The organism is Amycolatopsis xylanica, assembly GCF_900107045.1.
Taxonomy (GTDB): Bacteria; Actinomycetota; Actinomycetes; order Mycobacteriales; family Pseudonocardiaceae; genus Amycolatopsis; species Amycolatopsis xylanica.
Genome location: NZ_FNON01000006.1, coordinates 1 through 112,766, shown reverse-complemented (window position 1 = coordinate 112,766; position 112,766 = coordinate 1). Strand labels below are relative to the sequence as shown.

The following is a 112,766-nucleotide window of genomic DNA, read 5'->3' as shown; positions in this document are numbered from 1 at the left end:
GTCGCCATCTCGCTGGAGTAGGCGAAGTTGTTCGCGACCTTCTTCGCGTACAGCACCGCCGCGTCGCCGGGATGCGCCTTGATCCAGGCGATCGCGCTGTCGCTGTAGAACTTGTTGATCCCGACCTCGTCCAGGTGCCGGTTCTTGGCTTCCTGGTCGTAGCGGGAGATGTCGACGCTGGTGCCGCTGCCCGCGGTCGTGTGCTCGCTGTTGCCCAGCAGCAGATTGATCCCGTCGTTGGTCGACACCGGCACGAAAGCATGCAACTGAACCGCGTTGCGCACGCACCAGAGCCCGGGGATCACCGCGACCACGACCAGGATCGCGGCGGCGACCTTCCACGCCGCGCGCCGGTTTCGCCAAGCGAGCCAGAGCACCACGATGAAGACCGACACCGCGAAGTTCGGCACGGTCACCGCCAGCAGGCCGCCCGCGATCCCTGACACCGCAACAAAACCAGCCCGCGCGCGTCCCGTGCTCTCGGCTGCGCGGAGGCCGAACTCGATGTTCGCCAGCAGCAGGAACAGCGCCGGGATCTGCGGGTACAACGCCGTCGCCGTGTAGATGCCCAGCGGGTAGCACGCCATGACCACCGAAGCCACCGCGCCGATCGCGGGCGAGCCGATGCGGCGCCCGATCCGGTACGAGAGCCAGACACAGCCGGCGAGCGCGAGCACGCCGATCAGGCGCATCGCGAGCACGCTGCCGCCGGTCAGCCAATAGACGGGCAGCAGCAGGAACGGGTACCCCGGCGGCCGGTACGCGGTCGCTTGGACGCCGTCGGCGCTGAAACCGACGCCTTCGGCCATGGACTGGGTGAGCCGGACGTAGACCTGCTCGTCGAGGTAGCGCAGCGCGTCACCGAGGAAGATCGCGTACCCGCCCGCGACCACCAGGCTGACCACGATCGCGGCGGCCGCGATGCGCGGCGCGAGGTCGTCGAGCCTGCTGAGCAGGGTGGGTCTGACTCCGGTCGTCATTTCTGCAGGCTCCCCATCTTCAGCCGCATGGCGCGGGTGAGCACGACTCGCACGGTCGGCGGGTCGATTCCGGCGGCGACCTGTTCGGCCCGCGTCGAGCGCAGCAACGCGCCGGCCAGCCCGCACAGCAGGAAGGCGAGCCCGGTGGCCATCGAGAAGGCGAGCAGGTCGAAGGTGGCGGCGCCGAGCGCGAGCACGGAGATCGAGGCCACCAGCGTCAGCCCGAGGTCGCGGATGTGCGGGTCGCGGGTCATGGTCCGCGCGCGCAACGCGGCGTACGCGCCGAGCACGAAGATCGCGATCAGCGCGAACAGGCCGATGAAACCGTTCTGTACCAACGTTCCCAGGTACTGGTTGTCGAGCGGGCCGTACTTGTTCGGCAGATACGTGCCGAGCCCGCGGCCGAGCAGCGGATGCTGGGCGATGTACACACTGGACGTCGCGTAGTCGTCGGTGCGCCCGCTGATGGACGTGTCCGTGCCGATCTCGGCGAACAGGCCGTAGAGCGTGCCGACCAGGCCCGGCACCATGAACCGCATCAGGACCAGGAACGCGAGCCCGACGAAGAAGGCCCTGATCCGGCGCTTGCCGGGCCAGCCGATCAGCAGCACCAGCGAGGCGAGCGCGAGGCCGAGTATCGCCGAGCGCGAGAGCGAGACCATCGCGCCGGTCGCGACGATGCCGAGGCAGATCCACCAGCGCCTGGCCGATTCGCCCTTGTCCTGCGCGGTGAACGCGAAGTGCGCGGCGATCGGCAGCGCGACCGCGCACACCACGCCGAATTCGATCGGATGACCGGTGGTGCCCGCCGGTCTGCGGAACGCCGCGCGCTCGAGCACGAACCCGTCCGAGGTGACCGGGTGCAGCCCGGGAATCACCATGTACTGCGTCAGGTCGAGGTTGAGCAGGAACTGCAGGATGCCGATCATCGCGACCGCCGTGGTCGCCACCAGCACGCATTTCGCGACCAGCTCGACCCTGGCGACCCCGCGCACCCCGTCGACCACCGCGAGCGCGGCGAGCGTGACGCCCAGGATCGTGACGAGCGTGCGATCGGCCGAGTTGAGCTCGTCCTCGGGCAGATAGTTGCGCGTGGCGTAACCGTACGTGGCGAGCTGGGTCACGATGAACACGAACAGTGCCGTCCGCGCCACGTTGCGACCCTTGGCCGCGTTGAGCGTGGTGACCAGCTGCGAACAGAACCACACCAGGCCCAGGAAAAGGCCGACCACCGTGGCGGGCGTGATCGACATCGACACACCCGAGATCACCAGCCGCGCGGGCACGATCAGCGTGACCACGGAGTAGACGCAGACCATCGTCGTGCCGTCACGGCGGCGACGCGGGCCCTTCGCCAGCAGGAATCCGAGGTCCTCGTCACGGACGGTCATCGGAACGGGCCTAGCGGGAATCGCGCGTGCGTGGACTGGGCGTCGGCTTGGCGACCGGCGTCAGGATGCGCGTGGTCTCGTCGGACTTCGGCGACGGCTCGGCCGCCTTCGGCCAGGACGGTTCGGGCTGTTTGACCGCCTTCGGCGCTTCCGGCTGCTTGGGCGCGGGCTCCTGCTTGTCCGCCTTCGCCGCCTTTTCCTTGCCGGGGTGGGTTTTCTTGTAGTTCTTGTAGCTCTCGAAGCCGTACGCGGCGGTCAGGCCCGCGACCAGGCCGAGCACCAGCGCGACGGCGGCGTAGCGCACCTTGCCGCCGATCTTGACCTTGCCGTCCGCGGGCATCACCACGGAATCGGCCCGGATATAGGTCGATTCGGGCGCCTGCAACGCCTGCTGCCGCGCGGCGAGCTCCTTGCGCGCGAGATCCAGCACGCTGGTGGCGGCCTTCTTCGCGGACGCGGGACTGGCCGCCGTCGCCACGACGACGATGAACGGCCCGTTGAGCTGCCCGTTGCCAGCCTCGTACGCGGCTGGCGCGCCGTCGATCGTCTCGAACTGCTTCTGCGTCGCCGGGTCCTTCAGCGTCTCGATAACGATTTGCGCACTGGTCGTCAAACTGCCGTCGAACGCGAGCAGCGGGTTGATCTTCTCCGCCGGCTTCGCCTCGCCGACGGCCACCTTGGCGCCGGACGACGGCGCGGTGAGCACGATCGTGCCGGTGGACTCGTACTGCGGCGAAACACTCAGGAACACCGCGACCGCAAGGCCCAACGACACCGCGAACACCGGAAGCGCGATGTACCAGCGCTTGAGGAGGACGCGGATCGTCATCCAGAAGTCCATGCAATGTCCCCGATCCCATGGCGTGCAGGCAGAGGGCCGGCACGTCTGTGTCAGCGATTCAATCGGTGCCCCGACTCAACTGTTACAGCAGGTGACGAGTCAGCTGTTAACGCTCGGCTAGCCCATCACGACTAACCGGCCAGGTGCGCACTCTGCGGAAGAGAGTACGCCGGAGAGGCCCCGTGGATGTACCTGTCATCACGCTCTGTGCCCGACGCCGGGCTTCCCTCCACCGACCGAGGCAAGATCCCGCCGGTGGTGTTCGCGCTGGGCACGGTCAGCCTGCTCACCGACATCTCGGCCGAGATGATCACCGCGTTCCTGCCGATCTACCTGCTCTACACCCTCCAGCTGGGTTATGTCCAATTTGGACTGTTAGACGGGCTTTACAACGGCGCGACTGCGTTGCTGCGGCTCATCGGCGGGTACGTCGCGGACAAGCTGCAGCGCCCGAAACTGGTCGCGTTCGTGGGCTACGCCACATCAACGGTGACGAAACTGATCTTCCCGGCGGCGGGTGCTTCCGGGCTCGGCATCGGCGGCGTGCTCGCGGCCGACCGCGCGGGCAAAGGCCTGCGCACAGCGCCGCGTGACGCGCTGATCACGCAGGCCACCAAGCCGGAACGGCTCGGCCGCGCGTTCGGTGTGCACCGGTCGATGGACACGGTCGGCGCGCTGATCGGGCCGCTGGTCACCTTCTGGATCCTGCGTGACCTCGGCAACGAGTCGACGCCGGTGTTCATGGTGAGCTTCCTGTTCGGCCTGATCGGGCTGATCGTGCTCGTCACCTTCGTGCGTGAGCCGAAGAAGACCGCGCCCGTACCCGGCTCGGCGCCGGTCTCGTTGAAGGCTTGTGTGCGCCTGCTCAAAGACCGGCAGGTCCGGCGGATGACGCTGGCCGCGGCCGCGCTCGGTCTCGTCACGCTCAGCGACGCTTTCGTCTTCGTGGTGCTGCAGAAATCGACCGGCGTGCCGTTCGATTACCTCCCGCTGATGCCGATGGGGACCGCGCTGGTCTTCCTCAGCGCCGCCGTCCCGATGGGCTGGCTGGCGGACCGTTTTGGCCGCTGGCAGGTGTTTTATGCCGGTCATGTGCTGCTGCTCGGCGTTTATGTGGTGTTGGTCACGGGCGGCGGTGGCGTGGTGATGCTCGTGGCCGCTTTGCTGCTGCACGGGTGTTTCTACGCGGCGACCGACGGCGTGCTGATGGCCTACGCGGGCCCGCTGGTCCCGCCGGAGCTGCGGGCGAGCGGGCTCGCCGTCGTGCAGACCGGCCAGGCCGTGGCCCGCCTGATCTCCTCGGTGCTGTTCGGCGTCATGCTCACCGTGCTCACCATGAAATCGGCGCTGTGGCTCGTCTTCGGCGCCTTCCTGCTCGCGCTGGCCGTGGCGGCCATGCTGCTCGGCCGAAAGGTCACCTCGTGAAAACCTGGCTACAGGCGCACCGCGTGCTGCTCGGGGTCGCGGCGATCGTCGTCGTGCTGGCGGCGGGCGGTGTCTACGTGGTCGCGACCGCGGCGGACCGGAACGCCGAAACCGCGGGCGCGTCCGCGCCGGTCAGCGGCGACCTGCTCTTCGTCGACATGAAGGACGGCCAGGACCACGTCGAGAAGGTGCGCCAGGACGCGCCGGGCGGACCGCGCGGTGCGACCGCGCTGCGCTGCCAGCGGATCTATGTGGCAGGCGGCGTCACCGTCTGCCTGCGGCTGGCCGGGCTCGGCCCGACCTATGAGGCGGCCGTGCTGGACGCGTCCGGCAAGGAGCTGCGCACCATCGGGCTGGCCGGTATCCCCAACCGGGCCCGTGTCTCGGCCTCCGGGCAGATCATCTCGTGGACGACCTTCGTCAGCGGCGACTCGTACACCGTGCCCGGCGGGTTCTCCACCAGGACCGGCATCCTCGACCTGCGCACCGGCCAGGTGGTCGACACGCTCGAGACGTTCACCGCGACCGTGGCCGGTCAGGAATTCACCATCGCCGACCGGAACTTCTGGGGTGTCACCGTCGCGGCGGACGACCGGACCTTCTACGCGACCATGGCCTCGCAGAACCGCACCTGGCTCATGAAGGGTGATCTGGTCGCCAAGACGTTGACCGATGTTCGCCAGACGGCCGAATGCCCGTCGCTTTCCCCTGATGGCACCCGAATCGCGTACAAAAAACGCACCAGCAGGCTCGGACCATGGGAATTGGCTGTGCTGGATCTGGGCACAGGCAAGGAAATGGCTTTACCCGGGACGACCGGGATCGACGATCAGGCCGCCTGGCTCGACGACGGCAGGCTGGCGTACGGCAAGGCTTCACAGCCAGGTCAGAAGCCGTCCATCTACGCGGTGCCGGCGGACGGATCCGCCCAGCCGTCGCTACTGGTCGCGGACGCGGCGTCGCCGGTTCCGCTGCACTGAATTCATTAATGGCACGTAAATTGTTGCCCTGTAACGAATCCTGTCCCATTACCGACTCTTCGATCGCGAACGGCATGGTTCGCCACCGCGCTGGCACCCCAGCGAACCCGGTGCTCCTCCTCCCCGCTTGCCGAGGTATAGCCCAGATGAGTACCGAGCCAGCCACCCGATTGGACCCACTCAGACCGAGACGCACCGTGCGTGTGGGTGCGGTCGACATCTTTTCCTTGCGTGAGGCCGAACTGGTCCGAATGGTGGAACAGTCCTGGCGAGTGCGCAAGGGCGGCTGGATCGTCACGGCCAATGTGGACATTGTCAGGGCCGCGACCCGTGACCGGCGGCTCGCCGAGCTCGTCGCCGAGGCCGACGTCGTGGTCGCCGACGGCATGCCCGTCGTGTGGGCGGGCCGGATCGCCGGTGAGCCGCTGCCGGAACGCGTCACCGGCGCTTCGCTGGTGTTCTCGCTCGCCGAGGCCGCCGCCCGCGAGGGCCGGTCGATTTATCTGCTCGGCGGCCAGCCCGGCGTCCCCGAAGCCGCGGCGAAGGCGCTCACCGAGCGCTACGAAGGCCTGATCGTCGCTGGCACGCAGTCACCGGAGTTCGGCTTCGAGAAGACTCCCGGCGGCCTCGCGGCCGTGGCCGAGCTGGTCGTCGAAGCGAAACCCGACCTCGTGCTCGTCGGACTGGGCTTCCCCAAGCAGGAGCACACCATCAAGGCACTGCGCGCCGCGCTTCCCGACAGCTGGTACATCGGCTGCGGCGCGGGCATCCCGATGGCGGCCGGTGAGTTCACCCGTGCGCCATCGGCCATGCAGCGCATGGGCGCCGAGTGGCTGCACCGCCTCGCGCTGGAGCCCAAGCGGCTCGCGCGCCGATACCTGCTCGAAGACGCGCCGTTCGCGCTGCGCCTGCTCGCCGGCGCCGTCCGGCGGCGGATCTCGTCCAAACCGGGGGTTTGATCGACCATGGCCACTCCGCTCGCCGTCGTGATCGTGACGTATCACAGCGAAGCGATCATCGAAGACTGCCTGCGGTCGGTGCTGACCGAGCTCGGCGACGACGACTCGGCTCGGATCATCGTGGCGGACAACGCCTCCACGGACCGGACGCTCGAACTCGTCGCCGCCACCGCGCCGCTCGCCCAGATCATCGCGCTGCGCTCGAACGGCGGCTTCGGCGCGGGCGTCAACGCGGGGTTCGCCGCCGCCGAGGGGCACGACGTGCTCGTGCTCAATCCCGACGTCCGGCTGCGTCCTGGCTCGGTCAAGGCGTTGCGGGACCGGCTGGCGACGCCGGGCACCGGCATCGCGGTCCCGCTGCTGGTCGACGAAGCGGGCGAAACCCAGTTGTCACTGCGCAGGCGTCCGACGACGTTGCGCGCGCTCGGCGAGACCCTGCTCGGCGGTACCCGTTCCGGCCGGATCGCCCCGCTCGGCGAGCTGATCGTCGACAAATCGCGTTACCAACGCTCGGGCACTGTCGACTGGGCGACCGGCGCGGCCTGGCTCATCTCGGCCGAGTGCCGCGCGGCCATCGGCATGCTGGAGGAGCGCTACTTCCTCTACTCCGAGGAGACCGACTACCACCTGCGCGCGGGCGACCACGGTTTCGCCGTGCGCAACGAGCCCGCGGCGGTCGCCGTGCACATCGGTGGCGAGCAGTCGACGTCGCCGACGCTGTGGGCGCTGTCGGCGACCAACCGCGTGCGCCTGCGGCGCGAGCGCGACGGGCTGCCCGCGGCCGTCGCCATGTGGTTCGCCGTGTTCGCGAACGAGCTGCTGCGCGCGGTCGTGCGCGGGCGTGACGGCGGCGCCAAACACCGGCTCGCGCTGCGACAGCTGCTGCCGATGCGGCGGTGGCCGGAGCAGACCGCCGAGCGCGGGTACATCTGCTTTTCGGCGCAGGACTGGTGGTATCACAACCAGGCGCACTCCGACTTCCAGCTGATGCGCTCGATCGCCGAGAAGCGGCGGGTGCTGGTGATCAACAGCATCGGCATGCGGATGCCGACGCCGGGCCGCAGCACCCAGGTGACCAGGCGGATCCTGCGCAAGCTCCGCAGCGTGGCGATGCTGGTGCGCAAGCCGCTGCCGGAGCTGCCGAACTTCCACGTGATGTCGCCGCTGCCGCTGCCGTTCTACGGCTCGCCGTTCCTGCGCAAGGTCAACGCCGTCCTGATCCGCGCGCAGGTGCGCGTGGTGGCCGCGGCGCTGCGGCTGTCCGATCCGGTGATCATGGTGACCATCCCGACCGCGTGGGACGTCGTCCGCCCGATGAAACGGCATTCGCTGGTGTTCAACCGGTCCGACCGGCACGCCGATTTCCCGGAGGCCGACCGCGAGGTCATCGAAGAACTCGAACGCGGGCTGCTCGGCAACGCCGATGTCGTCACCTATGTCAGCAACGTCCTGCTCGACTCGGAACACGACCACACCGGTGACCGCGCGCATTTCCTCGATCACGGCGTGGATATCGACCATTTCCGTCCCCGCACGGAATTGCCGGAGGATCTGGCCTCCATTCCGGGGCCGCGTATCGGTTTCTTCGGCGCGCTCGACGACTTCCTCGTCGACTTCGACCTGCTGGAGCGCATCGCCGCGGAACTGCCGGACGCCTCTTTGGTGCTGATCGGCGACTCCACGCACGCGATGGAACGATTCGATAAACACCCGAACGTGTACTGGCTGGGGTTCCGGTCCTACGCGACGATTCCAGACTACGGTTCCGGATTCGACGTGGCGATCATGCCCTGGTTGGACAATGAATGGATACAACATTCCAACCCGATCAAGCTGAAGGAGTACCTGGCGCTCGGGCTTCCCGTCGTCAGTACCGGCTTCGCCCAGCTCGAGTCCTATACGGACAGAGTGCGGGTGGCGACCGATCATGGGACGTTCGTCGACGCGATCCACACCAGCCTCGCCGAGGGTGGCTTGCAGACGCCGGAGCGGCTGCGGGATTCCGTCCGCGGCTTCTCGTGGCGGTCGCAGGCGGCGGAGCTCATGCACTTGGCGGAGGCCACCGACCACGCATGAGGGCATCAGGGGGAGGGTGGCAGCGTCACCACGTGCTGGCCGTGTTCGTGACCGTCGCCGTGCTCGCGGCGACCTTCGTGATGTACCGGTCCGACAGTCTCACCGGCACAGCCACCACGCCGTCGGGCCCGGCCACCAGCTCCGTGGTCGCCCCGGGCTCGCTCCCCCGGGTCCCTTGGGCAGGCCCGGATTTCTACAAGGCCTTCCCGGCGATGGTCAGCGCGGGCTGGACCGACCCGAACTTCTTCCCGATCGGCGTCTGGTACGAGGCGGTGACCACTCCCGCCGACACCGCGCTCGACAAGGAAGCGGGCCTCAACACCTACTTCGAGCTCACGGCGTCCAGTGACATCTCTTTGGTCCGCGACGCCGGGATGTTCGCGATGCCGAGCACCCAGCTCAAAGGCTACGGCCCGGAAACGGTCGGCTGGCTGTTGACGGACGAGGTCGATCTCTGGGGTCATGAGGGTGACGCGCCCTGGACCGGCAACTTCCCCAGCGAGGGCCCGATCTGCGTGCCCGAGCAGGCTTTGTGCGGGTACACGGTCCTGAAGACGTTGCGCGACCGCCTACCCCAGAACGACGGCCGGGTGCGCTACGCGAACTTCGGCTTCGGCATGGAGTTCTTCATCAAGGACCCGCTGGCCGCCAGGTTCCTCGACTACACCGATGTGTCCTCAATGGACACATACTGGTACACCGACCCCGGCATGTGCGAAAAGTCCCACACACCAGTGGAAGTCTGCCAGCGCTCCGCCTCGTACGGCTTCACGATGGACCGCATCCGCGGCCTCGACGCGATGGACGGCAAGCTCCAGCCGATCTACGCGTTCATCGAGACCGGCCTCCCGTTCGCCCAGTTCTCGGTCCCGATCGCGCCCGACCAGCTGTCGGGAGCGGTAATGAACTCGCTCATCCACGAGGCGCGGGGCGTCATCTACTTCAACCACAACTTCGGCGGCCCGTGCATCAGCCAGCACGTACTCCGCGACGCGTGCGGCGCCCAGATCCGGCCCGCGGTCATCGAGATCAATCGCCGCGTGAAGTCGCTGGCGCCGGTGCTGAACACGCAGTCCATCAAGTACCAGTTCTCGCCCGATCTCGACACGATGTTCAAGTCGCTGGACGGGGCTTACTACATCTTCGCGATGAACGCCCGCGGCAGCGCGCCCGGCCCGCACACGCTGACGCTGCCCTCGGGCATGCAGGCGACGCAGGCGGAGGTCCTGTTCGAAGACCGGACGGTGCCCGTCGATGCGGGCAAGCTCGTGGACACCTTCGCGGCCGAGTCGACCTACCACGTCTACAAGCTCAAAGGCTCGTGAGTGCCGCGGCCGGTTCCTGGGTGGCAACCCCCAACGTGGCGTGTTCTGGGCCGGTGCGAGCTTTCTCGGCCAAGCTCGATGAGGGCGCCCGGGCTTGGGTGCGCTGTGCGGTGAGGGCCTCCCTCACCGGGGCTAAGTGAGTCGTGAGTGTTTAGGCCGTTATTGAGCGGACACGCCAAAGTTGGCGTGGTGGGCCTGAGCGTCGCGTAGGTGCGACTCCGGCGTTGCAGGCCGCGAGTCGTCTCGGCCTTGCTGAGAATCAGCGGCCGCAGGCCCGACGGAGTTGCTTTTGGGACACCTGATGGCCCAAAAGCAACTCCGTCAGCCCATACCTGGGCCTGGGCGGTCAAGCGGGTTGACTGTGCGGGTTTTGCGTCGTTCAACGACGCATTTCTCACACAGCCACCCCGGCCGCGGCCGAGCAAACCAGACACGCCACGTTTGACCTTCCGCCCAAATAGAACCGCCCGCAACGCTCACGACCCCTTTGCCCCAGGCGGGATAAAGCGGGCTTTATCCCGCCTGGGTAGGCGGGTCGCGGGTGTCGCGGGTGAACGGGCAAGGTGTCCAGCGAGCTGGGTGAAGGCCTCCCTCACCCAGCTCAGGCTGTATGAAGGCTCCCCTCATCCAAAGCGAGCTGTATGAAGGCTCCCTTCATCACGAATAGCTGGATGAAGGCTCCCTTCATACGCGAAGCTGGATGAGGGGAGCCTTCATACAAAGGCCAGGCCGGGCGAAGGCCGCGCTTCCGGGCGAGGCTGGGTGGGACGTGCGCCTAGCCAAGCAAAGACAAAGCGGGCCTTGCCCGGCGCGCCGCACGCCGGGCAAAGCCCGCTAAGCCGTCCCCGATCAGCTGTTGACGAACTTCGTGGCGAGGTTCTCGCCGGTGGAGGTCGCCGCACTCTTGCTCTCGATCGGGGAAACCTTGGAGTTCTTGAAGCAGATGTAGGTGACGCCGGAGTCGGTGCCGCCGTTGGCCGGGTTCGGGTTGATGCCGAGGCCGACCGCGGTGGCGTACGAGGCCTCGCCGATGATCCCGGTCGGGCCGGTGTCACCGATGACCGTGTACAGCACCTTGTTGTTGTAGATGACCGCGCACGAGCCCGCGCCCTTGAGGCCGGAGGACTGGTAGTTCCAGGTGCTGCTCACGCTCGGCACCACGATGTACGGGGTCTGGTCGGCGACCAGCGGCTTGCCGTCGGAGCGGTGGAAGGCGGTGTCCGGCTGGAACCAGGGGTCGGTGTTCTTGTTGCACTTCGTGGTGACCTGGCCATCGCAGTCGATGTCCATGTCGGCCTTCCAGAACACGGCCTGGCCCGCGTCGCAGACGGCGACCGTCTTGCCGGTCTCGTCGTCGGTCTTGTACTTGCCGTTCGAGATCTGCTTGCAGCTCGCCACCTTCGCCAGCAACTGCTGCGCGGTGGGGCCCGCCTGGATCTGAACGTCGGAAGCGCTTTCGGTGGTGGCGGCCGAAGCGATCGCGGCCGGCGCGAGCCCTGCGGCCAACGCCATCGACGCGAGCAGGATCAGCTTCCGCATCAAGCACCCCTTTGTTAGGAAGGTTTCCTTACTTCGTGATGCGGAACACAATGCACCCACACCGTCCGTCAATTCAACCGACGAATGGGGGTTGTTTTTTTCCCACGCTCCGTAACCTCCCGCCCACCGGGAGCCGAACCCGCCCAAACCTCGCCCATGCCCCAGAGCCCCGAAAGTGGCTTTCGTCAGGTCCGATACCCCGAAAGCCACTTTCGTCAGATCGCATCTGACGAAAGCCACTTTCGGGGTTTGGTCGGTCCCCGGGGTCAGATGCGGGCGAGGCGGACCAGGCGCGCGGCCGCGCGGGTCGCCTGGCGGTACAGGCCGGGTGCGCCCGCGAAGGTGTCGTCGATCCACCGACGGTCGAGGTCGTGCGGGACGCTCGTGCGCGGCTGGAGCCAGGTGAACGCGCGGGCCGTACCGCCGTCGCCGGTGTAGACGCGGGTCGCGCCCGCCTTGCGGAGGCGGTCGAGGACGCGGCGGTCGTACGAGCCGAACGGCAGCGCGACGCGCTTGACCGGGCGGCGGGTCAGCTCCGAGAGGTACTTCGACGCGTCGGTCAGCTCCTGCGAGAGGTGCTTGTCGTCGAGGCGGCGCAGGTCGCGGTGCGACCAGCCGTGCGAGCCGACCGACATGCCGGCCGCGACGAGTTCGCGCACACCTGCCCTGTCGATGCGGCCCCGCGCGCCGATCTCGCCGGCGACCGGGAAGAACTCGGCCTTGAGGCGGCGCTCGAGCAGCCGGGGCAGCGCGATCTCGACGTCGGAGGCGTTGCCGTCGTCGAAGGTCAGGTGGACGTTGTCGATCCCGGCCGCCGCGTCGAGCAGTTGCTCGAACTGCTCGACGGTCACCCACTTCTCGTTCTCGCCGGGATCGAGCGGGCGCTCCGGCCTGCCGATCCCGTGCACGGTGAGGTTTACGACGGTAGCTGGCATCCGCACCTCTCTCGACCAGCCGAACGGACTAGTTCACGATTAATCGCGTTCGACCGCCGAACAGTTACGGCGCCTTGCCAGCTAATTACTAAAACTTTCAAAGACCAGCTACTTGCGGATCTCCATGGTGCAGCACTTCGGGCCGCCACCGGCCTTGCGAAGCTCGGAAATGTCCACGTAGACGGGCTCGTACCCGCGCTCGGCCAGCCGCGCGCCGAGCTCGGTCGCCTCGACCGGGAGCACGACGTTCCGCCCGTCCGAGACACCGTTGAGCCCGAAGCACAGCGCGTCGGCCTCGGTCGCCTGCACGGCGTCCGGGAACAGCTTGGTCAGCACGCGCTGCGAGCCGGGCGAGAACGCCTGCGGGTAGTAGACGACCTGCGCGGGCGCCGCGTCCGTGGCCTCCGAGAGCACGAACAGCGCCGTGTCCAGGTGGTAGAACTTCGGGTCGATCAGGCGAAGTGAAACGACCGGCACGCCGAGGGCTTCCTGCGCCTCGGCGTGCGCGGCCGGGTCTGTGCGGAAGCCGGTGCCCGCGAGCAGGAGCTTGCCCGTCCAGGCGAAGTCACCTTCGGCTTCGTTGATCTTCTCGGGCATGGTGATGTCGCGGTAGCCGTGTTCGACGAACCAGCGGCGGAAGTGCTCGGCCTCGGCGGCACGCTGCGGCGCGCGGAAACGCGAGCCGAGCACCCGGCCGTCGACGACCGTGCCGGAGTTGGCGGCGAAAACCATGTCGGGCAGCCCGGGCTGGGCTTCGATCTCCTCGACGGTGTGGCCGAGGCGGCGGTAGGTGTCGCGCAGCTCGGTCCACTGCTGAACCGCCAGCTCGACGCTGACCGGCTGCGACGGGTCCATCCAGGGGTTGATGACGTACTCGACAGCGAAGAAGCTGGGCGGGCACATGAGGTATCGACGGGTCGTGGGCACTCGCGTCTGGTCCTGCGGCACGGCTACCTGCATGACTGAAGGGTAAGGCTCACCTAATCCGCAATCAATCGCTGTTTGCTGCGCATATACCTGCTAAACATTGCGTGTGAACACCATCGACCAGCGAATCATTTCGTGCCTGGTGGCCAACGCGCGTTCCAGCTACGCCGACATCGGCAAAGTCGTCGGCCTGTCCGCGCCCGCGGTCAAACGGAGGGTGGACAGACTGCTCGAAACGGGCGTGCTGCGCGGTTTCACCGCGGTCGTCGACCCCGAGGCGCTGGGCTGGGGCACCGAGGCGTTCGTCGAGGTGCACTGCCAGGGCAACATCGCGCCCGCGCGGATCAGGGCCCGGCTCGAACCGCTGCCGGAGGTGGTCGCCGCGTACACGGTCTCCGGCGCGGCCGACGCGATCGTCCACCTGCGCGCCGCCGACATCCATCACCTGGAGACCGCGCTGGAACGGCTGCGCGGGCTGGAGATCATCGACCGCACGGTGTCGACGGTCGTGCTCTCGCGGCTGTTGGAGCGCCCGCCGACACCTGATAGGAACCCGGAATGATCCGCAGCAGCCGCGAAGGCAAGGTCGCCGTCGTCACGATCGACGCGCCGGACAGCCGCAACGCGCTCACCCTCGACCTGTCCGCACAGCTCGCCGCAGCCGTCGCCGACGCCGAACGGGACGAGAACGTCCACGCGCTGGTCGTCACCGGCACCCCGCCCGCGTTCTGCGCCGGCGCGGATCTCAGTGCCTTAGGTGCGGCTAAAGAAGCGGGTTTGCGGGCAATTTATGACGGCTTCTTATCCGTCGCCCGGTGCACCCTGCCGACCATCGCGGCGGTCGGCGGCGCGGCCGTCGGCGCCGGGCTGAACCTGGCGCTCGCCGCGGACGTGCGCATCGTCGGGCCGCGCGCCAAGTTCATCCCGCGGTTCCTCGAACTGGGCCTGCACCCGGGTGGCGGGATGACCTGGATGTCCCAGCATTTGGTCGGCTATCAACGCACCGCCGCGATGACCTTGTTCGGCCAGAGCCTGACCGCCACCGAGGCCGTCGAGGCCGGTCTCGCGCTGAAAATCGTCGATGGAGATCATTCCGACCTGCTGGAAGCCGTTTTGGCGTTCGCGAAGCCGTCAACCGAGGCTCCACGCGAACTCGTGCTCGCCACCAAGAGGACACTAGGACTCACGCGTACGCTTTCCCAGCATGCGGACGCCGTCGACGCTGAGATCACCCCGCAGATAGCGTCGCTCGAATCGGCGGCGTTCGCGGAGCGACTGGCCGTGGTCAAAGCCCGGATCCGCGAACACTGACGGACCAGCCGGAGACAGGGGTCACAGCCCGACCGAAGCATTTACCCGTTACCATGAGTTACACATACCCGGTTTCCTGCTCAGCGGTGAGCAGTCAGGGGTACCGCGTAGTGGCTTAGGGGGCACACCCAGCAGCCACAGAGAAAATCACGAGCTAACCTCGTGGTGTAGTTACGTGGTGATCCAGCCGACATCGCCGCGGACGGGAAGCGCCAGTCGGGAGAGAGGGATTCCCTGACCCATGAGCACCACTGCGAACGGCAATGGCAACGGATCAGCACCTGCGTCACTGTCTCCCACCCGGCACACGGAGATCAGCAAACTGGATCGGGTGGTGATCCGCTTCGCGGGTGACTCCGGTGACGGTATGCAGCTCACGGGTGACAGGTTCACCTCGGAGGCCGCGGCCTTCGGCAACGACCTGTCCACGATGCCGAACTTCCCCGCGGAGATCCGCGCACCACAGGGCACCATCCCCGGTGTCTCCTCGTTCCAGGTGCACTTCGCCGATTACGACATCCTGACGCCGGGTGACCGCCCCGACGTGCTCGTCGCGATGAACCCCGCCGCGCTCAAGGCGAACCTCAAGGACGTCCCGCACGGTGGGACGATCATTGTGAACACCGACGAGTTCAACAAGCGCAACCTGGTGAAGGTCGGCTACGACGTCGACCCGCTGACCGACGACTCGCTCGAGTCGTTCCAGGTGCACAAGATCGCGATGGCGACCATCACCCGCGCCGCGCTCGAAGAGACCGGGCTGTCGAAGAAGGACGCCGAGCGCGCGAAGAACATGTTCGCGCTGGGCCTGCTGTCGTGGATGTACCACCGGCCGACCGAGGGCACCGAGCGCTTCCTGCGCGAGAAGTTCGCGAAGAAGCCGGACATCGCCGAGGCGAACATCCTGGCCTTCCGCGCGGGCTGGAACTACGGCGAGACCACCGAGTCGTTCGCGACCACGTTCCAGGTCGCGCCCGCGAAGCTCAACCAGGGCACCTACCGCCAGATCACCGGCAACACCGCGCTCGCCTACGGCCTGATCGCCGCCGGGCAGCAGTCCGGGCTGCAGATCTTCCTCGGCACGTACCCGATCACCCCGGCTTCGGACATCCTGCACGAGCTGTCGAAGCACAAGAACTTCAACATCCTCACCTTCCAGGCCGAGGACGAGATCGCCGGCATCGGCGCCGCGCTCGGCGCTTCCTACGGCGGCGCGCTGGGCATCACCTCGACCTCGGGTCCCGGTGTCGCGCTGAAGTCCGAAGCCGTCGGCCTCGGTGTGATGACCGAGCTGCCGCTGGTCGTGATCGACGTGCAGCGCGGCGGGCCGTCGACCGGCCTGCCGACCAAGACCGAGCAGGCCGACCTGCTGCAGGCCATGTTCGGCCGCAACGGCGAGTCCCCGGTCCCGATCGTCGCGCCGCTCTCGCCCGCCGACTGCTTCGACGCCGCCGTCGAGGCGACCCGCATCGCGCTGAAGTACCGCACGCCGGTGATGCTGCTGTCCGACGGCGCGATCGCGAACGGCTCGGAGCCGTGGCTGGTCCCGAACGTCGAGGACCTGCCCGACCTGCGCGTCGAGTTCGCCCAGGAGCCCAACGCCACCGACGGGTCCGGCGAGTTCTGGCCGTACCTGCGCGACCCCGAGACGCTCGCGCGGGCATGGGCCGTGCCGGGCACGCCGGGGCTGCAGCACCGGATCGGCGGCCTGGAGAAGGCCGACAAGACCGGGCACATCTCCTACGACCCGGACAACCACGAGAAGATGGTCCGGATCCGCCAGGCCAAGATCGACGGCATCGACGTGCCGAACGTGGTGGTCGACGACCCGTCCGGCGGCAAGGCCAGGGTGCTGGCGCTGGGCTGGGGCTCCTCGTACGGCCCGATCGGCGCCGCGTGCCGCCGCGTGCGCAAGAACGGCCTGCCGATCGCCCAGGCGCACCTGCGCCACCTCAACCCGTTCCCGGCGAACCTCGGTGATGTGTTGCGGTCTTACGACACTGTCGTGATTCCGGAAATGAACCTGGGTCAGCTGGCGATGTTGTTGAGGGCCAAGTACCTCGTCGACGTCCACAGTCACACCAAAGTCGCCGGCATGGCCTTCAAAGCCGAAGAGCTGCAGGGCGTGTTCACCGACATCATCACGGAGGCTGCGAAGTGACCGCGATCGATCTGGGGTTGCCCGTGCTAGGCGGCCTGGACCTTGTCCCCACCACCGAAGAGCCGCAGAAGGCCAAGGACTACAAGTCGGACCAGGAGGTCCGCTGGTGTCCCGGCTGCGGCGACTACGTCGTGCTCAACGCCGTCCAGTCGTTCCTGCCGACGCTCGGGCTCAAGCGCGAGAACATCGTGTTCATCTCGGGCATCGGCTGCTCGTCGCGGTTCCCGTACTACCTGAACACCTACGGCATGCACTCGATCCACGGCCGCGCGCCGTCGATCGCGACCGGTCTCGCCACCACCAGGCCCGACCTCTCGGTGTGGGTCGTCACCGGTGACGGCGACGCGCTGTCCATCGGCGGCAACCACCTGATCCACGCGCTGCGCCGCAACGTGAACCTGAAGATCCTGCTGTTCAACAACCGGATCTACGGCCTCACCAAGGGCCAGTACTCGCCGACCTCGGACCAGGGCACGGTCACCAAGTCGACCCCCTATGGCTCGGTCGACACCCCGTTCAACCCGCTGTCGCTGGCGATCGGCGCCGAGGCCTCGTTCGTCGGCCGCGCGCTGGACTCCGACCGCGCGGGCCTGACCGAGGTGCTCCAGGCGGCGGCCGCGCACCGTGGCTCGGCGCTGGTCGAGATCTACCAGAACTGCCCGATCTTCAACGACGGCGCGTTCGACGTGCTCAAGGACAAGGACGAGGCCGCCCAGCGGCTCATCCCGCTCAGGGCGGGCGAGCCGATCCGCTTCGGCCCGGAGCAGGAATACGGCGTCACCCGCGGCGGCTGGGGCGGGCTGGAGGTCGGCAAGGTCGCCAACATCGGCGAGGAGAACCTCGTCGTGCACGACCCGACGATCGTCGACCCGGCCTACGCGTTCGCGCTGTCCCGCATCGGGGACCAGAACCTCAACCACACCCCGATCGGCATCCTGCGCCAGGTCGACCGCCCCACCTACGACGACCAGGCCCGCGCCCAGGTCGAGGCGGCCACCCAGGCCAAGGCCCCCAACCTGCAGCAGCTCCTCACCGGCAAAGACACCTGGACAGTGGTCTAAACCAATACTCGCGTTAGCCCGAAAGCCACTTTCGTCAGATCGCATCTGACGAAAGTGGCTTTCGGGCTTTCGGGACCTCCTTCGCGGGTGTGACCCAGGTCACATGAGTCGGATGTCGAGTCCGAGAACCCAGCTTCGTCCCTGCGGTGTCCCGACCAAGAGGCACCGAGGAGACCACCATGGAGCAGAGCCGGATCGACGAAATCCTGAGCCGCCCGTACAGCAAGGAACTGCTGGCCCGTGACCTCGCCAGGCTGGCGTTCGTCGCGCTCGACGGCACTCCGCGCTCGATCCCGATCGGGATCTACTGGAACGGCACGGAGATCGTCATGTGCACCGCGAAGAACGCCCGGAAGCTGCCCGCGCTGCGCCGCAACCCGGCCGTCGCGCTCACCATCGACACCGAGTCGCACCCGCCCAAGGTCCTGCTCATCCGGGGCGAGGCCGAGCTGGACGAGGTCGACGGCATCCCCGAGGAGTACATGCGCTGGAACGGCACCTACGAGATGACCCCCGAGCAGCGCGCCGAGTGGGAAAAAGGCGTGCGCGCGCTCTACGACGGCATGGTCCGCGTCGTCGTGAAGCCGACCTGGGTCAAGCTGATCGACTTCGAAACCACGTTGCCGACGGCCATCGAAGAGCTCATGGCCCGCCAGGAAGCCTGAAACGGAGATCATCATGAACGAGAGCAACTACCCTGGCCGCGTGACGGTCAAGCGCATGGACAACGTCGGCATCGTCTTCGAAGACCTCGACGCCGCGGTCGAATTCTTCCTCGAACTCGGCCTGGAGCTCGAGGGCAGGATGACGGTCGAAAGTGAATGGGCGGAACGGATCGTCGGCCTCAAGGACATGAAGGTCGACATCGCGATGGTCCGGACCCCGGACGGCCACAGCAAGCTGGAGCTGATGAGCTACCACTCGCCGAAGGCCGCCGCGAGCGATCCGAACGCACCGATGAACACGCTGGGACTGCGCCGTCTCCTGTTCGCCGTCGACGACATCGACGCAACGGTGACCAGGCTGCGCGCGCTCGGCGCCGAGCTCATCGGTGAGATCGTGCAGATCCCGGGCGTCTGCCTGATGGGTTATCTCCGCGGTCCCGAAGGCGTCATCATCGCGCTCGCGGAGGAGAACAATGGCTAAGTACCTGCTGCTCAAGCACTACCGCGGCGCTCCGGCCTCGGTCAACGACGCGCCCATGGACCAGTGGACGCCCGAGGAGATCTCGGCGCACATCCAGTACATGCGCGACTTCGCGGACCGGCTCGTGGAGACCGGCGAGTTCGTCAGCGAACAGGCACTCGCGCCCGAGGGCACCTGGGTCCGCTACGACGGCGAAGGCCGGCCGCCCGTCACCGACGGCCCGTTCGCCGAGACCAAGGATCTCATCGCGGGCTGGATGATCATCGACGTCGACAGCTGGGAACGCGCGCTCGAACTGGCCGGCGAGCTGTCGGCGGCGCCGGGAGCGGGCGGGAAGCCGATCCACGAATGGCTCGAACTGCGCCCGTTCTACGGCGAGCAGCCCACGATCACGGAGTAAGCGCCGGTGGACGAGCTGCTGCTGCGCGAACTCACGCCGAACGTCCTTGGCATCCTCGTCCGCCGCGGCGCCGATTTCGCGGCGGCCGAGGACGCCGTCCAGGACGCGCTGCTCGAGGCGGTCCGCGTCTGGCCGTCCGAGCCGCCGCGCGATCCCAAGGGCTGGCTGATCACGGTGTCCTGGCGCAAGTTCCTCGACGCGACCAAGGCGAACGCCGCTCGCCGCCGTCGCGAGGACCTCGTCGACGAGGAACCCGCGCCGGAGCCCGCGCCCGCCGTGGACGACACCCTGCAGCTCTACTTCCTCTGCGCCCACCCGTCACTGACCCCGTCGTCGGCGGTCGCGCTCACGCTGCGCGCCGTCGGCGGCCTGACCACCCGGCAGATCGCCGAGGCGTACCTGGTGCCGGAACCGACCATGGCGCAACGCATCAGCCGTGCCAAGCGCACCATCTCGGGGGTGCGGTTCGACCAGCCCGGCGACGTCGCGACCGTGCTGCGCGTGCTCTATCTCGTGTTCAACGAGGGCTACTCCGGCGACGTCGACCTGGCCGCCGAGGCGATCCGGCTCACCCGCAGGCTCGCGGCCGAGTTCGATCACCCCGAGGTGGCCGGGCTGCTCGCCCTGATGCTGCTCCACCACGCCAGGCGCGCCGCGCGGACCGCGCCGGACGGCAGCCTGGTGCCGCTCGCCGAGCAGGATCGCGGCCGGTGGGACACCCGGTCGATCGCCGAGGGCGTCGACATCCTGCAAGCGGCGCTCGCCCGCGACCGGCTGGGCGAGTTCCAGGCACAGGCCGCCATCGCGGCGCTGCACGCGGACGCGCAGACGGCCGAAGAGACCGACTGGGTGCAGATCGTCGAGTGGTACGACGAGCTCGCGAAGCTGACCGACAGCCCGATCGTCCGGCTCAACCGCGCGGTCGCGGTCGGCGAGGCCGACGGTCCGCGCGCTGGCCTGACGGCGCTGGCCGCAGTCGACGACTCGCTGCCCCGGCACACGGCGGTGGCGGCGTATCTCCACGAGCGCGACGGCGACGTGAAAACGGCGGCCCGGCTTTACGCCGAGGCCGCCGAAAAAGCCGCCAACCTGGCCGAACGCGCTCACCTGACCCGGCAAGCCGCCCGGCTCAACGCCCAGGTCAGGTAAGCGGCCGGAAGCCCACTCGCTCGGCGTCCGCCGCGGTGCGGAACCAGACCTCGGCGACCATGCGCGGGAACTGCGGCGACTCGTCCGTGCAGTACCGCAGCGCCGTCACGCTGGCCTTGACCGCGAAGTCCTCCGACGGCGGCGCGCCACCGGGACGCGGCATCGCCGAGCCGGGACCGAACGGGCCGGGCGGCACCGACTGGTCGACGGCCTGGTGCCGCGCGGGCGGCGGCTCGGGCGCGACGTGGTTGGGCTGCACGGTCGGCTCGAACAGCGAGCCGCTGTGGATGCCCGTGGTCTCCGACGAGGACGGCTCACGCCGCTCGACCGCGCGCATCGACGGCTGGATCGGCCGAGGCGGCTCGAAGCCGCCCCTGATCGACTCGCCGCGCTGGCGTTTCGGCAGCAGCTGGGTGGTCTCCATCGCGGTCTCTTCCGGCTCGACCGGCAGCTCGCCGCTCTCCACGCTGTCGAACGCGGTCGTCTCGTCGGCGGGCTCGATGCCGCCGAAGCGCGGCGCCTCTTCGAACGCGGAGCGCTCGGGCAGCGGCTCGCGGTCGAACCAGTCCGGCTCCGGCGCCGACGGCTTCTGGAACAGCGAGCCTTCCGGCTCGTCGTCGGCCTCGGAGATGTGCATGTACTCGGTCGGCGGCTGCTCCTCGAGCACCGAACGGACCTCGGTCCGCTCCGGCTCCCAAGCCTCTTGCTCGGGCTCCGACTCCTGCTCGGGCTCCCAGGCCTCGGCGACCTGAGCGACCGGCTCGGGCTCCCACTGCTCCTGCGCGACGGGTTCCGGCTCCCAGAGCCGGGGCTCCGGCTCCAGCTGCCGTGTCAGCTCCTGCGAGTCCAGCTGGCGCGTCAGCTCCGGCTCGTCCTCGGGCTGCCACTGGTCCTGCTGCGCGACGGCCTGCGGCTCCCAGGGCTGCCGCTCGACCGCGGGCGTCTCCACCAGCGTCGCGGGCTGCTCCGCCGCGGGCTCCTGGCGCGCCGAGGCCCGCTCGGCGTGCACCGCGGTCAGCGTGGCTTCCAGCTCACGAATGCGCTTGCGGGCCGGCAACACCAGCACCAGCCAGGTGAGCAGCGCCCCCACGATGAAGGCCAGCAGGCTCCACAGCCAAACCTGCCCGAAAATCGACACTCCGGCCTCCCTACCGCGTTCGCGCGACCAGGTAGTCGGCGACCGACTCGCACGCGTCGCGGGCTGGCGAAGCGGGCAGTGCGGCCAGCTCGGCACGCGCCCGACGAGCGTAGTCGGAAAGAGTGGCCCTTGCCTGCTCCAGTCCCGCGGACGAGCGCAGCAGCTCGAGCGCCTCGGCGACGAGATCGTCGTCCTCGATCGGGCCCTGCAGCAGCTCCAGCAGCCGTGGGTCGGTCGACGGGTCGGCGAGCGCGTAGAGCATCGGCAGCGTGCTGACGCCTTCGCGCAGGTCGGTGCCCTGCACCTTGCCCGACTCGTCGGACGGCGAGGCGATGTCGATGATGTCGTCGGAGATCTGGAACGCGGTCCCGATGATGTCGCCGAAGCGCCGCAAAGCGTCGATGTATCCGTCAGGTGCGCCGGACATCATGCCGCCGAACCGGCCGGCGGTGGCGATCAGCGAACCGGTCTTCTGCGCGATCACCGTCAGGTAGTGCTCGACCGGGTCCTCGCCGTCGACGGGCCCGACGGTCTCCCGCATCTGCCCGGTGACCAGCTCGCCGAACGTCTCGGCGATGATCCGCGCCGCGTCGGTGCCGAGGTCCGCGACCAGCCGCGAGGCGTGCGCGAACAGGAAGTCCCCGGTCAGGATGGCGATGGTGTTGTCCCAGCGCGCGTTGACGCTGACCGCGCCGCGCCGCATGGTCGCCTCGTCCATCACGTCGTCGTGGTACAGCGTCGCGAGGTGCACCAGCTCGACGGCCGCGGCCGCGATGATGACGTGGTCGTCCTGCTTCACCCCGAACTGCGACGCGAGCAGCGTGAACATGGGACGAAAACGTTTGCCACCGGCCTCGACCAGGTGGGTAGCCGCGTCGTTGACGGCCTTGACCTCACTGCGCACGACCTCGCGCAGCAGGGCCTCGACGTCGCCAAGGCCGCCAGCGATGGCTCGCAGCAGCGGCTCGTCGGCGATCGACAGGCCGACGGTCGCGCGCAGGTCCTCGATGGTGCCGCCCTGAATGGACACGTCGGCTCCGCTCTCTCAAACTCCGGGTCGGGGTCTTCTCCAGCGTAATGGCAACCCCTGGTCACCTGTTGACGTGCTGTCCTGCGGAAACGGTGATGAACGCGACAGTCCCCCTCGTCACCCTCAGTGACCGAGTCGCTGCCATGCCATCTCCACCTTGTGCTTGGCGTGGTCATCCCTGATCAGCAGCGTCGACCGGTCGGCGAAATCGAGCCGGACCACGCGCACGGCGGGGAAGCTCATCCCGGTGAACGGCATCGAGATCGCGGTGACCAGGCCGGGCCCGAGATCGCACACGGTGGTGATCAGCGCTTTCTTGTCCGGCTGCTCGACGAGCCACTTGCTGAAGACGGTCACCGCCAGCCTGCGATCCGTCCAGACGAGCCTGCCCGCGCCGGAACCGTCGCTGAGGTGATCAGCCAGCCGGACCGCGATCTGGTCGGGATGCTCGGCGTGCGCCCAATAGGAGAGGACCGGCTCGTCCGTCCAGTCCGTGTCCCTGAACACGAACTCGGTCGGCTGACGCAGGCGAACGGGCTTCAGCGTCAGTTCCGGCACCGGCCTGGTGGGCCGGTACGGCACGTGACGCTCCTGCCCGATCCTCGCGCCGAGGAAGCCGAGCGTGGGCACTTGGCCGAACAGCAGCTTCTCCCCCGGCTGCAGCCACACCTTGCGCAGCTCCTGCTCGACGAACTTGTGCACGTTCTTGTCTTCTTTGGCCGAGTAGCGCTTCGGCAGCCCGTTGGGCATCGGCACGCCACCCGGCAACAGCTGGACGTTGACGGTCATCGGCGCACGCTCGCCGTGGTCATCGCCAGCATCCATTCGTGGGCTTCACGGTCTCCCCGGAGGATGAACATGTCCCAGCCAGACCCATCAACGAAGTTCAGCCGGAAACACGAGTTCCAGCTGACCTTCCAGCGTCGCGACGCGACCTCGAACCCGGCGATGTGCGCCGCCGGGATCTCGCCCGTGACCCCGGCGCCGACCATCGGCTTCGGATCGGGCGGCTGGAAATCCGGGACCGCGTCGGTCGCCACGAAATCCTTCACCGCCTTGCCGAACTTGATCGCCTTGCCCAGCAGGGACTTCGGCGCCTCTTTCTCGGGTTCCTTCGGCGGCTCGGGCTTCGGCTCGACCGGCAGATCCCGGAAGCCGACCTGCACCAGCCCGCGCGGGGTGAGCGCCCAGGTGCCGCTCTTGAAAGCGTCGAGATAGCGGATCGCGAGACAGTCCAACGACTTGCCGAAGACCACGAAGTCCGGCTGCACCTTGAACGGCTTGCCGTCGCCCCCGTCCTCTCCGCCGAGCGCGGCATCGACCAGCCCCTCCGCGAATCCGGCGACGCCGCGCCCGACCGCCTTGGCACCCCTGGCCAGCAACGGATCGAGCACGACCCCTTCGTCGCTGAGCCCACGCACGTCATAGTTGATGACGCCGTCGCAAGCACCCTCGATCGCCCACAGGAAACCGTCGCCGAGCACGGTCCTCGTCTTCAACGCCGGACCGAGTTCCTGGCTGTCGTCAAGCACCATGTTCATCCCCGCATCAACTGCCAGGCGCGCTCCACCCGCAGCCGGGTGAGGTCATCGCGGAGGTACAGCGCCGAACCATCGGCGAACCCGAGCCGGATCACCCGCGGCGGCGGCACCGACCGCCCTGCGAACGGCATCCCTACGTCCGCGAGCCGCCCAGCGGGCAACTCTAGAGCGGTGGTGAGCAACGATTGTCCTGACTCGCGAAGCTGCGCGGAGTGGTAGACCACCGCGATCCGCTGATCGCTGAGCACCACCTTCGCCGCACCCCAGCCGTCGGTGAAGTGATCGGCGAACCAGACCGCGTCCTGCTCACCTTGCCGCGCCTCGAACCAATACGAGAACGCCTGATCGTCGGCCCAGTCGATCCCATCGAAGCCCGGCCCGGTCGTCAGCTCGTGCGGCTTCGGCCAGTCACACTTTCCGAACCGGTGCTCGGGAACCTGCCGCACAGGGACGTGCGGCAACCGCAGCTCGTCACCGATGCGCCCGCCTGTGTAGCCGGGAATGGGAGCGTGCCACAGCAGAAGCCCTTCACCGGGCCGCAGCCAATGCTTGCGGAGGTCCTCCTCCATCTCCGAGTCGCGCTTCTTGCGCAGCAGGAGATCGGGTGCGAGCGAGTCCAGCAGTCCCATCGGATTCACCCCCTGGTCTTCGCGAGCAGCCAGTCGGCCGCCTCGGGTTCGGCCATGACGAAGTCGAACCCGGAACCGTCCACAAGGGACAATCTAGGACCACGCGGTCCCATCGCGAACCCGCCGATCATCGCCGCGGGAAGCTCGGACTTCACGAACCACTCGCGAGGCGCTTCCGTGCCGCTGACGATGTTGACCACGTCCTTGCCGAACTTCCACGCCTTGCCGACCAACGACGTCGGCTCAGGCTCCGGCGGGGTGGTCTCCCGCGAGTCCACAAAGGCCAGACGGCTCCGGGTCAACGCCCACAGGACACCACCCGCCTTGGCATGCCGGTGCGCCAGGCAATCCGGTCCCGGTCCGAACACGATCACCTGAGGCGGCGGATCCTTGGGATTGGGGTCGTCGTCCAAGAACAGGTTCGCCACGTCGAGCGCCGCGTCCGTGCCCCGGCTCAGCAACGACTTCTTGGGCTCACCGGTCCGGTCGAGGCCGCGGATGTCGTAGTGCACGCGGAGGAAATACCCCGCCCAGAGCACCGGCTCCGGCAGCACGGAAGCGGCCCGCAGCGCGGGCCCTGGAGTCTCCTGCATGTCCTCTACCCGTTATAGGTCAAACCGAAGGGCACGAGCAGGTCCCGCCTGATCCGCCCTTCTCGATCATGGATCAGCAGCTGCGAACCATCCCGGAAGTCGAACTGGACGACTCTCGGCGGCGGAACGCTCCGCCCGATGAATGGCATTCCCGCGCCCACGAGCCGGTCGACGCTCGTCTCCCACGCCGAGGTCACCGGGAGCGGCGCCGGTGGCGCGGCAAGGTGCTCCGTCGCGTAGACGACCGCGATTCGCTGACTGGTGACCACGATGCTCGCCGCACCCCAGCCGCTCGCGAGGTTGTCCGCGATCCGGACGGCGTCCTGCTCCGGGTTCACAGCATTCACCCAGGAGGACAGCCCCGGATCGTCAGCCCAGTCCCCAACAGGGTCGGGGGCACCGGCCGGTTCCGGCCAGGGACAGTCACCCAGTACGAGTTCCGGAGTCCAGCCAACGGGCGTGTGCGGGACACGGACTTCGGCACCGATCCTGGCACCGCACCGCCCGAAGATCGGGTCGTGGCACAGCAGCAGTCGCTCACCCTGCCGGATCCACGACCGCTGGAGATCATCCGTGAGTGACGGGCGCGCGGGCAGCGGCGCCGGGACGAACTCCGCCTTGGGCTTCATCTACCGCTCCTGGCCAACGCGATCATCCAGTCATGCACTTCCGGTTGCTCGGGCGCGAAGAAGAAGTCGAATCCGGACCCGTCCCGCAGGGAAAGCCGGACGCACGGCCTCCGGTCCCTGATCTCCCGGCCGATCCCCGCGATATCGGCGATCGGCACCTCGACCTTGGCCTCGAACCTGCCGTGTGCCCACTTGTCGCGGGACTCGATCTCACGGCCGCTCAGTATCTTGACGGTATCGACGCCCGCTTCCGCGACTGCTTTACCCACCCAAAGTGCCTTACCCAGCAGGGAACTTCCCTTAGGCGGACTGTGTTCACCTTCGTCAGGCCGCCACGCGACCAGTACGAGCCCGCGCGGGGCGAGTACCCAGATCTGATTGTCGAGTGTCTCCGTGATCAGGCAGTCCACGTAGCGGCACGCGAGACAGTCGGCCTGCTTCCCGAAGACGACGAGCTTGGGCGGCGCGGGGTTGCCGGCCGAGTCGACCGAGTCGTCCGCCGTCGACAGGAACAGCGCGGTCCCCACGGCCGCGTTGACTCCTTTGCGCAGCAGGGAGTTCTTCGGCTTACCGTCCTTCTGACGGCCTTTGACATCGAACTGGGTACCACCGCCGTACGCGGCCCACAGCAAATCCGGCACGACATCTTTGGCCACCGACGCCGCACCCACTTGAATGAAGACGTCGGTGTCACTCGTAGGTGAAGCCACGGTCGGTCGCCTCCCGCCGCTCGTCCTCGGTGGACGGGTCTTCGGCCTTGCTGTAGCCGTACTTCACGCCCTGCTCGACCGCCTCGCCGGGCACCACGCCCATCGTCGCCTTCAACGCGGCATCGCCGAAGGTGCGGCTGCCACTCACTCCGGTGACCGTCTTGATCCCCTGCTCGAAGAGACTGACGCCGAGCGAATCCGAACCGGGACTCAGATCCCGGCCGTCGGCGAACCGGTTGCCCGTCCTGGAGTCTCCGGCTTCCGCCAGTCTGACTCGCGCCTTGCGCAGCGCTTCCGCCGTTTCGTCCGTGCCTTCCCTGGCATGCCGTGCCGCGGCATCGTTCAACGCGTCGACCGACTTACGGGCGGCCTCGTCGGTGTGACCCTTGGTGGCGATCCTGCCGATCGGGCTCTTGTCGAACTGTTTCACGAGCTTCTTCTCGAGCCAGCTGCCATCGCGCATCTTTTCCGTGCGCTCCATGACTTTCTTCAGTGGGCCGTTGCGCAGTTGCTTGAGCAGCTTTTCCAGCCTGTCGATCATCGGCTTGAGCCTGCCCAGCAGCTTCTTGACCTCCCACGTCAGCTTGCCACCTGTCCTGGCGACCGTGACACCGGTGGTGGCCTCTGCGGCGATGACCGAGGCACCGGCGGTGCACCAGGACATCGCCAACGCGGCCAGCCATTCGATGATCAGGCTGATGACGAGTTCCTGGATGATGTCGACCACGATCTCGACGAACATGTCGAAGAGATCCGCGGCCATCTCCAGAATCTGCTTCACGCCACGAATGTCGTTCGCGAAGGCTTGGGCGCCTTCGCCGAACTCGGTCATCTGTGCTCGGAAGGCGTCACCGGCGTTGCCGGCCCAGCCGTCCTTGGTGCCGTCGGCCCGCTCTTGTTCGCGCTGACCCGCCTTCTCGACCCAGTCGGCGACCTTGTCCCAGCCCTCGGCGGTGCTGCGCATCTGGGCCGGGTCGCCGATCGCGGGTTCGATGATGAACTCGATCAGCGGGCTGATCACGATCGAGATCAAGAAGCCGAGGCCGTTCTCGATGAACGCCTTGCCGGGGTTCATCACCGACTGCAGGGCTTCCATCCGCGAGTTGACCGCGGAGATCGCAACGTCCGGCGGCGACTGGGTGCGCGCCGCTTCTTTCGCGTCGCTGACCGTGCTCCATGCCGAACTGCCATAGCTGCCGTACTGATTCAGGTAGCCCTTGCGGTTCGCGTCGCCGGCGTGATTGACGTCGTTGAGCGTGCCGGGACCGGCGCCGACCTTGTCCAGGCCTTCGCCGGTCTTCTTCATGGTGGTTTCGGCCGCGACGTCGGCGTCGCCGTACATCTTGGCGGCCGTGATCACCTTGTGCGAGGTCTCTTCGAGGAAGTGCTGGGCCTGGGTCGCCAGGTCCTGGCATTCCTGCAGACCTTCGAAGTACTTGAAGGCCAGCAGTTCCCCGATCGGCCCGAAACAGTCATCGCTGACCCGGGCCTGCTCGAGAAGACCGGCCAGTGAGCCGAAGCTTCCTGCCAGATCCTCCGATCCACGGCTGTGCGCCTGCAGGATTTCGACCGCGATCTGCTGGTCGGCCACCACTTACCCCCTGAGTGGATCGCTGAAAAAGTCCTCGTCGTCCTGGCGTGTGACGGGCGCCGGACGTGCCGGGTTCCGCTGTGGACGCGGATTCGACTCGAGGAACGACGACGGCATCTCCTCGCGCTCCTCCTCCGCCGGACCGCGGCGTGGAGTGCGGATCGGCACCGGCGGGGCCTGCGGCGCGTTCGGCGGCGGCAGGGTGTTCGGCGGCGGAGGCAGGGTCGGGCCGAGCGCGAGCTGCGGCGCGTGCGCGTTGAGCGCATCGCGGAATTCCGCGGATTTGGCTCCCAGCAACGGGTTGACCGTTTCGGACAGCAGGCCGGCCGCCTGTTGTGTCGCCGCTCTGATCGTCGCCAGCAGCTCCTGCTGCAGCTGGGTGTGACTGCGTCGCAGTGCGAGCGGCGTCAGTTGCAAACCCAGTACCGCCCCGGAAGGTGCCACCGTGACCGTGATCGAGCCGTCCGGATTGCGCGCGTTCCCTTTGAGCTGCGCGATCTTGTCCTTGAGCTCACCGGCTTTGGCCGCCTGTTCCTCGAACTCCTTGACGGCCTGCGCCAGCTTTGCCTCGTGATCCATCGATCCCCCTAACGGACGGGATCCTAACGAGCACCACGAGAGAAGACCGGCACTTCGGCGGAAATAGGGCGAGCGACACTATTTGCGACGGCGGATCTTGATGTCGTCCATGCAGGTGGCGGACGACTGGATGTCCCGGAACGGGTAGTCCTGGCGCTCCAGCACGTCCAACGTCTTGAACTCCGCCTCGGCGATCGCGTCGTGCTCGGCCGACGGCCCCGCGGCGACCTCGACCGAGCAGCGGAAGGTGAAACTGCCGAGCGCCTCGGTGAAGAAGAACGAGCCCTCCTCGGTGAACGCCAGGCTCTGGAACCCGGCGACGTCGGCGCGCAGGCGGGCCTTGGTCGGCTCGTCGGGGTGATCGAACTTGCCCTTCACGAGGACGCGGTAAGTCGGCATGCCATCAAGATACAGCTGTGTATCTGGATACGCGATCGGATATTTTCACGGACGGGTGATCACTCGTCACGAAGGTGTGACGCCACTACCAGTCGTTATCTGAGAATTAAACGATCTTCCTCACCCAGCTGTATCCCGCTCGAGGAGGACCGAGATGAGCAGCTTGAGAAGGCTAGGACTCGGCGGCGTGGTCATTCTGACCATCACGCTGGTCGGCGCCACGCCCGCGCTGGCAACCGAGGAAGGCATCGCGCTGAACGGCAGGGCCGAGTTCACCAAGGGCGGCACCACGATCAAGGTGCCCCCGCAGGCGCGGTGCGACGTCAACGGCGCGGTCACCGCGACCGCCGCGAAGGTCAGCAAGACCGGCGTGATCTTCGGTGGTGGGACGTCGACCTGCAAGACCACGGTGGTCGACCCGGAAACCGAGACCACGAAGACCGAATCGGTCTCCACCGGCAAGGACTTCGAGCTGTCCGCGCTCGTCTCGCTCAAGGGTCCGCGGATCATCATCAAGAACTACAAGGTGAACTGCACGGGCACCCAGGCAGGCACGAACGCGGGCTTCACCTACAGCGGCGCCACCGGCCTGCCGACCCTGCCGTCGCCGCTGCCCGCCAACTACGTGGCGCCGCTCAAGAAGTCCGGCACCAGCACCGTGCTCGCCGAAGCCACCTTCAACGAGCAGAACCTGCCCGGCGACGGCAGCATCGCGTTGAACATGATCCACATCAGGTTCAAGCCCGACTCGGGCATCGACGGCGAGGTCATCATCGGCCGCACCGCCTGCTCCCCCACCCCGTAGAGCTCGTGAGCGTTGCGGGCGGTTCTAACCGCCCGCAACGCTCACGACGCCCCCACCACACAAAAGCCCCGTTTGTCACCGTGAGCGTGACAAACGGGGCTTTCGTACAGACCCGAGGTCGTGAGTGACGCGGCCGGTTAGAACCGGCCGTACCACTCACGAGGCCGAGGTTAGAAGGCGAAGCCGCCCGAGCCCGCCCAGTTCAGGGCGAACGCCGGCGCCAGGCCCAGCACCAGGGTGACCACGACGCCGACCGTGATGGCGATCGTGGTGAAGGTGCCCGGCAGGGTCACGGCCGGGCCGTCGGCCGCGGGCTCCGAGAAGTACATGAGCACGATGACCCGGAGGTAGAAGAACGCCGCCACCGCCGAGGCGATCAGGGCGATGACCACCAGCGGGGCCATGCCATCGGACAGCGCCGCCGAGAAGACCACGAACTTGCCGACGAAACCGCTGGTCAGCGGGATACCGGCCAAGGCGAGCAGCAAGAACGTGAACACCGCCGCCAACAGTGGCGAGCGTTTGGCGAGACCGGCCCACGCGGACAGGTGCGTCGCCTCGCCCGACGAGTCGCGGACCAGTGAGATCACGCCGAAGGCCGCGACCGTGGTGAAGCCGTAGGAGAGCAGGTAGAACAGCGTGCCCTCGAGGCCCTTGTCGGTCATCGCGATGGCGCCGATGAGCAGGAAGCCCGCGTGCGCGATGGACGAGTAGGCGATCATGCGCTTCACGTCGGTCTGGGTGAGGCCGAGGATCGCGCCGAGTGCCATCGAGACGATCGCGACGCCCCAGAGGACGCCTCGCCATTCCCAGCTGGTCGACTCGAAGCCGACCGTGAGCACCCGGAGGATCCCGCCGAACGCGGCCACCTTGGTGCAGGCCGCCATGAACGCCGTGACCGGCGTCGGCGACCCCTGGTAGACGTCCGGGGTCCAGGTGTGGAACGGGCCGACCGAACCCTTGAACAGCAGGCCGACCACGAGCAGGCCCATGCCGGCGAACAGCAGCGTGTCCGAGCGGTCGGAACCGGCGGCCGCGGCGGCGATGTCGGAGAGCTTGATCGAGCCCGCGTAGCCGTAGAGCAGCGCGAGGCCGTAGAGGAAGAAGGCCGACGAGAAGGCGCCGAGCAGGAAGTACTTGACCGCCGACTCCTGGGAGAGGAGGCGGCGACGGCGGGCGAGGCCGCACATCAGGTACAGCGGGAGGCTGAGCACTTCCAGCGCGATGAACATGGTCAGCAGGTCGTTGGCGGCGCAGAAGGCCATCATGCCGCCGAGCGCGAAGAGCGTCAGCGGGAAGACCTCGGTCTGCATGCCGGTCGAGCCGACCTGGGCGCGGTCCTGGACCGTGCCCGGCCGGATGGCGGCCTGCGCGACGAACGCGCCGCCCGGCTCGACCGCGCGCTCGGCGATCAGCAACACCGACATGAAGCCGAGCGCGAGCAGCGTGCCCCAGAGGAACAGGGACGGCCGGTCGACCGAGATGGCGCGGGCGAACGTGGTGGTACCCGCCTTGACCTGGTCGTCCGAGGTCGCGTAGATGGCCAGCGCCGCGCCTGCCGCGACGATGCCGCCGAGGCTGATGAGCAGCTGGAACGACCACCGCATGTGCTTGGGCACGAAGGCTTCGAACAGCACGCTGACGCACGCGGCGCCCAGGATGATCAGCATCGGCGTGACCGCCGCGTAGTTCACCTGCGGCGTCGGGATCTGCTCCGGCGCCTGTGCGAGGAGAATGTCGAACACGGTTTACTTGCCTCCCTGCACGGACGACAACGTCGCCTGCACCGACGGGGTGATCGTGTCCAGCACCGGCTTCGGGTAGAAGCCGAGGCCGATGATCAGCACGACCATCGGCACCAGGATGGCGATCTCCCTGGTACCGAGGTCCTTGATGGACTTGCGGGCGCCCAGCTCCGGCGCGATCGCCGTGCCGGGACCACCACCGACGCCGATCAAGGCGTCACCGCGGACCGGGCCCTGCATGATCCGCTGGTAGAACCAGAGCACGTACGCGGCGGCGAGCACCATGCCGACGGTCGCGATGATCGCGTACACCGGCTGCGTGATGAACGAGCCCAGCAGCACCAGGAACTCACTGATGAACGAGTTCGTGCCGGGCAGCGACAGCGTGGACAGACCGGCGATCAGCAGCATCCCGCCGAGCAGCGGGGTCACCTTGGCCATGCCGCCGTAGTCGGAGATCCGGGTGGAGCCACCGCGCACGATGATCATGCCGATCACCACGATGAGCATCCCGGTCGCCAGGCTGTGGTTCAGCATGTACGACACCGAGCCGACCACGGCCTGCTCGTTGAAGCTGAAGATGCCCAGCGCGATGAACCCGAAGTGGGCGATCGACACGTAGGCGATGAACCGCTTCATGTCGGACTGCCCGGCCGCCAGGGTAGAGCCGTAGACGACACCGAGCACGGCCAGGACCAGCACCAGCGGAGCGAGCTGCTTCGACGCCTCCGGGAACATCGGGAGGCAGTAGCGCAGGAACCCGAACGTGCCGACCTTGTCCAGCACGCCGACCAGCAGCACGGCGACGCCGATCGGCGCCTGCCCCGCCGCGTCCGGCAGCCAGGTGTGGAACGGCACCAGCGGCGCCTTGATCGCGAACGCGAGGAAGAAGCCGAGGAACAGCCAGATCTGCGTGCCGGTCGGCGCGTCACGGACGACGGTGACCAGCGTGGCCCAGTCGAACGTGCCCTTGCCGAGCTTGTCGGAGGCCAGCGAGTACGCCCCGATCGCCGAGGCCAGCATGATCAGGCCGCCGAGGAACGAGTAGAGGAAGAACTTCACCGCCGCGTACTGGCGGTTCGCGCCGCCGTAGCCGCCGATGAGGAAGTACATCGGGATCAGCATGATCTCGAACAGCACGTAGAACAGGAACACGTCGGTCGCCGCGAAGACGCCGATGGTCAGCGCCTCCTGCAGCAGGATCAGCGACAGGAACCCGCCGGCACTGCGACCGGCCGGGAGCTTGTCGAAGAAACCGAGGCCCGCCACCACGATCGGCACCAGGAAGGCGATGACCGCGATCATCACCAGCGCGATGCCGTCCATGCCGAACGAGACGTGGATGCCGAAGTTCGGAATCCAGTCCATTGTGGACGCCTGCTGGATCCGCGCGCCCGAAGGCGAGTACGAAGCCCACAGCGGCACGATCAGTGCCAGCTCCACAAGGGACAGTGCGAGCGCGGTGACGGTCGCGAGCTTGTCGTTGTTCTTCATCCCCGCCACGACGAGCGCGCCCACCAGGGGCAGCAGGATGAGTGCCAAGAGCCAAGTCATGAGAACCTCACCAGCAGGAGAGCGGCGACGAGCACGAACGCACCGCCGAGCATGGACAGCGCGTAGGAGCGGACGAACCCGGTCTGGAGCCTGCGCAGCCTGCCCGAGCCGCCGCCGAGTGAGGCGGCGAGACCGTTGACCGCGCCGTCGACACCCTTGTTGTCCACGAACACCATCGCCCTGGCGAGCCAGGTGCTGGGGCGGGCGACCAGCGTCTCGTTGAGCACGTTGCCGTACAGGTCCTTACGAGCCGCGCGGACCGGGAAGGACACCCGCTCCGGCTTCTCGAGCGGAACCTCCTTGCGGCCGACGAACGCCCACGCGGCCAGCACGCCGACCGCGACGAACAGCAGCGTGACGGCGGTGACCGCGATCGCGGGCAGCGGGCCGTGCTCCTCCTTCAGCTCGCCGACCACCGGGGTGAGCCAGTGCGCGAACCGGTCGCCCAGTGCGAAGACCGCGCCTGCGCCGACCGAGCCGATCGCCAGGATGATCATCGGGACGGCCATCACCTTGGGCGACTCGTGCGGGTGGAAGTCCCGGCCGTCGGTGCTCTTGATGTCCTTCCAGCGTTCCTTGCCGAAGAAGGTCATGAGCATCAGGCGCGTCATGTAGAAGGCGGTCAGCCCGGCGGCGACGATCGACGCGCCGCCGAACACCCAGCCACGCCAGCCTTCTCCGGCGAGCGCGGCCTCGATGATCGCGTCCTTGGTCCAGAAACCGGACAGCAGCGGGAAACCGATCAGCGCGAGGTAGCCGAGCGTGAAGGTCCAGAAGGTGGTCGGCATGTGCTTGCGCAGGCCGCCGAACTTCCGCATGTCGACTTCGTCGTTCATGGCGTGCATGACCGAACCGGCGCCGAGGAACAGCCCGGCCTTGAAGAAGCCGTGCGCCACCAGGTGCATGATGCCGAGCGCGTAGCCGAACGGCCCGAGGCCGACCGCCAGCATCATGTAACCGATCTGGCTGACGGTCGAGTACGCGAGCACCTTCTTGATGTCGTCGTACGCGCAGCCGATGATCGCGCCGATGAGCAGCGTGACCGCACCGACCAAGGTGACGATCAGCCTGCCGTCCTCGGTGGCGTTGAAGATCGCGTTGGACCGGGCCACCAGGTAGACGCCCGCGGTGACCATCGTCGCCGCGTGGATCAGTGCCGAGACCGGGGTCGGGCCTTCCATCGCGTCCGGCAGCCAGGCCTGCAGCGGGAACTGGCCGGACTTACCGCAGGCGCCCAGCAGGAGCAGGATCGCGATCGCGGTCACCGCGCCCGGCGGGATCTTGTCCACCGCGGCGAAGACCTCCGCGTACCCGGTGCTGCCGACATACTTGAACATCAGGAAGATCGCCAGCGCCAGCCCGACGTCACCGACGCGGTTCATCAGGAACGCCTTCTTGGCCGCGGTCGCGGCGGACGGGCGGTCCTGGTACCAGCCGATGAGCAGGTACGAGGCGAGACCCACGCCTTCCCAGCCGAGGTACAGCGTCACGAAGCTGTTGCCCAGCACCAGGATCAGCATCGAGGCGACGAAGAGGTTCAGGTAGCCGAAGAACCGGCGCCGCCCGTCGTCCTCGGCCATGTAGCCGATCGAGTAGAAGTGGATCAGCGAGCCGACGCCGGTGATCAGCAGCACGAAGGTCAACGACAGCGCGTCGACCCGCAGTCCGAAGTCGACCTGCAGCTGGGTCACCGGGATCCACGAGAACAACTTCGTGTCCACAGTGGACGCGGTGTCGGCCGTGAAGTACAGCAGGACGCCGTACACGAAGGACAGCGAAACGGTGGCACAGCCGAGCAGGTGGCCCCAAGCGTTGGTCCGCTTGCCTCCGGCCAGCAGGATGAGCGCGCCGAGGGCGGGGAAGGCCACCAACAGCCACGATGATGCGGTCACTGTTTACACACGCCCCTAGTACTTCAGCAGGTTGGTGTCGTCGACCGAGGCCGAGCGCCGGGTGCGGAAGATCGACATGATGATCGCCAGTCCGACCACGACCTCGGCGGCCGCGACGACCATCACGAAGAACGCCATGATCTGGCCGTCGAGCCCGCCGTTGATCCGGGAGAACGTCACCAGCGAGAGGTTCACCGCGTTGAGCATGAGCTCGATGCACATGAACACGACGATCGCGTTGCGCCGCACGAGCACGCCGACGCAGCCGATCGAGAACAGCAGCGCCGAAAGCAGCAGGTAGTACGTGGGGGTCACTTGCCGTCCCCTTCTTTGCCGACGAGCGCGTGCGCGTCCGCCTTGGGTTCGTCACCGGCGACCTGCTTGCGCTCGGCCTCGAGCCGGGTGGCCGCGGTGGACTCGATGAGCGCCGACAGCGATTCCGGGGCGACCGAGCCGTCCGGCAGCAGCGCCGGGGTGGCGACCGAGTTGGCCGTGGCGAAGACACCGGGGCCGGGCAGCGGCGACGGCCGGTCGTGCTCGCCGGTGAAGCGCAGCACCACCAGTTCCTTCTGGTTGAGCTTGCCGCCCTTGCCGTGCCGGTCGGTGAACGCGAGCACCATCGCGCCGATCGCGGCGGTGATCAGCAGCGCCGAGGTCAGCTCGAACGGGAACAGGTAGTCGGTGAAGATCAGCTTCCCGAGCCCGGCCGGGCCACCGCCCTGCGGCGACGCCGGGTCGAGCAGCGGAGCCGGGGTGACGTTCGCGAGCGCGCGGGTGAGGCCGGCGGCCAGCAGGCCCGCCAGGCCGATGCCGAGCACCGCGGCGGCGAGCCGCTGTCCCCTGAGCACTTCGACGACCGAGTCGGAGGCTTCCTTGCCGACCAGCATCAGCACGAACAGGAACAGCATCATGATCGCGCCGGTGTACACGATGATCTGCGTGAAGCCGAGGAACGGCGCCTGCTGGATCATGTAGAGCAGACCGAGCGAGAGCATGGTCAGCACCAGCCACAGCGCCGAGTGCACGGCGTTGCGGGAGAAGATCATGCCCAGCGCGCCGAGCAGCGCGAGCGGGCCGAGCACCCAGAACGCGGCGGCCTCGGCACCGGAGACGGTGGCGTCGACGGCGGGCGCCTGTGCCAGGAAAGCGGCGATCACTGTCCAGCCTCCTGCTTGAGAGCCAGCTCGGGGCCGTTCACGTAGTAGTCCTGCTCGTTCTCGCCGAGCCGCATCGGGTGCGGCGGCTGCTCCATACCCGAAAGCAACGGAGCGAGCAGGTCTTCCTTGGTGTAGATGAGCCGCTGGCGGTCGTCGTCGGCGAGCTCGTAGAAGTTGATCATCGTCAGTGACCGGGTCGGGCAGGCCTCGACGCACAACCCGCAGCCGATGCAGCGCAGGTAGTTGATCTGGTAGTCCTTGCCGTACCGCTCACCGGGCGAGTACCGCGCCTCTTCGGTGTTGTCGCCGCCTTCGACGAAGATCGCGTCCGCCGGGCAGGCCCACGCGCACAGCTCGCAGCCGACACACTTCTCCAGCCCGTCCGGGTGCCGGTTCAGCTGGTGCCTGCCGTGGTACCGCGGTGCCGCCGGGGCGCCTGCCTCCGGGTACTCCTCGGTGGCCACCTTCTTGAACATCATGGCGAAGGTGACGCCGAAACCCTTTACGGGATCAAGAAACCCCATTGTCCGCCTCTTCCTTCACTGCCGAGACCTCGGCGGGCTTGCGCTTGGCAGCCTTCTTGAGCGCCTTGGCGGCGGCCTTCTGCCGCGGTGTCTCGTCCGGGATCTCGAGATCCAGTGGTGGCAACGGGAATCCGCCGCCGGTGATCGGCACGTAGTCGTCGTCCGGTGCCACCCTGGCAGGCAAGAGCATCGAAAGCACGATGACGAAGACCACCGCCACGAAGATGGCGATCAGAATCGACGGTGTGCCCCAGCCACCGGAGCGGTTGACCGCGCGGATCGCGGTGACCGCGAGGATCCAGACCAGGTTCAGCGGGACGAGGACCTTCCAGCCCAGCCGCATGAACTGGTCGTAGCGCAGCCGCGGCAGCGTGCCGCGCAGCCAGATGAACCCGAACAGCAGCAGGAACAACTTGGCGCCGAACCAGATCAGCGGCAACCAGCCCTGGTTGAGCGCGTGGTCCGCGCCGACGAACGGGAACAGGTAGCCGCCGAGGAACAGCGTCACCGCGAACGACGAGACGATCACCATGTTCACGTACTCGGCGAGGAAGAACATCGCGAACTTCATCGAGCTGTACTCGGTGTGGAAACCGCCGACCAGCTCGGATTCGGCCTCGGGGAGGTCGAACGGCGCGCGGTTGGTCTCGCCGACCATCGAGATCGCGTAGATCACGAAACTGACCGGCAGGATGTAGAAGTACCAGCCGTGTGCCTGCGCGTTGACGATGTCACCGGTGGCCATCGAGCCCGAGTACAGGATGACCGCGACGATCGACAGACCCATCGCGATCTCGTACGAGATGACCTGCGCGGCCGAGCGGAGCCCGCCGAGCAGCGGATACGGCGAGCCGGATGCCCAGCCCGCCAGCACGATCCCGTACACGCCGATCGAGGAGCAGGCGAGGATCACCAGCACGCCGACCGGGAGTTCCATCAGCTGCAGCACCGTGCGGTGGCCGAAGATCGACACCTCGGGGCCGAACGGGATGGCCGAGAGCGCGATGAGCGAAGGCACCACGCAGATGACCGGCGCGAGGAAGTACACCTTGCGGTCGGCCGTGTCCGGGATGATCTGCTCCTTGAACGGGAGCTTGATCGCGTCGGCCAATGACTGCAGGTAGCCGTTCGGGCCGACCCGGTTGGGGCCCGGCCGGTTCTGCATCCGGCCGACCGCCTTGCGCTCCCAGACGATCAGCAGGATCGTCAGGATCGGGCCGATCAGCAGGATGATGACGGCCTTGATCAGCGTCAGCCACCACGGATCGTTCGCCAGCAGCTGGGCCCTTGTCAGGTGATCCGGCGCCTGGGCGAGGAACATTCCGGTCACGCTTCACCTCCCGTGATGCTCACGACGGAGCCGTGTCCGGCGCCGAGCGTCCGGCGGACCTCGGAACCGTCCGAATCGGACGGGAGCCAGACGACGCCGTCCGGCAGATCCGCGACCACCAGCGGCAGCGTGATCGCGCCGCGCTCGGTCGAAACCTTGACGCTGCCGCCAAGCCCCTTCGCCGTCGCCTCGGAGACCCGCGCGACCGCCGGCCGCTGCGTGCCCTTGAGGTGCGGCTCGTCGACCTGGAGCGAACCGTTGCCCAGCAACTGCTTCCAGGTGCTCAGCACGGCCTGTCCCGCGCCCGCCGAAGCGGCCGGAGCCACGCCGTCCAGCACCACCGGGGAGTTGGTGGGCTTGATCCCGGCGCGGACCTTCGCGAAGTCAGCGAACGAGGCGGCGGGCGTCTGCGTGAAGATGTCGGCGTCCATCTCGACCGCGAGAGTGTCGAGGACCCGGCAGTCCGACAGCGCGCCGGTGCCTTCGAGGGTGACGTCGAACGGGCGCTCGCGGCCTTCCCAGTTCAGGTAGGTGCCCGCCTTCTCGACCGCCGGGGCGATCGGGAGGATCACGTCGGCGACCTCGGTGACCGCGCTCGGGCGTAGTTCGAGGCTGACGACGAACGCGGCTTCCAGCGCGACCAAGGCCTGCTCGGGGTCCGGCAGGTCATAGGGGTCGACCCCGCCGACGAGCAGGCCGTCGAGCTGGCCGTCGGCCGCGGCGGCGATGATGCCGTTGAGGTCGCGGCCCGCTTCGGCCGGAAGCGTCGCACCCCAGGCCTTCGCGACGTCCTCGCTCAGCGGCGTCGGCACGGCGCCCGCCTCCAGCGCGCCGCGCTCACCCGCACGACGCGGGATCCACGCGACCTTGGCGCCGGTGCGCTCGGCCAGCCGGTGCACCGCGGAGAACAGCCCGGGCACCTCGGCGGCACGCTCGCCGACCAGGATCACCGCACCGTCGCCGGAGAGCGCCTGGTCGAGGTCCTGCGCGTGCTGGGCGATCCCGTCGAGCGCCGCGGCCTCGCCGCCCGGCACGCAGGCCAGCAGCTCGCCGAAGGTCTTCTCGACAGACGAGGTCGTCCACTGTCCCAAGTGGACGACGCGGGTGCGGTTCTTGCGAGCCGCCTTGCGCAGCCGCAGGAACACGATCGGCGCCTCGTCCTCGGGCTCGAAGGCCACGCACAGCACGGTGCGCGACTTCTCGATCCCGGCGAAGGTGACCCCGTCGACCGGCGTGGTGCCGATGATCCGCGAGCTGAGGAAGTCGAGCTCCTCCGCGGAGTGCGCACGCGCGCGGTAGTCGATGTCGTTGGTGCGCAAAGCGATCCGCGCGAACTTCGAGTACGCGTACGCGTCCTCGACGGTCAGGCGGCCGCCGGGCAGCACGCCGACGCCCTTGCCGTCACGGGCCTTCAGCAGACCGGCGGCGGCCGCGCGCAGCGCGTCCGTCCACGAGGCCTCTTCGAGCTTGCCGGTCTCCTGGTTGCGCACCTGCGGGCGGCGGATCCGGTCGGCGGCCTGCGCGTACCGGAACGCGAACCGGCCCTTGTCGCACAGCCATTCCTCGTTGACCTGCGGGTCGTCACCGGCGAGCTTGCGGGTGACCTTGCCGCGGCGGAAGTCGGTCCGCTCGGCGCACCCCGAAGAGCAGTGCTCACACACGCTCGGCGAGGACACCAGGTCGAACGGCCGCGAGCGGAACCGGTACGCCGCGCTGGTCAGCGCGCCGACCGGGCAGATCTGGATGACGTTGCCGGAGAAGTACGACTGGAACGGCTGGCCGGAAGTCGTACGGGAAGCCAGGTCCAGCACGTCAGCGGTCTCGGCGGTGCCGATCTGCTGGTGCGCGCCGCGCTCGAGCAGCTCGATGAACGGGTCACCGGCGATCTCGCGCGAGAACCGGGTGCAGCGCTGGCAGAGCACGCAGCGTTCCCGGTCCAGCAGCACCTGCGACGAGATGGGCAGCGGCTTCTGGAACGTCCGCTTGGTGTCGACGAACCGCGACTCGGCGCGGCCGTGTGCCAGCGCCTGGTTCTGCAGCGGGCACTCACCGCCCTTGTCGCAGATCGGGCAGTCGAGCGGGTGGTTGATGAGCAGCAGCTCCATCACGCCCTGCTGCGCCTTGTCGGCGACGGCCGAGGTCAGCTGGGTCTTCACGACCATGCCGTCGGCGACCGTCATGGTGCACGAGGCCTGCGGCTTCGGCATCGGACGGCCACCCATCTCGACCTCGACCAGGCACTGGCGGCAGGCGCCAGCCGGGTCGAGCAGCGGGTGGTCGCAGAACCGGGGGATGACCGTGCCGAGGCGCTCGGCCGTGCGGATCAGCAGCTCGCCCTTGGGCGCGATGACCTCTTCGCCGTCGATGACCAGCTTGACGTGGCCCTCGGGGACCGGCGTCTCGGTCTTCGGCTCTTCTGGCGCCATCGTCATGCTTCTGCCCCAACCAGTTCGCGCTTGTTCGTCTCGCACAACGCCAGGAACTCGTCGCGGAAGTACTTGATGCCACTGGTGATCGGCGAGACGGCGCCGTCACCGAGCGCGCAGAACGAGCGGCCGAGGATGTTGTCGCAGACGTCGAGGAGGGTGTCGATGTCCTCCTCGGTGCCCTTGCCGTCGACCATCCGCTCCAGGATCTGCGCCAGCCAGTACGTGCCCTCACGGCACGGGGTGCACTTGCCGCAGGACTCGTGCTCGTAGAACTGCGTCCACTTCATCACGGCCCACGGCACGGAAACCGTCTCGTTGAACACCTGCACGGCCGTCGTGCCGAGCATGGAACCGGCTTCCGCCGCGCCTTCGAAGTCCAGCGGGACATCGAGGTGCTCGGCGGTGAACATCGGCGTCGACGAGCCACCCGGCGTCCAGAACTTCAGCGGGATGCCGTCCTTCATGCCACCTGCCATGTCGAGCAGCTCGCGCAGCGTGGTGCCGAGCGGGCACTCGTACTGGCCGGGCTTCTCGACGTGTCCCGAGATCGAGTAGATCTTGGGGCCTGGCGACTTCTCGCGGCCCATCTGGCGGAACCAGTCCGAGCCGCCGTTGACGATGAACGGCGCGCTGGCGATGGTCTCGACGTTGTTGACCGTGGTCGGCGCGGCGTAGAGGCCGGCGGCCGCGGGGAACGGCGGCTTGAGCCGCGGCTGGCCGCGACGGCCTTCCAGCGAGTCGAGCAGCGCGGTCTCTTCACCGCAGATGTACGCGCCGGCGCCCGCGTGGACCGTGATGTCCAGGTCGAAGCCGGACTTGAGGATGTCGATGCCGAGGTACCCGGCGTCGTAGGCCTCGCGCACGGCCGCGTTCAAGCGCCGGATGCAGTGCAGCGCCTCGCCTCGGACGTAGATGAAGCAGTGGTGCGAGCGCATCGCGTACGAGGCGATGATGCAGCCCTCGATCAGCGAGTGCGGGTCCGCCATCATCAGCGGGATGTCCTTGCAGGTACCCGGCTCGCCCTCGTCGGCGTTGATCACCAGGTAGTGCGGCTTGTCCTCGTTCGGCGGCATGAAGGACCACTTGATGCCGGCCGGGAAGCCGGCGCCACCACGGCCACGCAGGCCGGAGTCCTTGACCAGCTGCACGAGCTGCTCGGGAGTGCCCTTGAGCGCCTTGCGGACGGCCGTGTAGCCCTCCAGCGCTTCGTAGGACTGGATCGTCCAGGACTTGGGAGAGAGCCAGCGCTTGGTCAGCACCGGCGTGATGGGATCAGCCATTACTTCTTCTCCACCTCAGGCAGCGGAACGTCGTCCATGACCGGAGCGGTCCAGCCGCGCTCCTGCGCGACCTGCGCGCCGCGCAGCGTTTCGACGGCCTGCGAAGGACCGTCGATGTCCGCGCGGTACTGGACCGGGTCGTCCGGGAAGAACCCGGCGAGCTGCAGTTCGGCACCCTTGAAGTCGGTCAGCGGCGCGCCACGCGTCGGCTGCGGCTTCTTGCCAGCCTGCAACGCGTCGACCAGCGCGACGGCCTTGTCCTCGGTCTGGTTGTCGAAGTACTCGTAGTTGACCTGGATCACCGGGGCGAGGTCGCAGGCCGCGAGGCACTCGGCGTGCTCCAGCGTGATCGAGCCCGGCGTGTTGGGCTCGCCCGCGGTCTCGTTGTGCCCCAACGGCTTCTCCTCGGACCCGAGGTGCGTCTGGAGCTTCTTGTAGATCGCGTCGCCGCCCATGGCCGCGCACAGCGTGTTGGTGCAGACGCTCACCAGGTGCTCGCCGCACGGGCGGCGCTTGTACATGGTGTAGAACGTCGCGACCGCGCTGACCTCGGCGTCGGAGAGGCCGAGTTGCGTGGCACAGAAGGAAATCCCCTCCTGGCTGACGTACCCCTGCACCGACTGCACCAGGTGCAGCATCGGCAGCAGCGCCGACCGCGACTGCGGGTAGCGCGCGATCAGGTTCTCGGCCTTCGCGACGATGTCCTCGTCGAAAATGACTTCCGGAGCTTGGGTCATCGGTCCACTCCCCCCATGACGGGGTCAATCGAGGCGATGGCGGCGATCACGTCGGCCACCAGCCCGCCTTCGGCCATCGCGGGCATCGACTGCAGGTTCACGAAGCTTGGTTCGCGCACGTGCACCCGCAGCGGCCGCGTGCCACCGTCGGACACCAGGTGCGCGCCCAGCTCGCCGCGCGGCGACTCGACCGGCACGTAGACCTGGCCCGGCGGCACCTTGAAGCCCTCGGTCACCAGCTTGAAGTGGTGGATGAGCGACTCCATGGACTGGCCCATGATCTTGCGGACGTGCTCCAGCGAGTTGCCCATGCCGTCGCTGCCGACCGACAGCTGCGCGGGCCAGGCGATCTTCTTGTCCTCGACCATGACCGGGCCGGGCTCGAGCATCTTCAGCGCCTGCTTGATGATCCGCAGGCTCTGGTGCATCTCCTCGACGCGGATCAGGTACCGCGCCCAGCAGTCGGCGTCGTTCGAGGTCGGGATGTCGAACTCGAACTCGTCGTAGCGCGAGTACGGCTCGGTCTTGCGCAGGTCCCACGGCAGGCCAGCGCTGCGCAGCACCGGGCCGGTGACACCGAGCGCCAGGCAGGCGTCGACGGGCAGGTAGCCGACGCCCTTGAGCCGGTTGCGCCAGATCGGCTGGCCGGTGAACAGCTTGTCGTACAACGGAAGCCGCGAGTCCATCGTCTTGACGAACTCGGTGACCTTCTCGTGGTAGTCGGCTGGCATGTCCTGCGCGAGGCCGCCGGGGCGGATGAACGCGTGGTTCATCCGCAGGCCGGTCAGGTGCTCCAGCAGGTGCAGCACCTCTTCGCGCTCACGGAAGCCGAGCGTCATGGCGGTGGTCGCGCCGAGCTCCATACCGCCGGTGGCGATGTAGACCAGGTGCGAGCCGATGCGGTTGATCTCCAGCAGCATCACCCGCAGCAGCTCCGCACGCGGCGGGGCCTGGATGCCGAGCAGCTTCTCGACCGCGAGGCAGTACGCCATCTCGGTCGACAGCGGCGCCAGGTAGTCCATGCGCGTCACGAAGGTGACGCCCTGGGTCCAGGTGCGGTACTCGCAGTTCTTCTCGATCCCGGTGTGCAGGTAGCCGATGACCGAGCGGAGCTGGGTGACGGTCTCGCCCTCCATCTCCAGCACGAGCCGGAGCACGCCGTGCGTCGACGGGTGCTGCGGGCCCATGTTGATGACCATGCGCTCGTCGTGCTGGGCGTCGGCGACGACGTCGTCCCAGTCACCGCCGGAGACGCTGTAGACGCGCCCTTCGGTGGTCTCACGCGAATCGGCGTACCCGGTGCTGTCGGAACCTTCGGGGCTCGTGTCCGTGCCCGTCGTGACGTCGGCCAGGTTTTCGGTGCTCACGAGTAAGACCTCCGCTGGTCCGGCGGCGGGATCTCCGCGCCCTTGTATTCGACCGGGATCCCGCCGAGCGGGTAGTCCTTGCGCTGGGGGTGACCGTCCCAGTCGTCCGGCATGAGGATGCGGGTCAGCGCCGGGTGGCCGTCGAAGACGATGCCGAACATGTCCCAGGCCTCGCGCTCCTGCCAGTCCGCCGTCGGGTAGACCTCGACGATCGACGGCACATGCGGGTCCTCGATGTCCATGGTGACCTCGAGCCGGATGCGGCGGCGGTAGGTCATCGAGGTCAGGTGGTACACCGCGTGGAGGCGCTGCGGGATGTCGACGCCGTAGTCGACGCCGGAGACCGAGCTGCACAGCTCGAAGCGCAGGCCGCCGTCGTCGCGCAGCGTCCGGCAGATGGCGACCAGGTGCTCGCGGGCGACGTAGAAGGTGATCTCGCCGCGGTCGACCGTGGTCTGCTGGATGGCTTCGGCCGGGATCTTGTTGTCGGCCAGCGCCGCGTAGAACTCGTCGGCGAACTCGTCGAACCAGCCGCCGTACGGGCGCTCGGCAGGCGCGGGCGCGTAGGCCGGGAGCCGGACGCCGCCGTAGCCAGAGGTGTCACCGGTCCCGGAGACACCGAACATGCCGAAGCGTTCTTTACCGGTGACCACCGGCTCGGCCGGGCGAGCGCCGGTCGGTTCGAGGCCGCCTTCGGGACGGTCGGCGCTGGACTGCTCCCCGCCGACTTCTGGGGTTTCGGGCACGTCGCTCACTTCTTCGCGTACTTGATGGACGAGGCGATCAGCTCGGTGCGCGCGCCACTGGCCTCGCGGATCGCGGCCCGTCGGGCGTTGATCGGCTCGTCCTGGATCTTGGCGTGCAGCTTGAGGATCGCGTCGAGCAGCATTTCCGGGCGCGGCGGGCAGCCGGGGAGGTACATGTCGACCGGCACGATGTGGTCGACGCCCTGCACCACGGCGTAGTTGTTGAACATCCCGCCGGACGAGGCGCAGACGCCCATCGCCAGCACCCAGCGCGGCTCGGCCATCTGGTCGTAGATCTGGCGCAGGACGGGAGCCATCTTCTGGGTCACGCGACCGGCGACGATCATCAGGTCGGCCTGGCGCGGAGTCGCGCTGAAGCGCTCCATGCCGAAGCGGGCGATGTCGTAGCGCGAGCCGCCGACCGTCATCATCTCGATGGCGCAGCAGGCAAGGCCGAAGGTCGCGGGCCACAGCGAGTTCTTGCGCGCCCAGTTGACCAGCCCTTCGAGGCTGGCCAGCAGGATTCCGTTGGGGAGTTTCTCTTCCAGACCCATGGCTCTAGTTCCAATCCAGCCCGCCGCGCCGCCACACATAGGCGTACGCGAACCCGACGGTCACGATGAACAGCACGATCTCCACCAGGCCGAACATGCCGAGAGCGTCCGCGCTCACCGCGAACGGGTAGAGGAAGACCATTTCGATGTCGAACAGGATGAACAGCATCGCGGTGATGTAGTACGCGACGGGCATCCGGCCGCCACCCGCGATGGGCTGCGGCGAGGGTTCGATCCCGCATTCGTAGGCCGAGAGTTTGGCCTTGTTGTACCGGCTCGGGCCGACCAGCGGGCCCAGGAGCACCGACAGCACGGCGAAGCCGAGTGCCATCACGAAGAGGAAGACCAACGGGAGATACATCTTCAGGCCAGGCTGGGTAGGAGCCTGTGCCACCTGCTCGGTGGCGGCCAACATCAGCACGGGTTTCGCCATCCTTTCCGCGCCGCTGCGGGATCGAGTTGGGCTTGGTTGAGACAGCCCTCGGACGGCACCCTAAGGGACCTGGATCACACGTCTGAGGGTTAGGGCACCCTTACGGGCCGTGCTTGCTTGTGAAAATCTTCACAAGCGACCCGTCAAAGTTGTGAAGCGATTCACAAAGCATGGGCCGAGTGTAGGACGTGACTCACAGTCTTGTCCCTAGCCCCCGTGGTATAAGGCTTACCTAACTTCCCGGGGCTCACACGGCGCGGACCAGCGATGATCGTTTCCAGACCCGACATAACGGTCGTACTGTGATCTATCCCACCCACCATTTCGCCGCGGGCGACTCCTTATCCGAAGCGCATGAGCGCCCCTTTCACAACCTTGAACGTTGCGAAAGGGGCGTTCACATCACCTGCGCCGCTACCTAGCGACCGCCCTCGGCACGTGACAAGGGGCGCCCTTGCAACGCTCTGGGTGACAAGGGCCGCCTTGCCACCCAGCCCGCGCCCTGGGCGCCCGACAACTGCACAAAGGCCACTTTCGCAACGCTGACGGTTACAAAAGTGGCCTTTGTTTCGTTCGAGCCGAGCCTCAGCGAGGCGAGGGCGTGACCCGCGCGAGCGCGGCGATGAGACGGTCGACGCCGTCCCCGCCCTTGGCGTCGTAGCAACCGGAAAGCCCCTTGTAGACCAGGGGAAGGATGCTGTTGATCCGCAGCCCGTACTTCGTCGCGGCCCGCATCACCTTCGGCTTGCCGATCAGCTTCGCGAAGACGTTCCCGAGCCGGTAGTACCCGCCCATCAGCTCCGCGACGGCCAGTGGGTAACCCTCCAGTGCACGTTCACGCGACGGTCCCTCCCGCCGGGCGAGCGCCTGCACGACACACTCCGAAGCCAGCTGCGCCGACTCCATCGCGGCCGAGATGCCCTCACCGTTGAACGGGCTGACCATGCCGCCGGCGTCGCCGAGCAGCAGCAGGCCGTTCCGGTAGTGCGGGGTGCGGTTGAACCCCATCGGCAGACCGGCGCCGCCGACCTTGCCGATCGCGTTCTCCTCGCGGTAGCCCCATTCCTCCGGGGTCCCGTCGAGCCACTGCCGCAGCAGCGCGCGGTAGTCGGTGCTGCGGAAGGAAGCCGAGGTCGAGAGCATGCCGAGGCCGACGTTCACGGTGCCGTCACCGAGCGGGAACGCCCAGCCGTAGCCGGGAAGCAGCTTCGGGTTGCGCGGGTCGGACTTGTCCCACAGCTCGAGGTGGCCCTCGATGAACGGGTCGTCGTGGCGCGGGCTCTTGTAGTACCGGCGCACCGCGACACCCATCGGGCGCTTGTCGTTCTTCTCGATGCCGACGGACAGCGCGAGCCGCGCGGACACGCCGTCGCAGGCGAGCACCAGCGGCGCCCGGTAGCTGACCGGCGTCTTCTCGGGGCCGACCTTGGCCTCGACGCCGACGACCCGGCCGGTGTGGTCGGTGATCGCGCCGGTGACCGTGGTCTTCTCGTACAGCCGCGCGCCCGCCTTGACCGCGGTCTTCGCGAGCAGGTCGTCGAAGTCCTGGCGGGTGCGGGAAACCCCGTACGGCGGGTAGCTGGTCAGGTCCGGCCAGTCGAACTCGAGCGTCTGGTCACCGGTGAGGATCCGCAGGCCGCGGCTGTGCACCCAGCCCGCGTCCTGGCTGGTGTCGATGCCGAGGTCGATGAGCTGCTTCACGCCACGCGGGGTGAGGCCGTCGCCGCAGACCTTCTCGCGCGGGAAGCTCGTCTTTTCGAGGAGCAAGACGTCCACCCCGGCGCGCGCGAGGTACGTCGCGGCGGTCGAACCGGCCGGGCCTGCGCCGACGACGATGACTTCGGCGTCGTGGTCGGGGTTCCGCTTGCTCATGATTCGGAGTCTACGTCGGGCTTCTTCGCGCGGTGGACGGCTACGACACCGAAAGTGAGATTCATCCACTCCACATCGGACCAGCCAGCCGACTCGATGATCTCCGCGAACTGGCGCTGCGCCGGCCATTCCAGCATCGATTCGGCCAGGTAGGCGTAGGCCTCGGGGTTGCTGGAGAAGCGGCGGCCGACCCAGGTCATCGCGCGGAGCATGAACTTGCGGTATACGAACCGCAGCGGCGCGAATGTGGGCGTCGACACTTCGCAGATCACCAGGCGCCCGCCCGGCCTGACCACGCGGGCGATCTCGGCGAGCGCGGCCTTGGTGTCGACGAAGTTGCGGATCCCGAGCGTGATGGTCGCGACGTCGAAGCTCGCGTCGGCGAACGGGAGGTTCAGCGCGTCGGCGGCGACCATCGGCACCTTGCGGTGCTTGCCCGCCTTCAGCATCCCGAACGAGAAGTCCGCCGCGAGGCACCACGCGCCGTTGCGGGTGTACTCGACGGTCGAGACGCCGGTGCCCGCGGCCAGGTCGAGCACCTTCTCGCCGCGCTTGGCGTCGAGCACGCGCGCGGTGGTGTTGCGCCACCGGCGGTCGAACCCGAAGGTCATGAACGAGTTCGCCCGGTCGTAACCGGACGCGACGTCGTCGAACATGGCGGCGACTTCGTGCGGATCCTTGTCCAGACTCGCTCGTGACATAGCCGAAGCGTAGACCGGCCTGGTTGAGAGTCCGCTCGCTGTCAGGCTCCACCCCATCGAGTGATCGAACACCCGTGCGACCCGGCGTAGCTTGGAGGTGTAGGCGATGATTGAAAACACCACAGCGAACGTCTTGACGGCCATCAGCCGCGGTCTCCGGCGAACACCTTCCGGAGCCGGGCCTCCTCGTCCGGTGAGAGGCTGGTCGACACCAGCTCGGCGCCGACCGCGCGGAGCCGCCCCACTGCGGTCTCCACGACGGCGTGCGAAGACAGCACGAACAAGGCGGACGTCCCCGGGGTCACCTTCTTCCGCACCTCGTCGACGAACCGGTCATCGATGCCGGCACCGGCCAGGTGCGAGCCCGCCATCGCACCCGCTCCGGCGCCGACAGCGATGCCCAGCAGCGGCACGAAGAAGACCAGCCCGAACAGCAGGCCCCAGAAACTGCCGCCGAGTGCCAGGCTTCGGCCGGATCCATCCGCGCCGCGCACTTGCTCCGTCCGTGGGCTTTCCCGTCCTCTCGGCCATGTCACCAGTGCCGCGTCGTCCACCTGCACGAGGTGCTGGCCCATGAGCGAGTCCAGCAACTCCAGCGCGGCACGCGCGCCGCCCGCCGTGTCGAACCGCCACACCGTCAGCGTCGCCATGCCGTCTCCCCTTGTTTTCCGTGCTTGGGAAGAACTCTGGCGCGCCAGGGGACGAACCGCGTCATCCACAGCGGGTGATGCGGGCGTCCTCACCGGGAGTGAACGCTTTGGGCATGAGAGCTGAGCCCACGACAGCGCGAATGGTGCTCATCCCGCTCGCGCTGGCGCAGTTCATCTGCAGCTTCGCGGGCTCCAACATGAACGTGATGATCAACGACATCAGCGCCGATCTGCACACCTCGGTGCAGGGCGTGCAGGTCACGATCACCATTTTCCTGCTGATCATGGCCGCGTTCATGATTCCCGGCGGCACGCTGACCGAGCGGTACGGCCGCAAGCGCTGTTTCAGGACAGGCCTGGTCGTGTACGGCGCCGGTGCCGTGCTCAGCGCGGTCTCGCCGGGCCTGGGCGCGCTGATTCTCGGCAATTCGATACTCGAAGGCATCGGCACGGCCATGCTGATCCCGCCGGTCTACATCCTCGCGACCGTGCTGTTCCCCGAGGTGACCGCACGCGCCCGCGCGTTCGGGGTCATCATGGCGATGGGTGGCGTTGGCGCCGCGGCCGGGCCGCTGATCGGCGGGCTCATCACCTCGGTGTTCAGCTGGCGTGCGGCCTTCGTGTTCCAGGCACTGGTGATCGCGCTGATCATCCTGCTCAGCCGCCGGATCACCGATCCCATCCCACCGGACCGGACCCGCGCGTTCGACATCGGCGGAGTCGTACTGTCGGCTGCGGGACTGATCCTCCTCGTCACGGGAATCCTGATGGCCGACAACAGCATCGCGCTGGCACTCGGCCTGATCGTGCTCGGCGCGCTCGTCCTGCTCTGGTTCTTCCGGTCGGCCAGTGCCAAGGAGAAGGCGGGCGGCGAGCCTTTGCTGGCACCGAGTGTGTTCCGCGTTCGCCTGGCCAACCTCGGACTCGCCACGCAGAACATCCAGTGGCTGCTGCTCATGGGAACCTCGTTCACCGTGGCCGCGTACCTCCAGGTGGTGCGCGGGTACAACGCGATCGAGACCGGAGTGATCTTCACGGCGGCCACGCTGGGCCTGCTCGTGTCGTCACTCGCCGCCGAACGGCTGGCGAAACGCCGTGCTCAGAAGACCCTCATCACGGTCGGCTTCGTACTGGCCATCGCCGGCATCGGCGTGCTGCTGGCCATGGTCAGCGACACCTCGGGTCCGTGGGCCTTCACTCCCGGGCTCCTCATGATCGGGGTGGGACTGGGCGTCATGCTGACCCCGTCGGTCAACGTCGTGCAATCCAGCTTCGGCGAAGAGGAACAGGGGGAGATTTCCGGGCTCTCCCGCTGCGTCTCCAACCTCGGATCCTCACTGGGCACGGCCATCGCGGGCACGATCCTCGTCGCCGCACCCGGCCCCGGCTCCTACACCGCCGCGATGGCCACCTTGGCCGCCATCGGACTCATCGGCCTAGGCGCAGCGGTCTTCCTCCCCGCACAGCAGTGAACCTCGTGCGGAGTCTCAGCCGAGGAACGCGTATTTCGCCAGCGGCCGCACGCGGACAGGCACGATGTAGGGCGCTCTGAGCCACCGTCCTCGCTCGAACACCACGACCATGTTCTCCCCGGTGCCGCCGACCCAGGCAGGCGTACCTGGTTCATGCCGCATCCTGGTCGCTCCACGGAGCGAGGGCACGCCACGCAGCCTGGCGGTCGAACCATCCTCGTAACTCACGTAGAGATCCGGCGAGTTCCGGTTCCTGCGGACCGGGTAGTCGGGGACCACCGTCACCGAGGCCTCCCGCCAGCCGGTCTCCAGCACCGCACGGTGCCGTCGCCGCCAGGCCGCCCCGCCGGCCAGATAGAAGGGCACACAGACGAGCGCGACCAGCAGCGCCATGCCGAGGACGACCCTGGAGCCGGTGTCGTTCGCCTCGTCGAGGGTCCGGACCCGCCCGGACTCCGCCGGGTCGTAAACCACGGTGACTTGCTCGAACGGGACGTAGTCGCGGCCGGAGTCCCGCTGGATCTCAGCGCGGTGGCGCCTCCCTCCGGTGATGTACTCGACCACCATCGAAGGTGTGCCCCTGACCGGGTTGTGCGTGGTCACCACCATCCCGGGCACGCGGGTTCCGTTGGCCAGCAAGGTCTCCGCGGCCGAATTCATGGCGACGAGGCCGATGCAGCCGCCGATCACCATCCCGGCGCACACCACCGCGAGGCCATAGGCACGACGGCTGATCGTCCGCAGGCGGCGGGTCTGGCCATCAATGGCCTGCGGTTCCTCCGACGGCCGCCGTCTCGGGCGTACCGCTCTTTCCCCCAGTTTCATTAAACGAGTATAGGACCGGCAAAGCGACCTTGACCTGCAAAACCGCTGACTGGGCAGGCTGTTGGCGCACGGTCGGCAGCTCAGCCGAGCGCGGCGAGCATGCCTCGAACGGCGATGGGCCAGGCGAACTGCTCGGCCCGCGCCCGGGCCGCGGCCCGGCGCGAGTCCTCGGGACTGTCGAGCAGGCCGGTGACCGCGTCGGCGAAGGCGGGTGCGTGATCGTCGACGGCGGCGCCGCACTCCGGCCGGACGATCTCCCGCAGCGCCGACGACGCCGAGACGACCACCGGCGTCCCGGAAGCGAGTGCCTCCAATGCGGCGAGCCCGAAGGTCTCATGGGGTCCCGGAGCCAGTGAAACATCCGCGCTGGCCAGTAACCGGGCGACCTCGTTGCGGCCGGACAGGAACCCCAGGAAGGTCACGGGAAGTCCGCGGGCCCGGCGTTCCAGCGCGCGTCTTCGAGGCCCGTCGCCCGCGACCACCAACCGGACGTTGGCTCCGGCGTCGGTCAGCTCGGCGACTGTGTCCACGCTGCGTTCCACATGTTTCTCGGGCGAGAGTCGTCCACAGTGGACCAACAGGGCGTCGGCGGTGCCCGCGAGCTCGTGGCGCCACGAGCCGTCGCGTCTGGCGGGAGTGAAGGTCGCGAGGTCGACGCCGAGCGGCACGCGCTGGACGTTGGGCGCCGCGATCCGGTCGAATTCGGCTCTGGCGAAGGAAGTCGTGCAGACGACCGTGTCATAGCTGCCGGCCATCCGCCGGTTCGCGGCGTCGGCGACCCTGCGGGCCAGCTGGTGCGGCAGCAGGAACTGCTCGAGTAACCGGTCCAGCCGCTCATGGGAGATGACCACGCTGGGCACGCCGTGGTCGCGCGCCCACACGCCCATGCCGCGCAGCGTCAGCCGATCCGAAACCTCGAGGCGGTCCGGTTCGAGCCTGCGCAGGATGTTCCGCACCCGATGCGGGTCGACCGCCCGGTAGCCGCCGGTTCCCGGAATTTGCAAGGCGGGCAAGGAAAACCGCCGCACTCCGCTCGGCAGCAGCTCGTCGGCGTACCGGCGGCCTGGCACGACCAGCGTCACCTGGTGTCCACTCGCGACATACCCGGCGCCGAGGTGATGCAGGGCCGTCTTCAGCCCGCCGGACCTCGGTCCGTAGAAGTTGGCGAGCTGGACGATGTGCACCTAGGCCGCCTTGGCCGCACGCCCAGTCACCGCTTCGTAGTGGCCGACGAGTTCGTGGCACACGGCAGGCCAGGTACGGGAGAGCACGACCTTGCGTGCCCGTTCGCCGAGCCGTGCGCGCAACGCCGGATCCCGGAGGTCGTTCACCTTGTCCACCAACGCGCCCGCGAAGGCATCCCGGTCGGCGGGCAGCAGGAACCCGGTCCGCCCAGGCAGCACGAGATCCTTGGGGCCGCCCGCGGCCGGCGCCAGCACCGGCAAACCGGAGGCCATGGCCTCCTGGATCGCCTGGCAGAACGTCTCATGTGGACCGGTGTGCACGAAGACGTCCAGGCTCGCGTAAGCCTCCGAGAGCTCATCCCCATACCGGGCGCCGAGGAAGGCGGCGCCGGGAATCCGCTCCCGCAACGACTGCAGCTCCGGGCCATCGCCGACCACGACCAGCCGGACACCGTCCAGCCCGGCCAACGCGGTCAGCCGGTCGACCTCCTTCTCGGGCGCGAGCCGCCCGACGAACCCGACCAGCAGCTCCCCATTGGGCGCCAGCTCCCGGCGGAAAGCCTCCGAAGCGTGCGACGGCGAGAACTTGTCGATGTCGACACCCCGCGCCCACCGATGCACCCGCGGCACCCCGTGCGCCCTGAGCTGCTCCACCGAGTCGCTCGACGGCGCCAGCGTCCGATCGGCCCGGCTGTGCAGCCGCCGTACCCACCGCCAAGCCGCCCGCGCCGCGATCCCGAACCCGTAAGCGGCCGCGAACCCGGCGATGTCCGTCTGGTAGACCGCGATCGAAGGCACCCGCAACCGCCGCGCGGCCGCCAGCCCTCGCGCGCCCACCACGAACGGCGAGGCCAGGTGCACCACGTCTGGCCGGAACCCGGCCATCGCGGTCAGCACGGTCCGGGTCGGCACCCCGATCGGCAGCGAATGCACGCCAGGGAAGTCCAGCGCCGGGATCCGCACCACCGGCGCACCCCGATACTCGGACGGCCCCGGTCCCGGCGCGATGATCAGCACGTCGTGCGCCCGCTCCCGCAGGTGCTCGACCACACGGAGAACGGAGTTGGTCACGCCGTTCACCTGGGGCAGGAAACTTTCGGTGACTATGGCGACTCGCACGCCCTCACCCTGCCACCCGCCCCCAAACCCCCCGTAACCCCCAAACCAACGACCGCCGAACACCTCCCCCACCACCCACCCACACCCACGCACCCCGTGTCCCCCACCCACACACGCCGTGCCCCACACCCAGGCACCCCGTGTCCCACACCGCGGCACCCCATGTCCCACACCCAGGCACCCGATCTCGAACACCCAGGTACGCGTGTCGTCCATCCAGGCACGCGTGTCGTCCATCCGCGCACGCGTGCCGTCCATCCAGGTACGCGTGTCGTCCGGCTGCGCACGCCCACCCACGCGTCTTTGCCGCTCCCGCACGCGTCTTTGCCGGTCCCGCACGCGTCTTTGCCGGTCCCGTACGCGTCTTTGCCGCTCGCGTACGCGTCTTTGCCGGTCCCGAACGCGGGTCAACCGGGCGGGCCGGGTCGCCAATACCCGAGGTCGGGGTGGAAAACCACAGACAGCCCACCACTTGTCATCTCAAGGTCGTGTCCCGGAAACCAGGGCAGCCCACACTAAAGAAGCATGACCCTCTTGTCCTCCAGGCCCCCGCAGCCCGTCGAACCTGGGCTGCTGTCGAGGGCGCTCGAGGTCGCCGGACGACTGGCCAACGACGCCACCGATGTCATCACGGCGACCGCCGGGCGCGGCGCGCACCCCGACACCAAGGACTCACCGTTCGACTGGGTCACCGATACCGATCGCATTCTCGAGCGGCACACCCGGCGGGTGCTGGCCGCCGAATTCCCCGGGATTCCGGTGGTCGGTGAGGAGTTCGGGGCCGACCATGGCGCTGATATCGCCGAATACCGGTGGGTGGTCGATCCGGTCGACGGGACCGCGAACTACGTCGCCGGGGTTCCGTGGTGTGCGTACAGCCTCGCGTTGATCGATGCCTCGGGGCCGGTCGTCGGAGTCGTCGCCGATCCTTACCGGGCGCAGATCTACGCGGCGGCTCGCGGGCGCGGCGCACGGGCGAATGGGAAGCCGATCAAGCTCATGGATCGGCCGAGTCCGGCGGGCGCGATCGTGTGCACCGAACTGACGAGGACAGGGCCCTGGCCGGGGATGGGCGAGTTCATCCAGCGGGCCGCGGCCGCTCACGCGGGGGTGCGGGTGCTGGGGTCGGCCGCGCTTTCGATCGCGCAGGTGGCGCTCGGCCACGCCACCGCCGCCGTGCTGCACAGCTACAGCGAATGGGATGTCGCCGGTTCCGTCGCGCTGGCGATCGAGGCCGGGGCCGTCGTGCTGGACCGGCATGGTGAGGACACCGCGCTGCCGGCGGACGGGGTGCTGGTGGCCACGCCGAGCGTGGCCGATGAGGTGCTCAGCTGGTGGCAGGAGACGGCTGCGCTGCTCTGACCTGGCGCTTGTTCTGGCGCCGGATCCACCACAGCACCGGTGTCGCGATCAGCCAGGTGATGAGGATCGTGATGCCCAGCGGCACCAGCGTCGTGGTGAACGTGCGGCCCGCGACCCTGGTGAGTTCGGGATCACCCGCGTCGTACTCGATGCGGACGCGCGCGCCCACGGCGAGGCCGCTCGGGTAGAGCACACCGTTGGCGGGGCTGTGGACGATTCCGTCCGGTGTGTCGTAGCGGATGATCGTGCGGTCGAAGGCGACGGACTCGACTGTCGCTTCGGCCTGGCCGAGCTGGCCTTCGATGGCGTTGTCGTTGCGGATCGCGGCGAACAGCAGTGCGAGGCACATCAGGGTGAGCAGCGAAGCGACACCGACGGTGGCACGCCACCCGATGCGCCTAGCCCGCTCGCCTTTCGCAGTCACGCCGCGAGCGTACCCAGCGGGTGACACCGGCGTGCCCCGGCATGGTGCGGGCACCATGCCGGGGCAGCGCGTCTCAGTGCTGGTGGTGCTCCTCCGCCAGCAGGCGATGGGTCTCGTGGATCTGCTGGTACGACTTCGGCTCGTGCACGACGGCCCGCGCCGCGACCGCAGCCGTGGTCTGGCCGTTCGGGCCGACGGCGGGCTTGGCCGGGGTGTACAGCCAGGTCTGGAACAGGTCGTACAGCGGCTTGCCGGACACCTTCTCCGCCAGCGCGACGAACTCCGGGATCACCGCGGTCTTGCCCTTCTTCACGGTCGTCCAGGTCTGGAGGATCTTGAAGAACGAGTCGTCGCCGACGGCCTTACGCAGCGCGTGCAGCGCGAGGGCGCCACGGTCGTAGACGGCGTCGTCGAACTGCTTGTCCGCGCCCGGGTTGGCGGGCAGGACCGTCCAGAACGGGTCGTCGGCCGGGATCGAGTCGTAGGTGAACTGCGCCAGCTCGTCGGCGGTGCCCTCACCCTGCTCCTCTGACCACAGGAACTGGGCGTACGAGGCGAAGCCCTCGTTCAGCCAGATGTCGCTCCACTTGCCGAGCGCGACCGAGTCACCGAACCACTGGTGGGCGTTCTCGTGCGCGATGAGCGAGGTGTTCGCGCCCTTGGCGAAGTTGCGCGCGCCGTAGACCGGCCGGGTCTGGTTCTCGAGCGAGAAGTTGATCCCGCTGGTCACGACCCCGCCCTGGGCTTCGAACGGGTACGGCCCGAACTTGCTCGCCAGGAACTCGTTGATCTCCGGGGTGCGCTCCACGCTGGCCTTGGCCGCGTCGAGCGAGGCGCCGAGGTCGTTGCCGTAGCCGGTGATGAACGGCTTGCCGTCGGGCGTGGTCTGCAGGTTGACGTCGTACTTGCCGACCTCCAGCGAGGTCAGGTAGGTCGCCTGCGGCTGGGTGCTGCGCCAGTACCAGCGGGTCCAGCCCGCGCGGTTGCGCTCGGTGCGCACGAGCGAGCCGTTCGACAGCGCGACCACGTCGTTCGGGACCTCGACCGAGACGTCGAAGGTCGCCTTGTCGGTCGGGTGGTCGTTCGACGGGTACCACCAGGCGGCGCTCTGCGGCTCGTCGACGGCGAGCGCGCCGGTCGGGGTCTTCTTCCAGCCGTTGGCGATGCCGTCGATGACCACCTTGGACGGCGTGTCGGCGTAGGCGACGGCGACCGTGATGGGCTGCCCCTTGGCGAGCGGCTTGGCGGGCTTGACGATCAGCTCGCCGTCGGCCGTGTCATTTGTGAACTGCGCGGGCACATTGTTCACCCGGACCGATTTGACCTTGAGTCCGAAATCGAGGTTGAAACTGGACAATTCCTGCGTGGTCGTCGCGATAATCGTCGTGGTGCCGTTGAGCAGGTCCGTCGACGGCTGGTAAGTGAGCCGAATGTCGTAATGCGCGACGTCGTAGCCGCCGTTGCCGGCGCCCGGGTAGTAGGGATCGCCTACACCCGGCGCACCAGGTCCCGGCGCCGCACCGGCCGTGGATGCGAACAGGGCGACCGCGACACCTCCGGCCACCGCGCCCAATCCGGCACGAGTTCTCTTCCGCATGACCAATTCCTCCCGAAGTCTGATGAGCGCGCTGAACGTATCGGGGGATTCATGGTCGAGAAACAGCCGAAAGGTTGGTCTTGCCACGTGGGAATATGACCAAAAACTTTTGACAGTGGTTCAAGAAGCAGGATCAAGAACCGGCGACGGCCGACTTCACCGCCGCGCGCACGCGGGCGTGCAGGTCGCGGTGCCTGGTGCGGTCGACCCGCACCTCGACCACCCGCAGGCCGGGCTCTGGCCGCAGCGCGGCACGGAACTCGGTCAGCGTCTCGGCGACGATGTGCGGCACGTGATACCCGGCGCACAGCGCGCCGAGGTCCGCGCCGTGCGGCGTGCCGAACACCCGCTCGAAGCTGGCACTGTGCTCGGGCGCGCCCTGCTCGAGCAGCGAGAAGATGCCGCCGCCGTCGTCGTTGAGCACCACGATCGTCAGGTCGGGCCGCTGCTCGGCGGGTCCGGTGAGCAGGCCGTTCGTGTCGTGCAGGAACGTCAGGTCCCCGATCAGCGCGTACGAGTGGCCACGGTGGACGGTCGCGGCGCCGATCGCGGTCGACACCGTCCCGTCGATGCCGGCGACCCCGCGGTTGCGGTGCACGAGCACGTCGGGGCGCAGCCGCCCGGCGAGCGCGATATCGCGGGTCGGGTTGGACGAGCCGACCACCAGCAGCGAGTCCGGCGGCAGCGCGTCGACGAGTTCGGAAGCGAGCCGCAGCCCGCTCGGCCACGGTTCGCTCGCCAGCGCCTCGGTGACGGCGGCGTGCGCGGCGGCGTCGGCACGCTGCCAGTGCGCGAGCCACTCCGGATCGGCGGGCTTGGTCGGCTCGGCGAACCACTGCCCGACCTGGCGGACGTTGTGCGCGGGCGCGGGCCAGTCGGAGTCGGGACGGACGAGCAGCACCTCGACGTCCGGATCGGACAGCACGGCTTGGACCTGCCGGAACACGGTCGGACGGCCGAGGCAGAGCACCTGCTCAGGCTTGTGCTCGCGGATGAACTCCTCGACGCCCAGCAGCCAGGCGCCCGACGAGATCGCGGTCGCGCCCGCCAGCCCGATGCCCCCGGTCTCCGAGACCACCGGCCAGCCGTGCTGCTCGGCCCATTCACTGGCCGCCTGCACCCCGGTGTCGCACGCGATGACCAGCCCACAGCGGGCGGACGGGACCACGAACGACGGCAGCGCGCCGAAGTCGGGCAGCTCGGTCCATCTGGCGCCGCCGGGGCGGCCTTCGAGTGATTCGTACCACTCCAGCGCGACAGCGCCATCCGAGTCGAAGTCCGGGACCAGCGGCTCGCGGAACGGGATGTTCAGGTGAACGGGCCCGCTGCGCCACTCGCCATAAGCGGCGTTCCACGCCCGGCAGATCTGGCTGCGCCAGTACGAGTTCTGCCCGGCGCGGCGCTCGGCGACGGCGAGCTCGTCGAAGTACCGGATCGCGTCGCCGTAGAGACGCGCCTGGTTGATGACCTGGCTGGCGCCTGCGGAGCGCAGCTCGGGCGGGCGATCGGCGGTCAGCACGATCAGTGGCACACCGGCGCGGTCGGCTTCGAGCACGGCCGGGTGAAAGTTGGCGGCGGCGGTGCCGGAGGTGCACAGCAGCGCGACGGGACGGCCGGTCCTGGCCGCGATGCCGAGTGCGAGGAACCCGGCGCTGCGCTCGTCGATCCGCACGTGGACCTGCACCCGGCCGGACGCGGCCGCGTCGTAGAGCGCGATCGAGAGCGGCGCGTTACGGGATCCCGGGCAAAGCACCACGTGGGACACCGTGTTGCGTACCAGTTCATCGACGATGACCCTGGCCTGCGCGGTGGAAGGATTCACCGGCAGTCTCCTGGTGTCTCGTCAGTACTCATGGCCACCTATTCTCCCAAACGTGGATGACGCCCAGGTTTCCGAGCTGTTCGACCCGGCCTTGTGGACCCCGATCGAGGGTTTCGACTTCACCGACATCACGTATCACCGCTCCTCTGAGGTTCGCTCAGGCAAGCGGGTCGTGCGCGTCGCGTTCGACCGTCCGGAGGTCCGCAACGCCTTCCGTCCGCACACCGTGGACGAGCTGTACCGCGCGCTCGACCACGCGCGGATGAGCTCGGACGTCGGGTGTGTCCTGCTCACCGGCAACGGCCCCTCCGCCAAGGACGGCGGCTGGGCGTTCTGCTCCGGTGGTGACCAGCGTATTCGCGGAAGGTCCGGCTATCAGTACGCGGACGGCGAGACCTCCGACACGGTGGACCCCGCGCGGGCGGGCAGGCTGCACATCCTCGAGGTCCAGCGCCTCATCCGCTTCATGCCGAAAGTGGTGATAGCGGTGGTGCCGGGCTGGGCCGCGGGCGGCGGCCACTCGCTCCACGTGGTGTGCGACCTCACGCTCGCCTCCGAGGAGCACGCGCGCTTCAAGCAGACCGACGCGGACGTCGGCTCGTTCGACGGCGGCTACGGCTCGGCGTACCTCGCCCGCCAGGTCGGCCAGAAGTTCGCCCGCGAGATCTTCTTCCTCGGCCGCTCCTACACCGCGGCCCAGATGGAGGCCATGGGCGCCGTCAACGCCACGATCCCCCACGCCGAGCTGGAGGCCACCGCCCTCGAATGGGCCTGGGAGATCAACGGCAAGTCCCCGACCGCGAACCGCATGCTCAAGTACGCCTTCAACCTGATCGACGACGGCCTCGTCGGCCAGCAGCTCTTCGCTGGCGAGACCACCCGCCTCGCCTACATGACCGACGAAGCCGTCGAAGGCCGCGACTCCTTCCTGCAGAAGCGCGACCCCGACTGGTCCAGCTACCCGTACTACTACTGAGCCCGCCGTGACCCCCAAGATCCGCGAAGTCTGGCTGGACGGCAGTCCTGAGGGCGTCTGTGAGCTCACGGACGCCCTCAGGCACGCGCTGGCGGGCGGTCAGCCGGTTCTGCCGCTCAACGCCAAGGACCCGGGCGCCAAGGCGCTGCGCGACGCGATGGCGCCCGACCAGCCGGTCGAGCCGGACACGGCCGTGATCATCGCCACCTCCGGCTCGACGGGCGCGCCCAAAGGCGTCCTGCTCTCGGCCGAGGCACTGCTGGCCTCCGCCAACGCGACCTACGAGGCGATCGGCCCGCACGGACCGTGGCTGCTGGCGACCCCGCCGCACTACATCGGCGGCCTCCAGGTCATCACCCGGTCCATCGTCGCGGGCCTCGAGCCGATCCTGCACGACGGCGACTTCGCGTCAGGGGCCGAGAAGATGGACGGCGACGCGTTCTACACCGCGCTCGTGCCCACCCAGCTCGTCGACGTGCTCGACAAGGGCGGTCCGGCGCTGGAAGCGCTCAAGACCTTCGAAAAGATCATCATCGGCGGCGCTCCCCTGCATCCCGAGGTGCGCGAGCGGGCAACACGTGCCGGGTTGGGCGTCGTCGGCGCCTACGGCATGAGCGAGACCGCGAGCGGATGCTTCTACGACGGCCGCCCACTCCACTGCGTCGGCTTCGAGTTCGGCGACAACCAGCGCATCCGCATCTCCGGCGACACCCTCGCGCACGGCTACCGCCTCCAGCCTGAGCTGACCGCCGAGTGCTTCGCTGACGGCTGGTTCGAGACCTCCGACCGGGGCCGGATCGACGAGGACGGCAGGCTCGAAGTGCTCGGGCGGGTCGACGACATGATCAACACCGGCGGCGTCAAGGTGCCCGCCACGGCCGTCGAACGGGTCCTGATCAGCCAGTTCGGCGTCAAAGACGCCTGCGTGGTCGGCGTCCCGCACCATCGATGGGGCGAGACTGTGGTCGCGGTCATCGTCGCCGACGGCGAGCCGTCGATCGAATGGCTGCGCGCCGCCGTGCGCAAGGCGGCCGGTCCGGCGGCCGTGCCCAAGCGGTTCGAGTTCGTCGACGAGCTGCCACTGCGCGGACCGGGCAAGATCGACAGGGCCGCCGTGCTCAGATCACTACTATCGTCGGGAAAATGACGGCATTTGGTTGACAATTAACCAAGATCGGACTCCACTCGGGTGATGCGCACTCGAATCATCGCCGCCGTAGCCGCGCTCAGCTTCCTGATCACCGTCCCGCCCGCGCTGCCGAACAGCGGCACGCTCACCTGGTCCGTGAACTCGGAGACCACCGCCTAGCCTTCTCGCTGATCTTGCAAGAATGTCGCCATGGCGACAGTGAGTGAGTGGATCGAAGGGGCGCGCCCGCGGACGTTGCCGAACGCCGTGGCCCCCGTGGTCGCCGGGGTCGGCGCCGCCGCGGCGCTGGACGCGTTCTCCTGGTGGCGCTCGCTGCTCGCGTTGTTCGTCGCGCTCGCGCTGATCATCGGCGTCAACTACGCCAACGACTACTCCGACGGCGTCCGCGGCACCGACGACAACCGCGTCGGGCCGCTGCGCCTGGTCGGCTCCGGCAAGGCCAAGCCGAAGGCGGTGCTGGCCGCCGCGCTCGGCTCGCTCGCGCTCTCCGGCGTGCTCGGCCTGCTCACGGTGGTGCTGACCGGCCGCTGGCTCCTGCTCGTCATCGGCGGCGCCAGCATCCTCGGCGCCTGGTTCTACACCGGCGGAAAGAAGCCGTACGGCTACTACGGCTTCGGCGAGATCGCCGTGTTCGTCTTCTTCGGGCTGGCGGGCGTGCTCGGCACGGTCTACGTCCAGGCCGGGCGGCTCAGCTGGGCCGCGCTCGCCTGCGCGGTCGCGGTCGGCAGCTTCTCGACCGGCGTGCTGGTGGCCAACAACCTGCGCGACATCCCCACCGACATCGAAGCGGGCAAGCGGACGCTGGCCACCCGTCTCGGCGACCAGGGCACCCGCCGCCTTTACCTGGCGCTGGTGGCCGTCCCCTACGTGATGACCATCGCGCTGTGGTTCTCGTACCCGGTCACGCTGCTCGCGCTGCTCAGCGCGCCGCTGCTGATCAAGTCCGTCCAGGCGATCCGCTCGGACGCGCAGGGCCGCGCGCTGATTCCGGCGCTGCGGGACACCGGGTTCGCCATGCTCGCTTGGGCGATCCTCACGAGCGTCGGCCTATTCGTCGGCTGAGAACGTCCCGCTCGTCAGGAACTTCTCGAACTTCGCCTGGTAGGGCGCGATGTCGAGGTTCTGCTCGGTCAGCCACTCGTCGTTGTAGTACGTGTTGGCGTACCGCTCGCCGCCGTCGCACAGCAGCGTCACCACACTGCCCGCCTGGCCCTCGTCGAGCATGCGCGAGATGAGCTGGAAGGCCCCGTACAGGTTGGTGCCCGTCGACCCGCCCGCCCAGTGCCCGGTGCGCTGGCGCAGCAGCCTGATGGCCGCCAGCGAACCGGCGTCGGGCACCTGGATCATCTCGTCGATCACGGTCGGGATGAACGACGGTTCGCAGCGCGGCCGTCCGATGCCCTCGATCCGCGACGGCATCCCGGTGGCGTAGTCGAGCGCGCCGGTCTCCCACGCGCCGTAGAACGACGAGTTCTCCGGGTCGACCACGGCGATCTTCGTGGTGTGCCTGCGGTAGCGGACGTACCGGCCGAACGTCGCGCTGGTGCCGCCGGTGCCGGCGCCGACGACGATCCACGACGGGATCGGGTGCCGCTCGGACACCATCTGCGCGTAGACCGACTCGGCGATGTTGTTGTTGCCGCGCCAGTCCGTCGCGCGCTCGGCGTAGGTGAACTGGTCGAGGTAATGCCCGTTGCACTCGGACGCGAGGCGCTCGGCCTCGGTGTACATCGCGGCCGGGGTGTCGACGAAGTGACACTCCCCGCCGTAGAACTCGATGAGCGCGACCTTCTCGGGACTGGTCTTGCGCGGCACCACGGTGACGAACCTCAGCCCGAGCATCCGCGCGAAGTAGGCCTCGGACACCGCCGTCGAGCCGCTGGAGGCCTCGATGAGCACGGTCTCCGGCCCGATCATCCCGTTGACCAGGCCGTAGAGCAGCAACGAGCGGGCCAGCCGGTGCTTGAGCGAGCCGGTCGGGTGGACGGACTCGTCCTTCAGGTACAGGTCGATGCCCCAGTCCGGCGGCAGCGGGAAGACGTGCAGGTGCGTGTCGGCGCTGCGGTTGGCGTCGGCCTCGATGATCCGGACGGCCTCACGGACCCAGCTGCGGCGGTTGAGCCTCACGACTCACCTCGCAGCTGCGCGCGTAGCTTCGCGCGCTCGGCGGCGCGCTTCTCGTTGCGCTTGGCCAGCCCGGCGGTCACCCGCGCGTTGAGCGGCCGGAGCAGCAGTATCCCCAGCGGCAGCCCGGCGACGATCCCGACCACCAGCGCGACCAGCACCGGCACATTCGCCAGTGCCAGCGGCGCGGCGATGACGGCGACCAGCGCGAAGCGGGCGGCTATGTACAGAGTCAGGTCGCGGTACAGGTGATCTGTGCTCACGAACCAGCAGGTTACGCGCCGCTGTTGACGCTCGGGCTGTCGAGGCTGGCGTTGTTCGCCCTGCCCTCGAAGCGGGTGGACAGCACGACCGTCGTGCGCGTGCGTGCGACACCGGCGATCCGGCGCAGCCTGCTGAGCGCGCGCTCCAGATCGTCCACGGTCGACACCCGCACCTTGACCACGAAGGCCTCGTCGCCCGCGACGGCGTAGCAGCTTTCGACCTCGTCGAGCTGGCTGAGCGCCTCGGCGACGTCGTCGTCCTCGGCCGTGTCGGTCGGCTGGATGCCGACCAGCGCGGTCACGCCGAGCCCGACGGCGCTGGGGTTCACGACCGCGTGATACCCGGTGATGACGCCCGCGGCCTCGAGCTTCCCGACCCGCTCGTGCACCGACGACGCGGACAGTCCCACGGATCTGCCGAGGTCGGCATAAGTCGCTCGTCCGTTGACCCGCAGCGCCGCGATGATCTTCCGATCCAGGGAATCCACCGACCCACCCTATGGGCCGTGTCAAAGCTCACGACATGACCGATTTATCCTTTAAGGGCTCTTTACTCTTGGACAACCGTTCGAGTACCTGACGGGTGAGATGCAACGATTGCCGTGTTAGCACCCCGGCGAAGGCAGGCGAGCGCCTGTTCTGCCCCCGGTATAGCAGCGAAGTCGTTAAGGAGGCGGAAAATGACCGCGACCATGGGAGGACGACTCCTCACGCCGGGCGAAGTCGCCGCGTTGTTCCGAGTCGACCCGAAGACCGTGACCCGGTGGGCGACCGCCGGTCGTATCGGCTCCATCCGGACCCCTGGGGGCCACCGGAGGTTCCGCGAGTCCGAGGTCAACGAGCTCCTTGCCGAGCTCACCACCGACGCGAGCGAGCCCACCCGCAAGATCTGAGCCGCGCTGTTCGGCTCTTGAGTGAGTGCATACCCAGACGGTTCCTGGCGGTGCCGCGGGATTGCCCTAGTACCGGGTTTGTACTTGGGCAATCCCGCGGTGCCGCCAGGGGCCGTCTGGGCGGCCACGCTCGCGGCCCTTTGTGGCTTTCCTGGGTTACCCTCGGGGGTATACGGAAGGGAGCGGGCGAAATGGTGTTCTTCCTGCTCGCGTTGATCGGTGCTGTCACCGTCGCCGTCTTGCTGTGGCGAGCCTTCGGCGCCGAGCGGGTCGGGGTGGCCAGCAGGCCACGCACGATCGCACCCGACGACGACCCCGACTTCCTGCGCAAGCTCGGTGAGCAGCAGCGCAAGCGCGGGGACGACGAAGGCTGAGCCTCACCCCGGGATAAAGCGGGCTTTACTCCGGCGCGGAGTAAAGCGGGCTTTATCCCGGCTTAGCGATACTGCTGCTGGGGTCCCGCGAAGCCGTCCGCGACGGTCGCGGCCAGTTCCAGCAGCCCGAGCCGGGTGTCCGGGTTCAGCCGGTCCAGCTCGATCTCCGCGCCCTCTTCGAGGTGCGGGTCGAACGGGATGCGGCACACCGCCCGCACCCGCGCGCCGAAGTGCGCGGAGAGCTTGTCCAGGTCGACCGAGCCGCCCTTGGGGCGCACCGAGTTGATGACCGCGACGGAACGCTTGACCAGCTCGCCGTAGCCGTGCGCCTCCAGCCAGTCCAGCGTCGCCGAAGCGCTGCGCGCGCCGTCCACCGAACCGGACGAGACGATCACCAGCGAGTCCGCGACGTCGAGGACGCCCTTCATCGCCGAGTGCATCAAGCCGGTGCCGCAGTCGGTGAGCACGATGTTGTAGAAGTGCTCGAGCAGGTTGACCGTGCGCCGGTAGTCCTCCTCGGAGAACGCCTCCGACACGGCCGGGTCCTGCTCGCTGGCCAGGATCTCGAGCCTGCTGGAGCCCTGCGAGGTGTACGAGCGGACGTCGCTGTAGCGGGTGATCCGGTCCGCGTCGCGCAGCAGGTGCCGCACGGTCGCGGTGGTCTCGATCGGGATCTTCTGCGACAGCGTGCCGCGGTCGGGGTTCGCGTCGACGGCGACGACCCGGTCACCGCGCAGCGAGGCGAACGTCGAGCCGAGCGTGGTGGTGGTCGTGGTCTTGCCGACACCGCCCTTGAGGCTCAGCATCGCGATCTTGTAGCAGCCACGCAGCGGCTGGTTGACCCGGCCGATCAGCTCGCGCCGCTTCGTGTCCGCCGGGCTCTCACCCGGGTTGATCAGCTTGCCGGAGCCGACGTAGACCGCCTTGCGCCAGCCCGACTGCGGGCGGCGCTTGACCTGCTTGACCAGGTGCGCGGTGGACAGGTCGGCGCCACCGTTGAGTGCGTGCCGTCCGTGCTGCGGCTGGGGCAGCTGACCGGGCTGCTGCTGGTACTGGGGCTGCTGCTGCGGGTGCAGCGGCGGCAGGTTCTGGTCGTACTGCGGCACCGGGTACGGGCCGGAGACGTTGGGGTTCACCTGGTAGGGCCCCGAAACGTTCGGGTTGACCTGGTGCGGTCCCGACGTAGCCGGGTTCACCTGGTGCGGGCCTGAGTTGTTGGGGTTGACCTGGTAGCCGCCCGAGTTCGGGTGCGGCGTGGAATCGGTCCGCTCCTCGGAGAAGATCGGCTCCGCCGAGCTGGTTTCGGCCGGTTCGACGGGCCCGTTGGTCGGTTCTTCGCTGGGTCCGGTCACCGGTGTGTTCCTCCCGCTTACCTTGAACGCCGTACCCACGCACGGTAGCCGGGCGTGAGGTGGATCATCAGCCGACCCCGGCGTACGAGTGCAGGCCCGCCGTGACCAGGTTGACGAAGAACAGGTTGAACACGGTCGCGGAGAAGCCGATCACGTTGATCACCGCGGCGCGCGTGCCACGCCAGCCCGCGGTCGCCCGCGAGTGCAGGTAGGCGGCGTAGATGACCCAGGCGATGAAGGCGACGGTCTCCTTGGGGTCCCAGCCCCAGAATCGGCCCCACGCGGCCTCGGCCCACACCGCGCCGCAGAGCACGCCGAAGGTGAAGATCGGGAAGCAGATGATGGTCGTCCGGTACGCGATCCGGTCGAGCACGTCGGCGTCGGGCAGCTTCGGGCCGAACTTGGGGAACTTGGCCGGGTTCTTGTCGTTCGCGGTCTTGAACAGGTACAGCACGCTGGCCACACCGGGCACCAGGAACGCGCCGGAGGACAGGATGGCCGCCGAGACGTGGATGACCAGCCAGTACGACTGCAGCGCGGGCTGGACCGGCGCGGCGATCGTGTACAGCATCGTGCCGTTGACGAACATCAGGATCACGACCGGCAGCAGCATGAACCCCGAGAGGTGGCGCACCGGGAACTTCTTGATCACCACGAGCCAGGTGACGACCGCGACGAACATCGTCGCCATGCCGTACTCGTACATATTGCCCCACGGCGCGCGGTGCGTCGCGAGCCCGCGCAGCACGATCGCGGTCAGGTGCAGCAGCGCGCCGAGCACGAGCAGCGCGGCGCCCATCCGGCCGATCCGCTCCGCGCGGCCGGTCTGGGGCGGCGTGGTGATCACGCCGGGGGTCTCGGTGACGGCGGGTCCACCCGCGCCGACCAGCACCTTCTGCTTCGCCCGCTCGGCCGCGGCCCGGCCCTTGGCGCCGAACGACTGCTCGATGAGGAAGAACACCAGCGCCAGCACGTAAATCGCCGCCGCCGTGGTGTACGACCAGTCGCTGTACTGGGACAGCGTCTCGTTGATCGGCATGCTCAGGTCCCCTTACCCAACTCCCGGGTGATCCGGGTGAACTCCTCGCCATAGCCCGCTTGGTCGGTGCGGGCGAGCCCGGCGACCTCGACCACGGTACCTGCCTCGCCCTCGCCGCCCGGTGTCGCCCGTACCCACACCCGCCGCCGCTTGACCAGCAAAGACGCCCCGAGACCGAGCAGCATGGCGATCGCGCAGACGAGCACGTAGCCCTGGGTCGGGTCGTGCGAGACCTGCAGTGAGACCCACGGCCGGGCGCCGTCGAAGCGGATCTTCGTGCCGTCGTCGAGCACCACGTCCTGGCCGACCTCGAGGTTCTTGCGCGCGACCTTCTTGAGCCTGCCGTCGTTGATCAGCGACTGGTCGACCTCGAAGATCGACTGGCCCTTGCCGTTGTCGGTGCCGATGTCGCCGCGCAGCACGTCGATGGCGACGGCGGGCTTGTCCAGCTCCGGCCTGGCCGAGGTGAGCACGTTGCCGTGCAGGAACGCGGTCGGCGCGAGCAGGCCGGTGATCGCGAGCTGCTTGGTGCGGCGGACGGCCGGGTCGGTGATGCCGGGCGGGTCGAACTTCGTCGCGCCCTCGGACAGCTTGGTCTGCTCGTTCACCGGCCGCCACTGGATGGTCTGCGTGCGGCTGGTGCCGTCGGGGTAGGTGACGGTGAACGTCGGCGAGTAGCCGTACCCGAGCAGGTAGAGCCGTTCGCCGCCGGTGCGCAGCGGCGAGTTGACCTCGAGGCGGTACGGCTTCCAGGTGCTCAGGTCGTCCGCGGTCTGATACTCCACATTGGCCGAATACTGGATCGGCTGGCCGATGTCGGTGTACTTCGCGGTGAAGTCGTTCACCCTGACACAGAAGGGATTCAGCTGGGTCCCGTCGACACGAAGGCCGGCGTTGAAGGCGTCGTAGGCATAGATGCCGGAGTTGCAGAACTGGTCTTTCCCGTTGGCCTGCACGATGACCTGGCCGTCGTAGCCGAACATCTTGCCCAGCGCGAAGAACACGATCAGCCCGAGCATCCCGAAGTGGAAGACCAGGTTCCCGGTCTCACGCAGATAGCCCTTCTCGGCCGAAAGACTGTCGTCGTGCTGCGCGATCCGCCAGCGCCCCAAGCGTTTCCGGCTGTCGGCGAACACCTCGTCCGGCGTGCGCTCGGTGACGAAGCGCGTGTAGTGCGGCATCCGCGCGAGATTGCGCGGCGTCAGCACCGGCTTCGCGCGCATCGACTTCACGTACTCGAAGCTGCGCGGGGTGAGGCAACCGACGAGCGAGATCATCAGCAGCAGGTAGATCGCCGAAAACCAGACGCTGCCGTACACCTCGAAGAACTGCGCGCGGTCGAGCAGCGCACCCCACCAGCCGTGCGCGGTGATGTACGCCTCGGTCTTGGGCGCGTTGAGCGTGCGCTGCGGCAGCAACGCGCCGGGCAGCGCGGCGAGCGCGAGCAGGAACAGCAGCACCAGCGCGGTACGCATCGACGTGAGCCCACGCCAGGCGTTGCGGAGGAACGCGAGCTTCGGCGCCGAGTAGGCAGGCCGCTCTTCAGTCGTGGTCACAGTGGCAACTTCGTGTTGGAGACAACGGAATTCCTCAGCACACCGATCAGCTCGCCCCACAGCCCGGTCACCAGCAGCACGCCGACGATCAGCAGCAGCACCCCGCCGAAGATCTGCACATGACGGCCGTGCCGCCGCACCCAGTCGGTGGCCCGCACGGCCCAGCGTGCCCCGAACGCGATCAGCAGGAACGGCACCCCGAGCCCCACGCAGTAGACCAGCGCCAGCGCGACCCCGCGCACCGCCGTCCCCCCGGTCGCCGTGGCGATCGAGAACACCCCGGACAACGTCGGCCCCAGACAGGGCGTCCACCCTAGCCCGAAAACGGCACCCAGCACGGGCGCGCCCCACAGCCCGCCGCGCGGCACCTTGTGCGAGCGCACTTCCTTCTGCAGCCAGGGAATCCAGCCGAGGAACACCAGCGCCATGGCGATGGTCACAACCCCGCCGACCCGCTGCAGCACATCCTCGTTGACCAGCAGGACGTCCGCGAGCCAGACCAGCGTCCCCATGGTCCCCACGAAGACGACGGTGAACCCGAGCACGAACAACCCGGCCGCGCCGACCACTGCGTACCGGCCCCGCTTGCGCTCCTCTTCCGCGCTCACGGCGGGTGCGTCGGCCCCGACCAGCGCGGCGAGGTACGCGAGGTACCCCGGCACCAGCGGAACCACGCACGGCGAGGCGAACGACACCATCCCGGCGAGCAGCGCCACCCCGGCGGCGAGCAGCAACGGTCCGCTCATCGCCAGCTCGGTCAGGTTGCTCACCCTGACCAGCCTAAAGAGTGAGCTTCCTGTGAACCGCCCGGGTCCCACCTGGCCGCCGAACCCCGAAAGTGGCTTTCGTCAGATGGCATCACCCGAAAGTCGCTTTCGTCAGATGCGACCTGACGAAAGCCACTTTCGGGCAAAAACGAGCTACTCGGCGGCGAGGGTGCGGAGCAGGGGGGTGATGTCCGAGGCCAGGAGTTCGCGCAGGTAGACGGCGGCGACCCGGTGCTGCTTGTCCAGCACGATCGTCGACGGGATCACGTTGCGCGGGTAACCGGAGAGCTGCAGCAGCGAACGTCCGGCCGGGTCGTAGAGGGACGGGTACGTCAGGCCGCGGTCGCGCATGAAGTCCTGGGCCGCCGACCGGTCCGGGTCCTTAACGTCGATGCCGAGCATCTGCACGCCGGAAGCCTTCGTCTCCTGATAAGCCTTCTCAAGCTCAGGGGCTTCACTGCGGCAAGGGCCACACCACTGCCCCCACAGGTTGAGCACGACCACCTTGCCCGCGAAGTCCTTGGTGGAGAGCTGCTTGCCCTCGTTCATCAGGTCGTCGGCGGACAGCGCCGGCGCGGTCTGGCGCTCGGCGACCGGATAGGTGATGTCGACCTTGCCGCCGGGCGCGACGAACGAGAAGCTGCTGCCCTGGGAGACCGCGTCCTTGCCGGCGCTGCAGCCGGCGAGCAGGAACAGGACGAGCACCAGGACGCGTTTCATGCGCCGGTCACCTTCGGGTCGGTCGTGCCCGCGGGCTCGCTGTAGACGATGCGGACCAGCTCTTCGCCCTCGAAGACCAGCGAGGTCAACGAGGCCAGCGAGCACTGGCGCTTGCGCGGGTCGTGCCAGAGGCGCTTGGCCTCCAGGAACCGACGCAACGTCCAGATCGGGAGCTGGTGCGACACGCAGAGCGCCTCGTGGCCGTCGGCCGCGGCACGCGCGCGGTAGACCGCGCCGAGCATGCGGTGCGCGATCTCGAGGTACGGCTCGCCCCAGGACGGGGTGAACGGGTCGCGGAGCTTGCTCCAGTGCTGGGGCTGGCGGAGCGCGCCGTCGCCGACCGCGACCCGCTTGCCCTCGAACTGGTTGTCGGCCTCGATCAGCCGCTCGTCGGTCGCGACGTCGAGCCGGTGCGCGCCCGCGATCGGCGCGGCGGTCTCCTGCGCGCGCTGCAGCGGGGACGCGACGACGTGCACGATGTCGTGGCCCGCGACGGCCTCCGCGACCGTCAGCGCCTGCCGCTGGCCGCGCTCGGAAAGCCGGAAACCGGGCAGGCGGCCGTAGAGGATCTTCTCGGGGTTGTGGACCTCGCCGTGGCGAAGCATGTGGACGACGGTCGTCATGGCTTCACCGCCGCGGCGGCCGCGCGGGCGGCGGCGGGCAGTGCGTTTTCGATCACTTCGAACCCTTCGTCGTCCAACGCGGCGTTGACGAACCACGCTTCGTAAGCGCTCGGAGGCGCGTAGACGCCCGCGTCGAGCAGCGCGTGGAAGAACGCCGGGAAACGCCAGGTCTCCGCGGCCTTCGCGCCGTCGTAGTCGATGACCTCGGACTCGGTGAAGAACACACTCACCAGGTTGCCCGCGTACTGGACTCGGTGCGTGACACCGGCCTCGGTGAGCGCGCTGCCGAAGAGATCTCCGAGTCGCGAAGCGTTCTCGTTCAGCTTCGCGTAGACCTCGGGACCGGCCGCCCGCAGAGTCGCGAGCCCGGCCGCGACGGCGACAGGGTTCCCAGACAGCGTGCCCGCTTGATAAACCGGCCCGGACGGCGCGAGCTTCGCCATGACGTCGGCGCGACCGCCGAACGCCGCGGCGGGCAGCCCGCCCGACATGACCTTGCCGAAGGTGTAGAGGTCGCCCGCGACACCGTCGATGTCGAACCAGCCGGCGCGCGAGACGCGGAAGCCGGTCATCACCTCGTCCATGATCAGCAGCGCGTCGTTCTCGCGCGTGATCTCACGCAGGCCCGCGTTGAAACCGTCGATCGGCGCGACGGCGCCCATGTTGCCAGCCGCCGCCTCGGTGATGACCGCGGCGATCTCGCCCTTGTTGTCCTCGAACGACTTCCGCACGGCGGCGAGGTCGTTGTACGGCAGCACGATCGTGTCCGACGCCTGCGCGCCGGTGACGCCCGGCGAAGTCGGCAGGCCCAGCGTGGCCAGTCCCGAACCGGCTTCGGCGAGCAGCGCGTCGACGTGACCGTGGTAACAGCCGGCGAACTTGATGATCTTCGGCCGGCCGGTGAACCCGCGCGCCAGCCGGATCGCGCTCATCGTGGCCTCGGTGCCGGAGTTGACCAGCCGGACCCGCTCGACGGGCCGCACCCGCGAGATCAGCTCCTCGGCCAGCTCGACCTCGCCGATGGTCGGCGTGCCGAACGAGAGCCCCGAGTTCGCCGCGGCCTGCGTCGCCGCGACGACGTCGGGGTGCGCGTGGCCCAGGATCATCGGGCCCCACGAGGACACCAGGTCGACGTAGCGGGCGCCGTCGGCGTCCCACAGGTACGGGCCCTGGCCGCGCACCATGAACCGGGGCGTGCCGCCGACCGAGTTGAACGCCCTGACCGGGGAGTTGACCCCGCCAGGCGTGGCAGCCTTCGCCCGCTCGAACCATGCCTTGGACTGATCGACTTCAGAAGTCACCCGGCCAGTCTCGCAAACCCGCTCAGCCTCCGGAGCGGGCGGGCTGCTGGGTGATGGACTGCGCCGCGACCTTGCCGTCCGCGCCCGCCTGGCCCTGGACGAGCACGGTCGCGCCCGTCTTCAGGTCGGTGACCTTGCCCGGCTGGGTCACGTTCACGGTCGTCGAGTCCGAAGTGGACACCGCGACCTCCGTGCCCTGCATGGTCTTCACGTAGATGGTCGAGCCGTCGACGCGTTCGATGGTGCCCGCCGTGCCGCCCCGGCCGAAGCCGCCCTGGCGCCCTTGACCACCGGGAGCCTGCGGCTGACCGCTGGGCCGGGCCTGGCCGGTACGAGAGGGCGTCGACGAACCGGCCAGCGCGGAGTGCGTCCAGGCCCCGCCGCCGAACGCGACCGCGACGACGAGGATCCCGCCGAGGATGAGCGTGACCTTGCCGACCGGCTTGGCCACCGCCTTCATCTCCTTGTCCAGGTCACCGGTGACGGCCGGGCTGGCGACGATTTCTTCCGGAGTGGGTTGGGTCATGGCTCCTACTCGTGCCTGAGAGCGTCGATCGGCCGCAGGGAAGCAGCCCGATTCGCGGGATAACTACCGAAGAACAGCCCGATGAGCGCGGAAACCGCGAACGCGAGCACGATCGAGGACGGCACCACGACCGGGGTGATCCCGGCGATGGTGAACCGGCTGCCGAGCACGCCGATCGCGACGCCGAGCAGTCCGCCGAACAGACTGAGCATGGTCGCCTCGGCGAGGAACTGGCCGAGTATCGCCGACTTCGGCGCCCCGATCGCCTTGCGGATGCCGATCTCGCGGATCCGCTCGGTGACCGTGACCAGCATGATGTTGGTGACCCCGATCCCGCCCACGAGCAGCGAGATCGCGGCCACCGCGGCCAGCAGCACCGTGAACGTCTCCGTCGCCGAAGTCCGGGTCGCCAGCAGCTGCTCCGAGTTCTGGATCTGGAAGTCCGGGTTCCGACCAGCGACCACGCCGTGGCGGGCGTTGAGGATCGCGGTCACCTCGGCCTGCGCGAGCGAGACCGAGTCGGCCGTGGTCGCCTGCACCGCGATCTGGTTCAGGTTCCCGTAGCCGGTCAGCGAGTTCTGCACGGCCGTGAGCGGCGCGATGGCGACGTCGTCCGCGTTCTGCAGCCCGGTCGCGCCCTTCGCCTGCAGCACGCCGATCACGGTGAACTGGATGCTGTTGAGCAGCACCCGCTGCCCCACCGGCTCGGCCGTGCCGAAGATCGACTGGGCCGCGGTCGGCCCGAGCACGACCACCTTGCGCGCGGCCGTCACGTCCTCGGCGGTGAACAGCGCGCCGTCGGCGACGGCCCGGTTCGTCGTGGTGAAGTACGCCGGTTCGGTGCCGGTGACCGACGGCAGGTCGTAGGTCGTCTGCCCGAAGGTCGCGGTCGCGGACGTGCTGACGACCGGCGATGCGGCCTTGACGTCCGGCGCGCCGACCGGGTCGACCAGCGCGTGCGCGTCCTGGGTGGTCAACGGCCGCGCCGCCGAGCCCTGCCCGCGCGCAGGCGAGACGTTGAGCACGTTGGTGCCGAGCCCTTGGATGCTCGCCGTGATCGACGCGGACGCGCCGTTGCCGACCGCGACCAGCAGGATCACCGCGGCGACGCCGATCGTGATGCCGAGCGTGGTCAGCGCCGAGCGCAGCTTGTTCGCGGTCAGCCCGCGGACCGCGAAGCGCAGGATCTCCAGTAGGTTCACGCGACGCCTGCCAGCAGGTCGGAGACGATGACCCCGTCGCTGACCCGGATCACCCGGTGCGCGTGCGCGGCGACCTCGTCCTCGTGCGTGATGACCACGACCGTGCGGCCCAGCGCGTTGAGCCGGTCGAACACGCCGAGCACCTCGGCGGTGCTGGCCCGGTCGAGGTTGCCGGTCGGCTCGTCGGCGAGCAGCATCGCGGGTCCGGTGACCAGCGCGCGGGCGACCGCGACGCGTTGCTGCTGACCGCCGGAAAGCTCACTGGGCAGGTGTTTCGCGCGATCGGACAACCCGACCATCTCCAGCGCGGCCAGCGCACGTTCGCGCCGCGCGGCACGCCGCAGTCCCGCGTAGATCAGCGGGAGTTCCACATTGGACAGTGCGGAAGTGCGCGGCACCAGGTTGAACGACTGGAAGATGAAGCCGATCTTCCTGTTGCGCAGCAAGGAAAGCTGGCGTTCGTTGAGTTCGCTGACCGGGAAGCCGTCGAGTTCGTACTCCCCCGCGGTCGGCACGTCGAGGCAGCCCAGCATGTTCAGCAGCGTCGACTTACCTGAACCTGACGCGCCCATGATGGCCACGTATTCGCCCGGCATCACATCGAGATCGACGCCGCGCAGCGCGTGGACGGCCGTGTCACCCGAGCCATATGTCTTACGCAGCCCCGAAACCGCGATGACCGGCCTCATCCTCGGCCACCGGTTCCACCCGGCAACCCGCCGGTGCCGCCCGTACGTTGGCCACCATTGCCGCCGAATCCGCCTGTGCCACCGAATCCGCCGGTGCGCCCGTTGTTCGTGGTACCGGGCGATGCTGCGGTCACGACGACCCGGTCGCCCTCGTTCAGCCCGGACTTGACCTCCACAGTGGACTCACCGCGCACGCCGATCTGGATGGTCTTGGTCGACGTCTGCCCTGCGGCGTCCTCGACCACGACTGTGCTCGCGTTCCCGGCCGTCGTCACGGCGGCGGCTGGCACGCTCAGCACGTCATCGGCCTCGGCGACGGTGATCACGACACTCGCGGACTGGCCGGGCCGCAGGCCGTCAGGCGGGCTGGCGAGCGTCAGCTGGGTGCCGTACGCGACGACGTTGCCGCTGGCTGTCGGGGTCAGGTCGATCTTGCTGACCGTGGCCTGCACGGGCGCGTTCGGCAGCGCGTTGATGGTCACGGTCGCCTTCTGCCCGGCCTTGACCTTCGAGGCGTCGATCTCCGCGACGGAGGTGTTGACCACCAGGTTCGTCATGTCGGTGATCGTGATGAACGCACTGCTGCTCGACGAAGCGCTGCTGGACGACTGGCTGTTGTTGCCCGAACCGGAGCCACTGCCCGAAGCCGACTGCTGCTGGCCACCGCTTCCGGAGGACGAGCCGACCTGCTGCCCGACGGTCCCGTTGATCGCGGTGACCGTGCCGGAGCCCGGCGAGGTGAGCACCGTGGCGTTGACGGCGTTCTGCGCGGTCTCGACGTCCAGCTGGGCCTGGTCGACCTTGGCCTGCAAGGCGGTCGTGCTCTGCCCGTTGGCGGTGTCGGCGTTGCTGAGGTTCTCGTTCGCCACCGCGAGGTTGGCCTTCGCGACCTGCAGCTGCTTGGTCGCGGTCGTGCCGTCGACGGTCGCGAGCCGCTGGCCGGTGCTGACCACGTCGCCGACCGAGACGCTGATGGAGGTGACCTTGCCGGAGGTGCCGAAGTTCGCCGAACCGCTGTACCCGCTCGCGATCGTGCCCGCGGCGGAGACGGTCTCGGTGACCGTGCCGCGCTGAACCGGAGAGCTGCGGGTCTGTGCTTGCGCGGTGTTCGTGGCCGGGGTGAATGCCTGATATATCCCGAAACCCGCCGCCCCGAGCAAGACGACGAGCACCCCGTTGACAATCAAAGTCCGACGTTTCACGGGCGCAACAGTCGACCCGCCCGCTGTCGGTTTCCTAGGGGTTTCCTGTGAGTCAGCTGTGAGCTGGCTGCTTGGGCTTGCGGTGCTTGGCGCGGATGGCGAGTGAGAGCTGGCGAACGGCGTCAACCAGCAACAACACGGACAAAATGCCGAGCCCGAGCGCGCCGGCGAGCCAGTTGCCGAACCAGCGGGTGGACACCAGGCGGGCGCCGTCGGCGCTGATCACCGTCAGGTCCGTGTGCGCGTGACCCCAGCACACGAAGCCGAGCCAGATGAGCACGGCCGCGACGATGACCTCGCCGAGCGCGACCAGCGCGCGCACCGGCCGGTGCAGCGGCGCCAGCTCGTCGGGCGGCTGCCAGAGGTCGGACCCGGTCGGCTGGGGAAGGTCGATCACGAGGAGCCCCTCACTTCGTTGAGCGCGTCACGCAATGCCTCGACGTCCTTGGCCCATGCCAGCACCACGGTGCCGTCCTCGAGCCGGATCGGCAACTCGTCGTACTTGCGCGGCACCGTCCAGCCGCCGCCGAGCACCCGCGCGCCGACCGGCGTGCCGACGTCGTCGAGTTCCTTGATCTGGCCGAGCGGCAACGCTTCGCGGCCTTGCCACAGTTCGAGCCTGGTGACGCGCACGGTCAGGTATCGCCGCCGCGCGTACGCCCACGGCAGCGTGATGAGCGCCAGGCCGAGCCCGACACCGATCCAGGTCAGCCCATGCCTCGGGCCGCCTCCGATCAGCTCGGTCAGGTAGCCGACGAGCGCGAAGACAGGTCCCCAGATCAGCGCAAGCCAGCTGACGGCCTGCTCGCGGTATCGGTCTTCGTCGCTCATGGCAGCTGGCGGCCGACCTTCGGGAAGTACGGCTGCACCTTCGGCAGGTACATCAGCAGCAACGCGATCAGCCCGAACAGCGGCCCGAACAGGAACGCGAGGCCGTTGAGCTTGATGAAGATCAGGAACAGCACGGTCGCGATCAGCAGGCCGGTCAGCACTGTGCGCGCCGACCGGGTGCCCTCGCGTGCCTTCCAGGCGAACAGCACGAACAAGCAGCCCATGACGATCGCGCCGATCAGCATGGCCAGCAGGAAGTACGTCGCCCCGCTGGCGATCTTGTCGGCCGTCGCCTTGGGGTCGACGTTGTTCTTCACCTGCTCGTCGATGAAGTGCTGGCGGAGGATGAACAGGCTCAGGTACGCCGCGACCATGAACACCGCCGCGGCGACCCACAGCCAGAAGGAGACCTTCACCTCGGTCGGCGTCTCGTCACTCACCCGGGCAGCTTAATTGGTCGTTGGCGGCCTGAGTCCGAGCCGACCGGCCAGCGTGGCGAGATCACGATGCGTCCGCCCGTCGAGCGGCACCCCCAGCGCCCGGCACTGCTCGGCGTGTTCGGCCTCCGGCCAGCCCGGATACCGGATCGGCACGTCGCTCTCCCAGCCCAGCACGCTGCCGAACAACGCGCTCGCGGCCCGGTAGAACCCGTCGGCGCTGCGCAACGCGGTCGGCGCGATGGCCAGCGCCATCAGCCCGGTGTCGTGGTCGTGGTCGTCGACCCCCGACAGCAGACCGGCGAACACCTCCACCATCAACGTCAGCCCGCCAGCCTGCGCGGTCGAGTCGAGGTCGAACACGAACGACGGATACGCGCCCGCCGGCGCCGCGACGCCCAGCGGATTGACTCCCTCGCGCACGCTGCCGGTGGCCATGACCATGCCGATCATGCCCTGGGAAAGTGCGCGGGCCGCATGGAAACCGGCGCGGCCGAACGGGCTCACCCCACGCAGCGAGACGAGGCCGACGCCGTTGCGCGAGGCCCTGGCGACCGCCCGGTCCATGGCGTGGCTGACGGCCCACAGGCCGAGCCCGTGCCGGTAGTCGATCAGCGCGGCGGCGCCCCGGTCGGCGATGACCAGCGGCTCCGGGTCGGGCGCGATGAGTCCCTGCTCGAGCATCGGCAGGTAGGTGCGGAAGAGGTTGGTGATCCCGTGCTCCGGCTGGCCGACGAGGTCGCCGTAGCACAGCGCCTCGGCGGCACATCTGGCCTGCAACGGCCCGACGCCGTACGCGACGAAGACGTCCGCCGCGAAGCCGATCAGCGTGTCGACGTCGACCCGCGTGCGCGCCTGCTCGGGAATTTCGATGCTCTGTGGTTTGGTTCGAGGTCTGAGAGGCACTTAACCGAGAGTGATGATCGTTATCGTTGCTGTCAACGAACCCGGCGACCTCCCACCGGAAGAGGTGATTCCGCCATCCGGCGGTAACGAACCCCGAAACCCCTTACCCCCCAAGACTTTCGGGGTCAGTCGTTGAGCCAGGCGGTGGCTTCGGCGGCCCAGTAGCTGAGGATGACGTCGGCGCCCGCGCGGCGGATCGAGGTGAGCACCTCGAGGATCGTGCGCTCACGGTCGAGCCAGCCGTTGGCCGCGGCGGCCTCGACCATCGCGTACTCGCCCGAGATGTTGTACGCCGCAACGGGAACCGACGACAGGTCGGCGGCGGACCTGATGACGTCCAAATAGGACAGTGCGGGCTTGACCATGACCATGTCGGCGCCCTCGGCGATGTCCAGCTCGATCTCGCGCAGCGCCTCGCGCGCGTTGCCCGTGTCCTGCTGGTACGTCTTGCGGTCGCCCTTGAGCTGCGAGTTCACCGCCTCGCGGAACGGCCCGAAGAACGCGCTCGCGTACTTCGCGGAGTACGCGAGGATGCCGACGTCGGTGTGCCCGGTCTGGTCGAGCGCGCGGCGGATGACGCCGACCTGGCCGTCCATCATGCCGCTCGGGCCGACCATGTGCGCGCCAGCTTCGGCCTGCGCGACGGCCATCTCGGCGTACACGCTCAGCGTGGCGTCGTTGTCGACCTTGCCGTCGACGTCGAGCACGCCGCAGTGGCCGTGGTCGGTGAACTCGTCGAGACAGGTGTCGGCCATCAGCACGGTCTCGTCGCCGAGCTCGGCACGCAGGTCGCGCAGCGCGACGTTGAGGATGCCGTTCTCGTCGATGCCGCCGGAGCCGGTGGCGTCGTGCTTTTCGGGGACACCGAAGATCATCAGACCGCCGACCCCGCCACGGACGGCGGCGACGGCGGCTTTGCGGAGTGAGTCACGGGTGTGCTGGACGACACCCGGCATGCTCGCGATCGGGCGCGGTTCGGTCGCGCCCTCGGCCACGAACATCGGCAGGATCAGCTGACGGGGCCTCAACGTGGTTTCCCCCACCAGCCTGCGCATGGCCGGGGTTACACGGAGTCTGCGGGGACGATGTTCTGGGAACACTCCCCCAAGGTTACGCCTGCCCGGGTGAGCCCCTTCCACCAAGCCGGGCTTGGTGGAAGGGGCCCTCACTCAGCGAACCGGCACGCTCACCTTGTTGCACTGTGACGGCGGGTTGGTGCAGGCGGAGACAGCCAGCGAGACAGGCGCGATCTCCTCAGAGGTCAGCACAAACTCCTTCGACTGGCCGTTGGACTGCAGCGTCCAGTTCTGGCTGCCCAGCCAGCCGGTCAGCTCGAGTTTGCCCACCATGAACCGCTCCGGTGGCGTGGTGTCGGTCAGCTTCACCACGATCCGCGCCCGGTTCTGGCCGGAGAGGTACTCCACGGTGCCGTCGACGCGCTGCGCGTCACACCCGGCCGGGCTGCAGACCGAGAACGGGGTCACCGCCTCCTGCGTCGCGGACGCGGTGCCCGCGAGACCGAGTAATCCGAACGCCGCCGCACCGGTCGCGGCGGTAATACGGGCAGCACGAGAAATGGGTTTCACAATCACTCCCCAGTGACGATTCCTGATGTGTTTCACCAGGAAGAGGCCAGGTTAGCGACACCTCCGACGACTCAGGAACAGATTTCAGCCAGCACTGAAACGCAAAAAGGCCGCCTCGGAAAAGGCGGCCTTTTTGCGAATCAAATTCAGCTACGACGAGCGCGCTTCGCCTTGCGCGGCGGCGGCAGCGCACCCTCGGCACGCAGGCGCGCGGCGTGCTCCGCCAGCGCGTCCACCAGGTGCGGGATGTCGGCCTTCTCGGGCTGGACGTCCACGCGGAGCCCGAACTCGACCGCGGTCTCCGCGGTCTTCGGGCCGATGCACGCGACCAGCGTGCGGGTGTGCGGCTTGCCGGCGATGCCGACGAGGTTCCGCACGGTCGAGGACGAGGTGAAGCAGACCGCGTCGAAACCGCCGGTCTTGATCATCTCGCGGGTCTCGGCCGGCGGCGGAGCCGCACGGACGGTCCGGTAGGCCGTCACGTCGTCGATCTCCCAGCCGCGGTCACGCAGACCGGCCGACAGGGTCTCGGTGGCGATGTCGGCGCGCGGCAGCAGCACGCGGTCGACCGGGTCCAGCACGTCGTCGTACGGCGGGAACTCGGCCAGCAGGCCCTCGGAGGACTGCTCACCGGTCGGCACGAGCTCGGGGATGATGCCGAACGAGCGCACCTTGGCCGCGGTCGACTCGCCGACGCAGGCGATCTTCACACCGGAGAACGCACGCGCGTCGAGGCCGAACTCCTCGAACTTCTCCCACACCGCGCGGACCGCGTTGGTGGAGGTGAAGACGATCCACTGGTACCGGCCGTCGACGAGGCCCTTGACCGAGCGCTCCATCTGGGCCGGGCTGCGCGGCGGCTCGACCGAGATGGTCGGCACCTCGTGCGACGTGGCGCCGTGGCCGCGAAGCCGCTCGGCCATCTCGCCAGCCTGCTCCTTGGTGCGAGGCACCAGCACCTTCCAGCCGTACAGCGCGCGCGACTCCCACCACGACAGCTTGGAGCGCTGCCCGGCCGCCTGGCCGATGGTGACGATCAGCGGGCCGACGAGCTCACCGGCGTCCTGCGACACCGACTGCAGCGTGGTGTCGAGGGTGCGCTGGGTGTTGATGGTGCCGTTGGAGGTCACCGCGACCGGGGTCGACGACGGCAGCCCGTGCTCGACCAGCTGCGACGCGGCCTCGGCCAGGTGGCTCGAGGTGGCGTTCAGCACGATCGGGCCAGCCGACTTGGCCAGCGCGGCCCAGTCGATCTCCTCACGCACGTCGACCTCGACGTGCGTACCGCCGAGCGCGACACCGGCGTAGGCCGGGACGGCCGCGCCGGGCGAGACGCCCGGGATGATGTCGAAGACCGCGCTGGTGCGGGACACGGCCTGCACCTCGGCGACCACGGCGGGCTGGGTCAGCGGGTCACCGGCGATGAGCCGGAGCACCAGACGGCCTGCCTTGGCCTCGTTGGTCAGGTCCTTCGCGACCTCGGCCGGCTCACCGACGGCCGGGCGGACCTCGGCCTCGGCGCTGGCGAAGGCCAGCACACCGGCGGGTACGTCCGGGTCGGTCACCACGACCTCGGCCTTGGCGAGCAGCTCCTGGGCGCGGACGGTCAGCAGACCGGCGTCACCAGGGCCCGAGCCCACGAAGGCGACACGCCCTGTGGTCTTACGCGCGGGGGTCATCGTTTGCGTTTCTCCTCGTAAGCGGCCGTAGTCCATCCCGGCCGGATCTTTCAGCGTCTTACTGGGTGGTGCGACCAGGTCCCGAGAGCGCTCCGGCTCCCAGGTCCAGCAGCTCGGCGGCCAGTGTCCGGCCGAGCTCTACCGCTTCAGTCTTTTCCGCGAGCGCGGAGGCTCGCAGCATGTCCACCGCTCCACCCTCGAACTCGGCGGCAGCGGTGCCGCGCAGCGAAATCCGTTCGATGACCGCGCCCTCGGCGTCCAGGTCCTCGACGACTTCCGCCAAAGCTCCGACCGGGGCACTGCAGCCCGCCTCGAGCGCCGCCAGCAGCGAGCGCTCGGCGGCAACGGCCACCCTGGTCGTTTCATCGTCCAATGTGGACCGAAGCAGGTGCTCGGTGTCCACATCGGCCGACCGGCATTCGACCGCCAGCGCACCCTGCGCCGGCGCGGGAAGCATCTGGATCGGGTCGAGCGTCTCGGTGATCGCGTCGCCGCGGCCGATCCGCACCAGTCCGGCACGGGCGAGGACCACGGCATCCAGCTCGCCGCTCGAGACCTTGCCCATGCGGGTGTCAATGTTGCCGCGAATCGGCACGATTTCCAAACCGAGGCCCAGCGCCTGCAGCTGCGCGGTGCGCCGAGGGGACCCGGTGCCCACTTTGGAACCCGGCGGCAGCTCACCGAGAGTGAGGCCGTCACGGGCGATCAGCGCGTCACGCGGGTCCTCGCGCGGCGGCACGGCGGCGAGCGAAATGCCCTCGTGCGGCGCGGTCGGCAAGTCCTTGTAGGAGTGGACGATCACGTCGACGTCGCCCGCCAGCAGCGCGTCGCGCAGCGCGGAGGTGAACACCCCGACCCCGATCGTGGGAATCGGCGCGCTCGAGACGTCACCGGGCGTGGTCACGGTGACGAGTTCGACTTCGGCGCCGGTCGCGCGCAAGGCGTCGGCGACCGTTCCGGTCTGCGCGAGTGCGAGCTTGCTCCCGCGCGTCCCGATCTTGATTACTCGGCTCACTTGTCTTCTTCCGGAGTTGCTGTGGGGCTGGCGACCGCGGCCGGGGCCTGCGGGTCGAGACAGAACAGCTCGCGCAGCGCGTTGGCGTAATCGGTGTCGGCCGTCTCGGCGGCCAGCTGCTTGACCCGCACGGTCGGCGCGTGGAGCAGCTTGTCGACCACGCGGCGCACCGTGCGGCCCACTTCTTCGCGTACCGCGACGTCCATGCCGGGCAGGCGGTTGTCCAGGCGGAGCAGTTCGGCGTCGACCACCTCGGCCGCACGGCGCCGCAGCGCGGTGACCGTCGGGGTGACCTCGGCGCTGCGCTGACCGGCGAGGTACTCGCGCACCTCGTCGAGCACGATCCCGGCGGCGCGGGCCTTCTGCTTCTCCGTGGTCGGGGTGCCTGCCTCGCGCATGCGGCGCTGGACGGTCTCGAGGTCGACCAGCGTCACACCAGCGACACTCGTCACGGCCGGGTCCACGTCGCGCGGGAGCCCGAGGTCGCAGATGACGACCGGCTTGGTGCGCGTCGCGAGGTGCTCGAGGGTCACCACCGCGTCCTGCGCTCCGGTGCACGCGACGACGACATCGGCCTTCGCGACGGCGGCGGCGAGCTCGCTCATCGGCATCGCGCTCGCCGGCACGCCGTGCTCGGTGATCGACGCGGCGAGGCGTTCGGCGTTGACCTGGGTGCGGTTGACGACCGTGATCGCGCCGACGCCCGCCTTGCGCAGGTGCGAACCGGACAGCGCGCCCATCGAACCGGCGCCGACGATCAGCGCGTGCGCACCGGTCAGATCACCGGCGGCGGCCAAGGATTCGGAGACGACCGAGGCACCTAGTGCGTCAAGTCCGGTCTCGGTGTGGACCCGCTTGCCGACGCGCAGCGTGGTCTGGATCAGCTCGTGCAGCGTCCGGCCGACGGTGCCGGCCTCGCGAGCGTCCGCATAGGACGACCGCACCTGGCCGAGGATCTGGGTCTCGCCGACGACCATCGAGTCCAGTCCGGACGCGACATTGAACACGTGCTCGACCGCGGCGCCCGCGTAGTGCACGTACAGGCTGTCGTAGAGGTCGGTCTGGTCCATCCCGGCCTGCGCGGCCAGCACGTCCGTGACGTCGTTGAGGCCGCCGTGGAAGGTTTCGACGACCGCGTAGACCTCGGTGCGGTTGCAGGTCGAGACGAGCATGACCTCGCTGACGTGCGGCGCCTGCTGCAGCTGGTGCAGCACCTTGCCCTGGTTGTGCGGCGCGATCGCGGCGCGTTCGAGTGTGGTGAGTTCGGCGCTGCGGTGGGACAGGCCGACAGCAAGAATGCTCATGTCTGGATCACGTACCCGTTCCCGGTTCCGTTCGCTCCGAGTTCCGCGTCGGCCCGCCGTGCCACGTGGAAGGACAGGATCTGCAACTCGACGGCCAGGTCGACCTTGCGTACCTCTATATGCGATGGCACTTGAAGCACGACTGGGGCGAAGTTGAGGATGCACTGCACGCCGCCCGCGACCAAGCGGTCGCAGACGGACTGCGCCGCGGTCGGCGGGGTGGCGATGACGCCGATGGAGATCTCGCGCTCCTTGCACACCGAGGCGATGTCTTCGAGGTGGGAGACCGGGATGCCGCCGACCGGGATGCCGATCAGGTCGGGGTCCAGGTCGAACAGCGCCTCGACCGGGAAGCCGCGGCCGGGGAACCCGCCGTAGTTGGCCAGCGCGTGGCCGAGGTTACCGATACCGACCACGGCGACCTTGTGCTTGCGGGTCAGCCCGAGTATCCGCTCGATCTCCTCGATGAGGACGCTGACCTCGTAGCCGACGCCGCGCGTGCCGTACGAGCCGAGGTACGAGAGGTCCTTGCGCAGCTTGGCGGAGTTGACCCCGGCGGCAGCGGACAGCTCCTCACTGGCGACCGTGGTCGCGCCCTGGTCCGACATCCCGGAGAGAACCCGCAGGTAGACGGCCAGCCTGGCGACGGCGGCCTCGGGGATCGAGCGGGCGCGCACCGGGTCCGCTTCGACGGTCACCGCGGGCATCTCGGCGGTCGGCGCGTTGTCCGCGTCCGGCGTGCCGGCGGCCACCGCGGCCCCGTTGCGCCGGCCTCGCTGTGACACCACGCGGTTCTCCTCACCGAAAACGCAAAAACTGACTCTTGACCCGGCGAGCGTCTTCCGGTTCGATCCGGGCGCCGCACGGGGCCGACGCGTCTACGGTAGCCACTTGTGAACGCAGGCACAAAGTCACAGGTCGGCGGCATGACGAACGCCACGCAGGGGTCGTGAGTGGCGCGGCCGGTTAGAACCGGTCATACCACTCACGACCCCTGAGGGCCTGGCGTCAGGACTTGTTGGTGCCGGGGGTGAGGACCTTGCCGATCACGAAGACCGTCGCGTTCTTGGTCGGGATGTTGCCGCAGAGGATCGGGTTCCCGTTGACGGTGATGTTCTCACCGGAACCTTCGATTTTCAGCGGGCCGCCTTCGGTGTTCAAAGTGTCGATGGAAACCTCGTCCGCGAGGCCTTTCGCGTCATAACGCTTGCTCGCGACGTGGTATTTGAGAATGGGCGCGAGCTTCTCCGGATTGTTCGCCAATTCCGTGAACTTCGCGTCACCCAATGCCTTGAACGCGTCGTCGGCCGGTGCGAACACCGTGATGCCGGGAGCCGAGTTGAGCGGGTCGACCAGGTTGGCGGCGGTGACGGCCGCGACCAGCTTCTTGAGGAGCGGGTTCGTGCCGGCCGCGCTGCCGACGGGCTGCGGGCCCATCGAGTCGAGGCTGCCTGGGGCGTTGCCGGTGGGCAGCTTGGAGCAGGCGGGGCCGAACACGTCGGCGTTGGTCGTGACGCCGTCGCTGCCCGAGGCGGCCGCCGACGAGGCCGACGCGGGCGCCGCAGCGGGCGGCGGCGCCGGGGCGGGTGCGGAATTCGACGCGTTACCACCCATGCTGCAGGCACTCAACGCGAAAGCGGACCCGAGCGCGATTCCGACCACGCCACGAACATTCTTCACTGCGCATCACTCCAGCCGGGGAAGGGGAAATCTCACAGGACAGGAGGTATTCGCCACAGGCCCGAGAAGGGATTGGTCGTGAGTGATACGGCCGGTTCTAACCGGTCAAAACACTCACGACGCCTAGCGCGCGTCGAGGGAGACGGAATGCCAGCCGGTGGCGCCGTCGGGGACGACGTCGGCCCGCGCTTCCGTCTGCGTGTAGCCGGTCTGGTCGGTCGCACGGACGAACAGCTGATGCGTCCCCTTCGGGACGTCCACGTCGAGCCACCACATGCGCCAGGCGTCCTTGGTCACCTCGGCCGAGAGCATGGCCTGCTGCCACGGCCCCTGGTTGAGCCTGACCTCGACGCGCTCGATGCCGGTGTGCTGCGCCCACGCGATGCCGGACACGCGCAGCGGACCGGTGCCCACCTGGGCGAACCCGCTCGGGCTGTCGATCCGCGACTCCGTCTTGATCGGACCGAACTGGCCCCAGCCACGCTTGAGCCAGTACGCCTGGCGGCCGGCCCAGGTGGTCAGCTCCAGGTCGGTGACCCATTTCGTGGCCGACACGTACCCGTACAACCCCGGCACCACGAGCCGCGCCGGGAAGCCGTGCTCGACCGTCAACGGCTCGTCGTTCATGCCGATGGCGAGCATCGCGCCGCGGTTCGGGTCCAGCACGATCGGCACGGGCGTGCCCGCGGTCCAGCCGTCGACGCTGGTCGAAAACAGCTGCTCGGCGCCGGGCTTCACGCCCGCCTCGTTGAGCAGGTCGGCCAGGTCGACGCCGATGAACTTGCCGGTGGAGATCAGGTCCCCGCCGACCTCGTTGGACACGCAGGTCAGCGTGACCACCCGCTCCACGAGCGGCCGGTTACGGATGTCCGAGTAGGAGAAGGTGATCTCCCGATCCACCATCCCGTGGATCTTCAGGCTCCAATCCTCGATGCGTACCTGCGGCACCACCAGTGCGGTGTCGATCTTGTAGAACTTCTCCGGCGCCACCGTCAGGAACCGCGGCGTGCCGAACTTGGCGAAGTCCGCGTCCGCCGGGATCGGCGGCGCGGTGCGCGCGGCGACGAGCCTGCCGACGGTCGCGCGCGAACCCTCGGCGTCCTTCGAAGCCCCGATCGACTGCCCGGCCAGGCCCGCGACCCCGGCGCCGACCGCGACTCCGGCCCCGGTGATCAGGAACTTCCTTCGGGTCGTGCCTTCGACCGGCTCGGCGTAGGTCTGCGGCAGCAAGATCCGATGCAGCCAAGTGAACACCACGACACCGACAAGAACGCTCACGAACGGCGCGAGGATCGCCAGCTGCCCCAGGTCTGGCCTGCTCATCACGGCCGCGATGCCCGCGACGCCGAACAGCCCGACGATGATCTGCCCGGCCAGCGGCTTGCGCCGGGAGAGCACGCCCGCCAGGCAGGCGGCCAGCAGCATCACCAGCGCCATCCCGGTCAGCAGCACGGCCTTGTCGGCGGTGCCGAACGTGTCGACGGCCCAGGTCTTCACCGGCAGCGGGGTCAGGTCGATCGCCGCGTTGCCGACCGCGAGGTACGGCGAGGCGTTCAGCCCGACGAAGGCCGCCACCAGGTGCCCGGCGGCCAACGCGGCGACCGCCGCCAGCACGCCGGCCAGCGCGCCGAGCGGGATCGGCAAGAGCCGGGTCTTGGTCTTCAGCTCACTCACACTCCCATCTTCGGAGCGGAGTGCCGTCCCGGTTGGCCAGAGCGCCTTACGGCTCGCTTACGAGTGTCTTGCGAAGCCGCAGCTCATCCACCGACCAGTAGCTGTGCTCATCGCCGTCGACCAGGATCACCGGGACCCGGTCGCCGTACTCGGCACGCCATTCCGGGTCGCTGTCGACGTCGGCGGTCGTCCACTCCACGCCGAGCTCGGCGCAGATCCGCGCGACGTCCTCCTCCGCCTTGACGCAGGCGGAACAGCCTTCCCGGCTCATCACCGTCACCTGGTGCGACATGGTTTCAGCGTAGCTTGACGCGGCGCAGCTTCCCGGTCGACGAGTGCGGCAGTTCGTCGACGAACTCGACGATCCTCGGCACCTTGTACCCGGCGACCTTGGCCGCGCAGTGCTCGATCACCTGCTGCTCGGACAGCGCGGCGCCGGGCGCGGGCACGACGACGGCCTTGACCGCCTCGCCCGTGCGCTCGTCGACGACGCCGACCACGGCGGCCTCGGTGACCTCCGGCAGCTCGTTGATGATGTTCTCGACCTCGGTCGGGTAGACGTTGAAGCCGTTGACGATGATCAGGTCGTTCGCGCGGTCGACCAGGTGCAGGTCGCCGTCGGTGTCGAGGTAGCCGACGTCGCCGGTGCGGAACCAGCCCTCCTCGTCCGGCCCGTGGTCGCCGTCCGGCCAGTACCCGGAGAACAGGTTCGCGCCGCGGACCGCCACCAGCCCGGTGCCGGAGCCGTCTTCGAACGGATCGTCCTCGTCTTCGGGCAGCTCGGGCTTGCCGTCGCTGTCGACCAGCCGCAGTTCGATGCCCGGCAGCGGCCTGCCGACCGACCCCGGCTTCGGGTAGCCGGTGACCAGCGTGGACGTCACCACCGGCGCGCATTCGGTGAGCCCGTAGCCCTCGAACACGCCCAGCCCGGTCGCCTGGCGGATCGCGGCGAGCACCTTCGGGTGCAGCGGCGCGGCGCCCGAGGTGAGCCTGCGGACGGTCGCCAGCCCGGTCGCGAGGTCCTCGGCGGGCAGCGCGGCGAACTCGCCGTACATGGTCGGGACGCCGGCGATCGCGGTCACGCGGTGCGTCGCGCAGTCCGCGAGCGTGCGCTGCGCCTCGAAGCGCTCGGCGAACACCACGGTCGCGCCGACCGCGACGGCCGTCAGCAGGCCGGGGCCCAGCCCGTAGACGTGGAACAGCGGGATGGTGATCAGGATCCGGTCGGCCCACTCCAGCGTGCCCGGCCCGGCCTGCAGCACCTGGTCGACGTTCGCGCGCAGCGCGCGGTGCGACAGCATCACGCCGCGTGGCGGGCCGGTGGTCCCCGAGGTGTACGAGATGACCGCGATGTCCTCGCCGGTGCGGCCGAGATCGACCGGCTCACCCGGCTCGACGCCGGGCGCGACGGACGAGACTTCGTCGGGCAGTCCGTCAAATGGCTCGCGCTCGACGACCAGCTTCGCGCCGCTGTGCGCCAGCAGCTGGAGCAGCTCCGGGCCGGGCGCCTGCGGCGAGATGGGCACGACGATCGCGCCAGCGCGCAGCGCGGCGAAGAACGAGACCGCGAAATCCGGTGAGGTCGGCAGCCGCAGCGCGACCCGGTCACCCGGCTCGACGCCCGCCGCGATCAGCCGTGCCGCCAGCCCGTTCGCGGCCGCGTCGAACTGTGCCCAGGTGAGCGTGCCGCCGGTGCCCGTCTCGATGAGCGCGACATCGTCCGGCCAGTTGTCCCCGGCGTGGGCAAGCAGCTGCGAGACGCTCAAATCGACTCCCGTGGTTAGGCGTGGAGGACCGTTGCCAGTTTGTCATCTCCTCCCCCGTCATGGGGATACGCGGGCTTCGTCGCACCTCCGCAACCTGGACACCACTACCTACTTCCCGGTAACAACACGTATGCTGCCGAAACGGACCCGCGTGTCATTGCTCACGCAGGGTCGCCGAAGGGAGTCACCTTGACCGCTGTTGACGAAGCAGTCCGCACAGGTCAAGACTCCCTGCGGGGATTCGGGGGCGTTGACTACAGTGGCGAGCCCGCCGGAGGTGCCTCGAGATGAGCCTGCAAGTCGCCGCGATGCGTGGACCCGCCGCACTGGTGGCCGGGCACATCATCAGGCGTTCTGCTGCCAAGGCCACTCCCAAGAAGGATCCGGAACTCGCGAAGACCGAGGCCTGGGAGCTCGTCACGGCCGCCCAGAAGGGCGACTCCGGCGCGTTCGGCCTGCTCTACGACCGCTACGTCGACGTGGTCTACCGCTATGTCCTCTTTCGGCTCGGCGACCGCGACCTGGCCGAGGACGTCACCAGCGAGACGTTCCTGCGCGCACTGCGGCGCATCACCTCGGTCAGCTACCAAGGCCGTGACGTCGGCGCCTGGTTCGTCACCATCGCGCGCAACCTGATCCTGGACCACGTGAAGTCCAGCCGCTTTCGGCTCGAGGTCGTGACCGACGAGGTCACCGAGCCGACCGCGGGAGGCCAGCCGGGTCCCGAGCAGGAGGCGATCACCCGCGCGACGCGGACCGAGCTGCTCAAATGCGTCGCCGAACTGGGCGATGACCAGCGCGAATGCATCATCCTGCGTTTCATGCAGGGCCTGTCGGTCGCCGAGACCGCGCAGATCATGCGCCGCAACGAAGGCGCCATCAAGGCGTTGCAGCACCGGGCCGTCCGCAGGCTCGCCCAGCTGCTGCCCAACGGCATTCGTTAGCCCGTTTTACCTACTTTGGAGTAGCCGTAACTCCGGGGGACTCCGGATCGTTCTCATTCCGACTGTGCCGGTGATGGAGTCGGAGTGCGGGACTTGAGACGTGAGCGCGAGGAGAGCGAAAGGTTCGCTCGCGCCCTCGACGACCCCTCCGAAGCCGGTGATTTCGGCGCCGAACTCGCGCTGATCGGCGGCCTCCGCTCGCTCGGCGCGGCGGGCACGCCGGACGAGGAGACCAAGGCCCGCATCCGCGCGGAGATCGTCGGACGGCTCGCGCCTCCCGACGAGGAACCGGAGCCGGTGCACGCGCCGCGCGTGATGACCCGCGTGCTCGTCGCCGCCGCGACCGTCGGGATCGCGCTCGGCGGGCTGAGCATGGTCATGTCGAAGGACGCCTTGCCGGGCGACGCGCTCTACTCGATGAAGCTCGCAGGCGAGCAGGCCGAACTCGGGCTCACCTTCGGCGAGCAGGAGAAGGCCGAAAAGCACCTCGAGTTCGCCACCAACCGGCTCAACGAGCTGTCCCGGGTCGATCCCACCACCCCCGCCTTCCGCGAGGGCCTGGCCGACTTCGAGAGCGAAGCACGCCAAGGCGTCACGCAGCTGACCGCGTTCGCGACGGCCAACGGCGGACAGGTCCTGCTGACGCAGCTGCGGGACTGGGCGCGTCAGCACACGGGCAGGCTCGCCGCCGCCGATCCGACGCTGATGAAGATCGAGCAGCGGGCGACGGATCTTTCCGGGCGGCTGAACTGCTACCAGATCACCACCGGCCTGGCCGACGAACTCGGCATGCTGCCCTCGACCGGTGTCTGCGAGCAGGCGCCGTCGAAGCCACCGCCCAACCCCAACGAGCCCGAGCAGACGCCGACCGTGCCGACCTCGATGCTGACGTCGACCAGCTCGCCGTCGCCGGGGGTGTCGCGGCCGACCAGCGCCGGGCCGCCGCCGTCCGGCAGCGCGGTGAAGCCGCCGCCGGTGGTCCCGCCGCCGATCCTGCCGACGCAGCTGCCACCTCTGCCGATACCGACGACAAGTCAGCCGCCGTTGATCTCGCTGCCACCCTTGTTGCCGGGCTTGCCACCTATCATCATTCCCTAGGCTTGACGCGAGCCTGGTTCCGTGGTCGCTACTCTGTGCACAGGACCGGTTCTTCCGACCTGAGGCGGTGTGCGTGTCATCTTGGCGTGGCAAGGACAAGAGTCAGGAACTCGAACGGCTCGCCACTCTCGCTGGCGAGGCGTCGGCTGACGCCGCCGTCGCGATGGAAGCCGCCGAACTGGCGCTGCCGCCCACCCCGCCGGCGCCACCGGACCTGACGGCCGCCGCCTTCTTCGACGTCGACAACACCATGATGATGGGCGCGTCGATCTTCTACTTCGCCCGCGGCCTCGCCGCGCGCAAGTTCTTCACGACCGCCGATCTCGCCGGTTTCATGTGGCAGCAGGTGAAATTCCGCGTCGGCGGCCGCGAGAACAAGGAAGACATCAAGACCCACCGCGAGCAGGCACTGTCCTTTGTGGCCGGACGAACGGTCGCCGAGCTGACCGAGATCAGCGAAGAGATCTACGACGAGCTGATGGCCGACAAGATCTGGTCCGGCACCCGCGCGCTCGCCCAGATGCACCTCGACGCCGGCCAGCGCGTGTGGCTCGTCACCGCGACCCCGATCGAACTCGCGGCCATCATCTCGCGCCGCCTCGGCCTCACCGGCGCGCTCGGCACGGTCGCCGAGACCGAGAACGGTGTCTACACGGGACGCCTCGTCGGCGACCTCCTGCACGGCCGTGCGAAGGCACACGCCGTCCGCGCGCTCGCTTCCCGCGAAGGTCTGAACCTGCGCCGCTGCACGGCCTACTCGGACTCCCAGAACGACGTCCCGATGCTCTCGGCGGTCGGCACCGCGGTCGCGGTCAACCCCGACGCGGGCCTGCGCGACGTCGCCCGCGCCCGAGGCTGGGAGATCCGCGACTTCCGCACCGGCCGCAAGGCCGCCAAGATCGGCGTGCCCTCGGTGCTCGGCGCCGGCGCGGTCGCGGGCGCGGTCGCCGCGGGCCTCGCCTACCGCCGCCGCTAGGCCGACCTCGTCAAAGCCCGAAAGCCACTTTCGTCAGATCGCATCTGACGAAAGTGGCTTTCGGGCTTTCGTACGGGGTGCGTCAGCCGCGGAAGATGCCCTGGCGCTGGGAGAGGCGGCGGTAGAGCGTCTGCTGGATCGACTCGCGGACCTGGTCGGTCAGGTTGAACACGAGCATCGGGTCCTCTTCGGCGCCCGGGTAGTACGAGTCGGTCTGGATCGGCTCGCCGAACTCGATGGTCCACTTCGTCGGCAGCGGGATCGCACCGAGCGGGCCGAAGAGCGGGAACAGTGGCGTGATCGGGAAGTACGGCAGCCCGAGCATGCGCGCGAGCACCTTCACGTCCCCGATCTTCGGGTAGATCTCCTCGGCGCCGACCACCGACACCGGGATGATCGGCACGCCGGTGCGCAGCGCGGCCGACACGAAACCACCGCGTCCGAAGCGCTGCAGCTTGTAGCGGGCCGAGAACGGCTTGCCGATGCCCTTGAAGCCTTCCGGCCACACGCCGACCAGCTCGCCCTTGGAGAGCAGGCGCTCGGCGTCGGCGTTGCAGGCCAGTGTCTGGCCGATGCGGCGGGCGAACGATCCGATGAAGGGCACTTTGAAGACGAGGTCGGCGCCGAGGCCGCGCATGTGGCGGTGCTTCGGGTGCTCGTCGTGTACGGCGACCGCGGTCATCAGCGCGTCGATCGGCAAGGTGCCCGAGTGGTTGGACACGAGCAGCGCGCCGCCGTCGACGGGCAGGTTGTGCACGCCGTAAGTCGTTACGCGGAACCATTTTTGGTACAGCGCACGCAAAGGCGGGAGCATGAGGGTCTCGGTGAGCTCGGCGTCGAAGCCGAACTCGTCGACGGTGTAACTGCCCGTCAGCCTGCTGCGCACGAACGCGATCGCCTCCGCCAGCGCCTCGGGCAGCTCGGAAACGTCCGGCTGCCGCACCGGCGCGGCGGCCGGTGCCGGGAAGTTGACGACCGGGGCTTGGAGCAGCCGTTCAGTCTCATCCGCTTCGGCGAGCTTCTCCGCGGGCACCTCGACGGTGTCCCTCGGCTTCTCTCTCCCCGGTCCGTGCAGCGGGATGACCTGTGCTTCGGCACTGCTCACGTTGTCCGCCTCGCTTTCCTTGTGCGGGTCTCGCTCGGGTTTCACCGCGCGGCCGACTGACCGGTCGCCGCCGCGGTCATCACTTTGCCCGCCAGTCCCGCCAGCAGGCCCCCGTCCAGGACGGGCCTGATGCCCCGGCCCTGGATGTAGTCATCGAATGCCTCGCGCGTCGTCCAGCGCGGGGTGTAGCCGAACTCCTTCTTGAGCCGCGTGGTGTCCACGACCCGCCCGAAGTTCAGCAGCCGTACCTGGTCGGCCGAGAAGTCGACGACGCGAGCGCCGCGCAGCACCTTCCCGATCGACGGCAATACTCCGCGCGGCATCGGCAGCTCGAGCCTGCCTGCGCGGCGGATCATCTGCGACAGCGTCATCACGCCGTCCGAGCCGACGTTGAACACGCCGGGCTTGTCGTGCACGGTCGCCAGCTCGAGCACGGACAGCGCGTCCGCCGAGTGCAGGAGCTGGATGCGGGCGTCGAAGCCGAACACCGTCGGGACCACCGGCAAGGCGAAGTACCTCGCCAGCACGGTGTCGACCTCGGGCCCGATGAGATTGATGAAGCGGGCCATGGTGACGGTGATATCCGGTCTGCGCCGGGATAAACCCCGTACGTAACCTTCCATCTCCACGGCGTCCTTGGCGTAGCCGCTGGAGTCCGCCGGGATGAGCTCTGAATCCTCGGTGAACACGGCCTGCGAGCGCGAGCTCGCGCCGTACACGGCCGCGGTGGACTTGACCACCAGCTTGCGCACCAGCGGCGAGCGCTGGCACGCGGCCAGCAGGCGCATGGTGCCGATGACGTTGACTTCCTTGATCGCCGTCCGGCGGCTGGGGCCCGCCGGATGCGCGGTCGTCGACGCGTGCACGACCGTGTCGACCTTGGCGCTGCTGATGACCTTCGCGATCAGTGGGTTTCGAATGTCCGCACGCACGAATTCGGCGTGTCCCATTCGCTGCAGCACGGATTTCGCCGGCGGTGTGGTGTCCACGCCGATCACCCGCTCGAAGTCGGGGTTGTTACCGAGCCTGGCCAGCAGTTTTCCGCCCAGCTCCCCACCGACCCCGGTCACGAGCACGATGTTGGACGGCATGAGTCTCCCTACGGCGATTAGGGCTTTTTTCGATCTTCACGGGCTCAGTCACCCGAGGTGCGCGAACCTGCACTCACTGGAAGCATCGCGCCGACGCCCTCAGGATGTTACCGCTCATTAGGCATGGCCCAGAGGCGTCTTACATGCTATTAACTCGCCCACCTGGCAAACGTTTCGTGACGTCACTCGAATGGGGGCAGGGGTGCCCACAAACAGAGAATGGCCCGTCCAAGTGCTGGACGGGCCATACCCGAGCTGTCTCGCAGCCGAAGGCTACTTACCGGCCTTCCTGCGCTGAACCCGAGTGCGGCGAAGCAACTTGCGGTGCTTCTTCTTCGACATGCGCTTGCGGCGCTTCTTGATCACAGAGCCCACGGGCGCTCCTTAGGTCGTCGTCGGTCACGCTGCCCGGCGCAGCGTCCAACGGTTGGAGCGCACAGGCACGAGCGGTCTACCAGGTTACCCGCGCCTGTCCAGGACTGAGTCGGCGGGCCCGGCTTCGGGCCCGCCGCTCACTCAACCTACGTCGAAGTATGCCCCTTCGAGGTAAGTGTGCACTGCTTTCTCCGGCACTCTGAACGACTTGCCGACCCGAACGGCCGGCAGCTCACCCGAGTGCACGAGGCGGTAAACGGTCATCTTGGAGACCCGCATGAGCGTGGCCACCTCGGCGACCGTCAAAAACTGGACCTGCCCGACCGCGGGCACGTCCTCCTTCTTGTTCGGCGGCATGATTCACCGATCCTTCGACACGTGTCGCGCCGCGCGGCTTCCCCACCGGCGGTACCGACACGCACGTGCTCTCGTGAGAGTAGCGGGACTCGTGGGACTAATGCGACGCCAGTCACCGGTATGGGCCCCTGACCTGCCCCATTTGCACTAGCCAATTTCTCTCGGGTCCCCCGAATGCCACCTCGACCAGGGAAAAAAAATCCCAATGTGGCGTTGGTCAGCTTTGACCTGACCAACGCCACATTGGCTGGCCGGAACCTGACGAAAGCCACATTGGGATTTTTTTCCCGGGCTGGTCAGGGGGTTTCGTGGGCCTTGCCCAGCTCGACCGAGCGGTCGCGGGCGGCTTCGATGGCCGCCAGTAGTGCGGCGCGGACGCCGTGTTTCTCCAGCTCGCGGATGGCGTTGATGGTCGTGCCGGCCGGGGAGGTGACCGCCTCGCGCAGGATGACCGGGTGTTCGCCGGACTCGGCGAGCATCTTCCCGGCGCCGACGGCCGACTGGACGATCAGGCTCTCGGACAACGCGCGCGGCAGGCCGAGCAGGATGCCGGCGTCGATCATGGCCTCGACCAGGAAGAAGAAGTACGCGGGCCCGGAACCCGAGAGCGCGGTCACCGCGTCCTGCTGCGACTCCGGCACCTCGACGACCTTGCCGACGTGCTCCAGCAGCTCGCGGACGACCGTCAGGTGGGCGGCCGTCGCGTGCTTGCCGGGTGACATCGCGCTCATCGCCTCGCCGACCAGCATCGGCGTGTTCGGCATCACGCGCACGACCGGGACGCCCGAAGCCAGCCGACGCTCGTACAACGCGGTCGGCAGCCCGGCGCACAGCGAGACGACCAGCGAGTCAGGCCCGAGCAGCGGCGCGAGCTCGTCGAGCACGGGGTCGATGTCCTGCGGCTTCACGGCGACGATCAGCACGTCGGCACGCTTGGCCGCCTCGGGCACGGTCACGCCGTGCACGCCGTACTTCTCGGTCAGCTCGGCGGCCCGTGCCGGATATCGCTCGGTGAACAGCAGGTCATCGGCGCTCGTGCCGCCGTGCAGCAGCCCCGAGAGCAACGCCTCTCCGATTTTTCCGGCACCCAGCAACGCGATAACGCTCATGCCGACCATCCAAACACGCGGGCTCAGGCTCCCGGCGCGGGTGCCAGTCCCAGCTGACGGGCCTGGGCGACCAGGCGGCCCTGCGAGTCGATCACCAGCGCGTCCGAGTCGAACCAGGACTCGTGCACCGAGCGGCAGTCCACGATCACCCGCAGCCAGCCCGGCGCCGGGCGCGTGCGCAGCAGCGCGGTCAGCTGCACGCTCGGCGCCCAGCCGAACCGGCCTAGGTTGAACACGACGGGCGGGTTCACGTCACCGGCGACCAGCGCGAAGTACGGGTCGGCCAGTCCGTGGCGAGGCCGGACCCACAGCTTGATCCTGGGCGGGTCGCCGGTGCGACCGGCCAGGTACCCCACGGTGGCCGGGTCGAGGCGCACATCGCAGCCCTTGGCCAGGTTGAAGGTGCCCTCGGCGGTGTCGCCCGCGATCGCGATCGCGCTGGCGGGCGGCTCGACCGGCATCGCGGGCAGTTCGGTCCATTCCGGACGGCGCATCGGCAACCGGCCCGCGGTCACCCTGGCCTCGACGCAGCTGCGGCCGCGCTGTTCCAGTCCGACCGCGACCACGGTCGCGCGCCTGCCCACCTTGCGCACGTCCGTGCGCAGCAGCACCGGGCCGATCGCGGGCGGGCGCAGGAACTCCGCGCTCACCGCGAGCGGGTCGGCAGGCGGCTCACCGCGCTCTTGGAGCACCGCGAGCGCGGCCTTGGCGAGCAAGGCCATGAGGAAGCCACCATGCGGGTGGCCGCCGATGGACCATTCGAGCTTGAGGTCGGCGGTGAACGTCCCGTCACCCATCGACCGCACCGTATTCGCCACGTCGAAGGACGTGGCGGTGTCGTCGAGCGGGCTCACCTAACGCTGACCAGCGCGGACGAGCACCGAAGACGATCTACGCAAGGCACGTGCTGACGCACGGTCGCGCCCCCCTCCACCAGGTAGCGCGCGGGGGTGCTCGCGCGCTCGCTGAGGATAGCCACCCGGCTACCGGGTGCTCTGCGCCCGGCTACGAATCGTTTCATTCGGGTTTCGGATAGCGACGATCGCAGCGGGCTCACGCACGGGACTTTACGTGTTCACATGCGCGAAATGGAGGCACCCGCGACAGTGTCATGAAACGGGTGAACTTCTCACTGTCCCAGGTGGAGGCGTGCGAACAGCAGCGACTCGGCCAGTTCGGCCGCGCGCTGCGCCTGCCCGGTCGCGTGCCTGGTGTTGATCTCCAACACGATCTGCCCGCTGAAACCGTTGCTGACCAGCTTTTCGAGCAGCTCCGCGCACGGCTGGCCGCCACGGCCCGGCACCAGGTGCTCGTCCTTGGGGATGCCGGTCCCGTCGGCGAGGTGGACGTGCGTGAGGCCCTCGCCCATCCGCTCGGCCAGCGCCAGCGCGTCCATGCCCGCGGCGGCCGTGTGCGAAAGGTCGAGCGTGTAGTGCCGGAACCCGACGTCCGTCGGGTCGATCGACGGCCGGAACGCGGACACCCGCGAGGTCCGCGAGCCGCCGGGCGGGCGCACCTTGAACATGTTCTCGACGGCGATCTCGATGCCGCTGGCGTCCTCCAGCTCGTCGACCAGGTCGCCGAACGCGTCGCCGTAGCGGCGCTGCCAGCGGAACGGCGGGTGCACGACGACCGTGCGCGCGCCGAGATCGACGGCGGCGTCCACGGTGCGCCGCAACCGGATCACCGGGTCCGGCGACCAGATCCGCTGCGTGATCAGCAGCGACGGCGAGTGCACCGAGAGCACCGGCACGCCCGTCCGCCGCGACCAGCGGCGCAGCGCGGAGACGTCCTGGCTGACCGGGTCGGCCCAGACCATCACCTCGACCCCGTCGTAGCCGAGGTCGGCGGCCAGCTCGAACGCCGTGCCGGCGCGCACCGGCCACACCGAAGCCGTCGACAGCCCGACCGGTACCCGCGATGGTTCAGTCACGCGGTCATGGTCCTATCTGGACAGCAGGAGCAGCGCCGCGGGTGACACGGTCACGACCAGGCCGACCAGCACCGCGAGCACGGTGGTCTGCAGGTCCTCGGCGCGGCGGATCTTCCGCACGATCCAGACCAGCCCGACGACCACCAGCAGCGCGGCGATCAACGCGGCGGCGGGCAGCTTCACCCACAGCCAGTTGAAGCCGAGCCAGACGGCGGCGCCACCGAGGACACCGGCCGCGAGCTGCCACGCCAGCGCGAGCCACTGCTTGCCAGGAGAGCCTTCCTCCTCGGCGGGCGGCGGCTCTTCCTCCTCGGCGACGGGCTCGTTGTCGTACTCGTCCTCGTAGTCGTCGACGAGCGGGTCGTCGTCGTAGTCGTACTGGTCGTCCAGACGGCCGGGCGGCGCGTTCAGGCCGAGCGGCGGCTCGTCGTCGAACGGGTCCTCACGCGGCATCGCGCGCTGCGGCGCGAACGACGGCGGCGCCGAGTACTGGGTCGGCGGGCCACCGTCGAGCAGCGACGTGTCCAGCTGCGGCTCCTGGTCGAGCGGCACCGCGGGCATGACGCCGACCTCGGTGTCGTCCATCGCGACCGCTTTGCGCTTCTTGCGCCAGCTGGCCAGCCCGGCGGGCGGCTCGTCCCCGACCGGCGCGGGTGGCGCCGCCGCTGCCGGCGGAGCCGGAGGCACCGGCGGAGCGGCGGGCGGGATGTCGTCGATGATCGTCGGGATCTGCTCGGTGTAGTCCTCGGGCTTCGGCTGCTGCCGGGCAGGCTGCCGCCGCGGCCGCCGGGGCGGGGCCTGCGGTGACTGGAACGTCCCGCTGCCCATCCCACCGGGACCGGGCGGCGGGGGCGGCGCGATGTCCGGCTCGGCGTCGAGGCCGTCCAGCCGCGACGAAAGCGCGCCGGTGTCGGCGGGTAACGGCGGCGGCTGGGCGCCGCGCGGGCGGGCCGGGGTGATCCGGCGCCGGGTCTCCTCCTGCGAGACGGGCGGCGGCGGTGCGGGGGCGGGTGGTGCTTGGCGCGGCCCACGGCCACGCGGCGGCAGCGGGAGCTGCCCGGAGTCCTGCGGATGCGGCGGCACCGGCGGCGGCGCCACCGGGGGCGGCGGCATCTGCGGGCGCGGGAGCTGCGCGGAGTCCTGCGGGCGCGGCAACTGGGCCGAGTCCTGCGGACGGGGTAGCTGCCCGGAGTCCTGGTGCACCGGCGGCTTGACCCGGAACGGCCCGGAGTCCTGCCGCTGGCGCGGCGGCGGGGCAGGCTGCTCCGGCTGCGCACGACGGCCCGGCGCCTGCGGGGGCGCCGGCGGCGGTGACTGCGCGCCACCACCCGCGACCCGGTCGATGATCGCCTGTGGTCCGGTGTCACCCGCGGTCGGCTTGCGCCGTGAGCCACCTGGCTCCGGCGTCTCGACCGCGTCGTCCTCGTCGGCGGCACGCCGCCGACGCCGACGCCCGCCTTCGGGCTTCGCACCGTGTTGGGCGAGCAGTTCGGCCACCGTCTTCTGTGGCTGCTCGCTCCCGCTTTCCTCTGCCATCCCCTTCACCGTGCCCGTGTCTGACTGTCCAAGTCCAGTGTGCTGCTGCCACCGGTCCATTTACGCGACGAACCGCCACGATCCGTGTTCGAAGTTTCGTCCGCGCCGTTCGCGAGATCCAGTCGTCGAAGGATGACACCCTCCCGCAGCGCCCAAGGACAGATTTCGAGTTCGGAGAGTGACAACGCCTTCATCGTCGCCTGCGCCACCAGCGCACCGGCGACCAGCTGATGGGATCGGCTGGCGCTGACCCCTTCGAGGTACGCCAGGTCGTGCGCCGACATCCGCGAGATAAAGGCGATGAGCTGGCGCAACGCGGTATCGGTCAGCACCCGCTTCGCCCTCGGCCCCGCCGCCGACGGCGCGGCGCCGGTCAGCCTGGCGAGCGACCGGAACGTCTTCGACGTCGCGACCACCCGATCGGGGGTGCCCAGCCTGGTGACGCGGTTCGCCAGGTCACCGAGCTGATCGTCGAGCCACGCGGTGGTGTCGATGAGCTCGGAGCGTGACGGCGGGTCGTGCCGGAACCGGGTGCGCGTGGTGCGCCCGGCGCCGAGCGGCAACGAGACCGCCAGCTCCGGCTCCTCGTCCATGCCCATCGCGACTTCCAGCGAGCCGCCGCCGATGTCGAGCACCAGCAGCTTGCCAGCCGACCAGCCGAACCACCGGCGCACCGCGAGGAACGTCAGCCGCGACTCGTCGGCGCCCGAGAGCACCTTGAGCTCGACCCCGGTCTGCTCGGCCACCTTGGCCAGCACCTTCGCCGAGTTCTTGGCCTCGCGCACGGCCGAGGTGGCGAACGCCATGACGTCCTCACACCCCAGCCGCACGGCCGCCGCTTTGGCCGATTCGACCGCGTTGACCAGGTCGTCCGCGCCCGCCTTGCTGAGCTCACCGGTCTTGGTGATCTGCTCCGCCAGGCGCAGCACCGCCTTCTCGGAGTGCATCGGCGTCGGGTGCGCACCACGATGCGCATCGACCACCAACAGGTGGACGGTGTTCGATCCGACGTCGAGGACCCCTAGGCGCACAGGGGGCTACGGTACCCGTTCTTCATCTCAGGTCTCGAACTTGTAACCAAGTCCGCGGACGGTGACGAGGTGACGGGGTGAGCCGGGATCGGGTTCGATCTTGGACCGCAGCCGCTTGACGTGCACGTCGAGGGTCTTGGTGTCGCCCACGTAATCGGCGCCCCAGACCCGGTCGATGAGCTGCCCGCGGGTGAGCACCCGGCCCACGTTGCGGAGCAGGTACTCGAGGAGGTCGAACTCCTTGAGCGGGAGCGAGACCTCAGCCCCGTCAACAGTGACGACGTGCCGTTCGACGTCCATCCGGACCGGCCCGGCCGACAGCACCAGCGGGGCCAGTTCGCCGTCCGCGCCGGGCTCGCCGCCGCGGCGCAGCACCGCGCGGACGCGGGCGATGAGCTCACGGGCCGAGTAGGGCTTGGTGACGTAGTCGTCGGCGCCCAGTTCGAGGCCGACCACCTTGTCGATCTCACTGTCGCGGGCAGTGACCATAATCACGGGGACGGCCGAGCGCTGGCGCAGCTGCTTGCACACGTCGGTGCCGCTCATCCCGGGCAGCATGAGGTCGAGCAGCACGATGTCGGCGCCGTTGCGGTCGAACTCCTCCAGCGCCTGCTGTCCCGTTCCGGCGACGGCGGCGGTGAAGCCCTCCTTGCGCAGCAGGAAGGCGAGCGGGTCGGCGAACGACTCCTCGTCCTCGACGATGAGTACCCTCGTCACAGCTTTCCTCCATGGTCGGGGGCTTCTTGCCCGGTCACCACGAGCCGGGGTGTCCGCTCGGGGGTCTTCTCCTGCCGCGGTGCGGGCGGGATCTGCTTGCCGGTGGCCGGTTCCGGCGAGATGTGCGCGGGGATCCGCAGGGTGAACGTCGATCCGGTGCCCGGACTACTCCAGAGTCCCACCGATCCGCCGTGATTGGCCGCCACGTGCTTGACGATCGCCAGACCGAGACCTGTCCCGCCGGTGGCGCGCGAACGGGCCTTGTCGGCGCGGTAGAAGCGTTCGAAGACGCGTTGCTGCTCGTCCTCGGCGATCCCGATGCCGCGGTCGGTGACGGCGATCTCGACGTTGCCATCGGCCAGTCGCCTGCTGATCGACACCGGGCTGCCAGGCGTCGAGTACGCGATGGCGTTCTCGAGCAGGTTCGACAGCGCGGTGACCAGCAGCGTCCGGTCGCCCTCGACCAGCAGGCCGCTGGCCGCGTCGGTGGTCACCGAGATCTCGGCGGACTCGGCTGACAACGATGTCCGCCCGAGCGCTTCGCGCACCACGGCGTCGACCTCGACCACGTTCAGGTCGGGCAGCCGCTCGGCGCCCTGCAGCCGGGACAGCGCGATCAGCTCGGTCACCAGCTGGCCGAGCCTGGTCGACTCGCGCAGGATCTTGGAGCCGAACCGGCGCACCTCGTCGACGTCCTCGGCCGCGTCGAGCACGGCCTCGGTGAGCAGCGCGATCGCGCCGACCGGGGTCTTGAGCTCGTGCGAGACGTTGGCGACGAAATCGCGGCGGGTGGCCTCCAGCCGGACCGCCTCGGAGTGGTCGACCGCCTCGACGATGGTGAAACCGTCGCCGAGCGGGCGCACGATGCCGAGCACGGCCTCCGGCTGGCGGCCACGCGCTTCGAGCGGGGAAAGGTCGATTTCCATCGGCTCGTCGGTCTCGACGACCTGTTCGGCCGCTTGGCGTGCCCTCGGGTCGGCCTGGCTGACCCGCACCAGGCCGAGCTCGTAGGCACGCGGGTTGTGCAGCACCATGTCGCCGAACCTGTTGAGCACGACGACACCGTTGTTGGAGGAGCGCACGAGCCGCATCAGCAGCTCGGCGACGGTCGGGCCCTCGGGCTTCCGCTCGGCCCGCTGGGTCCGGGTGCGGGCGACGAGGAAGCCGATGGCGACTCCGACCACCAAAGCACCGATGGCCAGTGCGAATGAGACGGGCACGGTCACGAGAGGATGGTAAGCGCGGAGGTAGCCCATTGGCCTAGTACTGGATGCGTTCTCGTGACGGCCGTGACACCTGCGGGGAACAAGTTCGGCGCCGGTTCAGGCTCCGTTCATTTCGTTGCCTCTTACCGGCTTCTTCACGCACTTCAGAGGCTATCGAGGTCCTCGGCCGCCAGCCGGAGCGAACCGGCCGCGATGTTCTGTTCCAGGTGCGCCAGGTCACCCGTTCCGGGGATGGCGAGGACGTTCGGTCCCTTGTGGAGAGTCCAGGCGAGCCGGATCTGCGCGGGCGTCACGCCGTACTTGGCCGCGAGCTCGTCGACGGCGGCGTTTTCGGTGGAGTTGGCGACGGCGAAGAACGGGACGAAGGCGATGTCGTGACGCGCACAGGTTTCGATGAGCGCGTCGTCCTCACGCCGGGTGTCGAAGCCGTACTGGTTCTGCACACAGACGACCGGCGCGATCTTCAGCGCCTCGTCGAGGTGTTCGGGGCCGACGTTCGAGATGCCGAGTTCCCGGATCATGCCCGCTTCGCGGAGTTCCGCCAGCGTGCCGAACCAGTCGGCGAGCGAGCCGGTGCCGCGCTCGAGTGCCTCGCCGAGACGCAGGTTGACGACGTCCATGTGCTCGCGGCCGAGCTGGCGGAGGTTCTCCTCGACCTGGCCCTTGAGCTGCTCGGGCGTCGCGAACGGCAGGAACGTGCCGGACGGGTCGCGGCCGGGCCCGACCTTGGTGGTGATGACGAGATCGTCCCGGTAGGGCCGGAGCGCGGCGTTGATGAGCTCGTTGGCGGAGAGGTGTCCGTGGAAGTAGAAGGCGGCCGTGTCGATGTGGTTCACCCCGAGTTCGACGGCACGCCGGAGTACGGCGATCGCGGAGTCGCGGTCGCGGAACATCAGGCGCATCGCGCCGAAACCGAGCCGGTTGACGGTGAACTGGCCGAGTTTCCAGGTGCCGGAAGCTGCTGCGTTGGTCATGGATTCAGCTTCGCTTCGGTCTTTTTTCGGCGCAGCGTTTGGCAACTTGCTGCCGGGTTGCGGACACTGGCGGCGTGGACGACGTAGTGGTGGTACGCGGCGAGCAGGAGCTGTTCGCCAGGACGGCGCATCTTTTCGCGCGCGCGGACGAGATCTCGTGCGCGGCGAACGACCTGCACACCTGGGCGGCCTCGCGGCCGGGCGAGATCCAATCGACCGGCGGCAAGCGGATCAGGAAGGTCTACCGGCCCGGCGTGCTGCTCGACTCGGCGCGCGAGCTCCGGCACGCGGAACGCCTCGGTGTGCAGATCCGGATCACGACCAGCGAGGTCAACGAAACGATCATTTTGGACTCTCGCATCGCGATACTCGCGGGTGACAAGGAAGCCGGTTCTCAGTCCTATAGCGTGATTTCCAAGCCGGAGCTGGTCCAGGGAATCGTGTCGCTGTTCGAAGCGGCTTGGCGCGGCGCGACCGAACTTTCCGTCTATGACGCCGATTTCGCCGAACTGCGCCTGCAGGCGCCGCAGATCTTGGACCTGCTTTCCTCTGGCTGCAAGGACGAAACGGCCGCACGCACCCTCGGCCTCGGCCTGCGCACGTACCGCCGCCGCGTCGCCGAGCTCATGGACGCGCTCGGCGCGACTTCCCGTTTCCAGGCTGGCGCCCGCGCCCGCGAGGTCGGCATCCTCTAGCCCGGACGCGGTAAAAGCCCGAAAGCCACTTTCGTCAGGTGTCATCTGACGAAAGTGGCTTTCGGGCTTTTACCGGGTTCCGGGTACTAGCGGCCCTGGTTGGCGACCGCGGCAGCGGCTTCCTTGGCCGCTTCCGGGTCGAGGTAGAGGCCGCCGGGGGTGACCGGCTTGAGGTCGTCGGTCAGGTCGTAACGCAGCGGGATGCCGGTCGGGATGTTCAGTCCCGCGATGTCGGCGTCGGAGATCCCGTCGAGGTGCTTGACGAGCGCGCGCAGCGAGTTGCCGTGCGCGGCGACGAGCACGGTCTTGCCCGCGCGCAGGTCCGGCACGATCTCGGACTCCCAGTACGGCAGCAACCGCTCGACGACGTCCTTGAGGCACTCGGTCAGCGGGGCCTTGTCGCCGAGGTCGGCGTAGCGCGGGTCGTGCGCCTGGCTGAACTCGTCGTCCGGGTCGATGGGCGGCGGCGGGGTGTCGTACGACCGGCGCCAGAGCATGAACTGCTCCTCGCCGTACTGGTCCAGGGTCTCCTTCTTGTTCTTGCCCTGGAGCGCGCCGTAGTGGCGCTCGTTGAGCCGCCAGTCCCGCTTGACCGGGATCCAGTGCCGGTCGGCGGCGTCGAGCGCGAGGTTCGCCGTCGAGATCGCGCGGCGCATCAGCGAGGTGTGCACGATGTCGGGCAGCAGGCCCGAGTCCTTCAGCAGCGCACCGCCGCGACGTGCCTCGGCCTCGCCCTGCTCCGAGAGCGGCACGTCGACCCAGCCGGTGAACAGATTCTCCGCGTTCCACGTGCTCTGCCCGTGACGCAGCAGCACCAACGTCCCAAGTTCGACCATGGGCGCAAGCCTGCCAGAGATGTGCTCGCGCGGGACGGGCGGACCAGTTACCCCGATAAGTCCTACCGAGAGTGTGTTACTCGACGGTAACACGTCACCCACAGAACAGAATACTCGTCAACAAGCCTGAATACCGCCCATTTGGACTGCATTACGTTAGCCCATCTGGGGAAGTTCACTCGAATGGAGTAACGAGTAGTCTTGTGATTACAGGTGGACATCTGACAGGTTGACTACCGTCCCGCTCGGTCGGATTCCACGCACTCCCCGACCGGACGCGGACCGTGACCGCGACTCGTCTCCCCCCTGCCGAGTCGCGGCCCCGCCGGCCCCGTTGGCACCCCCCTCGTCACCGGGTCCACAAGTGGCGGGAACTTCAGCGGGGCGGCTTGAGATCGCGACTCCCCCCTCCCTCAAGCCGCTCCGCCTTTCCCCAGTTCAGGACTCGTGAGTGGCGTGGCCGGTTCTAACCGGCCAAAACACTCACGACCTGGGTCACTCGGCGGGCATCGGTTCGGGGGTGACCGGGACGCGAGCGGGGCGACGCTTGCGCAGCCACCAGACCAGCGCGAGCGCCGGGACGCCGATGAACAGCAGGAACGGCCCCAGTGCGCCCAGCACGGTCAGCACGCCGCCGCCGAAGGTCAGGAACGCGTCCCAGCCGTTCGCAAGGCCTCCGAAGAAGCCTGAGCGCTCCTCCGGCTTTGCCGGTGGCGTGCCCTTCTGCGCGACGCTCACCGAGATCGTCGACATGGCGACGCTGCCCGCGAGCGCCTGCTGCCTGCGCTGCATCGACTCGAGCTCGGCTTCACGAGTAGTCAGCTCGGCCTCGACCGAGGTGATCTCGCCGACCGAGTTCGCCTTCGCCAGCAGCGCGCGGACGCGCTCGACGCTGGCCTTCTGGGTCGCGATACGGGACTCGACGTCCACGACCTGCTCGGTCACGTCCTGCGTGTTCTGCTCGCGGCTGGTGACCTCGCCGAGCTTGGAGAGGTCCGACAGCGTCACGTCGAGCTTGTCGCTCGGCACCGCGAGGCTGACCGTCGCCGAGTTCTTGTCGCTGCGCTCCTGGCCGGTGTAGCCGCCGGCGCCGACCGCGACCTGGCGCACCGAGTCGACGATCGCCGGCACGTCGTTCGCGGCCAGCGAGAGCTTCGCGGTCTTCACGAGCTTGCGGTCTTGGACGCCCGCCTGCCCCACGGGCACGCCCGCGCCCTTGCCCTGCTGGCCCGGCTTGCCTTGCGACGAGCCCGCGCTGTCCTTCGCCGAGCCCGAGCCCTGCTGCGGTTGCGCCGGCGCCTGCGCGGCCTCGCCGGAAAAACTCGTCGAACTCGTCCCGGAGTCGTTCGAGCCGCAGCCCGCCACCGCCAAACCGGCCGCGACCAGCACCAACCACCGTCTAGCCGAGAACTTCATCGCCTGTCTCCCTCCAGTCATGGCCGGTGAGACGGGCGAAGTGCTCAGGTGCGTTGCATATGCGAAATCACGAGTTGGTCAAGGAGCCAGGCTCGTGCGAGGCGGGCTCGATCAGGTGCTTGAACGCCTGCAGGTTCGCCAATGATTCACCACGCGAGACGCGCCAATCCCACTCGCGCTTGATCGAAGTCGCGAAGCCGATTTCCAGCAGGGTGTTGAAATCACCGTCCGCGGCTTCGAGCACCTGCCCGAGTATCTTGTCCAGCTCCTCCTCGGAAACGGTGTCCAAGCCGAACCGGCCGACCAGGTAGATGTCGCCGCTGGAGTCCAATGTGTAGTGAACCCCGTACAGTTTCGCGTTGCGCCGCAACAGAAATCGGTAGACCTCTTCGTGCGCCTCGTCGGGACGGCGGCAGACGAATGCCTCCACGGCCAGCGCGTGCGCGCCGACGATCAGCCAGGCGTTGGTCTGCAGCTTCTTCGTGCCGGGCAGGGTGACGAAAAACCCGCTGTCACCCCGTTTTTCGTACTTCAGCTCCGCATTGTCCAAAGCGGACTCGATGATCGAGCCGACACTCACACCGCCACCTCCAGAGCACGCTGGAACGCGCTCGTCGCCTGCGTGTAGGTGTCCAGCAAAGCATCCGTGGTGCGCTGCCACGAAAAGCGACGCGCGTGCGTCACCGCGTTGGTCGAAAGTTCCGCGTGCCGATCGGGCCGCAACGCCACGTTCGCCAGCGCGGACGCCCAGTCCGGACCGGCGTGCGAGGGGACGAGCAGGCCGGACACGCCGTGCACGACCGCGACCGGCAGCCCGCCGACCTCGGCGGCGACCACCGGCGTCCCGCAGGCCTGTGCCTCCAGCGCGACCAGGCCGAACGACTCGTTGTAGCTCGGCACCGCGACCACGTCCGCGGCGCGGTAGACGTTGACCAGCGACTGGCCCGGCTGCGGCGGCATGAACCAGGTCTGCCGCTCGATTCCCAGCGACACGGCCAGCTCACGCAGGGCCTGCGGCTGCTCCAGCCCGGTGCCCGACGGCCCGCCGACGATCAGCACGACCAGCCGCGACGCCAGCTCTGGACGCTGCCGCAGCAGCTCGGCGGCGGCGTAGAGCAGCACGTCCGGCGCCTTCAGCGGCTGGATACGGCCCGCGAACGCCATGATCACCGCGTCCTGCGGCAACCCGAGCGCCTCGCGGGCGGCGGTCTTGGAGCCGGGCGTGAAACGTTTCAAGTCGACACCGGGCGCGACGGTGTGCACCTCGCGCGGGTCGGCGTCGTAAAGCTCGATGAGCTGGCGTGCCTCGACGGCGGTGTTCGCGATGAGGCTGTCGGCCTCCTCGACCACCTGCTCCTCGCCGATCACGCGGGTGCGCGGTTCGGGGGTGTCACCATCGGCGAGCGCGGCGTTCTTGACCTTGGCGAGCGTGTGCGCCGTGTGCACCAGCGGCACGCCCCATCGGTCGCGCGCGAGCCAGCCGACCTGGCCGGAGAGCCAGTAGTGCGAGTGGATCAGGTCGTAGTAGCCGGGCTCGTGGAACGCCTCGGTCCGCAGCACACCCGAGGTGAACGCGCACAGCTGCGCGGGTAGCTCGTCCCGGCCGAGCGGCTCGAACGGCCCGGCGGGGATGTGCCGGACGAGCACGCCTGGCGCGAGTTCGGCCACCGGCGGCTGGTCGGACGAGGTCGCCCTGGTGAACACCTCGACCCCGACCCCGCGCGCGGCCATCTCCTGCGCCGTCTCGCTGATGTACACGTTCATGCCGCCGGCATCACCGGTGCCGGGCTGCTCTAGCGGCGATGTGTGCACTGACATCACGGCCACCCGGCGCGGCGCACGACGAATCCCATGCAGGGAGAAGCTCACCAAGTACTCCTGAGTGCTTAAGCGGTCACGTCGTCGGCGAACTGCCGTAGCGCGCCGGAAAACTCCGGCCTCGCTTCGGCGAACGGCAGATGCCCCACATCCGATAACCAACGCGTAACAGCACCCGGAATCTTCCCGGCCGCGTATTCCGCTGCCGAGAAGTTGACGACCCGATCATCCGTGCCATGCACGATCAGGGTCGGGACGTCGATGGCCGCGAGCACGTCCTCGCTGCCGACATCCCGCTTGAACAGGGCTTTCCTGACCAGTGGCGGCGTCGAGAGGCTCGCGCCGAGTAAAGCCTGCCCGAGTGCGCCCGGTACTACTTTCGTAGCCTGCGCGCGAGAAAATTCGACCAGCGCCGGGACCGCGATGTCCGGATCGTCCGATAACGCGGCGGGCAGCGCGGCCGCCATGGCCGGGCCGATGCTCCCGCCGGGCCGTCCCCTGCCGATTTCGGTGATCGCGCCGACGAGCACGATCCCGCTCAACCGTGCGGTTCCGTGCGCGCGCAGGTAGTCCGCGATGACGAGCCCGCCGTAGGACCAGCCGACCACGATCGCGGGTGCGGCGGCGAAGTCGAGCACGGCGGCGAGCTCATCGGCCCACACCTGCGAATCGCCGTACCCGTCAGCGGGGACGTCCGAGGCGCCGTGGCCGCGTAAATCGACCGCGACCAGGCGATACTTCCGCAGCGACTCATCGGTCAGCTGCGGCTGCCAAGCCTGCGACGACTGGGCCCAGCCGTGCACGAAAACGATCGCGGGCGCGTTCTCGGCGCCTTCGACGCGGACCGCGAGCCGGACCCCGTTCGCGCTGACCTCGGTGTTCACTTGACCGCGGAGAAGGACTTCCAGGTCGGCCAGTCGTACAGCCAGTCCTTGACGTCCGATTTGGTCGGGCCGGGCAGCCGCGAGCCCTTGATCTCCACCGGGTCACCGACGATCGCCGAGTCGAAGTAGTCCTTCGCGTCGGCTTCGAGCAGGTTCACGCAGCCGTGCGAGTTGTTGGTCTTGCCGATGGCGGACGCGTTGTCCTGGTTCTCGTGGATGAACTCGCCGTTGTTGGAGATCCGGCAGGCCCACTTCTTGTTGACGTTCGTGTAGCCGTAGCGCGCGTTGTCGAACACCGCCTGCGGCTTCTTCTCCATCACGATGAAGGTGCCGTTGGGGGTGTTTCGGTCGACCTCGGCGTCCAGGCCGTTGGCGCAGGGGTAGCTCTTGTACTCCGCGCCGCCCCGGTAAACGTGCATCCGGTGGTCGGGGGTGTTGATCTTGACGACCTGGTTGCGGCCGATCTTGAACTTGGTGGTGACGTCGGCCTTGCCGTACGCGCCGCCGCCGAGGTCGACGCCGAGCAGTTTCGCCTCGACGCTGACCTCGATGTTGGCGGGCCAGTACTCCTTGGGCCGGAAGTCCACCTGGGTCTCGGACAGCCAGCCCCACGAGCCTTCGATGTCCTTGTCGGTCTTGACCTTGAGCGCCTTCTCGACGTCGGCCTTGTTCTTCACCGCGGATGCGAACTTCACGCTGATCGGCATCGCGACGCCGACCGTGACGTTGTCGGCGGGATTCAGCGTGGCGCGGACCTCTTTGGCGGGCTTGAGCGTGGTGAAGGTGCCCTTGAGCTCGGCAGGCTTGTTGTCGGTGCCCATGGCCTTGGCCGCGTAGGTGTAGGTCTTGCCGTAGCCGAGCGGCTCGGAGCTGGTCCAGCTCAGCCCGTCGGCGGCCAGCTCGCCCTTGACCGCCTTGTCACCCTCGCCGGTGACCTTGACCTCGGTCAGCTTGCCCTCGGTGACCTTGACCACGATCGGCTTGGCGACCGGCGCGTCCTTGGCATCGACGGCGGGCTCGGCGGTGATCTTGGCCTTCGGCGCGTCCTCGGCGGGCTTGCCGTCGACCGAAGTGGCGTTGCCGCTCTCAGTGCTGGAGCAGGCAGCGAGCAGCATCGAAGCCCCCGCGGCCAGGGCAGCCTTGAACACCGTGCGCCGTTCCAACACCGTCAACCTCCCATTGCCACCCCGTCAACGCCTAACAGCGCTTTACCGCGGTTCGACGTTACTTCTCCCCCACTGTGCTTTAAGACGTGTTTACCCCGCGTGGGTTGCCCCTAGACGTGGCAGTTGATGAGGAGCGGCTCGGGGTGAAGCTCCACGCCGAAGCGCTTGAGAACGCCATCGCGAACTTCGGCGGCCAGCGTGAGCAGGTCTTTCGTCGAGGCGCCGCCGCGGTTGGTGAGGGCCAGGGTGTGCTTCGTGGACAGGGAGACGCGGCCGCCTGGCCCCTGGTGGCCCTTGACGAACCCGGCGCGCTCGATGAGCCAGGCCGCCGACAGCTTCACCCCGTTGTCGGCCGGATACTCGGGGATACGGACGTCGCCGACGACCTCGGTGATTTGGGCCCGAACAAGGTCAACTCGGTCGGCCGGGATGATCGGGTTGGTGAAGAAGGAGCCGGCGCTCCAGGTGTCGTGGTCGGCCGGTTCGAGGACCATGCCCTTGCCGCGGCGCAGTCCGAGCACGGCCTCACGGGCTTGCGCGACCGGCACCCGCTCGCCGATCTCGACGCCCAGCGTGCGGGCCAGTTCGGCGTAGCGGACGGGCACCGAGAGGCCGTCCGGCGTGAGCGCGAACCGGACGCTGAGCACGACGCCAGCGTCGGTGCCCTTGAGCACGCTCGTGCGGTAGGCGAAGCCGAGGTCGGCGGCGGACATCGTGCGGACCTCGCGCGCGGCGCGGTCGTAGAACTCGATCGACACCAGCGTCTCGCTGATCTCGCAGCCGTAGGCGCCGACGTTCTGGATCGGCGTCGCGCCGACCGAGCCGGGGATGCCGGACAGGCATTCGACGCCGCCGAGGCCCTCGGTGACCATGGACTCGACGAACTCGTCCCAGTTCTGGCCAGCCGCGACGTCGACGAAGTCACCGTCACGCTTCCAACCGGAGGTCGAGATCTTGATCACGGTGCCGTCGAACCCGGCGTCGCCGACGACCAGGTTGGACCCGCCGCCGAGCAGGAGCACCTGCTCACCGGCCGCGTCGGCGCGCGCGACGAGTGAGACCAGCGCGTCGGCCGACGTCGCCTCGGCGAAGGCGCGCGCCGGGCCGCCGAGCCGGAGCGTGGTGTGGTCGGTCAGCGTCGTCTGGGTAGGGGTCACGGCAGGAAACGGTACTGTCCGGGGCATGGGATCCCGTATCGAGCACCGCGCTTTGTTCTCACCGGACGTCGAAGCGGTGCTGGCCGCCACGTCCACTGAGGACGCCATCCGCGCGCGCCTCGCGGAAATCGGCGGGGAGCACGCCGAGCTGCTGAGCTTCACGCCGTCCGGCGACGGGGTCAGCTTCAAGCTGCGGCAGGGCATCTCCGCCGACCGGCTGCCGCAGGCGGTCCGGGTGATCCACAAGGGCGACCTGATGGTCGAGCGCACCCAGACCTGGACCCGCGAGGGCGAGGGCTACACCGGCACCGCGACGGCCGTCGTCAGCGGCGTGCCCGGCGAGATCACCGCGCGCACGTCACTCAAGCGCGAAGGCGACAAGACCGTGCTGGCGAACCTCGGCGAGGTCGTCGTCCGCATCCCGCTGATCGGCTCGAAGCTCGAAGGCGTGATCGCCGAACAGGTCACCAAGCTGCTCCACCGCGAAGCCGAGTTCACCGCGAAGTGGCTGGCCGAGAACGCCTGATCGGGGCGCCGACCCGCGGCACGACCAACCCGAACCGGCTCCGCCGCGTCGACCGCTGGCTGACGGCGGACCCCGCCGTCGTCGGCCTGCTGCGCGCGCCTGCCCCTCCGCTGGTCGTCGACCTCGGCTATGGCGCCTCCCCGGTGACGACGGTCGAAATGGCCCGCCGCCTGCGGACGGTCCGCCCTGACGTCCGCGTGCTCGGCCTCGAACTCGACGCCGAACGGGTCGCCGTCGCCCAGTCCGCAGCCGGTCCGCTGCTGGAGTTCCGGCGCGGCGGCTTCGAGCTGGCCGGGACGCGGCCCGCGCTGGTGCGCGCGTTCAACGTGCTGCGGCAGTACGACGAGACCGAGGTCGCGCAGGCGTGGCAGCTGATGCTGGACCGCATCGCCCCCGGCGGCCTGTTGGTCGAAGGCACCTGCGACGAGATCGGCCGCCTCTGCACCTGGGTCACGGTTTCCGCCGCAGGCCCGCTCACGTTGACGTTGTCCTGCAAGGTTTCCACTCTGGACCGACCGTCCACAGTGGCCGAACGCCTGCCCAAGATCCTGATCCACCGGAACGTGCCCGGCGAGCGCGTCCACGACCTCATGTCCACCTTGGACACCTGCTGGGCCACGGCCGCGCCCCACCAGGCCTTCGGCCCCCGCGCCCGCTGGGTCCACACCGTCCACCTCCTCACCCAGCGCGGCTGGCCGGTCCAGGGCCGCCCCTCACGCTGGCGCCTGGGCGAGCTCACCCTCCCCTGGCCCAGCGTCGCCCCCCACCCCTGACGAAACCCCGAAAGTGGCTTTCGTCAGATGCGATCACCCGAAAGCCACTTGGTCTCAATCGGTTGTTGCAAGTAGTGGTGGCTGATAGGAGATCGTCATGCCAGGACCCCGGTTGACGTGCGAGGAACGGGAAAAGATCCAGAACGGTCTGGATCAGGGACTTACCCAGGATGTGATTGCGAGAGTCCTGGGTAGGTCACCCTCGACGATTTCACGGGAAGTGCGCCGAGGTGGTGGGCCGCGGTGCTCCAGGCCCGGCGCCACGATCACTGGCCGGCCTCGCCGCTACCGGGCCGACCGAGCCCAGCGTCTGGCCCTCGAACGCGGCCGGCGCCCGAAAGCCCACCGGCTGGCCGGTGAGC

General features: G+C 68.6%; 115 protein-coding genes (1 of these 115 running past the window's edge). 28 read left to right on the top strand and 87 right to left on the bottom strand.

Going from position 1 to position 112,766, the window contains the following annotated elements:
• The 3 genes in view from BLV57_RS27170 to BLV57_RS27160 are tightly spaced (at most 10 nt apart) and all read right to left on the bottom strand, a layout consistent with a single transcriptional unit that may run on beyond the window.
• Positions 1–980, bottom strand: partial view of an ArnT family glycosyltransferase gene (locus BLV57_RS27170; RefSeq protein ID WP_091293474.1) — the 5' portion only. Its footprint begins 268 nt before the window's first position; the window shows 980 of its 1,248 coding nt (coding positions 1–980); its start codon is at positions 978–980; the stop codon falls past the left edge of the window.
• On the bottom strand, positions 977–2,371 hold the full coding sequence (locus BLV57_RS27165) for an O-antigen ligase family protein (RefSeq protein WP_091293473.1): 1,395 nt from the start codon (positions 2,369–2,371) through the stop codon (positions 977–979). Before BLV57_RS27165 ends, BLV57_RS27170 begins: the two co-directional genes overlap by 4 nt.
• A 10-nt stretch (positions 2,372–2,381) precedes the next feature.
• Positions 2,382–3,212 (bottom strand): hypothetical protein, encoded by an 831-nt coding sequence (locus BLV57_RS27160; protein WP_091293470.1) that lies wholly within the window; start codon positions 3,210–3,212, stop codon positions 2,382–2,384.
• A 186-nt stretch (positions 3,213–3,398) separates the two neighbouring features.
• Here BLV57_RS27160 and BLV57_RS27155 point away from each other — a divergent pair, with 186 nt between their 5' ends.
• From BLV57_RS27155 to BLV57_RS27135, 5 genes are all read left to right on the top strand, one after another.
• The gene (locus tag BLV57_RS27155) at positions 3,399–4,637 is read left to right on the top strand and encodes an MFS transporter (protein WP_091293468.1); all 1,239 of its coding nucleotides are present in this window, start codon (positions 3,399–3,401) and stop codon (positions 4,635–4,637) included.
• Positions 4,634–5,617, top strand: a complete 984-nt coding sequence (locus BLV57_RS27150; RefSeq protein ID WP_091293466.1) for a TolB-like translocation protein — start codon at positions 4,634–4,636, stop codon at positions 5,615–5,617. Before BLV57_RS27155 ends, BLV57_RS27150 begins: the two co-directional genes overlap by 4 nt.
• A 197-nt stretch (positions 5,618–5,814) precedes the next feature.
• Positions 5,815–6,576, top strand: coding sequence for a WecB/TagA/CpsF family glycosyltransferase (locus BLV57_RS27145; protein ID WP_245757538.1), 762 nt, complete (start codon positions 5,815–5,817; stop codon positions 6,574–6,576).
• Positions 6,577–6,582: 6 nt separating this feature from the next.
• Complete coding sequence (locus BLV57_RS27140; RefSeq protein ID WP_091293462.1) at positions 6,583–8,652, top strand: glycosyltransferase; 2,070 nt, start codon at positions 6,583–6,585, stop codon at positions 8,650–8,652.
• A 32-nt stretch (positions 8,653–8,684) separates the two neighbouring features.
• Positions 8,685–9,977: a hypothetical protein gene (locus BLV57_RS27135; protein WP_091293460.1), complete on the top strand. Its 1,293-nt coding sequence runs from the start codon at positions 8,685–8,687 to the stop codon at positions 9,975–9,977.
• Positions 9,978–10,826: 849 nt separating this feature from the next.
• Here BLV57_RS27135 and BLV57_RS27130 read toward each other — a convergent pair.
• From BLV57_RS27130 to ddaH, 3 genes are all read right to left on the bottom strand, one after another.
• Complete coding sequence (locus BLV57_RS27130) at positions 10,827–11,516, bottom strand: glycoside hydrolase family 75 protein (RefSeq protein WP_091293458.1); 690 nt, start codon at positions 11,514–11,516, stop codon at positions 10,827–10,829.
• A gap of 266 nt (positions 11,517–11,782) precedes the next feature.
• Positions 11,783–12,451 (bottom strand): polysaccharide deacetylase family protein, encoded by a 669-nt coding sequence (locus tag BLV57_RS27125; protein ID WP_091293456.1) that lies wholly within the window; start codon positions 12,449–12,451, stop codon positions 11,783–11,785.
• Positions 12,452–12,559: 108 nt separating this feature from the next.
• The gene (gene ddaH / locus BLV57_RS27120) at positions 12,560–13,411 is read right to left on the bottom strand and encodes a dimethylargininase (RefSeq protein WP_091293454.1); all 852 of its coding nucleotides are present in this window, start codon (positions 13,409–13,411) and stop codon (positions 12,560–12,562) included.
• A gap of 73 nt (positions 13,412–13,484) precedes the next feature.
• Here ddaH and BLV57_RS27115 point away from each other — a divergent pair, with 73 nt between their 5' ends.
• The 8 genes from BLV57_RS27115 to BLV57_RS27080 all read left to right on the top strand — a co-directional run bounded on the left by BLV57_RS27115 (position 13,485) and on the right by BLV57_RS27080 (position 20,606).
• Positions 13,485–13,940: an Lrp/AsnC family transcriptional regulator gene (locus BLV57_RS27115; protein WP_091293452.1), complete on the top strand. Its 456-nt coding sequence runs from the start codon at positions 13,485–13,487 to the stop codon at positions 13,938–13,940.
• Entirely contained in the window at positions 13,937–14,689 is a 753-nt protein-coding gene (locus tag BLV57_RS27110; protein ID WP_091293450.1) for an enoyl-CoA hydratase, read from the top strand. The genes BLV57_RS27115 and BLV57_RS27110 overlap by 4 nt, the downstream gene beginning before the upstream one ends.
• Positions 14,690–14,930: 241 nt before the next feature.
• Complete coding sequence (locus BLV57_RS27105; RefSeq protein ID WP_091293449.1) at positions 14,931–16,850, top strand: 2-oxoacid:acceptor oxidoreductase subunit alpha; 1,920 nt, start codon at positions 14,931–14,933, stop codon at positions 16,848–16,850.
• Positions 16,847–17,911 (top strand): 2-oxoacid:ferredoxin oxidoreductase subunit beta, encoded by a 1,065-nt coding sequence (locus BLV57_RS27100; RefSeq protein ID WP_091293447.1) that lies wholly within the window; start codon positions 16,847–16,849, stop codon positions 17,909–17,911. Before BLV57_RS27105 ends, BLV57_RS27100 begins: the two co-directional genes overlap by 4 nt.
• Before the next feature lie 179 nt (positions 17,912–18,090).
• Entirely contained in the window at positions 18,091–18,576 is a 486-nt protein-coding gene (locus BLV57_RS27095) for a pyridoxamine 5'-phosphate oxidase family protein (protein ID WP_091293445.1), read from the top strand.
• A gap of 13 nt (positions 18,577–18,589) precedes the next feature.
• Complete coding sequence (locus tag BLV57_RS27090) at positions 18,590–19,057, top strand: VOC family protein (RefSeq protein WP_245757537.1); 468 nt, start codon at positions 18,590–18,592, stop codon at positions 19,055–19,057.
• Positions 19,050–19,457, top strand: coding sequence for a YciI family protein (locus tag BLV57_RS27085; RefSeq protein ID WP_091293444.1), 408 nt, complete (start codon positions 19,050–19,052; stop codon positions 19,455–19,457). The genes BLV57_RS27090 and BLV57_RS27085 overlap by 8 nt, the downstream gene beginning before the upstream one ends.
• A 6-nt stretch (positions 19,458–19,463) precedes the next feature.
• Positions 19,464–20,606: an RNA polymerase sigma factor gene (locus BLV57_RS27080; RefSeq protein WP_091293442.1), complete on the top strand. Its 1,143-nt coding sequence runs from the start codon at positions 19,464–19,466 to the stop codon at positions 20,604–20,606.
• Here BLV57_RS27080 and BLV57_RS27075 read toward each other — a convergent pair.
• From BLV57_RS27075 to BLV57_RS27025, 11 genes are all read right to left on the bottom strand, one after another.
• Positions 20,599–21,744, bottom strand: a complete 1,146-nt coding sequence (locus BLV57_RS27075) for a sunset domain-containing protein (RefSeq protein WP_091293440.1) — start codon at positions 21,742–21,744, stop codon at positions 20,599–20,601. The two genes, BLV57_RS27080 and BLV57_RS27075, sit on opposite strands and share 8 nt — an antisense overlap.
• A 10-nt stretch (positions 21,745–21,754) precedes the next feature.
• Entirely contained in the window at positions 21,755–22,768 is a 1,014-nt protein-coding gene (locus tag BLV57_RS27070) for a polyprenyl synthetase family protein (RefSeq protein WP_425426051.1), read from the bottom strand.
• A 129-nt stretch (positions 22,769–22,897) separates the two neighbouring features.
• Positions 22,898–23,563 (bottom strand): hypothetical protein, encoded by a 666-nt coding sequence (locus BLV57_RS27065; protein ID WP_091293437.1) that lies wholly within the window; start codon positions 23,561–23,563, stop codon positions 22,898–22,900.
• Entirely contained in the window at positions 23,560–24,315 is a 756-nt protein-coding gene (locus BLV57_RS27060; protein ID WP_143047160.1) for a hypothetical protein, read from the bottom strand. The genes BLV57_RS27065 and BLV57_RS27060 overlap by 4 nt, the downstream gene beginning before the upstream one ends.
• Positions 24,312–24,944: a hypothetical protein gene (locus BLV57_RS27055; RefSeq protein ID WP_091293433.1), complete on the bottom strand. Its 633-nt coding sequence runs from the start codon at positions 24,942–24,944 to the stop codon at positions 24,312–24,314. Before BLV57_RS27055 ends, BLV57_RS27060 begins: the two co-directional genes overlap by 4 nt.
• 5 nt (positions 24,945–24,949) lie before the next feature.
• The gene (locus BLV57_RS27050; RefSeq protein ID WP_143047159.1) at positions 24,950–25,537 is read right to left on the bottom strand and encodes a hypothetical protein; all 588 of its coding nucleotides are present in this window, start codon (positions 25,535–25,537) and stop codon (positions 24,950–24,952) included.
• Positions 25,538–25,542: 5 nt separating this feature from the next.
• Positions 25,543–26,166: a hypothetical protein gene (locus BLV57_RS27045; RefSeq protein ID WP_091293430.1), complete on the bottom strand. Its 624-nt coding sequence runs from the start codon at positions 26,164–26,166 to the stop codon at positions 25,543–25,545.
• Positions 26,163–26,822 (bottom strand): hypothetical protein, encoded by a 660-nt coding sequence (locus tag BLV57_RS27040; protein WP_143047158.1) that lies wholly within the window; start codon positions 26,820–26,822, stop codon positions 26,163–26,165. The genes BLV57_RS27045 and BLV57_RS27040 overlap by 4 nt, the downstream gene beginning before the upstream one ends.
• Positions 26,823–26,856: 34 nt before the next feature.
• Positions 26,857–28,467 carry a WXG100 family type VII secretion target gene (locus BLV57_RS27035; RefSeq protein WP_091294205.1) on the bottom strand — a complete coding sequence of 537 codons (1,611 nt, stop codon included), beginning with the start codon at positions 28,465–28,467 and terminating at the stop codon, positions 26,857–26,859.
• 3 nt (positions 28,468–28,470) lie between these two features.
• Complete coding sequence (locus BLV57_RS27030; RefSeq protein WP_091293427.1) at positions 28,471–29,046, bottom strand: YbaB/EbfC family nucleoid-associated protein; 576 nt, start codon at positions 29,044–29,046, stop codon at positions 28,471–28,473.
• 78 nt (positions 29,047–29,124) lie between these two features.
• Positions 29,125–29,445, bottom strand: coding sequence for a DUF6204 family protein (locus BLV57_RS27025; RefSeq protein ID WP_091293425.1), 321 nt, complete (start codon positions 29,443–29,445; stop codon positions 29,125–29,127).
• A 154-nt stretch (positions 29,446–29,599) separates the two neighbouring features.
• Here BLV57_RS27025 and BLV57_RS43430 point away from each other — a divergent pair, with 154 nt between their 5' ends.
• Complete coding sequence (locus BLV57_RS43430; protein ID WP_176968839.1) at positions 29,600–30,250, top strand: hypothetical protein; 651 nt, start codon at positions 29,600–29,602, stop codon at positions 30,248–30,250.
• 170 nt (positions 30,251–30,420) lie between these two features.
• On the opposite strand, the gene nuoN is transcribed toward BLV57_RS43430, so the two are convergent.
• The 17 genes from nuoN to BLV57_RS26935 all read right to left on the bottom strand — a co-directional run bounded on the left by nuoN (position 30,421) and on the right by BLV57_RS26935 (position 49,221).
• Positions 30,421–31,995, bottom strand: a complete 1,575-nt coding sequence (nuoN, locus tag BLV57_RS27015) for an NADH-quinone oxidoreductase subunit NuoN (RefSeq protein ID WP_091293423.1) — start codon at positions 31,993–31,995, stop codon at positions 30,421–30,423.
• Positions 31,996–31,998: 3 nt separating this feature from the next.
• Entirely contained in the window at positions 31,999–33,549 is a 1,551-nt protein-coding gene (locus BLV57_RS27010; protein ID WP_091293422.1) for an NADH-quinone oxidoreductase subunit M, read from the bottom strand.
• A complete protein-coding gene (nuoL, locus tag BLV57_RS27005; protein ID WP_091293420.1) occupies positions 33,546–35,441 on the bottom strand; it encodes an NADH-quinone oxidoreductase subunit L in 1,896 nt (631 codons plus the stop codon). Before nuoL ends, BLV57_RS27010 begins: the two co-directional genes overlap by 4 nt.
• 15 nt (positions 35,442–35,456) lie before the next feature.
• On the bottom strand, positions 35,457–35,756 hold the full coding sequence (gene nuoK / locus BLV57_RS27000; protein ID WP_091293418.1) for an NADH-quinone oxidoreductase subunit NuoK: 300 nt from the start codon (positions 35,754–35,756) through the stop codon (positions 35,457–35,459).
• Entirely contained in the window at positions 35,753–36,598 is an 846-nt protein-coding gene (locus BLV57_RS26995; RefSeq protein WP_091293416.1) for an NADH-quinone oxidoreductase subunit J, read from the bottom strand. Before BLV57_RS26995 ends, nuoK begins: the two co-directional genes overlap by 4 nt.
• Positions 36,595–37,122 (bottom strand): NADH-quinone oxidoreductase subunit NuoI, encoded by a 528-nt coding sequence (nuoI, locus tag BLV57_RS26990; protein ID WP_091293415.1) that lies wholly within the window; start codon positions 37,120–37,122, stop codon positions 36,595–36,597. Before nuoI ends, BLV57_RS26995 begins: the two co-directional genes overlap by 4 nt.
• Entirely contained in the window at positions 37,109–38,443 is a 1,335-nt protein-coding gene (nuoH, locus tag BLV57_RS26985; protein ID WP_091294201.1) for an NADH-quinone oxidoreductase subunit NuoH, read from the bottom strand. Before nuoH ends, nuoI begins: the two co-directional genes overlap by 14 nt.
• A 5-nt stretch (positions 38,444–38,448) precedes the next feature.
• Positions 38,449–40,884 (bottom strand): NADH-quinone oxidoreductase subunit G, encoded by a 2,436-nt coding sequence (locus BLV57_RS26980; RefSeq protein WP_091293413.1) that lies wholly within the window; start codon positions 40,882–40,884, stop codon positions 38,449–38,451.
• The gene (nuoF, locus tag BLV57_RS26975) at positions 40,881–42,161 is read right to left on the bottom strand and encodes an NADH-quinone oxidoreductase subunit NuoF (RefSeq protein WP_091293411.1); all 1,281 of its coding nucleotides are present in this window, start codon (positions 42,159–42,161) and stop codon (positions 40,881–40,883) included. Before nuoF ends, BLV57_RS26980 begins: the two co-directional genes overlap by 4 nt.
• Positions 42,161–42,898, bottom strand: a complete 738-nt coding sequence (gene nuoE / locus BLV57_RS26970; protein WP_091293393.1) for an NADH-quinone oxidoreductase subunit NuoE — start codon at positions 42,896–42,898, stop codon at positions 42,161–42,163. Before nuoE ends, nuoF begins: the two co-directional genes overlap by 1 nt.
• A complete protein-coding gene (locus BLV57_RS26965; RefSeq protein ID WP_091293391.1) occupies positions 42,895–44,265 on the bottom strand; it encodes an NADH-quinone oxidoreductase subunit D in 1,371 nt (456 codons plus the stop codon). The genes nuoE and BLV57_RS26965 overlap by 4 nt, the downstream gene beginning before the upstream one ends.
• A complete protein-coding gene (locus BLV57_RS26960; protein ID WP_091294199.1) occupies positions 44,262–45,011 on the bottom strand; it encodes an NADH-quinone oxidoreductase subunit C in 750 nt (249 codons plus the stop codon). The genes BLV57_RS26965 and BLV57_RS26960 overlap by 4 nt, the downstream gene beginning before the upstream one ends.
• A 5-nt stretch (positions 45,012–45,016) precedes the next feature.
• The gene (locus BLV57_RS26955) at positions 45,017–45,565 is read right to left on the bottom strand and encodes a NuoB/complex I 20 kDa subunit family protein (protein WP_091293389.1); all 549 of its coding nucleotides are present in this window, start codon (positions 45,563–45,565) and stop codon (positions 45,017–45,019) included.
• A 4-nt stretch (positions 45,566–45,569) separates the two neighbouring features.
• Complete coding sequence (locus tag BLV57_RS26950; protein WP_091294198.1) at positions 45,570–45,980, bottom strand: NADH-quinone oxidoreductase subunit A; 411 nt, start codon at positions 45,978–45,980, stop codon at positions 45,570–45,572.
• Positions 45,981–46,583: 603 nt separating this feature from the next.
• Positions 46,584–47,870 carry a geranylgeranyl reductase family protein gene (locus tag BLV57_RS26945; RefSeq protein ID WP_091293386.1) on the bottom strand — a complete coding sequence of 429 codons (1,287 nt, stop codon included), beginning with the start codon at positions 47,868–47,870 and terminating at the stop codon, positions 46,584–46,586.
• Positions 47,867–48,571, bottom strand: a complete 705-nt coding sequence (locus BLV57_RS26940; protein ID WP_091294196.1) for a demethylmenaquinone methyltransferase — start codon at positions 48,569–48,571, stop codon at positions 47,867–47,869. Before BLV57_RS26940 ends, BLV57_RS26945 begins: the two co-directional genes overlap by 4 nt.
• 143 nt (positions 48,572–48,714) lie before the next feature.
• Positions 48,715–49,221, bottom strand: coding sequence for a DUF1269 domain-containing protein (locus BLV57_RS26935; protein WP_091293384.1), 507 nt, complete (start codon positions 49,219–49,221; stop codon positions 48,715–48,717).
• Positions 49,222–49,334: 113 nt separating this feature from the next.
• Between BLV57_RS26935 and BLV57_RS26930 the strand changes: the two genes are divergently transcribed.
• Entirely contained in the window at positions 49,335–50,693 is a 1,359-nt protein-coding gene (locus BLV57_RS26930) for an MFS transporter (RefSeq protein ID WP_091293382.1), read from the top strand.
• A 15-nt stretch (positions 50,694–50,708) separates the two neighbouring features.
• Here the strand turns inward: BLV57_RS26930 and BLV57_RS26925 are convergent, their stop codons facing one another.
• The 3 genes from BLV57_RS26925 to BLV57_RS26915 all read right to left on the bottom strand — a co-directional run bounded on the left by BLV57_RS26925 (position 50,709) and on the right by BLV57_RS26915 (position 53,821).
• The gene (locus BLV57_RS26925) at positions 50,709–51,518 is read right to left on the bottom strand and encodes a DUF3592 domain-containing protein (RefSeq protein ID WP_143047157.1); all 810 of its coding nucleotides are present in this window, start codon (positions 51,516–51,518) and stop codon (positions 50,709–50,711) included.
• A gap of 80 nt (positions 51,519–51,598) precedes the next feature.
• Entirely contained in the window at positions 51,599–52,702 is a 1,104-nt protein-coding gene (locus BLV57_RS26920) for a glycosyltransferase family 4 protein (protein ID WP_091293379.1), read from the bottom strand.
• A complete protein-coding gene (locus tag BLV57_RS26915) occupies positions 52,703–53,821 on the bottom strand; it encodes a glycosyltransferase family 4 protein (RefSeq protein ID WP_176968838.1) in 1,119 nt (372 codons plus the stop codon).
• Positions 53,822–54,346: 525 nt separating this feature from the next.
• Between BLV57_RS26915 and BLV57_RS26910 the strand changes: the two genes are divergently transcribed.
• A complete protein-coding gene (locus BLV57_RS26910; protein WP_091293375.1) occupies positions 54,347–55,183 on the top strand; it encodes an inositol monophosphatase family protein in 837 nt (278 codons plus the stop codon).
• On the opposite strand, the gene BLV57_RS26905 is transcribed toward BLV57_RS26910, so the two are convergent.
• From BLV57_RS26905 to menD, 3 genes are all read right to left on the bottom strand, one after another.
• Positions 55,149–55,607 (bottom strand): DUF3592 domain-containing protein, encoded by a 459-nt coding sequence (locus tag BLV57_RS26905; protein WP_091293373.1) that lies wholly within the window; start codon positions 55,605–55,607, stop codon positions 55,149–55,151. The genes BLV57_RS26910 and BLV57_RS26905 overlap by 35 nt on opposite strands.
• 73 nt (positions 55,608–55,680) lie before the next feature.
• The gene (locus BLV57_RS26900) at positions 55,681–57,204 is read right to left on the bottom strand and encodes a M1 family metallopeptidase (protein WP_091293372.1); all 1,524 of its coding nucleotides are present in this window, start codon (positions 57,202–57,204) and stop codon (positions 55,681–55,683) included.
• A 133-nt stretch (positions 57,205–57,337) separates the two neighbouring features.
• The gene (gene menD, locus BLV57_RS26895; RefSeq protein ID WP_176968837.1) at positions 57,338–59,026 is read right to left on the bottom strand and encodes a 2-succinyl-5-enolpyruvyl-6-hydroxy-3-cyclohexene-1-carboxylic-acid synthase; all 1,689 of its coding nucleotides are present in this window, start codon (positions 59,024–59,026) and stop codon (positions 57,338–57,340) included.
• Between the two features lie 52 nt (positions 59,027–59,078).
• Between menD and BLV57_RS26890 the strand changes: the two genes are divergently transcribed.
• The 3 genes from BLV57_RS26890 to BLV57_RS26880 all read left to right on the top strand — a co-directional run bounded on the left by BLV57_RS26890 (position 59,079) and on the right by BLV57_RS26880 (position 62,214).
• A complete protein-coding gene (locus BLV57_RS26890) occupies positions 59,079–60,002 on the top strand; it encodes a 1,4-dihydroxy-2-naphthoyl-CoA synthase (protein ID WP_091293369.1) in 924 nt (307 codons plus the stop codon).
• Between the two features lie 19 nt (positions 60,003–60,021).
• Positions 60,022–61,149, top strand: a complete 1,128-nt coding sequence (gene menE, locus BLV57_RS26885; protein WP_091294194.1) for an o-succinylbenzoate--CoA ligase — start codon at positions 60,022–60,024, stop codon at positions 61,147–61,149.
• A gap of 192 nt (positions 61,150–61,341) precedes the next feature.
• A complete protein-coding gene (locus BLV57_RS26880; protein ID WP_091293367.1) occupies positions 61,342–62,214 on the top strand; it encodes a 1,4-dihydroxy-2-naphthoate polyprenyltransferase in 873 nt (290 codons plus the stop codon).
• Here the strand turns inward: BLV57_RS26880 and cds1 are convergent.
• Genes cds1 through BLV57_RS26865 form a run of 3 tightly spaced genes read right to left on the bottom strand, consistent with a single transcriptional unit; the run spans position 62,200 to position 64,027 of the window.
• On the bottom strand, positions 62,200–63,279 hold the full coding sequence (gene cds1 / locus BLV57_RS26875; protein ID WP_091293365.1) for an L-cysteine desulfhydrase Cds1: 1,080 nt from the start codon (positions 63,277–63,279) through the stop codon (positions 62,200–62,202). The two genes, BLV57_RS26880 and cds1, sit on opposite strands and share 15 nt — an antisense overlap.
• The gene (locus BLV57_RS26870) at positions 63,276–63,539 is read right to left on the bottom strand and encodes a DUF4229 domain-containing protein (RefSeq protein ID WP_091293363.1); all 264 of its coding nucleotides are present in this window, start codon (positions 63,537–63,539) and stop codon (positions 63,276–63,278) included. Before BLV57_RS26870 ends, cds1 begins: the two co-directional genes overlap by 4 nt.
• 11 nt (positions 63,540–63,550) lie before the next feature.
• Positions 63,551–64,027, bottom strand: a complete 477-nt coding sequence (locus tag BLV57_RS26865) for an Lrp/AsnC family transcriptional regulator (RefSeq protein WP_176968836.1) — start codon at positions 64,025–64,027, stop codon at positions 63,551–63,553.
• Positions 64,028–64,219: 192 nt separating this feature from the next.
• On the opposite strand from BLV57_RS26865, the gene BLV57_RS26860 reads away from it, so the two are divergent.
• On the top strand, positions 64,220–64,432 hold the full coding sequence (locus BLV57_RS26860) for a BldC family transcriptional regulator (RefSeq protein ID WP_037366226.1): 213 nt from the start codon (positions 64,220–64,222) through the stop codon (positions 64,430–64,432).
• A gap of 194 nt (positions 64,433–64,626) precedes the next feature.
• A complete protein-coding gene (locus BLV57_RS26855) occupies positions 64,627–64,806 on the top strand; it encodes a hypothetical protein (RefSeq protein WP_091294192.1) in 180 nt (59 codons plus the stop codon).
• A 62-nt stretch (positions 64,807–64,868) separates the two neighbouring features.
• Here BLV57_RS26855 and BLV57_RS26850 read toward each other — a convergent pair whose 3' ends face one another.
• The 25 genes from BLV57_RS26850 to BLV57_RS26730 form a co-directional block, all read right to left on the bottom strand.
• The gene (locus tag BLV57_RS26850; protein ID WP_091293362.1) at positions 64,869–66,158 is read right to left on the bottom strand and encodes a MinD/ParA family ATP-binding protein; all 1,290 of its coding nucleotides are present in this window, start codon (positions 66,156–66,158) and stop codon (positions 64,869–64,871) included.
• Between the two features lie 67 nt (positions 66,159–66,225).
• Positions 66,226–67,197 carry a c-type cytochrome biogenesis protein CcsB gene (gene ccsB / locus BLV57_RS26845; RefSeq protein WP_091293360.1) on the bottom strand — a complete coding sequence of 324 codons (972 nt, stop codon included), beginning with the start codon at positions 67,195–67,197 and terminating at the stop codon, positions 66,226–66,228.
• A 2-nt stretch (positions 67,198–67,199) separates the two neighbouring features.
• A complete protein-coding gene (resB, locus tag BLV57_RS26840; RefSeq protein ID WP_245757536.1) occupies positions 67,200–68,753 on the bottom strand; it encodes a cytochrome c biogenesis protein ResB in 1,554 nt (517 codons plus the stop codon).
• Positions 68,750–69,523, bottom strand: coding sequence for a cytochrome c biogenesis CcdA family protein (locus BLV57_RS26835; RefSeq protein WP_091293359.1), 774 nt, complete (start codon positions 69,521–69,523; stop codon positions 68,750–68,752). The genes resB and BLV57_RS26835 overlap by 4 nt, the downstream gene beginning before the upstream one ends.
• A 150-nt stretch (positions 69,524–69,673) precedes the next feature.
• Positions 69,674–70,240 (bottom strand): TlpA family protein disulfide reductase, encoded by a 567-nt coding sequence (locus BLV57_RS26830; RefSeq protein WP_091293357.1) that lies wholly within the window; start codon positions 70,238–70,240, stop codon positions 69,674–69,676.
• Positions 70,237–70,863, bottom strand: coding sequence for a histidine phosphatase family protein (locus tag BLV57_RS26825; RefSeq protein ID WP_091293356.1), 627 nt, complete (start codon positions 70,861–70,863; stop codon positions 70,237–70,239). Before BLV57_RS26825 ends, BLV57_RS26830 begins: the two co-directional genes overlap by 4 nt.
• Positions 70,860–72,164: a glutamate-1-semialdehyde 2,1-aminomutase gene (gene hemL, locus BLV57_RS26820; protein ID WP_091293354.1), complete on the bottom strand. Its 1,305-nt coding sequence runs from the start codon at positions 72,162–72,164 to the stop codon at positions 70,860–70,862. Before hemL ends, BLV57_RS26825 begins: the two co-directional genes overlap by 4 nt.
• 22 nt (positions 72,165–72,186) lie before the next feature.
• Positions 72,187–72,690 (bottom strand): hypothetical protein, encoded by a 504-nt coding sequence (locus BLV57_RS26815; RefSeq protein WP_091293352.1) that lies wholly within the window; start codon positions 72,688–72,690, stop codon positions 72,187–72,189.
• A 5-nt stretch (positions 72,691–72,695) separates the two neighbouring features.
• Positions 72,696–73,892, bottom strand: a complete 1,197-nt coding sequence (locus BLV57_RS26810; protein WP_091293351.1) for an ABC transporter permease — start codon at positions 73,890–73,892, stop codon at positions 72,696–72,698.
• Positions 73,889–74,581, bottom strand: a complete 693-nt coding sequence (locus BLV57_RS26805; protein ID WP_091293349.1) for an ABC transporter ATP-binding protein — start codon at positions 74,579–74,581, stop codon at positions 73,889–73,891. Before BLV57_RS26805 ends, BLV57_RS26810 begins: the two co-directional genes overlap by 4 nt.
• The gene (locus BLV57_RS26800) at positions 74,578–75,783 is read right to left on the bottom strand and encodes an efflux RND transporter periplasmic adaptor subunit (protein ID WP_245757535.1); all 1,206 of its coding nucleotides are present in this window, start codon (positions 75,781–75,783) and stop codon (positions 74,578–74,580) included. Before BLV57_RS26800 ends, BLV57_RS26805 begins: the two co-directional genes overlap by 4 nt.
• A gap of 52 nt (positions 75,784–75,835) precedes the next feature.
• On the bottom strand, positions 75,836–76,180 hold the full coding sequence (locus BLV57_RS26795; RefSeq protein WP_091293347.1) for a hypothetical protein: 345 nt from the start codon (positions 76,178–76,180) through the stop codon (positions 75,836–75,838).
• On the bottom strand, positions 76,177–76,614 hold the full coding sequence (locus tag BLV57_RS26790; RefSeq protein ID WP_091293346.1) for a hypothetical protein: 438 nt from the start codon (positions 76,612–76,614) through the stop codon (positions 76,177–76,179). Before BLV57_RS26790 ends, BLV57_RS26795 begins: the two co-directional genes overlap by 4 nt.
• Entirely contained in the window at positions 76,611–77,054 is a 444-nt protein-coding gene (locus BLV57_RS26785) for a hypothetical protein (RefSeq protein WP_091293344.1), read from the bottom strand. The genes BLV57_RS26790 and BLV57_RS26785 overlap by 4 nt, the downstream gene beginning before the upstream one ends.
• 9 nt (positions 77,055–77,063) lie before the next feature.
• Positions 77,064–77,957, bottom strand: a complete 894-nt coding sequence (locus BLV57_RS26780; protein WP_091293342.1) for an Ldh family oxidoreductase — start codon at positions 77,955–77,957, stop codon at positions 77,064–77,066.
• A gap of 125 nt (positions 77,958–78,082) precedes the next feature.
• Positions 78,083–79,057, bottom strand: a complete 975-nt coding sequence (gene hemB, locus BLV57_RS26775; RefSeq protein WP_091293340.1) for a porphobilinogen synthase — start codon at positions 79,055–79,057, stop codon at positions 78,083–78,085.
• A 69-nt stretch (positions 79,058–79,126) separates the two neighbouring features.
• Positions 79,127–79,543 (bottom strand): hypothetical protein, encoded by a 417-nt coding sequence (locus BLV57_RS26770; protein ID WP_143047156.1) that lies wholly within the window; start codon positions 79,541–79,543, stop codon positions 79,127–79,129.
• Between the two features lie 146 nt (positions 79,544–79,689).
• Positions 79,690–81,222 (bottom strand): bifunctional uroporphyrinogen-III C-methyltransferase/uroporphyrinogen-III synthase, encoded by a 1,533-nt coding sequence (locus tag BLV57_RS26765; RefSeq protein WP_091293336.1) that lies wholly within the window; start codon positions 81,220–81,222, stop codon positions 79,690–79,692.
• A 58-nt stretch (positions 81,223–81,280) separates the two neighbouring features.
• Positions 81,281–82,237 (bottom strand): hydroxymethylbilane synthase, encoded by a 957-nt coding sequence (hemC, locus tag BLV57_RS26760; RefSeq protein WP_176968835.1) that lies wholly within the window; start codon positions 82,235–82,237, stop codon positions 81,281–81,283.
• The gene (locus tag BLV57_RS26755) at positions 82,234–83,541 is read right to left on the bottom strand and encodes a glutamyl-tRNA reductase (protein WP_091293334.1); all 1,308 of its coding nucleotides are present in this window, start codon (positions 83,539–83,541) and stop codon (positions 82,234–82,236) included. Before BLV57_RS26755 ends, hemC begins: the two co-directional genes overlap by 4 nt.
• Entirely contained in the window at positions 83,538–84,329 is a 792-nt protein-coding gene (locus tag BLV57_RS26750; protein ID WP_176968834.1) for a redox-sensing transcriptional repressor Rex, read from the bottom strand. The genes BLV57_RS26755 and BLV57_RS26750 overlap by 4 nt, the downstream gene beginning before the upstream one ends.
• Positions 84,330–84,549: 220 nt before the next feature.
• Positions 84,550–85,155, bottom strand: coding sequence for a fasciclin domain-containing protein (locus tag BLV57_RS26745; RefSeq protein WP_091294184.1), 606 nt, complete (start codon positions 85,153–85,155; stop codon positions 84,550–84,552).
• A gap of 189 nt (positions 85,156–85,344) precedes the next feature.
• A complete protein-coding gene (locus tag BLV57_RS26740) occupies positions 85,345–86,895 on the bottom strand; it encodes a molybdopterin-dependent oxidoreductase (RefSeq protein WP_245757534.1) in 1,551 nt (516 codons plus the stop codon).
• 46 nt (positions 86,896–86,941) lie between these two features.
• Positions 86,942–87,187, bottom strand: coding sequence for a glutaredoxin family protein (locus tag BLV57_RS26735; RefSeq protein ID WP_091293332.1), 246 nt, complete (start codon positions 87,185–87,187; stop codon positions 86,942–86,944).
• 4 nt (positions 87,188–87,191) lie between these two features.
• Entirely contained in the window at positions 87,192–88,661 is a 1,470-nt protein-coding gene (locus tag BLV57_RS26730; protein ID WP_091293330.1) for an AMP-binding protein, read from the bottom strand.
• Positions 88,662–88,948: 287 nt separating this feature from the next.
• Here BLV57_RS26730 and BLV57_RS26725 point away from each other — a divergent pair, with 287 nt between their 5' ends.
• The 3 genes from BLV57_RS26725 to BLV57_RS26715 all read left to right on the top strand — a co-directional run bounded on the left by BLV57_RS26725 (position 88,949) and on the right by BLV57_RS26715 (position 91,679).
• Positions 88,949–89,605, top strand: a complete 657-nt coding sequence (locus BLV57_RS26725) for a sigma-70 family RNA polymerase sigma factor (protein WP_091293328.1) — start codon at positions 88,949–88,951, stop codon at positions 89,603–89,605.
• Positions 89,606–89,689: 84 nt separating this feature from the next.
• Complete coding sequence (locus BLV57_RS26720) at positions 89,690–90,703, top strand: DUF5667 domain-containing protein (RefSeq protein WP_245757533.1); 1,014 nt, start codon at positions 89,690–89,692, stop codon at positions 90,701–90,703.
• A gap of 73 nt (positions 90,704–90,776) precedes the next feature.
• Complete coding sequence (locus BLV57_RS26715; RefSeq protein WP_091293326.1) at positions 90,777–91,679, top strand: HAD family hydrolase; 903 nt, start codon at positions 90,777–90,779, stop codon at positions 91,677–91,679.
• 82 nt (positions 91,680–91,761) lie between these two features.
• On the opposite strand, the gene BLV57_RS26710 is transcribed toward BLV57_RS26715, so the two are convergent.
• From BLV57_RS26710 to BLV57_RS26655, 12 genes are all read right to left on the bottom strand, one after another.
• Positions 91,762–92,829 carry a lysophospholipid acyltransferase family protein gene (locus BLV57_RS26710; RefSeq protein WP_245757532.1) on the bottom strand — a complete coding sequence of 356 codons (1,068 nt, stop codon included), beginning with the start codon at positions 92,827–92,829 and terminating at the stop codon, positions 91,762–91,764.
• Positions 92,826–93,875 carry an NAD-dependent epimerase/dehydratase family protein gene (locus BLV57_RS26705; protein WP_091293324.1) on the bottom strand — a complete coding sequence of 350 codons (1,050 nt, stop codon included), beginning with the start codon at positions 93,873–93,875 and terminating at the stop codon, positions 92,826–92,828. Before BLV57_RS26705 ends, BLV57_RS26710 begins: the two co-directional genes overlap by 4 nt.
• A gap of 273 nt (positions 93,876–94,148) precedes the next feature.
• Positions 94,149–94,250 (bottom strand): 30S ribosomal protein bS22, encoded by a 102-nt coding sequence (locus tag BLV57_RS26700; protein WP_007030867.1) that lies wholly within the window; start codon positions 94,248–94,250, stop codon positions 94,149–94,151.
• A 141-nt stretch (positions 94,251–94,391) separates the two neighbouring features.
• The gene (locus tag BLV57_RS26695) at positions 94,392–94,607 is read right to left on the bottom strand and encodes a helix-turn-helix domain-containing protein (protein ID WP_091293322.1); all 216 of its coding nucleotides are present in this window, start codon (positions 94,605–94,607) and stop codon (positions 94,392–94,394) included.
• 296 nt (positions 94,608–94,903) lie between these two features.
• Positions 94,904–95,716, bottom strand: coding sequence for a pyrroline-5-carboxylate reductase (gene proC, locus BLV57_RS26690; RefSeq protein WP_091294177.1), 813 nt, complete (start codon positions 95,714–95,716; stop codon positions 94,904–94,906).
• Positions 95,717–95,739: 23 nt separating this feature from the next.
• A complete protein-coding gene (locus BLV57_RS26685) occupies positions 95,740–96,513 on the bottom strand; it encodes a thioesterase family protein (RefSeq protein WP_091294176.1) in 774 nt (257 codons plus the stop codon).
• 332 nt (positions 96,514–96,845) lie between these two features.
• Positions 96,846–97,649, bottom strand: a complete 804-nt coding sequence (locus BLV57_RS26680) for a sugar phosphate isomerase/epimerase family protein (RefSeq protein ID WP_091293320.1) — start codon at positions 97,647–97,649, stop codon at positions 96,846–96,848.
• 12 nt (positions 97,650–97,661) lie between these two features.
• Positions 97,662–99,185 carry a hypothetical protein gene (locus BLV57_RS26675; RefSeq protein WP_091293318.1) on the bottom strand — a complete coding sequence of 508 codons (1,524 nt, stop codon included), beginning with the start codon at positions 99,183–99,185 and terminating at the stop codon, positions 97,662–97,664.
• A 5-nt stretch (positions 99,186–99,190) separates the two neighbouring features.
• A complete protein-coding gene (locus BLV57_RS26670) occupies positions 99,191–100,216 on the bottom strand; it encodes a Ppx/GppA family phosphatase (protein WP_091293316.1) in 1,026 nt (341 codons plus the stop codon).
• Between the two features lie 27 nt (positions 100,217–100,243).
• Positions 100,244–100,933 (bottom strand): response regulator transcription factor, encoded by a 690-nt coding sequence (locus BLV57_RS26665; protein WP_091293314.1) that lies wholly within the window; start codon positions 100,931–100,933, stop codon positions 100,244–100,246.
• Positions 100,930–102,159, bottom strand: a complete 1,230-nt coding sequence (locus BLV57_RS26660) for a sensor histidine kinase (RefSeq protein WP_281244437.1) — start codon at positions 102,157–102,159, stop codon at positions 100,930–100,932. The genes BLV57_RS26665 and BLV57_RS26660 overlap by 4 nt, the downstream gene beginning before the upstream one ends.
• Positions 102,160–102,302: 143 nt before the next feature.
• Positions 102,303–103,133: an oxidoreductase gene (locus BLV57_RS26655; protein WP_091293311.1), complete on the bottom strand. Its 831-nt coding sequence runs from the start codon at positions 103,131–103,133 to the stop codon at positions 102,303–102,305.
• Between the two features lie 74 nt (positions 103,134–103,207).
• On the opposite strand from BLV57_RS26655, the gene BLV57_RS26650 reads away from it, so the two are divergent.
• Entirely contained in the window at positions 103,208–103,828 is a 621-nt protein-coding gene (locus tag BLV57_RS26650; RefSeq protein ID WP_091293309.1) for a helix-turn-helix domain-containing protein, read from the top strand.
• A gap of 86 nt (positions 103,829–103,914) precedes the next feature.
• Here BLV57_RS26650 and BLV57_RS26645 read toward each other — a convergent pair whose 3' ends face one another.
• The 7 genes from BLV57_RS26645 to BLV57_RS26615 all read right to left on the bottom strand — a co-directional run bounded on the left by BLV57_RS26645 (position 103,915) and on the right by BLV57_RS26615 (position 111,132).
• The gene (locus BLV57_RS26645; RefSeq protein WP_091293306.1) at positions 103,915–104,664 is read right to left on the bottom strand and encodes a phosphoglyceromutase; all 750 of its coding nucleotides are present in this window, start codon (positions 104,662–104,664) and stop codon (positions 103,915–103,917) included.
• A gap of 495 nt (positions 104,665–105,159) precedes the next feature.
• On the bottom strand, positions 105,160–106,080 hold the full coding sequence (locus BLV57_RS26640) for a DUF4349 domain-containing protein (RefSeq protein WP_091293304.1): 921 nt from the start codon (positions 106,078–106,080) through the stop codon (positions 105,160–105,162).
• Between the two features lie 67 nt (positions 106,081–106,147).
• A complete protein-coding gene (locus tag BLV57_RS26635) occupies positions 106,148–106,660 on the bottom strand; it encodes a type III secretion system chaperone family protein (RefSeq protein ID WP_091293302.1) in 513 nt (170 codons plus the stop codon).
• Positions 106,657–107,898, bottom strand: a complete 1,242-nt coding sequence (mshA, locus tag BLV57_RS26630; RefSeq protein WP_176968832.1) for a D-inositol-3-phosphate glycosyltransferase — start codon at positions 107,896–107,898, stop codon at positions 106,657–106,659. The genes BLV57_RS26635 and mshA overlap by 4 nt, the downstream gene beginning before the upstream one ends.
• Positions 107,899–107,966: 68 nt before the next feature.
• A complete protein-coding gene (locus BLV57_RS26625; protein WP_091293300.1) occupies positions 107,967–108,782 on the bottom strand; it encodes an alpha/beta fold hydrolase in 816 nt (271 codons plus the stop codon).
• Positions 108,779–109,948: an Ig-like domain-containing protein gene (locus tag BLV57_RS26620; protein WP_091293298.1), complete on the bottom strand. Its 1,170-nt coding sequence runs from the start codon at positions 109,946–109,948 to the stop codon at positions 108,779–108,781. Before BLV57_RS26620 ends, BLV57_RS26625 begins: the two co-directional genes overlap by 4 nt.
• A 110-nt stretch (positions 109,949–110,058) precedes the next feature.
• Positions 110,059–111,132, bottom strand: a complete 1,074-nt coding sequence (locus BLV57_RS26615) for a UDP-N-acetylmuramate dehydrogenase (RefSeq protein ID WP_091293296.1) — start codon at positions 111,130–111,132, stop codon at positions 110,059–110,061.
• On the opposite strand from BLV57_RS26615, the gene BLV57_RS26610 reads away from it, so the two are divergent.
• The 3 genes from BLV57_RS26610 to BLV57_RS44435 form a co-directional block, all read left to right on the top strand.
• Positions 111,131–111,631 carry a DUF2505 domain-containing protein gene (locus BLV57_RS26610; protein WP_091293294.1) on the top strand — a complete coding sequence of 167 codons (501 nt, stop codon included), beginning with the start codon at positions 111,131–111,133 and terminating at the stop codon, positions 111,629–111,631. The genes BLV57_RS26615 and BLV57_RS26610 overlap by 2 nt on opposite strands.
• Positions 111,610–112,404 (top strand): class I SAM-dependent methyltransferase, encoded by a 795-nt coding sequence (locus tag BLV57_RS26605; protein WP_091293292.1) that lies wholly within the window; start codon positions 111,610–111,612, stop codon positions 112,402–112,404. Before BLV57_RS26610 ends, BLV57_RS26605 begins: the two co-directional genes overlap by 22 nt.
• Positions 112,405–112,501: 97 nt before the next feature.
• On the top strand, positions 112,502–112,766 hold a 265-nt coding region (locus tag BLV57_RS44435), incomplete at its 3' end, for a helix-turn-helix domain-containing protein (protein WP_143047155.1).

What these genes read in the sequence shown, in the direction of transcription:
- BLV57_RS27165 (WP_091293473.1), bottom strand. Translation starts at nt 2,371, where the DNA reads ATGACCGTCCGTGACGAGGACCTCGGATTCCTGCTGGCGAAGGGCCCG.
- BLV57_RS27160 (WP_091293470.1), bottom strand. Translation starts at nt 3,212, where the DNA reads ATGGACTTCTGGATGACGATCCGCGTCCTCCTCAAGCGCTGGTACATC.
- BLV57_RS27155 (WP_091293468.1), top strand. Translation starts at nt 3,399, where the DNA reads ATGTACCTGTCATCACGCTCTGTGCCCGACGCCGGGCTTCCCTCCACC.
- BLV57_RS27140 (WP_091293462.1), top strand. Translation starts at nt 6,583, where the DNA reads ATGGCCACTCCGCTCGCCGTCGTGATCGTGACGTATCACAGCGAAGCG.
- BLV57_RS27130 (WP_091293458.1), bottom strand. Translation starts at nt 11,516, where the DNA reads ATGCGGAAGCTGATCCTGCTCGCGTCGATGGCGTTGGCCGCAGGGCTC.
- BLV57_RS27125 (WP_091293456.1), bottom strand. Translation starts at nt 12,451, where the DNA reads ATGCCAGCTACCGTCGTAAACCTCACCGTGCACGGGATCGGCAGGCCG.
- ddaH (WP_091293454.1), bottom strand. Translation starts at nt 13,411, where the DNA reads ATGCAGGTAGCCGTGCCGCAGGACCAGACGCGAGTGCCCACGACCCGT.
- BLV57_RS27110 (WP_091293450.1), top strand. Translation starts at nt 13,937, where the DNA reads ATGATCCGCAGCAGCCGCGAAGGCAAGGTCGCCGTCGTCACGATCGAC.
- BLV57_RS27105 (WP_091293449.1), top strand. Translation starts at nt 14,931, where the DNA reads ATGAGCACCACTGCGAACGGCAATGGCAACGGATCAGCACCTGCGTCA.
- BLV57_RS27095 (WP_091293445.1), top strand. Translation starts at nt 18,091, where the DNA reads ATGGAGCAGAGCCGGATCGACGAAATCCTGAGCCGCCCGTACAGCAAG.
- BLV57_RS27090 (WP_245757537.1), top strand. Translation starts at nt 18,590, where the DNA reads ATGAACGAGAGCAACTACCCTGGCCGCGTGACGGTCAAGCGCATGGAC.
- BLV57_RS27085 (WP_091293444.1), top strand. Translation starts at nt 19,050, where the DNA reads ATGGCTAAGTACCTGCTGCTCAAGCACTACCGCGGCGCTCCGGCCTCG.
- BLV57_RS27065 (WP_091293437.1), bottom strand. Translation starts at nt 23,563, where the DNA reads ATGACCGTCAACGTCCAGCTGTTGCCGGGTGGCGTGCCGATGCCCAAC.
- BLV57_RS27060 (WP_143047160.1), bottom strand. Translation starts at nt 24,315, where the DNA reads ATGAACATGGTGCTTGACGACAGCCAGGAACTCGGTCCGGCGTTGAAG.
- BLV57_RS27055 (WP_091293433.1), bottom strand. Translation starts at nt 24,944, where the DNA reads ATGGGACTGCTGGACTCGCTCGCACCCGATCTCCTGCTGCGCAAGAAG.
- BLV57_RS27050 (WP_143047159.1), bottom strand. Translation starts at nt 25,537, where the DNA reads ATGCAGGAGACTCCAGGGCCCGCGCTGCGGGCCGCTTCCGTGCTGCCG.
- BLV57_RS27045 (WP_091293430.1), bottom strand. Translation starts at nt 26,166, where the DNA reads ATGAAGCCCAAGGCGGAGTTCGTCCCGGCGCCGCTGCCCGCGCGCCCG.
- BLV57_RS27030 (WP_091293427.1), bottom strand. Translation starts at nt 29,046, where the DNA reads ATGGATCACGAGGCAAAGCTGGCGCAGGCCGTCAAGGAGTTCGAGGAA.
- BLV57_RS27025 (WP_091293425.1), bottom strand. Translation starts at nt 29,445, where the DNA reads ATGCCGACTTACCGCGTCCTCGTGAAGGGCAAGTTCGATCACCCCGAC.
- BLV57_RS43430 (WP_176968839.1), top strand. Translation starts at nt 29,600, where the DNA reads ATGAGCAGCTTGAGAAGGCTAGGACTCGGCGGCGTGGTCATTCTGACC.
- BLV57_RS27010 (WP_091293422.1), bottom strand. Translation starts at nt 33,549, where the DNA reads ATGACTTGGCTCTTGGCACTCATCCTGCTGCCCCTGGTGGGCGCGCTC.
- nuoI (WP_091293415.1), bottom strand. Translation starts at nt 37,122, where the DNA reads ATGGGGTTTCTTGATCCCGTAAAGGGTTTCGGCGTCACCTTCGCCATG.
- nuoH (WP_091294201.1), bottom strand. Translation starts at nt 38,443, where the DNA reads ATGTTCCTCGCCCAGGCGCCGGATCACCTGACAAGGGCCCAGCTGCTG.
- BLV57_RS26980 (WP_091293413.1), bottom strand. Translation starts at nt 40,884, where the DNA reads ATGACGATGGCGCCAGAAGAGCCGAAGACCGAGACGCCGGTCCCCGAG.
- nuoF (WP_091293411.1), bottom strand. Translation starts at nt 42,161, where the DNA reads ATGGCTGATCCCATCACGCCGGTGCTGACCAAGCGCTGGCTCTCTCCC.
- nuoE (WP_091293393.1), bottom strand. Translation starts at nt 42,898, where the DNA reads ATGACCCAAGCTCCGGAAGTCATTTTCGACGAGGACATCGTCGCGAAG.
- BLV57_RS26955 (WP_091293389.1), bottom strand. Translation starts at nt 45,565, where the DNA reads ATGGGTCTGGAAGAGAAACTCCCCAACGGAATCCTGCTGGCCAGCCTC.
- BLV57_RS26950 (WP_091294198.1), bottom strand. Translation starts at nt 45,980, where the DNA reads ATGTTGGCCGCCACCGAGCAGGTGGCACAGGCTCCTACCCAGCCTGGC.
- BLV57_RS26945 (WP_091293386.1), bottom strand. Translation starts at nt 47,870, where the DNA reads ATGAGCAAGCGGAACCCCGACCACGACGCCGAAGTCATCGTCGTCGGC.
- BLV57_RS26940 (WP_091294196.1), bottom strand. Translation starts at nt 48,571, where the DNA reads ATGTCACGAGCGAGTCTGGACAAGGATCCGCACGAAGTCGCCGCCATG.
- BLV57_RS26935 (WP_091293384.1), bottom strand. Translation starts at nt 49,221, where the DNA reads ATGGCGACGCTGACGGTGTGGCGGTTCGACACGGCGGGCGGCGCGCGT.
- BLV57_RS26930 (WP_091293382.1), top strand. Translation starts at nt 49,335, where the DNA reads ATGAGAGCTGAGCCCACGACAGCGCGAATGGTGCTCATCCCGCTCGCG.
- BLV57_RS26925 (WP_143047157.1), bottom strand. Translation starts at nt 51,518, where the DNA reads ATGAAACTGGGGGAAAGAGCGGTACGCCCGAGACGGCGGCCGTCGGAG.
- BLV57_RS26910 (WP_091293375.1), top strand. Translation starts at nt 54,347, where the DNA reads ATGACCCTCTTGTCCTCCAGGCCCCCGCAGCCCGTCGAACCTGGGCTG.
- BLV57_RS26900 (WP_091293372.1), bottom strand. Translation starts at nt 57,204, where the DNA reads ATGCGGAAGAGAACTCGTGCCGGATTGGGCGCGGTGGCCGGAGGTGTC.
- BLV57_RS26880 (WP_091293367.1), top strand. Translation starts at nt 61,342, where the DNA reads ATGGCGACAGTGAGTGAGTGGATCGAAGGGGCGCGCCCGCGGACGTTG.
- BLV57_RS26860 (WP_037366226.1), top strand. Translation starts at nt 64,220, where the DNA reads ATGACCGCGACCATGGGAGGACGACTCCTCACGCCGGGCGAAGTCGCC.
- ccsB (WP_091293360.1), bottom strand. Translation starts at nt 67,197, where the DNA reads ATGCCGATCAACGAGACGCTGTCCCAGTACAGCGACTGGTCGTACACC.
- BLV57_RS26830 (WP_091293357.1), bottom strand. Translation starts at nt 70,240, where the DNA reads ATGAAACGCGTCCTGGTGCTCGTCCTGTTCCTGCTCGCCGGCTGCAGC.
- BLV57_RS26825 (WP_091293356.1), bottom strand. Translation starts at nt 70,863, where the DNA reads ATGACGACCGTCGTCCACATGCTTCGCCACGGCGAGGTCCACAACCCC.
- BLV57_RS26815 (WP_091293352.1), bottom strand. Translation starts at nt 72,690, where the DNA reads ATGACCCAACCCACTCCGGAAGAAATCGTCGCCAGCCCGGCCGTCACC.
- BLV57_RS26805 (WP_091293349.1), bottom strand. Translation starts at nt 74,581, where the DNA reads ATGAGGCCGGTCATCGCGGTTTCGGGGCTGCGTAAGACATATGGCTCG.
- BLV57_RS26790 (WP_091293346.1), bottom strand. Translation starts at nt 76,614, where the DNA reads ATGAGCGACGAAGACCGATACCGCGAGCAGGCCGTCAGCTGGCTTGCG.
- BLV57_RS26765 (WP_091293336.1), bottom strand. Translation starts at nt 81,222, where the DNA reads ATGACCCCCGCGCGTAAGACCACAGGGCGTGTCGCCTTCGTGGGCTCG.
- BLV57_RS26755 (WP_091293334.1), bottom strand. Translation starts at nt 83,541, where the DNA reads ATGAGCATTCTTGCTGTCGGCCTGTCCCACCGCAGCGCCGAACTCACC.
- BLV57_RS26745 (WP_091294184.1), bottom strand. Translation starts at nt 85,155, where the DNA reads ATGGGTGGTAACGCGTCGAATTCCGCACCCGCCCCGGCGCCGCCGCCC.
- BLV57_RS26735 (WP_091293332.1), bottom strand. Translation starts at nt 87,187, where the DNA reads ATGTCGCACCAGGTGACGGTGATGAGCCGGGAAGGCTGTTCCGCCTGC.
- BLV57_RS26725 (WP_091293328.1), top strand. Translation starts at nt 88,949, where the DNA reads ATGAGCCTGCAAGTCGCCGCGATGCGTGGACCCGCCGCACTGGTGGCC.
- BLV57_RS26705 (WP_091293324.1), bottom strand. Translation starts at nt 93,875, where the DNA reads ATGCCGTCCAACATCGTGCTCGTGACCGGGGTCGGTGGGGAGCTGGGC.
- BLV57_RS26695 (WP_091293322.1), bottom strand. Translation starts at nt 94,607, where the DNA reads ATGCCGCCGAACAAGAAGGAGGACGTGCCCGCGGTCGGGCAGGTCCAG.
- proC (WP_091294177.1), bottom strand. Translation starts at nt 95,716, where the DNA reads ATGAGCGTTATCGCGTTGCTGGGTGCCGGAAAAATCGGAGAGGCGTTG.
- BLV57_RS26685 (WP_091294176.1), bottom strand. Translation starts at nt 96,513, where the DNA reads ATGGGTGACGGGACGTTCACCGCCGACCTCAAGCTCGAATGGTCCATC.
- BLV57_RS26675 (WP_091293318.1), bottom strand. Translation starts at nt 99,185, where the DNA reads ATGGCAGAGGAAAGCGGGAGCGAGCAGCCACAGAAGACGGTGGCCGAA.
- BLV57_RS26655 (WP_091293311.1), bottom strand. Translation starts at nt 103,133, where the DNA reads ATGACCAACGCAGCAGCTTCCGGCACCTGGAAACTCGGCCAGTTCACC.
- BLV57_RS26645 (WP_091293306.1), bottom strand. Translation starts at nt 104,664, where the DNA reads ATGGTCGAACTTGGGACGTTGGTGCTGCTGCGTCACGGGCAGAGCACG.
- BLV57_RS26640 (WP_091293304.1), bottom strand. Translation starts at nt 106,080, where the DNA reads ATGAAGTTCTCGGCTAGACGGTGGTTGGTGCTGGTCGCGGCCGGTTTG.
- mshA (WP_176968832.1), bottom strand. Translation starts at nt 107,898, where the DNA reads ATGTCAGTGCACACATCGCCGCTAGAGCAGCCCGGCACCGGTGATGCC.
- BLV57_RS26610 (WP_091293294.1), top strand. Translation starts at nt 111,131, where the DNA reads ATGGGATCCCGTATCGAGCACCGCGCTTTGTTCTCACCGGACGTCGAA.
- BLV57_RS26615 (WP_091293296.1), bottom strand. Translation starts at nt 111,132, where the DNA reads ATGCCCCGGACAGTACCGTTTCCTGCCGTGACCCCTACCCAGACGACG.